This window comes from Flavobacterium luteolum (assembly GCF_027111275.1).
GTDB lineage: Bacteria > Bacteroidota > Bacteroidia > Flavobacteriales > Flavobacteriaceae > Flavobacterium > Flavobacterium luteolum.
In genome coordinates, this window is record NZ_CP114286.1 from 1,384,115 (window position 1) to 1,499,457 (window position 115,343).

At 32.6% G+C, this 115,343-nt stretch carries 120 protein-coding genes (1 of these 120 cut by a window edge); 28 read left to right on the forward strand and 92 right to left on the reverse strand.

Annotated features, from left to right (window positions below):
- Positions 1-83 precede the first annotated feature (83 nt).
- The 42 genes from OZP10_RS05785 to OZP10_RS05990 form a co-directional block, all read right to left on the reverse strand.
- Positions 84-2,051, reverse strand: coding sequence for a polysaccharide biosynthesis protein (locus OZP10_RS05785; protein ID WP_281633884.1), 1,968 nt, complete (start codon positions 2,049-2,051; stop codon positions 84-86).
- A gap of 84 nt (positions 2,052-2,135) precedes the next feature.
- Positions 2,136-3,020: a glucose-1-phosphate thymidylyltransferase RfbA gene (gene rfbA / locus OZP10_RS05790; RefSeq protein ID WP_281633885.1), complete on the reverse strand. Its 885-nt coding sequence runs from the start codon at positions 3,018-3,020 to the stop codon at positions 2,136-2,138.
- Between the two features lie 80 nt (positions 3,021-3,100).
- On the reverse strand, positions 3,101-3,946 hold the full coding sequence (rfbD, locus tag OZP10_RS05795) for a dTDP-4-dehydrorhamnose reductase (RefSeq protein ID WP_281633886.1): 846 nt from the start codon (positions 3,944-3,946) through the stop codon (positions 3,101-3,103).
- On the reverse strand, positions 3,946-4,494 hold the full coding sequence (gene rfbC, locus OZP10_RS05800; RefSeq protein WP_281633887.1) for a dTDP-4-dehydrorhamnose 3,5-epimerase: 549 nt from the start codon (positions 4,492-4,494) through the stop codon (positions 3,946-3,948). Before rfbC ends, rfbD begins: the two co-directional genes overlap by 1 nt.
- A 19-nt stretch (positions 4,495-4,513) precedes the next feature.
- The gene (locus OZP10_RS05805) at positions 4,514-5,656 is read right to left on the reverse strand and encodes a DegT/DnrJ/EryC1/StrS family aminotransferase (RefSeq protein ID WP_281633888.1); all 1,143 of its coding nucleotides are present in this window, start codon (positions 5,654-5,656) and stop codon (positions 4,514-4,516) included.
- On the reverse strand, positions 5,649-6,269 hold the full coding sequence (locus OZP10_RS05810) for an acetyltransferase (protein ID WP_281633889.1): 621 nt from the start codon (positions 6,267-6,269) through the stop codon (positions 5,649-5,651). The genes OZP10_RS05805 and OZP10_RS05810 overlap by 8 nt, the downstream gene beginning before the upstream one ends.
- A complete protein-coding gene (locus OZP10_RS05815; protein ID WP_281633890.1) occupies positions 6,256-6,861 on the reverse strand; it encodes a sugar transferase in 606 nt (201 codons plus the stop codon). Before OZP10_RS05815 ends, OZP10_RS05810 begins: the two co-directional genes overlap by 14 nt.
- 1 nt (position 6,862) lies before the next feature.
- Complete coding sequence (locus tag OZP10_RS05820) at positions 6,863-8,095, reverse strand: glycosyltransferase family 4 protein (RefSeq protein WP_281633891.1); 1,233 nt, start codon at positions 8,093-8,095, stop codon at positions 6,863-6,865.
- Positions 8,096-9,973, reverse strand: a complete 1,878-nt coding sequence (locus OZP10_RS05825) for an alginate lyase family protein (protein ID WP_281633892.1) — start codon at positions 9,971-9,973, stop codon at positions 8,096-8,098.
- 7 nt (positions 9,974-9,980) lie between these two features.
- Positions 9,981-12,092, reverse strand: a complete 2,112-nt coding sequence (locus OZP10_RS05830) for a bi-domain-containing oxidoreductase (protein ID WP_281633893.1) — start codon at positions 12,090-12,092, stop codon at positions 9,981-9,983.
- Between the two features lie 15 nt (positions 12,093-12,107).
- The gene (locus tag OZP10_RS05835) at positions 12,108-12,875 is read right to left on the reverse strand and encodes an AglZ/HisF2 family acetamidino modification protein (protein WP_281633894.1); all 768 of its coding nucleotides are present in this window, start codon (positions 12,873-12,875) and stop codon (positions 12,108-12,110) included.
- Positions 12,875-13,489 (reverse strand): imidazole glycerol phosphate synthase subunit HisH, encoded by a 615-nt coding sequence (gene hisH, locus OZP10_RS05840; protein ID WP_144217674.1) that lies wholly within the window; start codon positions 13,487-13,489, stop codon positions 12,875-12,877. Before hisH ends, OZP10_RS05835 begins: the two co-directional genes overlap by 1 nt.
- Positions 13,486-14,622: an N-acetyl sugar amidotransferase gene (locus OZP10_RS05845; RefSeq protein ID WP_281633895.1), complete on the reverse strand. Its 1,137-nt coding sequence runs from the start codon at positions 14,620-14,622 to the stop codon at positions 13,486-13,488. The genes hisH and OZP10_RS05845 overlap by 4 nt, the downstream gene beginning before the upstream one ends.
- Complete coding sequence (locus OZP10_RS05850; RefSeq protein WP_281633896.1) at positions 14,623-15,456, reverse strand: glycosyltransferase family 2 protein; 834 nt, start codon at positions 15,454-15,456, stop codon at positions 14,623-14,625.
- 22 nt (positions 15,457-15,478) lie between these two features.
- Positions 15,479-16,285, reverse strand: coding sequence for a glycosyltransferase (locus OZP10_RS05855; protein ID WP_281633897.1), 807 nt, complete (start codon positions 16,283-16,285; stop codon positions 15,479-15,481).
- Positions 16,286-16,655: 370 nt separating this feature from the next.
- Positions 16,656-17,729: an EpsG family protein gene (locus tag OZP10_RS05860; RefSeq protein WP_281633898.1), complete on the reverse strand. Its 1,074-nt coding sequence runs from the start codon at positions 17,727-17,729 to the stop codon at positions 16,656-16,658.
- 368 nt (positions 17,730-18,097) lie between these two features.
- Positions 18,098-19,063: a glycosyltransferase gene (locus OZP10_RS05865; protein WP_281633899.1), complete on the reverse strand. Its 966-nt coding sequence runs from the start codon at positions 19,061-19,063 to the stop codon at positions 18,098-18,100.
- 3 nt (positions 19,064-19,066) lie between these two features.
- Complete coding sequence (locus tag OZP10_RS05870; RefSeq protein ID WP_281633900.1) at positions 19,067-19,726, reverse strand: acetyltransferase; 660 nt, start codon at positions 19,724-19,726, stop codon at positions 19,067-19,069.
- Positions 19,723-20,337 carry an MBL fold metallo-hydrolase gene (locus tag OZP10_RS05875; RefSeq protein WP_281633901.1) on the reverse strand — a complete coding sequence of 205 codons (615 nt, stop codon included), beginning with the start codon at positions 20,335-20,337 and terminating at the stop codon, positions 19,723-19,725. The genes OZP10_RS05870 and OZP10_RS05875 overlap by 4 nt, the downstream gene beginning before the upstream one ends.
- A gap of 24 nt (positions 20,338-20,361) precedes the next feature.
- The gene (locus OZP10_RS05880) at positions 20,362-21,111 is read right to left on the reverse strand and encodes an SDR family NAD(P)-dependent oxidoreductase (protein WP_281633902.1); all 750 of its coding nucleotides are present in this window, start codon (positions 21,109-21,111) and stop codon (positions 20,362-20,364) included.
- Between the two features lie 4 nt (positions 21,112-21,115).
- A complete protein-coding gene (locus tag OZP10_RS05885; RefSeq protein WP_281633903.1) occupies positions 21,116-21,874 on the reverse strand; it encodes an SDR family NAD(P)-dependent oxidoreductase in 759 nt (252 codons plus the stop codon).
- A gap of 15 nt (positions 21,875-21,889) precedes the next feature.
- On the reverse strand, positions 21,890-22,102 hold the full coding sequence (locus OZP10_RS05890; protein WP_281633904.1) for a phosphopantetheine-binding protein: 213 nt from the start codon (positions 22,100-22,102) through the stop codon (positions 21,890-21,892).
- 16 nt (positions 22,103-22,118) lie between these two features.
- Positions 22,119-23,183 carry a 3-oxoacyl-ACP synthase III family protein gene (locus tag OZP10_RS05895; protein ID WP_281633905.1) on the reverse strand — a complete coding sequence of 355 codons (1,065 nt, stop codon included), beginning with the start codon at positions 23,181-23,183 and terminating at the stop codon, positions 22,119-22,121.
- On the reverse strand, positions 23,183-23,413 hold the full coding sequence (locus tag OZP10_RS05900; RefSeq protein ID WP_281633906.1) for a phosphopantetheine-binding protein: 231 nt from the start codon (positions 23,411-23,413) through the stop codon (positions 23,183-23,185). The genes OZP10_RS05895 and OZP10_RS05900 overlap by 1 nt, the downstream gene beginning before the upstream one ends.
- Complete coding sequence (locus OZP10_RS05905; RefSeq protein WP_281633907.1) at positions 23,406-24,230, reverse strand: GNAT family N-acetyltransferase; 825 nt, start codon at positions 24,228-24,230, stop codon at positions 23,406-23,408. The genes OZP10_RS05900 and OZP10_RS05905 overlap by 8 nt, the downstream gene beginning before the upstream one ends.
- Positions 24,230-25,756, reverse strand: coding sequence for an amino acid adenylation domain-containing protein (locus tag OZP10_RS05910; protein ID WP_281633908.1), 1,527 nt, complete (start codon positions 25,754-25,756; stop codon positions 24,230-24,232). The genes OZP10_RS05905 and OZP10_RS05910 overlap by 1 nt, the downstream gene beginning before the upstream one ends.
- Before the next feature lie 7 nt (positions 25,757-25,763).
- Positions 25,764-26,846: a DegT/DnrJ/EryC1/StrS family aminotransferase gene (locus OZP10_RS05915; RefSeq protein ID WP_281633909.1), complete on the reverse strand. Its 1,083-nt coding sequence runs from the start codon at positions 26,844-26,846 to the stop codon at positions 25,764-25,766.
- Positions 26,846-28,276 (reverse strand): lipopolysaccharide biosynthesis protein, encoded by a 1,431-nt coding sequence (locus OZP10_RS05920; RefSeq protein ID WP_281633910.1) that lies wholly within the window; start codon positions 28,274-28,276, stop codon positions 26,846-26,848. Before OZP10_RS05920 ends, OZP10_RS05915 begins: the two co-directional genes overlap by 1 nt.
- A gap of 76 nt (positions 28,277-28,352) precedes the next feature.
- Positions 28,353-29,573: a UDP-N-acetyl-D-mannosamine dehydrogenase gene (wecC, locus tag OZP10_RS05925; RefSeq protein ID WP_281633911.1), complete on the reverse strand. Its 1,221-nt coding sequence runs from the start codon at positions 29,571-29,573 to the stop codon at positions 28,353-28,355.
- Position 29,574: 1 nt separating this feature from the next.
- Entirely contained in the window at positions 29,575-30,699 is a 1,125-nt protein-coding gene (gene wecB, locus OZP10_RS05930) for a non-hydrolyzing UDP-N-acetylglucosamine 2-epimerase (protein ID WP_281633912.1), read from the reverse strand.
- Positions 30,700-30,763: 64 nt separating this feature from the next.
- Complete coding sequence (locus OZP10_RS05935) at positions 30,764-31,837, reverse strand: Wzz/FepE/Etk N-terminal domain-containing protein (protein ID WP_281633913.1); 1,074 nt, start codon at positions 31,835-31,837, stop codon at positions 30,764-30,766.
- Between the two features lie 10 nt (positions 31,838-31,847).
- Positions 31,848-34,289, reverse strand: a complete 2,442-nt coding sequence (locus OZP10_RS05940) for an SLBB domain-containing protein (RefSeq protein WP_281633914.1) — start codon at positions 34,287-34,289, stop codon at positions 31,848-31,850.
- Positions 34,290-34,325: 36 nt separating this feature from the next.
- Positions 34,326-35,372: a dTDP-glucose 4,6-dehydratase gene (gene rfbB / locus OZP10_RS05945; RefSeq protein WP_281633915.1), complete on the reverse strand. Its 1,047-nt coding sequence runs from the start codon at positions 35,370-35,372 to the stop codon at positions 34,326-34,328.
- 18 nt (positions 35,373-35,390) lie between these two features.
- Positions 35,391-36,398, reverse strand: a complete 1,008-nt coding sequence (locus tag OZP10_RS05950) for a mannose-1-phosphate guanylyltransferase (protein WP_281633916.1) — start codon at positions 36,396-36,398, stop codon at positions 35,391-35,393.
- A gap of 31 nt (positions 36,399-36,429) precedes the next feature.
- Positions 36,430-37,716: a nucleotide sugar dehydrogenase gene (locus OZP10_RS05955; protein ID WP_281633917.1), complete on the reverse strand. Its 1,287-nt coding sequence runs from the start codon at positions 37,714-37,716 to the stop codon at positions 36,430-36,432.
- Between the two features lie 281 nt (positions 37,717-37,997).
- Positions 37,998-38,462, reverse strand: a complete 465-nt coding sequence (locus tag OZP10_RS05960; protein ID WP_281633918.1) for a UpxY family transcription antiterminator — start codon at positions 38,460-38,462, stop codon at positions 37,998-38,000.
- A gap of 82 nt (positions 38,463-38,544) precedes the next feature.
- Positions 38,545-39,936 carry a UDP-glucose 6-dehydrogenase gene (locus tag OZP10_RS05965; RefSeq protein WP_281633919.1) on the reverse strand — a complete coding sequence of 464 codons (1,392 nt, stop codon included), beginning with the start codon at positions 39,934-39,936 and terminating at the stop codon, positions 38,545-38,547.
- Positions 39,937-39,964: 28 nt separating this feature from the next.
- Positions 39,965-40,936, reverse strand: coding sequence for an SDR family oxidoreductase (locus tag OZP10_RS05970; RefSeq protein WP_281633920.1), 972 nt, complete (start codon positions 40,934-40,936; stop codon positions 39,965-39,967).
- A 22-nt stretch (positions 40,937-40,958) separates the two neighbouring features.
- Entirely contained in the window at positions 40,959-43,406 is a 2,448-nt protein-coding gene (locus OZP10_RS05975) for a polysaccharide biosynthesis tyrosine autokinase (protein WP_281633921.1), read from the reverse strand.
- Between the two features lie 15 nt (positions 43,407-43,421).
- On the reverse strand, positions 43,422-44,213 hold the full coding sequence (locus tag OZP10_RS05980; RefSeq protein ID WP_281633922.1) for a polysaccharide biosynthesis/export family protein: 792 nt from the start codon (positions 44,211-44,213) through the stop codon (positions 43,422-43,424).
- Between the two features lie 72 nt (positions 44,214-44,285).
- Positions 44,286-44,906, reverse strand: coding sequence for a recombination mediator RecR (recR, locus tag OZP10_RS05985; RefSeq protein WP_281633923.1), 621 nt, complete (start codon positions 44,904-44,906; stop codon positions 44,286-44,288).
- A 95-nt stretch (positions 44,907-45,001) separates the two neighbouring features.
- Complete coding sequence (locus tag OZP10_RS05990; RefSeq protein WP_281633924.1) at positions 45,002-45,367, reverse strand: CoA-binding protein; 366 nt, start codon at positions 45,365-45,367, stop codon at positions 45,002-45,004.
- Positions 45,368-45,519: 152 nt separating this feature from the next.
- Here OZP10_RS05990 and OZP10_RS05995 point away from each other — a divergent pair, with 152 nt between their 5' ends.
- On the forward strand, positions 45,520-46,146 hold the full coding sequence (locus OZP10_RS05995) for a MarC family NAAT transporter (RefSeq protein ID WP_177212032.1): 627 nt from the start codon (positions 45,520-45,522) through the stop codon (positions 46,144-46,146).
- An 80-nt stretch (positions 46,147-46,226) separates the two neighbouring features.
- Here OZP10_RS05995 and ctlX read toward each other — a convergent pair whose 3' ends face one another.
- The 37 genes from ctlX to rpsL all read right to left on the reverse strand — a co-directional run bounded on the left by ctlX (position 46,227) and on the right by rpsL (position 69,828).
- Positions 46,227-47,162 (reverse strand): citrulline utilization hydrolase CtlX, encoded by a 936-nt coding sequence (ctlX, locus tag OZP10_RS06000; protein ID WP_281633925.1) that lies wholly within the window; start codon positions 47,160-47,162, stop codon positions 46,227-46,229.
- Between the two features lie 66 nt (positions 47,163-47,228).
- Positions 47,229-48,143 carry a dimethylarginine dimethylaminohydrolase family protein gene (locus tag OZP10_RS06005; protein WP_281633926.1) on the reverse strand — a complete coding sequence of 305 codons (915 nt, stop codon included), beginning with the start codon at positions 48,141-48,143 and terminating at the stop codon, positions 47,229-47,231.
- Positions 48,144-48,205: 62 nt separating this feature from the next.
- A complete protein-coding gene (locus OZP10_RS06010) occupies positions 48,206-49,483 on the reverse strand; it encodes a citrate synthase (RefSeq protein WP_111379752.1) in 1,278 nt (425 codons plus the stop codon).
- Positions 49,484-49,636: 153 nt separating this feature from the next.
- Positions 49,637-50,929 carry a phosphopyruvate hydratase gene (gene eno, locus OZP10_RS06015; protein WP_177212028.1) on the reverse strand — a complete coding sequence of 431 codons (1,293 nt, stop codon included), beginning with the start codon at positions 50,927-50,929 and terminating at the stop codon, positions 49,637-49,639.
- Between the two features lie 111 nt (positions 50,930-51,040).
- On the reverse strand, positions 51,041-52,150 hold the full coding sequence (carA, locus tag OZP10_RS06020) for a glutamine-hydrolyzing carbamoyl-phosphate synthase small subunit (RefSeq protein ID WP_281633927.1): 1,110 nt from the start codon (positions 52,148-52,150) through the stop codon (positions 51,041-51,043).
- 245 nt (positions 52,151-52,395) lie between these two features.
- On the reverse strand, positions 52,396-52,887 hold the full coding sequence (gene rplQ / locus OZP10_RS06025; RefSeq protein ID WP_095931493.1) for a 50S ribosomal protein L17: 492 nt from the start codon (positions 52,885-52,887) through the stop codon (positions 52,396-52,398).
- 62 nt (positions 52,888-52,949) lie between these two features.
- Complete coding sequence (locus OZP10_RS06030; protein WP_008464329.1) at positions 52,950-53,942, reverse strand: DNA-directed RNA polymerase subunit alpha; 993 nt, start codon at positions 53,940-53,942, stop codon at positions 52,950-52,952.
- Between the two features lie 21 nt (positions 53,943-53,963).
- Positions 53,964-54,569, reverse strand: a complete 606-nt coding sequence (gene rpsD / locus OZP10_RS06035; protein ID WP_008464326.1) for a 30S ribosomal protein S4 — start codon at positions 54,567-54,569, stop codon at positions 53,964-53,966.
- Positions 54,570-54,661: 92 nt separating this feature from the next.
- Positions 54,662-55,045, reverse strand: a complete 384-nt coding sequence (rpsK, locus tag OZP10_RS06040; protein WP_026727866.1) for a 30S ribosomal protein S11 — start codon at positions 55,043-55,045, stop codon at positions 54,662-54,664.
- 8 nt (positions 55,046-55,053) lie between these two features.
- Positions 55,054-55,428, reverse strand: a complete 375-nt coding sequence (rpsM, locus tag OZP10_RS06045) for a 30S ribosomal protein S13 (protein WP_008464322.1) — start codon at positions 55,426-55,428, stop codon at positions 55,054-55,056.
- A 2-nt stretch (positions 55,429-55,430) separates the two neighbouring features.
- Entirely contained in the window at positions 55,431-55,547 is a 117-nt protein-coding gene (gene ykgO, locus OZP10_RS06050; protein WP_002987490.1) for a type B 50S ribosomal protein L36, read from the reverse strand.
- Positions 55,548-55,559: 12 nt separating this feature from the next.
- Positions 55,560-55,775 carry a translation initiation factor IF-1 gene (gene infA / locus OZP10_RS06055; RefSeq protein WP_007136545.1) on the reverse strand — a complete coding sequence of 72 codons (216 nt, stop codon included), beginning with the start codon at positions 55,773-55,775 and terminating at the stop codon, positions 55,560-55,562.
- A gap of 7 nt (positions 55,776-55,782) precedes the next feature.
- Entirely contained in the window at positions 55,783-57,129 is a 1,347-nt protein-coding gene (secY, locus tag OZP10_RS06060; RefSeq protein ID WP_007803669.1) for a preprotein translocase subunit SecY, read from the reverse strand.
- 13 nt (positions 57,130-57,142) lie between these two features.
- Positions 57,143-57,595 carry a 50S ribosomal protein L15 gene (gene rplO, locus OZP10_RS06065; RefSeq protein ID WP_109190654.1) on the reverse strand — a complete coding sequence of 151 codons (453 nt, stop codon included), beginning with the start codon at positions 57,593-57,595 and terminating at the stop codon, positions 57,143-57,145.
- An 11-nt stretch (positions 57,596-57,606) separates the two neighbouring features.
- Positions 57,607-57,789: a 50S ribosomal protein L30 gene (rpmD, locus tag OZP10_RS06070; protein WP_008464315.1), complete on the reverse strand. Its 183-nt coding sequence runs from the start codon at positions 57,787-57,789 to the stop codon at positions 57,607-57,609.
- An 11-nt stretch (positions 57,790-57,800) separates the two neighbouring features.
- Positions 57,801-58,325, reverse strand: a complete 525-nt coding sequence (gene rpsE, locus OZP10_RS06075; protein ID WP_085949269.1) for a 30S ribosomal protein S5 — start codon at positions 58,323-58,325, stop codon at positions 57,801-57,803.
- Between the two features lie 3 nt (positions 58,326-58,328).
- Complete coding sequence (rplR, locus tag OZP10_RS06080) at positions 58,329-58,679, reverse strand: 50S ribosomal protein L18 (RefSeq protein ID WP_109190655.1); 351 nt, start codon at positions 58,677-58,679, stop codon at positions 58,329-58,331.
- Positions 58,680-58,690: 11 nt separating this feature from the next.
- On the reverse strand, positions 58,691-59,233 hold the full coding sequence (gene rplF, locus OZP10_RS06085; protein ID WP_179002198.1) for a 50S ribosomal protein L6: 543 nt from the start codon (positions 59,231-59,233) through the stop codon (positions 58,691-58,693).
- Between the two features lie 18 nt (positions 59,234-59,251).
- Positions 59,252-59,650, reverse strand: a complete 399-nt coding sequence (gene rpsH, locus OZP10_RS06090) for a 30S ribosomal protein S8 (protein WP_008464306.1) — start codon at positions 59,648-59,650, stop codon at positions 59,252-59,254.
- Positions 59,651-59,754: 104 nt separating this feature from the next.
- Positions 59,755-60,024, reverse strand: coding sequence for a 30S ribosomal protein S14 (gene rpsN, locus OZP10_RS06095; protein ID WP_008464305.1), 270 nt, complete (start codon positions 60,022-60,024; stop codon positions 59,755-59,757).
- Positions 60,025-60,027: 3 nt separating this feature from the next.
- Entirely contained in the window at positions 60,028-60,579 is a 552-nt protein-coding gene (gene rplE / locus OZP10_RS06100) for a 50S ribosomal protein L5 (protein ID WP_017495015.1), read from the reverse strand.
- A gap of 2 nt (positions 60,580-60,581) precedes the next feature.
- Positions 60,582-60,896 (reverse strand): 50S ribosomal protein L24, encoded by a 315-nt coding sequence (gene rplX, locus OZP10_RS06105; protein ID WP_008464300.1) that lies wholly within the window; start codon positions 60,894-60,896, stop codon positions 60,582-60,584.
- Between the two features lie 12 nt (positions 60,897-60,908).
- Entirely contained in the window at positions 60,909-61,277 is a 369-nt protein-coding gene (rplN, locus tag OZP10_RS06110; RefSeq protein WP_007803649.1) for a 50S ribosomal protein L14, read from the reverse strand.
- Positions 61,278-61,279: 2 nt separating this feature from the next.
- The gene (gene rpsQ, locus OZP10_RS06115; RefSeq protein ID WP_012022485.1) at positions 61,280-61,540 is read right to left on the reverse strand and encodes a 30S ribosomal protein S17; all 261 of its coding nucleotides are present in this window, start codon (positions 61,538-61,540) and stop codon (positions 61,280-61,282) included.
- A gap of 17 nt (positions 61,541-61,557) precedes the next feature.
- Positions 61,558-61,749 (reverse strand): 50S ribosomal protein L29, encoded by a 192-nt coding sequence (gene rpmC / locus OZP10_RS06120; RefSeq protein ID WP_008464297.1) that lies wholly within the window; start codon positions 61,747-61,749, stop codon positions 61,558-61,560.
- A 12-nt stretch (positions 61,750-61,761) separates the two neighbouring features.
- Entirely contained in the window at positions 61,762-62,187 is a 426-nt protein-coding gene (gene rplP / locus OZP10_RS06125; RefSeq protein WP_008464295.1) for a 50S ribosomal protein L16, read from the reverse strand.
- Between the two features lie 19 nt (positions 62,188-62,206).
- A complete protein-coding gene (rpsC, locus tag OZP10_RS06130; protein ID WP_008464292.1) occupies positions 62,207-62,965 on the reverse strand; it encodes a 30S ribosomal protein S3 in 759 nt (252 codons plus the stop codon).
- A gap of 5 nt (positions 62,966-62,970) precedes the next feature.
- A complete protein-coding gene (rplV, locus tag OZP10_RS06135) occupies positions 62,971-63,384 on the reverse strand; it encodes a 50S ribosomal protein L22 (protein WP_007803631.1) in 414 nt (137 codons plus the stop codon).
- A 6-nt stretch (positions 63,385-63,390) separates the two neighbouring features.
- Positions 63,391-63,669, reverse strand: coding sequence for a 30S ribosomal protein S19 (gene rpsS, locus OZP10_RS06140; protein ID WP_008464288.1), 279 nt, complete (start codon positions 63,667-63,669; stop codon positions 63,391-63,393).
- 6 nt (positions 63,670-63,675) lie between these two features.
- Positions 63,676-64,500 (reverse strand): 50S ribosomal protein L2, encoded by an 825-nt coding sequence (gene rplB / locus OZP10_RS06145; RefSeq protein WP_008464287.1) that lies wholly within the window; start codon positions 64,498-64,500, stop codon positions 63,676-63,678.
- 9 nt (positions 64,501-64,509) lie between these two features.
- Entirely contained in the window at positions 64,510-64,800 is a 291-nt protein-coding gene (rplW, locus tag OZP10_RS06150) for a 50S ribosomal protein L23 (RefSeq protein WP_281633928.1), read from the reverse strand.
- A 7-nt stretch (positions 64,801-64,807) separates the two neighbouring features.
- Positions 64,808-65,437: a 50S ribosomal protein L4 gene (gene rplD, locus OZP10_RS06155; protein ID WP_111379744.1), complete on the reverse strand. Its 630-nt coding sequence runs from the start codon at positions 65,435-65,437 to the stop codon at positions 64,808-64,810.
- Entirely contained in the window at positions 65,437-66,054 is a 618-nt protein-coding gene (rplC, locus tag OZP10_RS06160; RefSeq protein WP_111379743.1) for a 50S ribosomal protein L3, read from the reverse strand. Before rplC ends, rplD begins: the two co-directional genes overlap by 1 nt.
- Positions 66,055-66,460: 406 nt before the next feature.
- Positions 66,461-66,766, reverse strand: a complete 306-nt coding sequence (rpsJ, locus tag OZP10_RS06165; protein ID WP_007803605.1) for a 30S ribosomal protein S10 — start codon at positions 66,764-66,766, stop codon at positions 66,461-66,463.
- 10 nt (positions 66,767-66,776) lie between these two features.
- Positions 66,777-68,933, reverse strand: coding sequence for an elongation factor G (gene fusA / locus OZP10_RS06170; RefSeq protein WP_111364460.1), 2,157 nt, complete (start codon positions 68,931-68,933; stop codon positions 66,777-66,779).
- A gap of 10 nt (positions 68,934-68,943) precedes the next feature.
- Positions 68,944-69,420 carry a 30S ribosomal protein S7 gene (gene rpsG, locus OZP10_RS06175; RefSeq protein WP_026727879.1) on the reverse strand — a complete coding sequence of 159 codons (477 nt, stop codon included), beginning with the start codon at positions 69,418-69,420 and terminating at the stop codon, positions 68,944-68,946.
- A 24-nt stretch (positions 69,421-69,444) separates the two neighbouring features.
- A complete protein-coding gene (gene rpsL, locus OZP10_RS06180; protein ID WP_007136570.1) occupies positions 69,445-69,828 on the reverse strand; it encodes a 30S ribosomal protein S12 in 384 nt (127 codons plus the stop codon).
- A gap of 167 nt (positions 69,829-69,995) precedes the next feature.
- Here rpsL and OZP10_RS06185 point away from each other — a divergent pair, with 167 nt between their 5' ends.
- The 7 genes from OZP10_RS06185 to OZP10_RS06215 all read left to right on the forward strand — a co-directional run bounded on the left by OZP10_RS06185 (position 69,996) and on the right by OZP10_RS06215 (position 79,813).
- A complete protein-coding gene (locus OZP10_RS06185) occupies positions 69,996-71,714 on the forward strand; it encodes a BamA/TamA family outer membrane protein (RefSeq protein WP_281633929.1) in 1,719 nt (572 codons plus the stop codon).
- Between the two features lie 575 nt (positions 71,715-72,289).
- Positions 72,290-75,490, forward strand: a complete 3,201-nt coding sequence (locus OZP10_RS06190) for a SusC/RagA family TonB-linked outer membrane protein (RefSeq protein ID WP_281633930.1) — start codon at positions 72,290-72,292, stop codon at positions 75,488-75,490.
- A gap of 18 nt (positions 75,491-75,508) precedes the next feature.
- A complete protein-coding gene (locus OZP10_RS06195; RefSeq protein ID WP_281633931.1) occupies positions 75,509-76,972 on the forward strand; it encodes a SusD/RagB family nutrient-binding outer membrane lipoprotein in 1,464 nt (487 codons plus the stop codon).
- A 13-nt stretch (positions 76,973-76,985) separates the two neighbouring features.
- Positions 76,986-77,624, forward strand: coding sequence for a DUF5011 domain-containing protein (locus OZP10_RS06200; protein WP_281633932.1), 639 nt, complete (start codon positions 76,986-76,988; stop codon positions 77,622-77,624).
- A gap of 15 nt (positions 77,625-77,639) precedes the next feature.
- On the forward strand, positions 77,640-78,137 hold the full coding sequence (locus OZP10_RS06205; RefSeq protein WP_281633933.1) for a lipid-binding protein: 498 nt from the start codon (positions 77,640-77,642) through the stop codon (positions 78,135-78,137).
- Positions 78,138-78,224: 87 nt separating this feature from the next.
- Positions 78,225-78,959: a 23S rRNA (guanosine(2251)-2'-O)-methyltransferase RlmB gene (rlmB, locus tag OZP10_RS06210; RefSeq protein ID WP_281633934.1), complete on the forward strand. Its 735-nt coding sequence runs from the start codon at positions 78,225-78,227 to the stop codon at positions 78,957-78,959.
- A gap of 50 nt (positions 78,960-79,009) precedes the next feature.
- A complete protein-coding gene (locus tag OZP10_RS06215) occupies positions 79,010-79,813 on the forward strand; it encodes a DUF2490 domain-containing protein (RefSeq protein ID WP_281633935.1) in 804 nt (267 codons plus the stop codon).
- A gap of 2 nt (positions 79,814-79,815) precedes the next feature.
- On the opposite strand, the gene OZP10_RS06220 is transcribed toward OZP10_RS06215, so the two are convergent.
- Entirely contained in the window at positions 79,816-80,322 is a 507-nt protein-coding gene (locus tag OZP10_RS06220; RefSeq protein WP_281633936.1) for a hypothetical protein, read from the reverse strand.
- A 57-nt stretch (positions 80,323-80,379) separates the two neighbouring features.
- On the reverse strand, positions 80,380-81,147 hold the full coding sequence (locus OZP10_RS06225; RefSeq protein WP_281633937.1) for a rhomboid family intramembrane serine protease: 768 nt from the start codon (positions 81,145-81,147) through the stop codon (positions 80,380-80,382).
- A 174-nt stretch (positions 81,148-81,321) separates the two neighbouring features.
- Here OZP10_RS06225 and OZP10_RS06230 point away from each other — a divergent pair, with 174 nt between their 5' ends.
- Entirely contained in the window at positions 81,322-82,599 is a 1,278-nt protein-coding gene (locus OZP10_RS06230; protein ID WP_281633938.1) for a replication-associated recombination protein A, read from the forward strand.
- A 14-nt stretch (positions 82,600-82,613) separates the two neighbouring features.
- Here OZP10_RS06230 and OZP10_RS06235 read toward each other — a convergent pair whose 3' ends face one another.
- The 9 genes from OZP10_RS06235 to hpt all read right to left on the reverse strand — a co-directional run bounded on the left by OZP10_RS06235 (position 82,614) and on the right by hpt (position 92,523).
- Complete coding sequence (locus OZP10_RS06235) at positions 82,614-83,378, reverse strand: hypothetical protein (protein ID WP_349293756.1); 765 nt, start codon at positions 83,376-83,378, stop codon at positions 82,614-82,616.
- Positions 83,378-84,064, reverse strand: a complete 687-nt coding sequence (locus OZP10_RS06240) for a YjjG family noncanonical pyrimidine nucleotidase (RefSeq protein ID WP_281633939.1) — start codon at positions 84,062-84,064, stop codon at positions 83,378-83,380. The genes OZP10_RS06235 and OZP10_RS06240 overlap by 1 nt, the downstream gene beginning before the upstream one ends.
- A 3-nt stretch (positions 84,065-84,067) precedes the next feature.
- On the reverse strand, positions 84,068-84,757 hold the full coding sequence (gene radC / locus OZP10_RS06245) for a RadC family protein (RefSeq protein WP_281633940.1): 690 nt from the start codon (positions 84,755-84,757) through the stop codon (positions 84,068-84,070).
- A 137-nt stretch (positions 84,758-84,894) separates the two neighbouring features.
- Positions 84,895-86,250 (reverse strand): UDP-N-acetylmuramate--L-alanine ligase, encoded by a 1,356-nt coding sequence (locus OZP10_RS06250; protein WP_177212010.1) that lies wholly within the window; start codon positions 86,248-86,250, stop codon positions 84,895-84,897.
- 201 nt (positions 86,251-86,451) lie between these two features.
- A complete protein-coding gene (locus OZP10_RS06255) occupies positions 86,452-88,596 on the reverse strand; it encodes a S46 family peptidase (protein WP_281633941.1) in 2,145 nt (714 codons plus the stop codon).
- Between the two features lie 174 nt (positions 88,597-88,770).
- Positions 88,771-89,772 (reverse strand): GTPase ObgE, encoded by a 1,002-nt coding sequence (obgE, locus tag OZP10_RS06260; protein ID WP_281633942.1) that lies wholly within the window; start codon positions 89,770-89,772, stop codon positions 88,771-88,773.
- 103 nt (positions 89,773-89,875) lie between these two features.
- Positions 89,876-91,099, reverse strand: a complete 1,224-nt coding sequence (locus tag OZP10_RS06265; RefSeq protein WP_281633943.1) for a hemolysin family protein — start codon at positions 91,097-91,099, stop codon at positions 89,876-89,878.
- Between the two features lie 255 nt (positions 91,100-91,354).
- Positions 91,355-91,927, reverse strand: coding sequence for an adenylate kinase (locus OZP10_RS06270; RefSeq protein ID WP_057114947.1), 573 nt, complete (start codon positions 91,925-91,927; stop codon positions 91,355-91,357).
- A 65-nt stretch (positions 91,928-91,992) separates the two neighbouring features.
- Positions 91,993-92,523: a hypoxanthine phosphoribosyltransferase gene (hpt, locus tag OZP10_RS06275; RefSeq protein WP_111379706.1), complete on the reverse strand. Its 531-nt coding sequence runs from the start codon at positions 92,521-92,523 to the stop codon at positions 91,993-91,995.
- Between the two features lie 186 nt (positions 92,524-92,709).
- On the opposite strand from hpt, the gene OZP10_RS06280 reads away from it, so the two are divergent.
- The 7 genes from OZP10_RS06280 to OZP10_RS06310 all read left to right on the forward strand — a co-directional run bounded on the left by OZP10_RS06280 (position 92,710) and on the right by OZP10_RS06310 (position 101,764).
- The gene (locus OZP10_RS06280) at positions 92,710-93,993 is read left to right on the forward strand and encodes a PQQ-dependent sugar dehydrogenase (RefSeq protein ID WP_281633944.1); all 1,284 of its coding nucleotides are present in this window, start codon (positions 92,710-92,712) and stop codon (positions 93,991-93,993) included.
- 213 nt (positions 93,994-94,206) lie between these two features.
- Positions 94,207-96,297, forward strand: a complete 2,091-nt coding sequence (locus OZP10_RS06285) for a TonB-dependent receptor (RefSeq protein WP_281633945.1) — start codon at positions 94,207-94,209, stop codon at positions 96,295-96,297.
- A gap of 23 nt (positions 96,298-96,320) precedes the next feature.
- Positions 96,321-96,872, forward strand: coding sequence for a HEAT-like fold family protein (locus OZP10_RS06290; protein WP_281633946.1), 552 nt, complete (start codon positions 96,321-96,323; stop codon positions 96,870-96,872).
- A gap of 242 nt (positions 96,873-97,114) precedes the next feature.
- Complete coding sequence (locus tag OZP10_RS06295) at positions 97,115-98,266, forward strand: 5-(carboxyamino)imidazole ribonucleotide synthase (RefSeq protein WP_281633947.1); 1,152 nt, start codon at positions 97,115-97,117, stop codon at positions 98,264-98,266.
- A 97-nt stretch (positions 98,267-98,363) separates the two neighbouring features.
- Positions 98,364-98,849, forward strand: coding sequence for a 5-(carboxyamino)imidazole ribonucleotide mutase (gene purE, locus OZP10_RS06300; RefSeq protein WP_129747982.1), 486 nt, complete (start codon positions 98,364-98,366; stop codon positions 98,847-98,849).
- A gap of 100 nt (positions 98,850-98,949) precedes the next feature.
- Positions 98,950-100,977, forward strand: coding sequence for a M3 family metallopeptidase (locus tag OZP10_RS06305; RefSeq protein WP_281633948.1), 2,028 nt, complete (start codon positions 98,950-98,952; stop codon positions 100,975-100,977).
- Between the two features lie 127 nt (positions 100,978-101,104).
- Positions 101,105-101,764 (forward strand): SanA/YdcF family protein, encoded by a 660-nt coding sequence (locus OZP10_RS06310; RefSeq protein WP_281633949.1) that lies wholly within the window; start codon positions 101,105-101,107, stop codon positions 101,762-101,764.
- A 101-nt stretch (positions 101,765-101,865) separates the two neighbouring features.
- Here OZP10_RS06310 and OZP10_RS06315 read toward each other — a convergent pair whose 3' ends face one another.
- On the reverse strand, positions 101,866-103,128 hold the full coding sequence (locus tag OZP10_RS06315; protein ID WP_281633950.1) for a cation:proton antiporter: 1,263 nt from the start codon (positions 103,126-103,128) through the stop codon (positions 101,866-101,868).
- Between the two features lie 138 nt (positions 103,129-103,266).
- On the opposite strand from OZP10_RS06315, the gene OZP10_RS06320 reads away from it, so the two are divergent.
- The 7 genes from OZP10_RS06320 to OZP10_RS06350 all read left to right on the forward strand — a co-directional run bounded on the left by OZP10_RS06320 (position 103,267) and on the right by OZP10_RS06350 (position 107,446).
- On the forward strand, positions 103,267-103,770 hold the full coding sequence (locus OZP10_RS06320; RefSeq protein WP_281633951.1) for a GbsR/MarR family transcriptional regulator: 504 nt from the start codon (positions 103,267-103,269) through the stop codon (positions 103,768-103,770).
- Between the two features lie 60 nt (positions 103,771-103,830).
- Complete coding sequence (locus tag OZP10_RS06325; protein WP_281633952.1) at positions 103,831-104,568, forward strand: YqjF family protein; 738 nt, start codon at positions 103,831-103,833, stop codon at positions 104,566-104,568.
- 19 nt (positions 104,569-104,587) lie between these two features.
- A complete protein-coding gene (locus OZP10_RS06330; RefSeq protein ID WP_281633953.1) occupies positions 104,588-104,941 on the forward strand; it encodes a hypothetical protein in 354 nt (117 codons plus the stop codon).
- 12 nt (positions 104,942-104,953) lie between these two features.
- The gene (locus tag OZP10_RS06335; protein WP_066033505.1) at positions 104,954-105,340 is read left to right on the forward strand and encodes a hypothetical protein; all 387 of its coding nucleotides are present in this window, start codon (positions 104,954-104,956) and stop codon (positions 105,338-105,340) included.
- A gap of 80 nt (positions 105,341-105,420) precedes the next feature.
- On the forward strand, positions 105,421-106,326 hold the full coding sequence (locus tag OZP10_RS06340; protein ID WP_281633954.1) for a TIGR01777 family oxidoreductase: 906 nt from the start codon (positions 105,421-105,423) through the stop codon (positions 106,324-106,326).
- Between the two features lie 202 nt (positions 106,327-106,528).
- A complete protein-coding gene (locus OZP10_RS06345; RefSeq protein WP_281633955.1) occupies positions 106,529-106,984 on the forward strand; it encodes an SRPBCC family protein in 456 nt (151 codons plus the stop codon).
- A gap of 66 nt (positions 106,985-107,050) precedes the next feature.
- Complete coding sequence (locus OZP10_RS06350) at positions 107,051-107,446, forward strand: DUF1090 family protein (protein WP_281633956.1); 396 nt, start codon at positions 107,051-107,053, stop codon at positions 107,444-107,446.
- Between the two features lie 361 nt (positions 107,447-107,807).
- Here OZP10_RS06350 and OZP10_RS06355 read toward each other — a convergent pair whose 3' ends face one another.
- Positions 107,808-108,620: a UbiA prenyltransferase family protein gene (locus OZP10_RS06355; RefSeq protein ID WP_281633957.1), complete on the reverse strand. Its 813-nt coding sequence runs from the start codon at positions 108,618-108,620 to the stop codon at positions 107,808-107,810.
- Between the two features lie 196 nt (positions 108,621-108,816).
- On the opposite strand from OZP10_RS06355, the gene gcvP reads away from it, so the two are divergent.
- From gcvP to OZP10_RS06380, 5 genes are all read left to right on the forward strand, one after another.
- Positions 108,817-111,666, forward strand: a complete 2,850-nt coding sequence (gcvP, locus tag OZP10_RS06360; protein WP_281633958.1) for an aminomethyl-transferring glycine dehydrogenase — start codon at positions 108,817-108,819, stop codon at positions 111,664-111,666.
- A gap of 406 nt (positions 111,667-112,072) precedes the next feature.
- Positions 112,073-113,131: a 3-oxoacyl-ACP synthase III family protein gene (locus OZP10_RS06365; RefSeq protein WP_281633959.1), complete on the forward strand. Its 1,059-nt coding sequence runs from the start codon at positions 112,073-112,075 to the stop codon at positions 113,129-113,131.
- 285 nt (positions 113,132-113,416) lie between these two features.
- The gene (locus OZP10_RS06370; protein ID WP_177212549.1) at positions 113,417-113,944 is read left to right on the forward strand and encodes a methyltransferase; all 528 of its coding nucleotides are present in this window, start codon (positions 113,417-113,419) and stop codon (positions 113,942-113,944) included.
- Positions 113,945-114,032: 88 nt separating this feature from the next.
- Positions 114,033-114,881 carry a glycosyltransferase family 2 protein gene (locus tag OZP10_RS06375; RefSeq protein WP_281633960.1) on the forward strand — a complete coding sequence of 283 codons (849 nt, stop codon included), beginning with the start codon at positions 114,033-114,035 and terminating at the stop codon, positions 114,879-114,881.
- A 79-nt stretch (positions 114,882-114,960) separates the two neighbouring features.
- Positions 114,961-115,343, forward strand: partial view of an MlaE family ABC transporter permease gene (locus OZP10_RS06380; RefSeq protein WP_012022541.1) — the 5' portion only. The gene runs 364 nt beyond the window's last position; 383 of the gene's 747 nt are visible here — the first part of the coding sequence; it begins with the start codon at positions 114,961-114,963; its stop codon lies beyond the right edge, outside the window.

Sequence of the window (115,343 nt, forward strand, 5' to 3'; positions counted from 1 at the left end):
ACATTTTAGAATTTGTTTAAAAATGTCAAAAGGTGTTTTAAAAAAACACCTTTTGATTATCTGAATTAATATTTTATTTATTCTTATTTATCTAAAACTTCAAAAGTAGAATTCATACTTTTAAATTCTGGAACAATTTTTTTCATCTTGGCAACGATATCATCATTTTCATAAAAATCAGCGATACCGATTAATTCATCAACATCATTATGAAGAGTTTCATATTCGTCTTGAATTTCTTGAGCAATCATAATCTTATTATGATATGTTGGAAGAGTTTTAGAGGTATCGTTTAACAATTCTTCGTAAAGCTTTTCGCCTGGTCTTAAACCAACAATTTTAATTTTAATTTCTTTATCTGGTATAAAACCAGCCAACTTAATCATTTTTCTGGCTAAATCAATAATTCTAACTGGTTTACCCATGTCAAAAATATAGATTTCACCACCATTCCCCATAGCTCCTGCCTCTAATACAAGTTGGCAAGCCTCCGGAATTGTCATGAAATAACGAATAATATCTTGATGTGTAATAGTTACCGGTCCACCCTCGGCAATTTGCTTGGTAAACAATGGCACAACAGAACCATTTGAACCTAAAACATTTCCAAAACGAGTTGTAATGAATTTTGTCCCCCCCTCAACATTTTCTTGTTGGTTTTTCAAGAATAAGGATTGAACATATTTCTCAGCAATACGTTTACTGGCCCCCATTACATTACTTGGATTAACAGCTTTATCTGTAGAAACCATTACAAATTTCTTTACCTGATATTTACACGCTAAATCAGCTAGGTTTTTGGTTCCTTTAATGTTGGTTTGAATTGCCTGAGCAGGATTTTCTTCCATCAAAGGCACATGTTTATATGCTGCAGCATGGAAAACAACATGTGGATTGTAATTTTTAAAGACTTTTTCTAATGCTTTTTTACTTCTAACATCTGCAATTACAGCTACAATCTTAGTGCTAAAACTCATCGTTTGAGTTTCTAAACACAAATTATGCAATGGTGTCTCAGCATGATCTAGAACTATAACATTTTTTGGGCCAAAATTCAAGACCTGTCTTACAATCTCGCTTCCAATTGAACCAGCAGCTCCAGTAATTAAAATTGTTTTATCTTTTAATTGTTTAGAAATTGATTTACTATCTAGAACTATAGGTTTTCTTTCTAATAGATCTTCAATCTGAATATTCTTTACTTTTTGAGAAATCTCTTTTTGATTTTCCCAATCTGAAATCAAAGGAACCGTATATACTCTATAGTTAAACTCTAAACATTGATCTACAATAATAAGCTGTTCATCTTTTGTCAAGCTTTTATCAGCAATAATCACTCCTTCCGCTGCAACAGATCGCATTAAAGCCGGAAGTTTTTTTCTTAATATTAAAATCGGAAGATCCAGCATACGCTTAGATGCATTCTGATTATTCTTATCTACAAATCCAACAATTTTAAATCGCGAAGGTGTTTCAAATTTTAAAGCATTTGCAACAGAAATTGCATTTGCATCAGTGCCATAAATTACTGTTCTAACAAGTTTCGTCGTCGCTTTTTCAGAAAAATACATTTCAAATGTCTGCTTCACAACTACACGATATAGAAACAGTCCACAAAATGATAAAACTAAATTGATAAAAAGCGCAGTATTTAAAAAAGCTTTATGACCTGTATACAATTCAAAAATTAAATTTATAAATAGAAAGAAAACCAAAACTGACATTTGTGAAAAAAGCAGTTTTATTGCATCTATATAAGAAGAGTGCCTGATAATTCCTGAATAGGTTCTAAAAAGCCAGAAGAAAAATATATTAACTATTATTAAACTTGCTACAAAATAAAAATCATGGGACGTTATGATGTATCCTATTGCAGTTCCGTCAAAAAGCAAATAAGTAAATGAAAAAGAAAAAAACAGAACCATTACATCAATAGCAATGATAATCCACCTAGGCAGATAACTCAAATTATTGATATTTGCCCTAAGATTTCTTGGCGAAAAGGTTTTATACAACAAAGAGGTTATGTTATTTGGTTTTTCTGTATTCAATTTAGCATTTTTTAAGTCAGTAAAATTTGAACTTTATACAAAAATACAAATTAAAGGTTTTAAATAATTACTTAAAGGTACAAATTAAACTTTAACACCTTTTTTCTTTTGTTTTAGAAATTCCAACAAATATGTTCCGTATCCTGATTTAAGTAATGGTTGGGCTATTTGTTCAAGTTGAGCATCATCAATAAAACCTTGTCTCCAAGCAATTTCTTCAATGCATCCAACTTTTAAGCCTTGTCTTTCTTCTAAAACCTGAACAAACTGTCCAGCTTGCATTAAACTATTAAATGTTCCTGTATCCAACCAAGCTGTTCCTCTACTTAAGATACCTACTTTCAATTTTCCTTTTTCAAGATACTCTTTATTTACGTCTGTAATTTCATATTCACCACGGGCACTTGGTTTTATATTTTTAGCAATCTCTACAACTGAATTATCGTAGAAATATAAACCCGGAACAGCATAATTAGATTTTGGTTCTAGAGGTTTCTCTTCAATTGAAATCGCGTTTTTATTTTCATCAAATTCAACCACTCCATATCTTTCAGGATCCGAAACATGATAAGCAAAAACAACTCCACCTTCAGGATCAGCGTTGTCCTTTAGTAATTGTTGCATGTTTGTACCAAAGAAAATATTATCCCCAAGTACTAATGCTACTTTATCATTTCCAATAAATTCTTCACCTATTACAAAAGCTTGAGCCAATCCATTTGGATCTGGTTGCTCAGCATAACTAAATTTACAGCCAATAGTACTTCCATCTCCTAACAATTTCTTAAAATGTGGCAAATCATGTGGAGTAGATATAATTAAAATTTCATTGATTCCAGCCATCATTAAAGTTGATAACGGATAATAAATCATAGGCTTGTCGTAAACTGGCATTAATTGCTTACTTACAGCTAATGTCAATGGATGCAATCTTGTGCCAGAACCTCCAGCTAATATAATTCCTTTCATATATTTAAATTTTAGATTTTAGATTTTAGATTTTTTTTAATTTGAAATCCTATCATACAAATCTTCAAATCATTTTTAATTTAAGCAAACATTTTTTTTAAACTTTCTTTATAATGAGGAACATCTACATTATAAGTTTTTTTTATCTTCCCTTTACTCAACAACGAATAACTTGGCCTTTTTGCAGGCGTCGGATATGCTGATGAAGGAATTCCTCCAACTTTACAATAATAATTTCCAAACTCCTTAATGCTTAATGCAAATTCATACCAACTAATTTCGCCTTCGTTTGAATAATTATAAATCCCACTTTTCCATTTTGAGGATTCGATGATGTCTATCATTACTTTTGCAAGATCGGCAGCATAAGTTGGGGAACCTATCTGGTCATTTACAACATTAATTTCATCTCTTTCCTGCATTAATCGTTGCATCGTTTTTACAAAATTATTCCCAAACTTGCTATATACCCAAGATGTTCTTATAACAATCGATTCAGGGTTTTCTTTTAAACATGCAATTTCTCCGGCTAATTTACTTTCTCCATAAAAATTTATTGGATTTGTTTCTGCATCTTCATCTAAAGCAATTGATGAAGATCCATCAAAAACATAATCTGTTGAAACATGAATTAATTTAGCATTATTTTCTTTTGCATATTTTGCAATTAACTCTACTGCTAAATGGTTTACTGTAAAAACTAAATCTTTTTCTGATTCAGCTTTATCAACTGCTGTATAAGCACCACAATTAAATATAATATTAGGATTAATTTCTTTTATTTGAGATTCAAGCAATTCTAAATTATCTAATGTTACTTGCGTTCTATCTGCAAATATCCAGTCATACTGAGGATAAGAAGAGGATAAAACCGAGAGTTCAGATCCTAATTGTCCTGTTGCACCTGTTACTAGAATTTTTTTCATTAAAATAAGCTATTACAATTTTCAATAAAAGGAAGCACTTGGTCTTTTTCAGAAACAATTGCATTTTTTAAGTCCATTCCCCAATCAATATTTAAAGACGGATCATCAAATTTAATTCCACCCTCAGAAGCCTTGTTATAAAAATAATCGCACTTGTACATAACTGAAGCCGTTTCACTAATAACTGAAAAACCGTGCGCAAATCCTTGTGGAACCAATAACTGTTTTTTATTTTCAGATGACAATAGAATACTGAATGATTTTCCATAAGTAGGAGAATCTTTTCTCAAATCTACTGCAACATCTATAATTTCTCCTTCTAATACACGAACTAGTTTTGTTTGAGCAAAGGGAGGATTTTGATAATGCAACCCTCTTAAAGTTCCTTTTTTCGAAAATGACTGATTGTCTTGAACAAATTCAATACTAATTCCCAAATCTTCAAATTTAGTTTTACTGTAAGATTCAAAAAAATAACCTCTCTCATCTCCAAAAACTGTTGGCTCTATAATTACTAAATCTTTTATAAATGTATTTTCAATTCTCATCCTTAAATCTAAATTTCCTTTATAATGTAAAAAAATTATCTAATACACTTTTAATTCTTACTCGTTCCTCATCTGTTAAATTTGAGCCAGATGGCAAACATAATCCTTTTTCAAATAAATTTTCTGAATTTTTCTCTCCGTAGTAAGAATATTGTTCGAAAATTGGCTGTAAATGCATTGGTTTCCAAAGTGGTCTACTTTCAATATTTTCAGCTTCAAAAGCTAATCTTAAATCTTCTCTTGTTTTCCCCTTAAAGTTATTTGGCTCAATAATGATTGCAGATAACCAATGATTAGAATAATAGTCTTTATTTGGTTCTGTCAAAATAGTAACTCCCTCAATATTCTTAAAATAATCAACATAAAAATCGTGCATTTTTCGTCTTAGATTAATATGTTTATCTAAAACTTCCATCTGACCTCTCCCTATTCCTGCACAAATATTGCTCATTCTATAGTTATAACCAACTTCACTATGTTGATAATGTGGGGCATTATCTCTAGCTTGAGTGGAAAGAAAGACCGCTTTCTCTTTTATTTCTTTTTTATTGCTAACAATTGCACCTCCTCCCGAGGTTGTAATTATTTTATTTCCATTAAATGATAGTACTCCTATGTCTCCAAATGTTCCGCAACTCTTATTTTTATACTTACTTCCCAATGCTTCTGCACTATCCTCCAAAACGGGAACTCCATATTTATTTGCAATTTCATGAATTTTATCTTTTTGGTACGGCATTCCATAAAGATGAACAGCAATAATAGCCTTGGGCTTTTTACCTTTCGAAATTCTATCCTTTATAGCATTTTCTAAAGCAACAGGGCAAAGGTTCCATGTTTCTAATTCACTATCGATAAAAATAGGATTTGCTCCCAAATACAATATTGGATTTGCTGAAGCTGAAAATGTCATACTTTGGCACACAACCTCATCGCCAGGCTTTATTCCAAGTAAAACTAAACCCAAATGTATTGCTGCAGTTCCCGAACTTAAAGCTCCGACATAAACATTTTCTTTAAGATAGTCTTCTAAATCTTTCTCGAAACCGTTAACATTTGGCCCTAGGGGTGCTACCCAGTTTGTATCAAATGCTTCTTGAACATATTTTTGTTCATTCCCCCCCATATGAGGAGATGATAACCATATTTTTGAATTACTCATTTACTTTATTAAATTTTATAATTTTACCAGGATTTCCAACTATAACTGCAAAATCTGGAACATCTTTTAATATGACAGCCCCAGCTCCAATAGATGCCCATTTTCCAATCTTTACTCCTTGAATCACGCAAGCGCCTATTCCTACATGTGTACCTTCTCCTACACTAACATTTCCCGCTAAGGAAGCATTTGGAGAAATATGACAGTAACTCGCTATTTGACAATCGTGTTCAATTATTGAACCTGTGTTTATAATACAGTGTTCTCCTATTTTTGCACTGGAATTTATTATAACTCCAGCCATTACGACTGAGCCGTTTTTAATTTTGGCAGTTTCCGAAATTATTGCACTTTCATGAATCGCAGTGAAAAAGGAAGTTTCTAATTTAGACACAATTTTTTTTCTTATCGCATTATTTCCTATCGAAATAATTACTTCGCTTTCAGAAGATATTTTAGTTTCTGATGCCTTTAAAACTGGAACGTTTAACAAAAAGTCAAATTGAGGATTATCATCGATAATTCCTTCAATTACATTTTTTTTACTCTTTAATATATCAAGAATCACTTTACAATGACCGCTCGCTCCATATAGATATTTAATTGTTTCCATTAAATTTTTCTGTAGTCGCAGACTCAGCCGCGTTGATTCCTTCGCTTTTTATTACTTTCTTAAAAGTTTTGAGAATGACTTTAAGGTCTAAAACAAACGATAAATTTTTAACATACCAGACATCATATTCTAATTTTTGTTTCCAAGAAATAGCATTCCTCCCATTTACCTGAGCCCAACCTGTTATACCTGGCATTACATCATGTCTTTGCTTCTGAAAATCGTTATAGATATTAATGTATTCCGGAAGTAATGGTCTTGGTCCAATTAAGCTCATATCGCCCTTCAAAACGTTCAATAACTGAGGAATCTCATCGAGAGATGTTTTTCTAACAAATGCTCCAATTGGAGTTAAACGAAACTCATCTGCCAGTAAATTCTCTTCGGAATCTTTTTTATCATTCATTGTTTTGAATTTAATAATTTTAAATTCCTTTTCATTTTTACCTGGACGTATCTGAACGAAAAATGGTTTACCCCCATTAACCACAAATAGAAATATTGTAATTGCAATAAAAACTGGAGCGAGAATTAGTAAGCAAATTAATGCAATTGAAAAATCAAGAATTCTTTTGATAAAATTTTTATACATTTTAAATAATCTTCTCAATTAATTTAATATATTTCTTAGCCAAAACTTGTCGGTCAAAATTCAATTTGGCATACTCAAACCCATTATCTCCTTCTCTAGTTAACTGAGAAGGGTTACTTAAATAGTGTCTAATTACTCTTTCATATTCTTCAATGTTCTCAGGCTCCACATATGTTCCTGCATTAGCCATTTCTACCAATTCTTTCGAAACACCATCTATAGCCATAAGTATTGGTGTTTTACATGAAAAGTAATCAAATGTTTTATTGGAATATACGGTTTTAAATGTATCAACTTTTTTTAAAACTGACGCACCCATTTCAGAAGCTAAGATATATTTAAATACTTCTTTTTTAGGAACTGGATCAATAAAACGTACATTTTGTATATTTTGTTCAAGAGCTATTTTTTTTAACCTTTCTTTCTCCATTCCTTGTCCAATTAATAAAAAAAGAACATTGGTGTCTTCAAGAACTTTTCCTGCGTCAATAAGCTGTTCCAAATGGTTCGCAATTCCATGTGCTCCAACGTATGTAATGACAAAATGATTTTCAAGATTATGTTCTTTTCTAAATCTTTCTCTATCAAATGTTTCTTGCAATTCTTCTGAAAGACTGAAATCGGCTGCATTCGGTATCATAATCAGTTTATCTTCTGAAATCTTTTTAGAATCCCTTAAAGTATTATAAAAAGCTGGTGTAAGTACATTTATTAGCTTTGCTTTTTTATAAATAAACTTTTCAAACCAATACGCTATCTTAATAATCAATTTATTAGTTAGTACTCCTGTATCGATGGCTGATTCTGGCCATAAATCTCGGATCTCAAAAACCATAGGAATTCTTTTGATTCTTGAAATTAAATAACCACTTAATCCCACAAATAATGGTGGGGAAGTAACAACAACAACATCAAATTTACCGCTCACTTTAAAAAAACCAGCCCACATGGAAGAGAACATAAATGAAAAATACCCCCATAGTCTTCCTAAAAAACCAGAATTATAGGCCTCTGACACATGAGTTCTATGGACAATTACAGAACCCTGCTGTTTTTTTACAAAATATTTATTTTTATATTCATCACGTTTTGAGTGACCATTGTAATGCATCATTCCTGCAATTACAGTAATGGTATGCCCTTCCTCAATCCACGTTTTTGTCATTTCATTCCATCTCGATCCTCCTGGATCATCATCTTCCAAAAAATATTGATGTAAGAGTAAAATATTCATCTATTGTATCGTAAGTTTTGTGATTATTTCATTTTCAAACGAAAAAGAAATTGCTTTTCCCTGTATGTATTCTCCGTAATATAAAGAATTGAAGGATTTAATATTATTTGATTTTATTTCACAATTATTAATTGTAGCATGAAAACTTATATTATTCTCATCAAAATGCCAAATCTGATTTTTGTGAATTTCCTCTAAATTATCAACTCTATCTTTAATCTCCCAATCTAATTTACCTTTACTTTTTATCAAGGTTCGTGAATGCATTGCTTTAGGATTAAGGTACCTAAACGCGCTAATACTACCTTTAAAAATATAAGCCGATTCTGTCTCTATCAGCTTTGCCTTAACTGCTTGAGACCAATAAAACCAAATAAATCTACTGCCTTTTAACATTTGAGAATTTTCTCGAACAGTTACTGTATTATGTGCTCCAGTACCGGTAAAATACTGTTGCATTTCATTACTTGTGTTATACTTATATGTTCCTGAATCTCTTAAATAATTAATTCCCTTATGCCAAACATCGACATGTAAGTTGTCTGCATGAGCGGGGCGATCTTTGTGCTTGCCACATCTTATTAAAGTAAATGTATCACTATCTCTAATTAAATAATAACCTCCGTAAGGAAAATCAACAATACCCTCTTTTTGTTCTAATTTAATGCCTTGTTCCTCTTTAGAAATATCAGAAACCCAATTAAAATCTTGACAAGCCTCAAAATCATCAAATAGACGAATTCCTTTTAAAATTTGATGTAAAGTATTTAGTTGTGGTCGATAATCTCTATAATCAGATTCTGTTAATGGGAAAAAAAGTGCTCCATCATTATTACCATAGTTGGGCAAATATCCATTCTGATTTTGCAAGCATTGAAACAAAAAATTTAAGGACAATTCGGCTCTGTTATAAACACTATTACTAAACTTCTTTCCATGTTTTTCAGTCATAGACAATCCTAATGAAAGCAATTGAATTAAGACCCTGTGGTAATTCATTGAAAACTGTATAAAAGTGCCATCAGGATAAATTTGATAATTAATCTCCTTTTCAAACCACATTCTTCCCTTTTTTGCCCATTTTTTTGTTTCAGGTATAAATGGGAATAAAAATTCACTTAGTGTTAAAAATAACGTTTCTGTAATAGCGTGATTATTACGAACTGCAATTCTTGAAAAATTTATATGATGGAATACATGATGTAACGAAGCATAAATTACATTTTGAATGTCGCTCCAACGTTTCTCTGTTAATGAATTGCTGTTCTTATAAAAATATAATGCATAACACCAATTAAATATTCTTAACGAAATCTCCTGACTGCATTTCCAATTTGGTCCCTGATTTATAGGATTTTCTTTTATCCAATTTTCAATTTCATCAAAAACAAATGAGGAATTATCCTCATCATTATGATAATCATTACGGATAATTGTTAATAGGTAAGAAAATCTTGATTTTTCCCAAACATACTTTATATCTCCATTTTCTGCACTAAAATCCTGGATTTTTGACCAATGCAATGAATTATTATATTTATAATTTGTTACAGGATTAGTAAGCCAATCATAATTTTTTCCTATTTCGATCCATTCCCTATTAAAAAAAAATAAGGAACCAGATTTTATAAGATTTAATTTTTCTTTAAGTGAAGGTGAAGGACTTTTAAAAAATGTTAATTTTTCTCTTTCTTTTATTACAAAATCTGGCGTATTTAATCGCCACTTCTCTAATGATTGTGAAGATTTATTTTTAAATGAATATGGGTGTCTTTTCTCTAAAACTCCTGCTCTTTTTTCTATCTCATGAAGAATACGGTATGAAGTATACCGTAATCCCATGTTATAAAAAAGCTGAACTCCTAATTTTAATTTCATTTTATACTTAAATAGAAATCCAACTATTTGTTTTTAAACTCTCAATAGCAGCAAAACTAGCTTTAGAAGTATTTATTAACTCTTCGAAAGGTATTAATGGTTCTCCACCATTTTTTGTTTGCTCAATTAATTTGTGAAATTGGTTTTTATGACCTTTATCTAATCGTGTTTTTAATTTAGAAAAACCTTTAAAACCAAATCCTTCTGTTTTTATAAAATTATCCATTATTAAGGTTCTCTCTTGAGAATATACTTCAATTCTTTCTTTTGAATAAGCTTTTGAACCATTTGAAAAATAATTGATAACTCCTGTAGAACCATTTTCGTACTTTAATAAAATACTCGCATTATCAGTGTTTTCTTCAGGATTCACTCCCATTGCATTCATACAAACAGATTTTACTTTACTACCTGTTAAATATGTTATTAAATCAATAAAGTGACAAGCTTCACCAATAATTCTTCCGCCTCCAACTTCCATATCATGTACCCACACATTTTTTGGTATTGCCCCTGCATTCATTGTTGCAATTACATTTATTTGCGAATTTCCAAGTAAAGACTTCATCTTTAGTGCGTGAGGAGAGAATCTTCTGTTAAAACCAACCATTATAGTTTTTTCAGATTTCTTTTGCGCTTCAATAACCTGAAGTAATTCCTCTTCATTTAGAGCTAAAGGTTTTTCTACAAAAACATGCTTATTTGCTTCTAAACATTTTACGACCATTGGAGCATGGAGATTATGACGCGTTGTAATTAATACCAAATCAACTTCACCATCCTTAAGAATATCCTCCGTATTAGTAGTAGAATGAGAGAAAAGATATTTTTGAGCCATTGCGGTTCCGCTTACTCCCCCTTTACTCGCAATATATTTATTAATGGCTCCACTTCCCTTTAATGCTGGAAGCATTGTCATTTTTGTAAAATTCCCAGAGCCTATTACTGCAATTACACCTTTTTGTCCTTCATAATTTGAAGGCTTCAGTTCAATTGTATTTTTAGGGATATTTGTATTCTCATCATACTTCAGAATAGAGGCTATAGCTTTACTAGCTCCAATTTCTTTGTATATTTGCATATAATTGTCTAAAGGAACTACCTGAGATACCATTTTATCTACTAACAATTTTCCAGATGAAATTGATTGCAAAATTGCTTCAAAATTTCTTTTTTCTGTCCATCTAACAAATGGTAATGGATAATCAATACCTCTGTTTTCATAGTTTTCATCATATCTACCAGGCCCATAAGAACATGAAACTTGAAAAGTTAGTTCTTTTTCGTAAAACTCAGCTCTACTTAGATCTAATCCAATAACCCCAACTAAAATAATACGACCTCTTTTTCGAGACATTCTAGCCGCTTGAGAAATAATCTCATTGTTTTTTGCTGAAGCAGTAATAACAACACCATCTGCACCAATATCTCCAGTACATTCTTGAACGAATTTAACAACATCGCCATTTCTTGGATTAAATGGAATAATTCCCCATTCCTTAGCCAAATTTAATTTACTTTCATCAATATCAACCCCAATTACTTTACAGCCATTTGCTATTAATAATTGCGCTGTTAGCAATCCTATCAAACCTAATCCAATAACAACAATAGTTTCGCCTAAAGTTGGATTTAATAATCGAATACCCTGCAGTCCAATTGAACCAATAACTGTAAAAGTTGCTTGTTCATCTGTAACATTATCTGGAATAGAAGCAACTAAATTTTTGGGAACACATACATATTCTGCATGTTGTCCGTTTGAAGCTACTCTATCTCCTACTTTAAACTCACTAACACCTTCACCAACAGCAATAACAACTCCTACATTACAATATCCCAAAGGCAATGGTTCTCCTAGCTTATTAAAAACAGCTTCAAGTGTTGGTAAAAGTCCTTCTGTTTTTATTTTATCTAAAACTTGCTTTACCTTATCGGGTTGCTGTCGAGCTTTTGATATTAAATTAGATTTCCCAAATTCTACCAACATACGCTCAGTTCCTAAAGAAACCAAAGAGTGTGTTGATTTTATTAATACATGTCCTTTAGCAACTAAAGGAGCAGGAACCTCTTCAAGTATTGTTTCACCAGTCTTAAAAGATTGTATTATTTGTTTCATTTAATGATTTTATTTTTATAATTGATATAAAAGCTTTCTTTCCTCAAATTTTGGATAGCTAATTAATACGGCTCTATACTTTCCTTTAAAAACAAAAAAACTTCCAGCCGAAACTCCAATGGTTTTATATCTTGATATCGCTTCTTTAATGTGCTCCAAAGTTCCAACTCCGCCTAAAATAGTCATTGGCATTTCAGTTTGATCACGCACAAAATCAAACAATTTAAAATCGAGACCTTGCATTTTCCCGTCATTATCTACAGAATTAACTACAAGTTCACCAATACCAATTTGATTTAGTGTTTCTAAAAAATCAGCAAGTTTAACAGGTGCTGTTTTTTTTCCATTATGGGTTACTATTTCATAGCCTCCAAAAAGTTTTTTCTTTTTTACATCTATCACAACAACAACGCTTTGGGAGCCTACTGCATTTGCAATTTTTTTAAGAATTTCAGTATCATAAATTGCTGCTGCGCTTAGAGCTACTTTTTCAGCACCTAAACTAATTATTTTTTTTGCTTGTTCAACAGTTGTTACACCGCCACCATAACAAAAAGGCATTCTACATTCGATCGCTAGATTTTGTATTAATTCAAAATCTGGACCTCTTCCTTCAATTGTCGCATCTATGTCTAGAACAATTAATTCATCAACTTCTTTTTCGTTAAAAATTTTAACAGCATTTAAAGGATCTCCAACATATTTAGGATCTTTAAAATTTGTGGTCTTAACCAATCCTTTATTATGCACTAAAAGGCAGGGTGTAATTCTTGATCGTAACATTATAACTTAGCAAAATTATGTAGTAAAGTAATTCCGTTTTGGTGGCTCTTTTCGGGATGAAATTGAATGCCATATACATTTTCATGAACTACAGAAGAAGCAAATTCCTTTCCGTAAGTTGTTGTTGTTAAAACATCATCAGCATTCTGACATTCAAAATAAAATGAATGTAAAAAGTAAAATCCTAAATCTAGATCAATATCTTTAAGCAAACTATTTTCTTTATTAATTGTAATTGTGTTCCAACCTAAATGAGGTAATTTAGGTTTGTGCTGCAAGATAGATGCATCAATCTTTTTAACCTTACCTTTTATATAACCAAGTCCTTTTAATGTTCCTTCTTCACTTGATTCGGCTAAAATTTGCATTCCAACACAAATACCAATAATAGGAACTTTGTTTTGTAGAACTTCTAAATCCAAAATTTTTCTAAAACCTGTACTATCTAATTTAGAAATAGTTTCATCAAAAGCTCCAACTCCAGGTAGAAATATTTTTTTTGCTCCTACTACATCTTCTGGTTTCGTCGCGATAGTATATTTTACATTTAGTTTTTCATAAATGTTAGCTATGGCCTTTATATTTCCCGATCCGTAATCAATTATTGTTATCATCTTTTAATTGATCTTTCTATTCCTAAAAATTTCAAAACTTTAGCCCCTGTCTTAAACATTGACAATTGATTTTTATAATCCCAAAAAAACTTCTTATCAGAAGTAAAGTAGCCCTGCAATTCTTCTACAGTAATTCCTAATTTAGTAGCAATATATTTAAATTCTTCTTCAATTAACTCAGGATTATAAGCAGTTTTCTCTAAATTAATCAAAGCATTTTCTCTAGTCATTTGACCAGTTAAAATCAAACTTGAATATTGTACTCGACGAGTATCAAAACCAAATCTTTCAGGAAGCCAATAACCTTCATAAAATTTAGTGAATCGAGACTCAAAATGTTTTTGTGGATATGGAGTCCATCCATATTCGTCCGCTAATAGTTTCAAGGCCTCTTCTTTAACATAAGGCATGTAATTTAATGGCTTTACAACTTGAACACCTTTAATATATCGTAAATAAAATTTATGTTTCAATACGGGACTAAATGGATAAGTAAGCATTTTATTTTTTCCAAACTTTTTTCTTATATCTCTAATTTGCGCCATATCTGTCCCGTAGTAAAGATACTCCATAGGGTTTCTAACGCACTCAGTCGATATATTTCCACCGTTTAAAATATATTTTATATTATATTTATTAGCAAAATTATATAATGTTGCCACAAATGCATGATCTTGAGGAATATCCAAATGAGGAACTCCCGATTTAAAGAAAGCGAGTTGAAAATCTTTCATCTCTTCCCAATTAATCACTTCAGTATATAAATCAAGTCCCAATTTATCAATCATTACTTGGATATTATTTACTGCCAATTCAGAATTCCATCCACCATCAACATGAAAAACCAATGGTCTTAATCCCAATTCTTTTACCGCTAAATGCAGAAGATAAGAACTATCGACACCACCACTCATTCCCAAAATACAATCGAAATCTTTGCCTGCTCCCTCTTTTTTAATTTTAGCTACCACCTCCAGCATTTCAGCTCGACCTTTTTCATCTGTATGCCAATTTGGCTTCACATTATCATAAAAGTCATTACAGTGATCACAAACGCCCTTCTCATCAAAAACTATTTTTGAATCGGATGTGTCCATGACACAATTGGTACATATTTGATATTTAGTTTCCATTTAAATAATTTTAATATCTTTTCTATATTCGATATGAGATTCTTTTGAAAACTTCCATTTTAGCTTTCCTGGAAGTTTGTCTGTTGTTGCATGCATTAGATGAGTAATATTAATTGAAGGCTCATAAAAAACTTTATGTCCTTTTTCAAACAGCTGCTTGGCCAAAAAATATTCTTCATACATTAAAAAAGTGGGAGAGTATAATTCCTCAAATAAATCAAAAAATCTTGGAGTCAAAATATAACATGCTCCATAACCTTGATAAATCTCTCCAGCTTTTTCAAAATTATCTTCATCTTTTCTTCGTGTAAACTTATGGGTTACTTTAGCAAATCTTATGATTAGTTTTGCAATAGTATAATTTGAATGGTAAAGATCATAAAATAACTCCCGTATCTTACTTATTCTTTCAACAACATGTGGATTTTGATGAAAACCATCACTTGTGACAATATCTGGAGAAATAACAGGGTACTTTAAAATTAAATCTTTATTTAAAAATATTGAATCGTAAAAATTCTCAGGAAAAAGAACATCATTATTTCCAACTATCAAACAATTTATCTGTGGATAATTCTCTCTAATGTGTCTAATACCAATATTTAAACCTTTAAAATAACCAACATTTTGATCACTAAAAATTACCTCGACACTTAAATTATTCTTTTGAAAAGATTTTAGAGTTTCAATATCATTCTTTTCTGAATTATTATCTACAACAACAATTTGGATTTGCTCTTCATTAGATTCCTTTTGCAGAGACTTTACTGCATTTATTGTATAGTTAGCATTATTAAAATTTGTAAAGACAAATCCTAGTTTATTATTTAACATTAATTTCAGTAGTTAGTTATTATTATTTTTCTGGAAATGAATATTTCAAAGTACCTTTAAAGCCATCTTTAAAACCTTTATAACTTTTTTTCAATTTTAAAATCACCTCTTTTTCGACTAGAATAATTTTGAAAATCGAAAGAATATAGAAAAAATTCAATTTTAATACAAAATAGGTATCTGTGAAAAAATAATCTCTAGTTACTATCACATGATTTCTAGACATAAAATACCTACGGAAACTATTATGATTAGAAGAACTAACACTAATACCTAGAATTTTTCTTTTTAATGGATCCCCCGCTTTATGAATCATACCGGGCTTAATAGACATCAGTGATTTTTTACCATTCTTCTTTAATCTTAAAGAATATTCTATGTCAACATTATCAATAAAAAAATCATCTCTAAATCCTCCTATTTTAACAAAGGACTTAACACAAATTAAACAACCTGATGTAATCAAATAATCTTTTTCTAAATATTCTCTTTGCTTAGGTACTGCATTAAATGTATCTTCAAATGATGATGTATAACTAACTCCAATCGCACCGATTTCATTTTTAGAAGAAAAAGAATTATAAACCTCTTGGATAACATTAATTATATTATCAAAAGGAGTAGAATCTTGATCAAAAGTAAGTACAAAATCGAAGTTAAACTTCATTGCCTCCTTCACTCCTTGATTCAATGCAGTAGCAATCCCCAAATTCGTATTATTTCTAATTATATCAACTTTGTCTTGATTTTCAATAGAGTCAATAATTTTAGCACCTTCATTAGTCGAATTATTATCAACTACAATAATTCGGTTTACCTGCTTACTCATAGTATTTATTAACTTTAATAAACCATTATCTGGATTATAAGTTATTATTAAGCAACAGATTGAATCAGTTTCTAAGAAATTTCTATTTTCATGCATATATTATTACCGCTAAAATTTTAATAAGTTAAAATATTATGCATAAAAAAGTAAACAAAAATATTTTTAACTTTAACTACCATATTGAATTCCATTTTTTATACAATGTTTATTATAAAGCTATTTATTTAAATAAGCTTACAGTAAAATAAGCTCAAAAAGACTTAGTTAATTTAAATTTCATTTAAAACTTGAAAACTATCTATAAAGTTCAAAATATAATTAAAAAAAGAAATGGCTATTCTCTTTTATTAATTGGTTTGCAAAAAATAAATTATTCCCAAAAAAAATGATAAGGAACTATTGAGCCAATAATTTCTTTGCTCCTGGAAAAAATGTATACAAAATGAAATATAGTTATAATACCCGTATAAATAATTATCAGAATCCGTCTATTGCGTTTTCCAAATTTGTATGCATAAGGTATAACAAGTATTTGTATTATCATTAAACCATATACCATCCTGAATGAATATTCGATAGTTGAAATTAAATTATATAGAATAGTACCAAAAAATAATATATTAAAATAAAACCTGTATTCATTGTCTTGATCAGAAATAGGCTTTGTAATATAACAAAGAATTGAAAATGGGACAATTGAAAAAATGTATCCATACAAATTGGAACCCTCTCCAGTACCATAATTTGAGTATCTTACAATTGTGCCACTATAAATATTATCATTAAGACCACTCATATCTAAAATAAAGTCATTAATAAAACCATAAAAACCAGTTAGTCCTAATAACGTTACTAAAAATAAAGAAAGAACTATTAAATTATTGTTCAATCTTAAATTCTTTAAGAATAGAAATGGTAAAGCAATTATACTAGTTGTATGAAATAAAACAGCAATTAATAGTAAAATTAATGATATAAACTTCTTTTCATTATTCCAATAACAATAAGCTCCCAAAATAAAAATTGTTGCTATTGATTGCCTAATTATGTTCATGCTTTCAGGAAAAAAATGAGAAACTGAGACCATGAAAATTAATGTAGAAAAAAGAGGGTTTGGCGACTCATTTTTTAACACAAAAAACAAAGGCATGTATATAAGTGACGATACAAATAATAACCAAATGACCCATGAATCTAAAAAAAAATGTACTATAGTATAAGTGAAAGGAAATAATATCTCATTGGAATCTGTGAAATAGCTGTCAATTCCAGTTCGAAAAGAATCAACATACTCGATGGTGTCAATTCCAACATTAGCACCTCTCAAACCGCAAATTAAAAACATAATTACTATTATAACCAAAGAAAAAAATATTTGATACTTCTTTTCTACGATTATAGTCAAAATCACTGTTATAAATGCCATTAAAAAATAAATAATCATTGAAAAATACTGTTTTGAAGATATGTAAGTTAAACTATTAGGTATAACATTTGAAGAAAATAATGATTAGAAATTTTTAAAATATCTAAAAATAGTACTTAAACAATGCAAACAAATAACAGCTATGTTAAAATAAAATATGGCTTTTTAAAATTACATCTTCTTTTTACTATACTTTGATTTCAAATCAAATGTCGTCAGAAATTTTTTTTGATTTAGAAATTAATTCCATAAAGAAACATGTAGAAGAGAACAAAGTATCTAATAAACTTAATCAATTAAATTGCAATGAATTAAACTTCTAGTTTTTCTTTTATTATTAGGTGCATTCAATTAATAAATACAATTTTTATAATATTTCAATTCATCTAAAAATTCTTTTTTTGAATATGTCTAAAAAGAGTAGGGCTAAAAACTAAAATACGCTTTAATAAAACTCTCCAATTATTTAATTTAAGTTTTGAAGCAAAAAAACGAGCAGCTTTGTTTTCTTGGTATTTGATTGCACAACTAATACTAGCAGAAAACCTAGATTGCTCAATTATATCATAAGTGATATTCTTGGAGGTATATCTATTAATGAAAAAATGTCTAATATCATAATAGGAATTTAGAAAAAGCATATCTTTTTCATAAGATGTACTCTTGCTTGCCGAATTTTCTAAAACTCTATATGTGGCCATAGATTCAGGAAAGTATTTAAATTTACAATGTTTTGAAAACTCCAACCACATAACATAATCTCCCATCAAAAACTTACTTCTTACATTTACTTCAATATCCATAAAATTCTTTAGCAAGCTTTTTTTGAACATTACTGTAGGCGTATATATGTTATTGTATCTTAATAACTCTTCGAAAACAAAATCACTAGATGGGTTTATTTTATTTTTTTGATGATAATTCTTAACTAATTCCCCGTTTTTCTCAAAAAAATAATCAGCTTCATGGTGCACTAAACCAAATTCGTCATTTTTTACCAAAAAATCTACTTGCTTTTGCAATTTAGAAGGATCTGTCCAAAAATCATCACCCTCACAAAGAGCAATATATTTCCCTCGAGGAGCACTGAAAATAACATTTTCCACTGAACAGTCTTTTTTTGAGTATAGATTTTCAGTTTGATAAATATTATTAAATAAGTGAGGGTATTTAGATTCATATTCTTTCACTATTTGTGCTGTACTATCAGTAGATGCATCGTCATGAACAATTACCTCTACAGAAAAATTGGTTTGTTGCATGATAAACCCATCCAAACATGCTCTAATATAATTTTCATGATTGTAGGTGGTACAAATAACTGTTACTAATGGTAAATTTTCTTGATCCATTTTTTACTTAGGTATAGCTATTATGCTTTCTTTATATCTATAAAAAATCGTAGTTTCATCCTTAATTGATTTATCTACTACCATGCCTGCTTGTATTGTATTACTATTTCCTACTGTGACGTGAGGTATTACAGTTGATCTAATTCCAAAAAAATTATTACTCCCTATTGAAACTCTTCCAGCAATACCAGCGGTGGAGAAAAAATTACCATTACCAATTACACAATCATGACTAATGAAACTGTAAGAAGTAATCATATTAAAATCTCCAATTTTTATATTAGGACCAACAATACAAAACGGATAAATAATATTTCCTTTTCCCAATTCAATATTATCAGGTATAATTACTGAATGGTGTATAAATTGAAAAAACACAGCACCTTTAATTTCCAATTTAGAAATAATTTCATTTCTAAACTTAATATCCGATATTCCTATCAAAACTTCAATTCCATTCTCAAAATTGTAGGTATCGATATCTCCAAGAACAGGTTTTTGAAGATTGTATTTTTTCCAATACTTTTCAATATTATAGTCGTAATCAATATATCCCAGCAAATCAATCTGAGATTGAGAATCAACATATTTATTATTATCTTCTATATATGAAGTTAATTCAGCAGCAACTGCCCCTGTACCAATAATTACAATTTTTTTCATAAAACTTTACTAAAATCAATTTCATTAAAAGCCATTACTTCTCCATGACCTGGATATACCATCATTTTATCATTACTAAACAATTCACTAAGCTCGTAAATTGTTTCTGTTAATTGCTTTTTACTGCCTCCAGGTAATTTTGTAACTGTTTTAATGCCTTTAATAAAAACATCTCCCATAAAAAGATATTTATCAATCCAAAAAGAAACAGAGCCTTCTGAATGCCCAGGTGTTTCTTTAAATTTGAATACATAATTTCCAAGTTTTAGGTCATTATTAGAAACTAGGATAATATTATTTTTTGCAAGAATTTCAAAGCCTACCTGATCATAAAATACAGACAGGTTTTTCTTTTTATTAATTATGTTGCCTAAACACTTTTCTGTGCATACTATTGCACAATTAAATATCTTTATTAATTTATTAACTCCCCAAATGTGATCAAAATGCTCGTGAGTTAATATAATATTTTGAGGAACTAAATTATTCTCTTGTAAGAAAGATAATAATTCTTTGCAATCTTCTGTTCCAGGATCAACAACAATGCAATTTGAATTCAAATCATTATAAATTACAAAACAATTAGAATCAATAGGATGATTCTTAATCATTTTAATCAGTATCTCCATTTTAATTTAACCTGAAATATTTATTGTTCTGCCCCCATCAACAGTTATTTGTTGGCCTGTAATCCATCTTGCATTTTCAGAAAGTAAAAATGAAACTGCTTGAAAAATATCATTCGTTGAACCAATTCCTAATGGATAAACAGATAACATTCTTTGTTTTAATTCTTCATTTCCTAAAATATCTTTTGTCATCTCAGTTTCCACAGCACCTGGAAGAACAGAATTAACACGAACTTTTGGTGCCAATTCAACAGCTAATGATCTCATTAAACCATCTAATGCTGATTTTGATGCACCATAGGCACCCATTGCTTTAGCACCGTAATTACTAATATTACTTGATATAAAAATTGCACAGTTCAAAGAACTATTATTTAATTTCTTATTTATAAGAATAGTAGAGATAAGGCTTGCCGCAAAAACATTAACATTAAATGTGCTTTTCAAAACGTTTAAATTTGACATTTTTAAAGGAGCCATTTTCATAATACCTGCACAATGCACAAATTTTATAACTTCAATAGAATTGTTTAGCAAAAAAAGTTTTAATGAATCTTCAACTTCTTCAATTTCTTCCAAATTACATAACCATGTAAGAGTAGAATTTTTTTTTGCACATAAACTTTCAACTTCATTTAACTTTTCTAAATTTCGACCATGCAAAACTACATTATAATCATTAGAAAGTTTAACTGCGATTTTTTTACCAATTCCAGACGTTGCACCTGTTATTAGAACGAATTGCTTTTTCTCCATAATATTATTGGGCTGTAAATCCACCATCTACATTTATTATTGAACCCGTAATCCATTTAGCCATATCTGACACTAAAAAAGCAATAGCATTTGCCACATCTTCTGCATTTCCAAGTCCTAAAGGATGAAGTCTATTAATTAATTCATCGTATTCAGAATTAAAAGAACCACTAATTGAATCTAACATATTTGTTTTCACAAATCCTGGCGCAACACAATTTACTCTTATGTTTTTAGACGCCAGCTCAATTGCAAGTGACTTTGTTATTCCGTGTAAAGCCGATTTTGACATCGCATATCCAACATTAGCTGCTGATCCAACACAACCATATACGGATGAGATAAAAATAAATGATCCTGATTCTCCAGTAAAAACTGACTTATTACTACAAATTTTGGCTAATTCTAAACCAGCAATTGAATTAAGTTTTAATACATCAAGAAGTATTTTATCATTAAGTGATTTTAAAGGAGACAAATAAGGCCTGCCTGCCAAATGCACAAAACCATTAACTTTACCTACCTCTGATACCGCATTAAAAATTTTTGCTTTTAACTCATTCGAGTCCAACAAATCAAGAGCTAGAATTTTTGTACTATTCTCACAAATTTCAGCCGTTTCATACAGGCCTTTTTCGTTCAAATCTATCAAAATTAAAGTTGCCCCTAATTTAGATAATACTATACTTGTTGCTCTACCAATTCCTGATGAAGCTCCCGTAATAATATATTTTTTACCTAATAATGAGATCGGATTATACACTCTTGATTGATTGATTTAATTATTTGTTAGTAATTCGTATAAACCACCAATAGTTTTAGCTTCAACAATTTCTGCAGCTGTAATAGTTTTTTGAAATTCTTCTCCTGAATAAGCTATTATTGATAAACTTGTTAATGAATCCCATGCATCAAAATCAACAATTGTATCAGTTAATTGTACAGTGTCTTCTTCTAACAATTCAGCCATTTTTTCTAAAAAATCTTCCATTTTATTTTATTTTTTTTTAATATTCTATTATTTCACAAAAAGATAAGGGACCTACATCCATTAATAGAGAAGCCCAAGTTAAACCTACACCGAAACCAGAAAAACAAACTTTTAATCGATTTTCTTTAATCTGTTCCGATATATTAAAACATGTTACTACAGGAACTGTAACACCGCTAGAATTACCAAAATTTTCCACTACATTCGCGGGCATTTTTTCTCTGGCAACCCCAATTTTATCGGCAACTTTATTAAGCATAAATTTATTTGGCTGATGAAATAAATAGTAATCAACAGCATTCTTGTCTGTTTTTGCCATTTCTAATAAAGATTCAATCATTGGCGGAACCTCTGCTTGAACAAAATTAAAAACATCATCACCTTTCATTACTAAATTTTCTTTGCTTCTAAAATTACCACTGGCATCTTCATATAACACTGAAGTTTCACTTGAAATTGGCAATTTTGCTCCTCCTGCAGGAATTTGTAAAGCAAATGCCCCAGATCCATCCATTTTTATTGTACCAAAAATTTCAGTTTTCTGGGACGATTTTTCTACAATTGTAATTGAAGCTGCATCGCCTATTAACGGATTACTATTTCGATCTCTTTTTGAAACTTTGGTACTTAAAACATCTGCATTTACAACAACAATTTTAGAAATTGAAGGCTGTTCCAACAACATAAAAGCTTGATTCAGCCCAATAATAAAACCGGCACATCCTTGATTAATATCCAAGCAAATCATATCCTGTTTTAAATTAAAATGTCCCTGAATAACATTACTTGTTGGAGGCATTATATAATCTGGCGACTGTGTGACAAAAATCAATGCATCAATATCTTCTTTTTTTAATTTTCCTGTAGAAAAAAGATAATCCAAGCCTTTAATAGCTAAATCAGATGAACAGATTCCTTCTGGTGCAATTCTTCTTTTATTCAACCCAAGAGCAGCCTTTAATTTTAATGATTTTGCTGTAGAAAAGTTGTAATTTTCCATCTCATCCTCAAAATGAATTTCTCTCGAGGGCATCACCACCAACATTCCTGTAATTTCTTTGTCTTTGAAGTACAGATTCATTACTTGATGTATTTACTTAATAGACTAGAAATACTATCAATATTTGAAAAATTTTCTGGCAATATATCTACACCATCTATTGATATATCAAAAGTTTCATCTAAACTTGTTACCAAAGTCACCAAATCAAATGAATCTAACATTCCTGCTTCAATAAAGTTTTCAACAGGTTCATTAAAATCAAACTCTGGTCTTATATCATTTAGTATTGAAATTATTTTATTATTCATAGCTAATCGTTTTATTACTTAGTATAAAATTATACATTTTTTCTTCAACAAACCCATAATGTTTGTATCTCTTTATGGCATTTTCGTTACTCTTAATTACCCAGAAAATATGCCTATTTGTGTCTTTCCCTTTACTTTCAAAAAAATTAAAAAGTTTAGAGCCAATTTTTTTCTCTCTGAAATCTGGATGAACAAACCAATATCTTAAATACAATGTACTTCCTGTAATTTCATATATTAAGAACCCTCCTAAGGTATTGTTTTCTTCATATACCAAGATATTTTTATTTTCAATCCATCTTATCAATTCATCCTTCTCTGGCAATTGCTCTGCCTTTTCATCGAAAAAAGCATTAAACAAATTTTGAATTGAAAACAAATGATCCTTTGAGGCTTCTTTAATTCCCTCCACTTTATCTGATAAAAAATCCTTTCCACCACTTATTCTATTCATTCTAACGAGTGATGTATAATAATGAAATGAATGCTTATAGAAAATATCCAATAATTCCGAAGTTTCTTCACGTTGAACAATATCCAAAATCAAAATTTCATCCTGAAATTCCCTAATAAGATTAGGAAGTGATTTACTTAATTGTTCATTAGAAGAAGCTATAAAGAACAAAGTACAATGACTTGCTTTTTTATAAATAAAGTACGTCACTTCTCCTTGATCTATTATATAGAAATTACCATTAGATATCCATATATCAATTTTCTCGCGATTAGGATAAAAATTAGTAATTAGCTTTTTCTTATAATTTTTAATTTTAATTAGAGCATTACTAATTTCATTAAAATCATCTACGCTTTTCATTACTCATTAATCTTATTTTTCAACAAAAGACGATCAATTTTCCCATTGGTATTTCTAGGTAACTCTTCCATAAATATATAAACAGTAGGAATCATATATTTAGGAATTTCATTGGAAAGCAATTTTCTAAATTCTACTATTGAAATCTCTTTATCCGCTTCATAAAAAAGAGTAATTTCCTTTTTATTTACATTGTACACAACACAACCATTCTTAGCAATTTTCAAAGTATTAACAATGACATGCTCAATTTCTCCTAATTCAATTCTATACCCTAAATGTTTAATAAGACTATCTTTTCGTCCCTTAAATATGATTTCATCTCTTTCGTTAACAGAAACAATATCTCCAGTTCTGTAAATGATTTCTGGATACGATTTATTAAGAGGATTTTGAACGAAAGCTAATGCTGTTTTTTCAGGATTATTGTAATATCCCATTGCAAGAGATGTACCTCTAACACATAATTCTCCTTCTTCTCCTTTTGTTACTAATCTATCTTCATCGAGAATCAAAACGTCTGTATTTCTACATGCAAAACCAATTGGTAATGGTTCGTTGTCAGGAACATCGCGATCAACAATAAAATAAGTACAATCTAATGTAATTTCTATAGGTCCATATAAATTGGCAAACAAACACTCCTTCAAATTATTTTTCCAATAATTAAATTGCTTTGTTGGGAATACTTCGCCGGCAAACCATACCGTTTTTAAAGATGGTAGTTTAATATTTTCTAAAAGCGACATATTGGCTATGTTTACCATAATAGTTGGCACCCAAAAAAGAAATGTTGTTTTCTCTTTTTCCAAAATTTCTAAAATTTTGATTGGAAAAGCGGCTAAACTGTCAGGTATCAACACTATTGTACTACCTTTTGACATTAACATACATAATTCATAACTATAAATATCAAAAACAAGTGGCGATAAAGATCCAATTATTTCATCATCTGTAAACTTAAAAGTATCAATAGACCATTCTGTAAAATCAACGAAACTCTTATGATTAAGAACTACTCCTTTTGGAGTTCCTGTAGATCCAGATGTATTAATAATACAATAAGGATCTGTATCAATTAATGTTGAAAGCCTATTTAGTAAAAAATCACTATCATCAATATTTGCTTCAAAATCAATCGTATCAATATTTAGTATTTTTTGAGAAAGTCCAAGATTTTCTAAATTTTTAACATATGCAGAATTTGTCATAATAAGTTGTGGCTCTATCAAGGAAATAATATTATTTATTCTTTCCATCGGAGTTTTTATATCTAAATTCATATAGATATTTCCACTAAATGTAATTGACATATCAGAAATAACACTATCAATATTTTTTGGAAGAAATACTGCAATTGGTTTATTTACATCGTTTACCAAATTTACTATTTGATTTCCTAAAATCTGTGCTTTCTTATCTAAGCTAGAAAAAGTTATTTTTTTTTCTCCTTCAACTACTGCTATTTTATCTCCACATTTCTTTACAGTTTCAACAAAATATTCTATTACATTTTTAATCATCATTATTACTTTAATTATTTTGAACTCTTAAAATTAATCTACAAATCAGATCTACCTCTTCTATAGTTAAATCATAATATAATGGCAAACACAAAACTCGTTTCGAAATATTGTCAGTTATGTTAATTTTTTTTGGCTCAATATAGGGCAAAGCACTTGCTAAAGAAGGATAAAAATAACGTCTAGTAAATATTTCATTACTGTCAAGAACTGATTTAATTTTGAGTAATAATTCTTCACTCTCCAGTACTACGCAATAATATGCGAAATTTTGCTCAGAATCATTATGCCAAACTGGTCGATAAGCTTTTAATGTTTCCAGTTTCTCATTATATCTTGACACTATTGATTTCCTATTGTTACGGATATTTTCAATATGATTTAAATTCACTAGCCCCATTGCCGCATGAAATTCTGAATTCTTTCCATTTATTCCTAATTCAGAAAAGCTATCAAAACCAGAAATCCCAAAATTACGGATATAGGCAAGTTTTTTAAGTAAATTTGCACATTTCGTTACAATTAAACCACCTTCAATAGAATGATATAATTTTGTTGCATGAAGAGAACATGTCGTAATATCACCGAATTCGAAAATAGATTTCCCATTAATTTGTACTCCAAAAGCATGAGCACCATCGTAGATTACTTTTAAATTATGCTTTTTTGCAATATTTTCAATAGCAACCACATCGCAAGGATTGCCATAAACGTGTGTGGCCAAAATTGCTTGCGTTTTTTCAGTTATTGCGCTTTCTATTTTTGAAGCATCGATATTCAATGTTTTCTCATCTATATCAACAAAAACAGGAGTACATCCTTCCCAAACAATACAAGAAGTAGTAGCAACAAACGAAAAGGGTGTTGTTATTATTTCTCCAGTAATTTCTAAAGCTTTAATAGCCATTTGCAATGCTACTGTACCATTCGTAACAAATAATAAATGATTTACAGCAAGGTATTCTTTAATATTCATTTCAAGCTCACTTGCTAATGGCCCCATATTGGTCAGCCATTGTCGTTTCCAAATACCATCGATTAATTGTTGGTATTCTTCTTGGGGTGGTAAAAAAGGTCTTGTAACCGGTATCATTATTTCTTCATTATGTTTTTAACGTCATTTATACTTTGAAATTTAAATATAAATGCTAAAGATATATAAATTACAATGCCTACAATACTAGAAATTATAAGCCTTGATATATTATTATACGCTATCAAATTATTGTTTACAAAAAAAACAACTACTCCCATACAAATTGAAATTATAAATATGGGAAGAATATCCAACAATTGTTGCTTCATTGTATAATCAATCATCGAACCTGCATAATGGGTATTAATAAAGAGAGCTAATATCGAAGCAATAACATACCCAATCATTAAAGATGTAAATCCAAAAAAAATTGAAATTACAATTATTAAAACAAATATAACCTTCTTAATAATTTCCAATCTCAAAAATAAATCACTTCTTCCCTTTACTTGAAGAATCATCAAATTATAGAGATGTAAAGGGTATAAAATTCCTGATAAGCAAATAATTTGAAAAATTGGAACAATTGGCAGCCATTTTTCAGTAAACAAAAAAACAACTAACTGATCAGCTAATAATGCCATCAACACTATAATAGGTGTAATAATAAATAACACAATCAACATAATTTTCTTATAAGCAGCTCTTAAGCCACTAATATCATCCTGCACCTTAGCAAACAACGGAAAAACAATTTTATTTAATACCGCCGAAACATTGCCAACGGGCAACATCATTAAGGAATTGGCTCTCGTATAATAACCTACCAATACTGGACTATATACTCTTCCTATTATTATTTGATATATATTAGTGAAAATAGTATCTAAAAGCGAAGAAAGCGTCATTTTATATCCAAAATAAAAATGCAATCTGAATTTATCAATGTCAAAAACAAACTGCGGTCGCCAATCTGAGGAAAACCACAAAAAAAAGGAAGTTAATAAATTTGTTGTCAGCATCGAATACACCAAAGACCAAACGCCAAAACCATTATAGGCAAACACTATTCCAAGAATACTACCAATCAGCAATGCAGGAAAAGTAATTAAAGCTTGCCTTTTAAACTTCATTTCCTTTGTCAAAATTGTATTTTGAACAGTTCCAAAAGCTAAAAAAACAAACGAAAACCCGTAAATTCTAGCTATATCTGAAAGCATTGGCTGCCTATAAAATAATGCTATATAAGGCGCTGCAAGAAAAAAAAGCAAATATATCAATATGCTAACTCCAAGATTAAAGAAAAAAACAGTTGAATAATCCCTTGTATCAACCTCTGAAACCCTTATTAGCGAACTAGTCATGCCCCCTTCAAATAATGCTGTCCCAATTCCAATAAATACTGTTAACATACCTATCAGTCCAAATTCAGAGGGCAATAGAATACGTGCAAAAATTAATTGCACTAAAAAAGTAAGGAGTTGCGTCGAAAATTGCTGCAAAAAAGACCAAAAAAATCCAGAGAGAACTTGTTTTTTTAAAGACACTAATTTTATAATTTATTTAAGTATATAGACTCAGATTTTTTATAATATTTTTCTGTTTAGATGTCAAGATTTAAAATTAAATTTTCGAATCTAAAACACCACAAAAATCAATTACAATTTTCGAATCATCTATAGATAAATTTTTAAATTCATTATGAGCTACCAAAAAGACAATAATATCAGCTTTTTTAATTGCTTCCTCGAAAGGTGTTAATTTAAAAACTTTATGATTATTTATATTTGGTTCTACTATAAAACAAATATCATCATGTGAATCTTGTAATATTTTTTGAGCTATGTACTTAGCAGGCGATTCTCTTAAATCATCGATATTTGGCTTAAAAGCTAATCCCATAATAGCTACACTAGCTTTTTTACCATGTTTCAATTGAAAATCAAGTTTTGCTGATTTTACTTTCTCAGCGCACCAAAAAGATTTATAATTATTAATTTCTCTAGCTTTACCAATAATCTGAGACTCTAATGGATAATCAGCAACAATAAAATAAGGATCTACAGCGATACAATGACCACCGACACCGCAACCTGGCTGTAAAATGTTTACTCTTGGATGTTTATTTGCTAATCTGATTAGTTCCCATACATTAATATCTGCTTTATCACAAATCAAAGACAACTCATTAGCGAAGGCAATTTGAACATCTCGCGAAGAATTCTCTGTTAATTTACACATTTCAGCTGTTCTTGCATTAGTCTTATGCAACTCTCCTTTAACAAATTGTCTATAAAACGATACTGCCTTTTCTGTTGAGATGTCATTAACACCCCCTATAACTCGATCATTATTCACTAACTCATACATTACATTGCCGGGTAGAACACGTTCAGGACAATAAGCAATATGTAGTTTATCTTTTAATTCAGGTCGCTGACTATGAATTAAATTCATCATTTTTTCAGTAGTTCCTATTGGTGAAGTTGACTCTATTATGTACAAATCTCCTTCTTTCAACAAAGGTATAATTCCAATTGTAGCAGCTGTCACAAATGAAATATCAGGCTCATTTTTAGCTTTAAAAGGCGTTGGCACTACTATTATATATGTATCAGCTAAAATAGGTGTGCACGAAGCTTTCAAGAAACCATTGGAAACTGCTCTAGCTACCGCTTCATCAAGACTTGGTTCAACTATATGAATTTTTCCTGCATTTATTGTATCTACAACATCTGAATTTATATCAACTCCATGAACATGAATATTGTTATTTGCAATTAAAGCTGCTGTTGGCAATCCAATATATCCTAAGCCAATCATTACTACATTTTCATTATTCATACTATTTATTTAAAGAAATTATATATTCTACTATTTGCTTGCTAGCATCCCCGCTTCCATATGGATTATGCAAAGCACTCATTTCCATATATTCTGACTGGGAACGCAACAAATTATTACATTCTCGTACAATTCTATCTTTATTGGCTCCAACTAAAATAACTGTTCCTGCATCAACAGCTTCAGGACGTTCAGTTGTATCTCTCATAACCAATACAGGTTTTCCTAAACTAGGTGCCTCTTCTTGAACACCCCCAGAATCAGTTATAATTAAATATGATTGATTCATTAACCAAACAAAAGCCGGATAAGCCAATGGTTCAATTAATTTAACATTTTCTATGTCTGATAATATTTCATAAACCGGCCCCTTAACATTTGGATTCAAATGGACTGGGTAAATAATTTGAACATCAATATTGTCTTTAGCAATTTCTTTTAATGCTTCACAAATATTTATAAATCCATCTCCATGATTTTCTCTACGATGCCCAGTAACCAAGACTAGTTTTTTTTCAAAATCTATAATTGTTTTTAATTTTTCAATTTCTACATTTTTAATAGAATCTACTATCTCACTACTTTCCAATAAAGCATCGATAACAGTATTACCTGTCACTACTATAGATTTATTTGTAACATTTTCTTTTATTAGGTTTTCTCTTGATTTTTCTGTTGGCGCAAAGTGATAATCTGCTAACCGTCCAGTAACTTGCCTATTAATCTCTTCTGGGAAAGGTGAATATTTATCATTGGTACGTAAGCCAGCTTCTACATGGCAAATTTTTGCACCAGAATAAAAAGCAGCAATGCTTGACGCCATGGTTGTAGATGTGTCTCCATGCACAAAAACATAATCTGGTTTGAAATCTTCTAAAATGGGCTTTAAACCCATTATAATATCCGCCGTTAATGAATACAAATTTTGATTTGGTTTCATCAAATCTAAATCATAATAGGGTTCTATCTCAAAAAAATCCAACACTTGATCTAACATTTCTCTATGTTGCGCTGTAACACAAACTCTAGTATCAAACTCTTTAATATGCTTCTTGAATTCATTAACTAATGGAGCCATTTTAATTGCTTCAGGTCTTGTGCCAAATATTACTAAATTTCTAATCATTATATAACAATATCATAAAATAAAACAGGAATATACTGTATGCGATAAATCATCTAATCAATTACTAAACATCTAATTCATTGATCACTTTTTTTACCGCCAAGAAAAAAATCATACTAAAAAAACCTACAATTCCACCGATAAAGAGTCCCTTTATTTTTCCCGTTTTTTCTTTCTTCAGCGGCAAAATTGGCCTATCTATTACTTGGATTAAAGGAGTTTCTCTCCTTAAGGTTACTTTTGACAATTCAGCCTGCTTAACCAACTCTGTTAGCACAGCTGTATTTGCCTGAACATCGACCTGTCTTCTTGCCGATGGAGCACGACGAACATTAAGAGCTGGATTCAGCATAAAAGTATTGTCATTGGCCACTGCAACTCCAGTAATGGCCCCATTCAATTCTGCACGAACGGAATCAACTTGGTGCGTCAGAATCTCCATATTCTGACGTGCCTTTTTGCTTTTAGTCTCCACGTAAAACTTACCAACTTCTTTTGCTAGTACCTCACAAAACCGTAGTGAAAATAATTCATTGTTAGAAGACATATCCATCGTAATTATAGAAATCTTTTTATCTTTTTGTGCTACAGACAACGAATTTTTCGACAAATCTTGATATATCACTCCTAAAATACTGTCATGGACTCGTGTAAAATACTTACGTTTAGTGTCAAGCAAAAAAGAAATATTTTTAAGTTTAGAATTATCCTTCCATTCGTCTCTCCATTCTTTATCCTGAATATACATCTCTGCCAAAGAGATAACTTTACCATTTACAGTAACCGGTGTTAATAAAGTTTGCTCGACCATTCGACGAGATTTAAATAATTCTGTCAAATTTGAACCGGTGAATATGCTTCCACCACTACCTCCAAGATCGATTCCGATTGAACTAGCTAATCCTAAAGCCCCTCCTAAACCACCTGCGCCAGCTTTCTCATCTTCTAAAGCAAATGTTAATGTTGCTGTATAAATAGGCTTTTTAATAAAAGAATAAGCCAATCCAATTAAGGCTCCAAATATTCCAGCTAAAGCGATAAATTTCCATTTAGTAAATAAGTACTGATACCATTCTTTTGTTTTTTTAATAAATTCCCTTAGTGAGATTTCATCATTAACTTTTAATTCTTTTTCCATTAAAATAATACTATTTAAACGCTGTAACAATTAACAATGCCAAACTAGAGACAACACTACCGATTCCAACCCATTCTCCAGCTGTCATTTTCTTAGATTGTGGTTTCTCTGGAACAACAATTTGAGAGTCTGGCTCAACAGTAGGATACGATCTAAAGAACAAAAATGATGTTGTCACAGCAGCTTTTCCATTTGGATAAATTATGTACGCTTTTTTCTTCCAACCTTTATTATCAACACCTCCAACTGAATTTAGATAGTACTTAAATCCTTTGCCTTTTCTATATGGAATTTCAGATGTTAGTAATACATTACCTGTTATTTTCACACCTTCATTATAAACCGATACCTCAATTTCATCACCAGGAAACAAGGTAACATTTGAATAATGATTTTTATCTTTTACAATTTTTTCCCAATTAACAGGAATTGTAGAAAACTTTTGCTCTTCTTTCAACTTCTTAACCAGTTTGCCTTTCAATGTATCATTTTTTGCTAAGTTAAGATCAATACTTTCTAATTTCTCTATTTCTTCTTGTTTAATTGGTCGTTTAATTTTCATTCCATCTAGATTAGCTATAGAAGTTAAACCACCCGCTCTCATTACAACATTATAAACAGTTTCTTTTTTATTTGCTAAAACATACTTTCCAGGATATCCTACAGCTCCACTCACAGTTACCATCTGAGGCTTCTCATAAACTGGCATTCTACGAATGTTTACAACATCAAATGGCTTTAAAACGAAGTTTTTAATTTGCTCGTTATTTTCTGCAGTAATTTCAAGTTCAACTAATTCAACACGATTAGGATCTGCATCATCTATGGCATCAGATTTAATCATTCTAGCAATTTCTACTCTTTTTGAAGCAGAACCAGTTAAGCCTCCGACTTGAACTACTAAATCATTTAAGGTTAAATTTTCAAAATATTCATATTCGCCAGGATTTTTTACTTCTCCATCTATGGTAACCTTATATTCTTCTCTAAAATCTAAAATAGAATAAACTGTAACTATATCTTCTCTTTTTAATTCAATATCTGCATTTAAATCTCCTGACAAAGCAGCACCTAAGTCTACATTAACAATTTCTGTTGTTAAATCTGTTTTTAAACGGATGATTCTTGCTCTTTTACTATAAGCATCCTCCTTTAATCCTTCCGCTCTTGTGACAAGATCTGAAATTCTCATTCCTTCTGTAAAAGAATAATAATCTGGTCTGAAGACAGCGCCTTCAATCTTGATACGATTCTCAAATCGATTAAGAATCTTAGTAATTCTAAAAACATCACCTGATTGAGGTTGATAAGAATTATATTCACTCTCGTTTATATCGTGAACTTTAAATTCTTTTCCTGTCTTTTGTAATACATTTACTGAAGCTGTATAAGCAAACTCATTAAATCCAGACGCAAAATTTAATAAATCAGAAAACTTCTCGCCTTTTTTCATTTCAAAAATGCCAGGACGCTTAACTTCTCCCTCAACGGTAACTCTTTGACTATAAGCAGGAATTCTAATTACGTCATTTTCCTTTAAAGAAATATTATCAGATTGATCTCCTTTAACTAAGAATCTATAAATATCAATATTCTTGTAAACTTTATTGTTTCTTATCAATTCGATGTTTCTATAACTACCATTTTTTCCAGGCCCTCCAGCTAAGTGCAAAGCATTATAGACAGTCGCTAACGAAGAAATCGAATAATTACCTGGCTGCTTACCTCCAACAATTGTTACTTTTATAGTACGTATTTTTCCCAAACTAATGCTTACTTGAGATTGTCCAGAACGAACTGTACTGTAAACTTTAGCGATAGCTGCTTTAATTTTTTGTGTGGCAGCTTCAACAGACATGCCCGAAACAAAGATTTGCCCTACATAGTCTATACTTATTTTTCCTTCTACGCTTACAGGAATATTGGCATTATACTCTTGAACACCATAAACACTTACTTGTAATTCATCACCAGGACCAAGGATGTAATTAATAGGAGTTGCTAAATTTAAATCTGGCTCAAAATTTAAAGTAGGATTATCAAATAACTCTGATCCAAAAATTAATGCATTTACAGAATCTTTTACTTTTTCATTTTTTATTTCACCTTGTTTCCTTCCAAAATCTGACGTTTTTTCTCCAGTTTTTAATTTATTGTCCTTATTTTTTTCTTTAATATCTCCTTTAGCATTTTTCTTTTCATAATCATTAAGTTTTACCTTAAGTTTATTAAACTCTGTCTGACTCATCCCCTTCGAAATTGCCATAGGTTCAACCTGATCTATAGTTGCATTATTGCTTTTTAACTGAGCGCTAATTTTTGCCAAATCATCGTCTGATAAGTAGTCAACTTTTACAGTACTTAAATCTTTAGATTTCATTATATCTTGTGCAGTAGCACTAAAAGTAATTAATGCAAAAATTAGAGTAAGAACGTATATTATTTTTTTCATATTATATGGAAAAATTATTTGAAAAATATTTTCTTTTTATGAGTATTGTTTTAGATAATAGTCTTTATAAGAGCCAGAAGTAACATTTTGAAGCCATTCTTGATTACTAAGATACCAATTGATAGTTTTTTCTAATCCTTCCTCAAAAGTAACTGAAGGTTTCCACCCTAATTCTTTATTAATTTTTGAGGCATCAATTGCATAACGCAAATCATGACCTGGTCGATCTTTTACATAGGTAATTAGTTTTTCCGAAGTCCCACTATCCCTATTTAATTTCCCGTCCATAATTTTACACAGCAATTTAACTAGCTCAATATTTTTCCATTCATTAAATCCTCCAATATTATACGTTTCATGATTTTTTCCTTCATGAAAAACTAAATCTATTGCAATAGCATGATCTTCAACAAAAAGCCAATCTCTTGTATAATTTCCATCACCATACACTGGTAATGGTTTATTATTTATAATATTATTTATAAAAAGAGGAATAAGCTTTTCAGGAAAATGATATGACCCATAGTTATTTGAACAATTGGTAAGAACATATGGCAATCCATAAGTTTCTCCGTAGGCTCTGACAAAATGATCTGAACTAGCTTTTGAAGCTGAATATGGCGAGTTTGGATCATATGGCGTTTCTTCAGTAAATAACCCAGTAGAACCTAGAGAACCGTAAACTTCATCTGTACTGATATGATAGAATTTTTTTCCTTCAAAATTTCCTTTCCATTGATTCTTAGCTGCGTTTAGCAAATTCATAGTACCAATAACATTTGTCTTAACAAAAGCAAGAGGGTCTTCAATTGAACGATCCACATGTGATTCTGCCGCTAAGTGCAAAACCCCGTCAAAATCATGTTTTTTGAAAAGTTCATTTATAAAAATTTCATCAATTATATCTCCTTTAACAAAAGTATAATTTGCTTTGTCTTCAATATCTCTTATATTTTCCAAATTCCCAGCATAAGTTAATGCATCTAAATTAAAAATCTGATATTCTGGATATTTATTTACAAAACGTCTTACTACATGAGAACCAATAAAACCAGCACCGCCAGTTATTAGAATTTTTTTCATTTTTTTTAATACTTTTTATTAATTTAATAAATCTGAATTTTGTTTTTCTAATTCATTATATATATCTTTTACATCTTGCGAATTTTCTTTTTGCAAAATCAAATTAGCATTATCTGTATGTACAAAAATAGTATTTCTTAATCCTAAAAAAGTTGTATGACTATCACAGCCGATAACCATATTCCCATTAAGATCTATAGGATGTCCTTTCGATACTAAATATTCGTATACTGACTCAAAAGATCCAAGATCGGACCAAGAAAAAGATGCAGGAACTACCTTAATTTTTTTACTTCTTTCCATCACAGCATAATCAATGCTTATTGATGGTATTTGCATTGATAGTTCTAAATCTAAAAACCCTTCTTTTGAAGCTTCCCAAACTGTTCTAGATTTCTCATAAACATCTGGCTGAAATTGTCTTAATTCATCTAATAACACACTTGCTTTGAAGCAAAACATACCGCTATTCCATAAAAAATTTCCTCTTGCAATGAATTCTTTCGCTGTAGTTTCGTTTGGCTTTTCGCGAAATGACAATACTTTATCTCCTTTAGATTCTATATAACCATAACCTGTCTCTGGCTTCGTTGGAATAATTCCGAAAGTAACAATATAACCTTCTTGAGCTTTAGAAATAGCTTCTTGGATCGCATTATTATATCCCTCCATTTTATCTATTATATGATCTGAAGGTGTAACAATTAATATATCCTCAGGATTTGAAGCAAAAGCCGCAAAAGCAATTGCGGCCGCTGTATTTCTTGGAGTTGCTTCTACAATATTTAGATACGAAGTTTTCGTCTTATCCATAACTTTGCCACTTAGATGATGGTTATCGACATTTCCTACCACCATTACTTTATCTGCTAAATGACTATTGCGTTCTACAGTCATTTCAAATAAAGATTTACCTTCAAATATTTCTAAATATTGTTTAGGTTGACTTTTTCGTGAAAGAGGCCATAGTCTACTACCAACCCCTCCCGTTAAAACTACATGTATTATCGATTTTTTTGTTTCCATTTTCTCTAAAACTAAGAAAAGATTTTTAGCTCTATAATCTATTATCGGCTACAGTACCTAAAACTCCTTTTACATCATACAATAAACTATTTGCTTTTTGCAATTTAGCAAAATCCAATTCTAGAAATTCAGCATGCGAAACTCCAAGAACTATTGCATCAAATTTATTATTTGGAATAGAGTTAAATGTTACTAAATTATATTCTTTTTTTACATCATCTGTATTTGCAAGCGGATCAAATATTGTAACTAAAATTCCGTATTCCTTTAATGCCTTTACAACATCTACAATTTTAGTATTTCGTACATCTGGACAATTTTCTTTGAAAGTAATTCCAAGCATTAACAGTTCTGCACCATTAACAGAAATACCTTTTTTTATCATTAGTTTCACTATCTGTGAAGCTACATATTCTCCCATGCTATCATTTAATCGTCTTCCAGCTAATATAATTTCAGGATGATATCCGAATTCTTGTGCTCTTTGAGCTAAATAATAAGGATCTACACCAATGCAATGCCCTCCAACAAGACCCGGCTTAAATGGCAAAAAGTTCCATTTTGTCGCTGCTGCTGCTAATACTTCTTGGGTGTCAATATTCATTAAATTGAATATTTTAGCCAATTCATTTACAAAAGCAATATTAATATCTCGCTGTGAGTTTTCAATAACTTTTGCTGCTTCTGCAACTTTTATTGTTGGAGCTAAATGAGTTCCTGCTGCAATAACAGATTTATATAAAGCATCAACTTTTAATCCTATTTCCGGGGTTGAACCAGAAGTAACTTTTAGGATTTTTTCAACAGTATGTTCTTTATCTCCTGGATTGATTCTTTCTGGAGAATATCCAGCAAAAAAATCTTCATTAAATTTTAAACCAGAAACACGTTCTAAAACAGGAACGCATTGTTCTTCTGTAACTCCAGGATATACTGTAGACTCATAGATCACAATATCTCCTTTTCTCAATACTTTGCCAACTGTCTCACTCGATTTATATAACGGAGTCAGATCAGGTCTATTATTTTTATCGACTGGAGTAGGAACCGTAACAATATAATAATTACAACTTGCAATATCATCTACTGAAGTTGTGCAATACAATCCTTTTTCGTTAGGTTTTTCAACTAAAACCTTTTGCAGAATATCATCTTCAACTTCTAAAGTTGAATCGATTCCTGTTTTTAAAGAATTGACTCTCGATTCATTTATATCAAAGCCAACAACTTCATATTTTGTTGCAAATAATCGCGCTAAAGGCAGACCAACATATCCTAAACCAATAACCGCAATTTTCACATTTTTTTCTAATTCCATTTCTTCAATTTATTTAGGTCGTTAAAATTCACGGCTTCGCCGTTCCAAGTCACAAATCTCTGACTCAGCTACCTAAATTAATCATTTTCGGCAAATATAGTACAATAACTCTAGTTATTCAATACGGTTTCCCGTAATCCTTAAAAACTAATTGTTAATAAAAAAACACTTAATCCCAAACACTTATTAATCAGGCTGTAAATAATTACTTTATAAAAAAAACAGAAGAAAAAAATCTAAAAAAGACTTTCTCTTCTGTTAATTTTACTAGGATAACGCTATTATTTATATTTTATTTTCAAAATACATCCTAAACTTTCTAATACCAAAGTATAATAATTATTTGAAACTTCTTGAACCACCCCACTTTGATTGCTGAATACACCCGATTCTATTTTAATTTTATCTCCTACTTGAATAGCAGAAACTGAAACATCACTAATATTAGGAGCTTTAAGACTTTTCTTTATTGTTTCTATTTCTTCATTTTTCACAATTGCGGGTTTTCCTAGCCAAAACAAATACCTAACAACCCCTGCCACATTAAAAACAGAACTTCGCTCTGAGTCTGGCAATTGAACAAAAACGTAAGAGTTAAAAAGTGGCACTTCTATCTTCTTCTTTCTGTCAGACCATTGTTTAACCTGAGTAACAAGCGGACAATAACATTCCACTCCCAATTGATTGAGTTTATCGGCTACTTTTTTTTCCCATTTAGGTTTTGTATAAACTACGTACCAATTCATTTTTTTATTTATTAAAGAAGTAAAACTCAAATACTACTTCACATTTTTACATCATTTCACTTCACTTAATACAAAAATCAATTTAAGACCCTATTCCTCTATATACAAAACCAATAGCCTCAAGTAACTTCGCATCTAAAATATTTCTTCCATCAAAAACAAAAGCTGGCTTATGCATAGAATCATAAATCTTTTGCCAGTCATAAGTCGTAAATTCGTCCCACTCCGTTAAGACTGCAATTGCATGAGCATCTTTACATGCTTCATAAGCATTTTCAAACACATTTAATGCATTTATATTTTCTTGACTAGATCTTGTTTCCAAATAATTTAAATCACTCAACATTTTATTTTCAGACACTTTAGGATCGTAAACTGAAATTTTAGCTTGTTCGTTTATTAAATCATTAGCCACATAAATTGCTGCTGATTCTCTAGTATCGTTTGTATCTTTCTTGAAAGCCCAACCTAAAAAAGTTATTTTTTTATCAGCTACTGTATTATACAAAGTCTGAACAATTTTATTTGAAAATCTTCTTTTTTGGTGATCATTCATAATAATAACCTGTTCCCAATAATCTGCCACTTCATTCAATCCATATGACTTTGCTATGTAAACTAAGTTTAGAATATCTTTCTGAAAACAAGAACCGCCAAATCCTACTGAAGCTTTTAAGAATTTAGGACCAATTCTGCTGTCCATTCCAATTGCTCTCGCGACTTCACTTACATCTGCACCCGTTTGTTCACATAATTCCGACATTGCATTAATCGAAGAAATTCGTTGCGCTAAAAAAGCATTTGCGGTAAGTTTTGACAATTCTGATGACCAAACGTTTGTTGTCAAAATTTGATCTTTACTTACCCAATTTGAATAAACATCCACCAATGAATTAATTGCCTCTTCTCCTTCTGGAGTTGTATCACCACCAATTAAAATTCTATCTGGATTTAATAAATCTGTAACTGCTGTTCCTTCAGCTAAAAATTCAGGATTTGAAAGAATCTGAAACTGAACACCATTTCCAGTATTATCTAATATACTTTTAATTGCTTCGGCCGTTCTAACTGGCAAAGTTGATTTCTCAACTACAATTTTATTTTGTTTCGCCACTCTTGCAATCTGTCTAGCACATAACTCGATATATTTTAAATCAGCCGCCATACCTTTTCCTTTACCGTAAGTTTTGGTTGGAGTATTAACCGAGATAAATATCATTTGAGCATCGTCTATTGCTTCATCAACATTTGTAGAAAAAAACAGGTTTCTTCCTCGTGCTTCAGCCACAATTTCTGAAAGGCCTGGTTCATATATTGGAATATTTTCAGGATTTGGATCATTCCAATCAGCTATTCTTTGTTCATTTAAATCAACAACTGTAACCTGAATGTGCGGGCATTTTTGAGCAATAACTGCCATGGTAGGCCCACCAACATATCCTGCACCAATGCAGCAAATTTTTGTAATTTTCATTTGATCTCTTTTATCTTGATCTTAAATTTTATTTTAAATTATTCCAATACCATCCAACAGCTTCTTTTAAACCTTCTTGCAAAGAATACTTTGGACTATACCCTAGGTTTTTTTTTGCTTTTTCAATACTTGCCAATGAATGGGGAATATCTCCGGCTCTATTCTCTCCATAAATGACTGGAATACCTTTTATTTCTGGATCAAATTCCGACAGGTACTCTTTTAAATATTTAACTAAGTCATTCAATGTATTCCTATCTCCAAATGCAGTATTATAAACAGAATTGATCGCTTCTGGATTTTTTGAGGTCATTGCTAATTCATTCATCTGAATAACATTATCAATATAGGTAAAATCACGCGAATAATTTCCATCTCCATTGATCACTGGACTTTCATGATTCATAAATTGTTTTACGAATTTCGGTATTACCGCGGCGTAAGCTCCATTTGGATCTTGCTTTCTTCCAAAAACATTAAAATAACGCAAACCTATTGTTTCTAAGCCATAAGTTTTACTGAAAATTTCTGCATATAACTCATTTACATATTTAGTAATTGCATAAGGTGATAGTGGTTTCCCGATAACATCCTCAACTTTTGGCAGTCCTTGAGAGTCGCCGTAAGTGGATGAACTTGCTGCATATACAAATCGTTTTACTTTGGCATCGCGCGCTGCCGTAAGCATATTTAAAAACCCAGAAACATTTACATCATTGGTCGTAATTGGATCTTTAATTGATCTTGGAACAGAACCTAAAGCTGCCTGATGCAAAACATAATCAGCACCTTGAACCGCTATAACACAATCAGACATATTTCGAATATCTCCTTCTACCAATTTAAAATCTGGATTATTCGAAAAATCTTTCAGATTATGACGATGTCCAGTAGCAAAATTGTCCAAACAAACAACTTTGTAACCTAAGCCTAAAAAATACTCCGTCAAATTCGAACCGATAAATCCAGCTCCTCCTGTAATCAAAATTGTACTTTTCATTTCTTTTCCCATTTATTCAAATTTAGCTTTTTTTAAACCGATTCATAAATGATTTCCAAAAACCAACTTTGACTTCCTCTTCATGATAACCATTTGAATAAGCTCCATAACCATATCCATATCCGTAGCCCGTACCATATTTTGCTTTATTTTCATAACCATTCAACACAATACTCACATTGTTTAGCTCTCCACGCTTAAGTCTGGTATTTAACAACGTTATCATATCTTTCTTAGTATAATTCTGTCTTACTATATACAGTGTTACATCTGCAAACTGAACTAATTCTAGTGAATCTGCCACTAAACCAACTGGTGGAGTATCTAAAATGATATAATCGTATTTCTTTTTCAGTTCATCAACCATTTCTTTCATCGCATCGCTTAAAATTAACTCCGAAGGATTTGGGGGAATTGGTCCAGAAAGAATTACATCTAAATTTGGAATTGGAGTCGAATTAGTTATCTCTTCCAAATTATTTTGTTTAATTAAATAATTGACAACTCCCAAAGACGACTTTATTTGAAATTCATCTGCCAATCTTGGTTTTCGCAAATCTAAACCAACAATTACTGTTTTCTTTTCACTTAAAGCAAAAACTGTAGCAATATTAATCGAACAGAATGTTTTACCTTCACCACTAATTGAAGAGGTAATCAGTAGTGTTTTTGATCCGCTAACTTGCTGTTTTTTATATAAAAACTGAAGTGAAGAACGTATCCCTCTAAAAGCTTCTGAAAGAGCCGATTTGGGTTTGTCCAAAACTGCCAAACTACCAGAATCCTTATTAAACCCAATAACTCCAAGCAGTGGAATCTGAGTTAGCTTACTAATATCTTCACTATTTTGAATTGAATTGTTAATGAAAAAAATTACCAATACAAATAACAACGGAATTAAAACCCCTAAAAACAAAGCCATTATATAATTTACAGAGGTTTTAGGACCAATTAAACCTTCTCCTATATCTTTTGCTGGATCAATAAAATGAATATCTGACAGGTTAGATGCTCTTACAATTTCTGCTTCATTTCTCTTCTGAAGGAATTCTGTATAAATATTATCATTTAAATCATATTTTCTTTTAATCTTTAGCAATTCCTGCTGTTCGGCTGGGAGTCTTCTTACTGTACTTTCCGCCTGACCAATTTTTGCATTTATCAAAGATAAATCATACAATAAAGATGCTTTTGCACTAATAATATTCTCTTGAAGAACATTTTTTACTGCTGCCATCTGGTTGTCAAAATCTTTAAATATTTTTTCGCTTTTTACCGCATAAGCCATTTCAGATCTTTGAGTAGAAAGTGCAATAAGCTTAGAAACATTTGCCACAATATTTGGATCTTCAATTCCAGCAACAGAAGGAGCTGGCAATCTTGAATAATCGACACTATTATTTAAATATGATTTTAACGAATTATAATAAGCTATTTTTCTAGTTAGCTGATCCTTTTCAACATCGAAATCCATTATTTTCTCTGAAACTTTAGAACCACCACCTTCTATTTCGTAAACATTTTTATCTTTTTGAAAAGATTTTAATTCGTTACCTGTTTGTTTAAGCTGAGATTCCATTGCCACAAGTGTGCTATCAATAAATCTAATAGTATTTGTCGCAAATTGATTTTTCCCATCAAGCTGTATTTTAATAAGCATTTTTACAGTAGAATTCAAATAATCAACCATCCTGGCCTTATTTGTTCCTTGTAATGACAAAGTTAATATTGATCCTCCACTTCTTCCAGTATCAACATTTATGCTTTTATATCGAGATACAGTTCCATCAAAATCATTAAATCTAACAAAGTATTCCTTTTCTTTATAAAATCCTGGATTGTCATTTATTTGAAGTTTCCAATTCAAAAATGGAAGATTAACACTCTCACCTACTTTGTATTTCTTTATAAAAGTTATCGGTTGTACAGAAGTATTACTATAAGAATTATTGCCATAAGTAATCAGTGAAACTGAGCTGTTTTCAAATGGAATTTGGATTTGATATTCATTTTCACTTAAAAACTTTATGCCAATTAATGTATTTGCAAGCTGTCCTTTTGTTTTATCAATGTCAACATAAAATGGTACAGCTCCGTATGAATCTATTAAATTATATTTTCCTTGTTCTAAATAATCAGTATAAAATTGAAGCTTATCTACCACCAATTCATTATGAGATCGCGATTGTAAGATTGTCGAAATACCATTTACTTGATCAGAAATCCCTCCCCAATTGAAGACTAAACTTGTATTTGCAGTAAAAAAAGGATTGTTTTCTTCTTTAATAGAAACCAAAGTCTGCATTTCATAAATTTTCTCTTTACGAATGTTTATCTGATAAGCGATAGTGAACGCAATAATCAAACTTGCAAGAAACCATTTCCAATAGCCTACAATTTTTAACAAAAAACCTTTAAAATCAAAATGAGAATGATTTTCAAAAATGGCAAAGTCTTTAATATCTAACATTTTAAAAATCTATTTTTACTTTATAATTAGGTAAACTGTAGTAGCTAAAGACAATAATGTAATTATTGTTCCTATTGACTGTATTCCCGTCTGACCTGTTCCCCAAGTTTTTTGTTTTAGCGGTTTTACATATATATAATCATTTGGCTGTAAATAATAATAAGGTGACTTCATTACATTCACATCTGTAAGGTCAAGATTATGCATTTGCACACCAGTCGGAGTTTGGCGAATTACCGTTACTTCTTTTCTATTACCAACGGTCGTAATATCTCCTGCATTTGCAACAGCTTCCAAAATGGTTACATTATCTTTAAACAATGTTTTTGTTCCAGTACTTCCTACCTCTCCATTAATAGTATATCTAAAACCTGCCAACTTCACTGTAACAAAAACATTAGCTTCGCTTTTAAAATATTCTTCTAATAATTTCTTTTCAATTTTTAAACGAACTTCTTCAAGAGTATAACCAATTACATTTATTTCTCCTAAAATTGGCATTCTAATATTTCCATGATCGTCAACTGTAAATCCATCAAAATACAAACTAGATTCGCTTTTACCCGTTTGAGTTGATTGATTTTCTGTGGTATTAAAAATAGAAACTAATTTAGGATCTATTGCTTTTATGTTAATGCTCAAAACATCATTTACCTGTAATCGATATGGTTTTGCTTCCACCGCTGCAATCGCTGATTGCTCGCCAGATTCATTTTTATCCTGAAGATAAACCAAATCTTTAATCGGAATACATGAAGTAAAAAATATTGAAATTAATAGAAACAGAAAAAAGCTTTTTTTTGTCATTCGTTCAATTTTATCACAAACATAGCTTTTCCTTACAGTGTTCAGGAAAACCAAGTTATTATTTTGGGTTGGTTAATTATTTTTAAATGTTTTTTCGAAAGGTATTCTGTGCAAAATGCTTCGCCCTAATGTTATTTCATCTGCATATTCCAATTCATCACCAACCGATATTCCTCTCGCAATCGTTGAGATTATAATCTCAGAATCTGCAATTTGTTTATAAATATAAAAATTTGTCGTATCACCTTCCATTGTTGAACTTAATGCAAAAATAATCTCTGATACACTTCCAGATTTCACTTTTGTCACCAAACTAGAAATATTCAATTGATTGGGTCCAACGCCTTCAATAGGAGAAATTTTCCCACCAAGCACATGATATATTCCTTTAAATTGCCCAGTATTTTCAATTGCCATGACATCTCTAATATCCTCTACTATACATATCGTTTCATGATTTCTAATAGGATTAGCACAGATCTCACAAATTTTAGTATCAGAAATATTATGGCAACTTTCACAAAACTTAATATCCTCACGCATATTTAATAACGCTTGAGATAAAAAGGCTGTTTGTTCTTTCGGCTGTTTCAACAAATGAAGAACCAATCGAAGAGCTGTACGCTTACCAATCCCTGGCAATTGCGACATTTCGTTTACTGCTTTTTCGATTAATTTTGATGAAAATTCCATGACGACAAAAGTAATACTTTTAATGGTTTGGCCTACATTACAACTATTAAATTCAAACCTTAATGATAGTAGGAAATCACTATCAATTATTTTATTTAATATTGATTTGTAGCTAGCAAAACTAATGTACAAGCCACTTCAATTTGAATATCATTTAATTCTAATAATTGATACAATTCTGGATTTTCAGTTCCAGGATTAAAAATTACACGCTTAGGATGTGCCTCAATAATATAATTATAATAATCTCTTTGACGAGCGGGATTTAAATACAATGTAATCGTATCAATATTTTTAACCGGTATTGCTTTAGTCTGAATTTTCACTCCAACAACCTCACCTGCTTTTTGTCCTATTGCTAGCACCGAGTGCCCTTTTCCTACAAGCATATTAACAGCTCTGAATGAATAACGTTCTGGATTTGTTGAAGCTCCTATAACTAATGTTTTTTTGCTTTTCATAGTTTTTATTTAGACTGCAAAAGTAATCAAAAAAGAACGATTAAACCTTATGTATTTGATTCAGAATCGATAGCAATAAAAACAAAATCATAACATAATTTCGTACAAAAGCATCAAAAAATAACTACATTTACTTCACTAACCAATATTTTATGGAATTATTTATTTACTTATTTGCTGCCTTATTCTCAGTACTGAACCCAATTGGAACTGTACCCATTTTTGTTGGTTTAACCCAGCACGATTCTCAGAAAGAAAGATCTCGAATCTCTCTTTGGACTGCGATTAATGTTTTTATCATTTTATTGGTTTCTTATTTTATTGGCCAATATGTTCTAACTTTTTTCGGCATTAGCATCGATGCTTTAAGAATTGCTGGAGGGATCGTAATTGTAAATTCTGGATTCTCTTTATTATCTGGAAAATTCAACAAGAAACGAGGAATCAATAAAAAAATTGAAAACGAAGCACAGCACAGAAATGATATTGCACTTACACCCCTCGCAATCCCAATGCTTGCGGGTCCTGGATCTATGTCACTTTTAATTGCTTTTTATCAAGAACACCATGAAATAAATGAAGTTATAATTTCAACCCTTGCAATCCTTGCAATCGCAATTGCCATCTTTGCTATTCTAAAAAGCGCACATTATTTAGCTAGAATATTGGGAGCCTCGGGTATTGTAGCAATTTCTAGAATTGTTGGCTTTATAGTTATTTCAATTGGAATTCAATATATAGTAAGTGCTATAATCAATATTATTAAAGGGAATTTTTAACTAATATCACTCTACTATAAAAAGAAAAAGGGGTGAAATTATTTAAATTTCATCCCTTTTTCTTTTTGTGAATCCTTTTTTTAAGCTCTTGGCAAGAAAACTTCAGCCATCATACATCTGGCACTTCCACCACCGCAAGCCTCAATTGTATCTAAACTCGAACTTAAAATTTCTGCGTGGTTTTCTAATTGCGAAATTTGTTTTGGAGTTAAGCTTTGATGTGCCGACGCACTCATTACAATATATCTCTTATCATCTTTCCCTCTAACTTCCAACATATTTCCAGCAAAGTTATTCACTTGATCTTCTGATATTAGAATTACTTCTTTCTGATCTTGTTTAAGATTATCCAGAACCATTTTACGTTCTTTCTTATCATCGATAGAATCTGCGCAAATAACCGCAAAAGTTTCACCTAAACACATCATCACATTGGTATGATAAATTAATTTACGCTCACCATCAACAGTTTGAAAAGCTTCAAAAATTACGGGAGCATAATCAAAATCTTCACAGAATTCAATAAACAATTCTTCATCTGCTCTTGGCGATAATGCGCAATACGCTTTTCCGTTTGCTCTATCTAATAACAAACTTCCTGTTCCTTCTAAGAAAATGCCATCTTCTTCTGCAGAAGTATAATCCATGATATTCGCAATTTCAAATCCTTTTTCTTCCAGAGTATCCAAGATATCTTCACGACGTTCTTGACGGCGATTTTCAGCAAACATAGGATAAAGTGCAACGTCTCCATTTTCATGAAATGAAACCCAATTATTTGGAAAAATACTATCTGGAGTATCAGTCTCTAAATTGTCATCGACAACCGTCACATCTACACCCACCCCCCTAAGCTTTTCTACAAAGGCATCAAATTCCTGTTGCGCTTTTGCATTAACGGTACTTGGTAAAAGTCCGTCTAATACTTTTTGATAATAATTATTTACAGCCGTCTGTTCATTCATCCTGAATGCAACTGGGCGAATCATTACGATTGCATTAGTATTTTGTCTCATTTTTTATTTTTTTTTCAAGTTTCAGGTTTCAAGTTTTTCTAGAAGCCTGAAATTTAAAATTCTTTTTTAGTCTCTAATTAATGGAAGCGTCGAACATCTCAACAAACCTTCTTGTTTTGAAATTTCAGCATACGGAATTTCTTCAACGACAAAACCATTTTCACGAAGCCAGTTGTTTAATCTTGTGAAATTCTTTTCAGAAACCACCACATTTTCATCAATTGAAAACACATTTGAAAACATATTATACATTTCGTTTCTTTCAATATGAAATAGATTTTCTTTACCAAAAAGTTTCACTAAATAAAGATAATCTGCTTCTTCACGAAAACCTCGTTTATAAATAATGCCTTTGTTTTTTCCAACCGGCTGAAAACAACAATCTAGATGCAACGCATTATCTCTTGCTTCCAATTTAGATTTCACTAAATCAAATTCTTTTACAATTTTATTTGGGAACAGCGATTTAATATAATTTACACCGTGCATATTTGTTCTTGCAGTAATATAATCTTTATAATCGCTTCCTTTATAAGTTCCAATAAAAATATAGTCATTCCAAAGCATCACATCTCCTCCTTCGATATGAACTTCTTCTGGAGGACGAACTACTTTTAATGGATCAATCTGATCAATTACATATTGAATAGCATCTAATTCACGTTCTCTATCTGGAAGAATATTCGATTTCACAAAGATATCATCAATTACAAACCCAATATCCCTAGCAAAAATCTGATTATAATTTTCAATCATTTGCGGACGATAAACAGTTACATCATATTTCTGAAAAACAGCATTAAAAGCTTCCATTTCAGCAACCATATCTTTTTCTACAGGATAAGTTCCTGCTTTAATATGTTCCAATGATTTAGGATCATAAGCCTCATCTATAGTTGGAGTTGGTCCATTATGAACAGCAGAACCCAGAACTACAGCACGAAGTCGAGACGTTTCGTTCTTTACATTTAATTGCAACATAACTCTATTGTATTTTGAGCAAATATAAAAAAAGCTTCACAGTTAAGTGAAGCTTTCGTTTTTTATTTATTAGACTTAAACTCTCGTAAAGGATGTCCTGTATAAATTTGTCTTGGTCTTCCGATTGGCTCTTTATTTTCACGCATCTCTTTCCATTGCGCGATCCAACCTGGCAATCTTCCAATAGCAAACATTACAGTAAACATATCTGTTGGAATTCCTAAAGCTCTGTAGATAATTCCAGAGTAGAAATCAACGTTTGGATATAAGTTTCTTGATTTGAAGTATTCATCTTCAAGAGCTGCTTTTTCTAATTTTCTTGCAATATCTAAAATTGGATCTTCAACACCCAAAGTTTCTAATACTTCTGTTGCTGCTTTTTTGATGATTTTAGCTCTTGGATCAAAGTTTTTGTACACTCTGTGTCCAAATCCCATTAAACGGAATGGATCATTTTTATCCTTTGCTTTTGCCAAAAACTTATCTGTATCTCCACCATCTTTGTTGATTTCTTCAAGCATTTCAAGTACTGCTTGGTTTGCACCTCCGTGAAGAGGCCCCCAAAGCGCAGAAACTCCCGCAGAAACTGAAGCAAATAAACCTGCATGAGAAGAACCTACCATTCTAACTGTAGAAGTAGAACAGTTTTGTTCATGATCAGCATGAAGAATAAATAATTTATCTAAAGCGTTTACAATTACTGGATTTGCAGCGTAAGGTCCAGTAGGCAATTTAAACATTAATTGCATGAAGCTTTCTACATATCCTTTTGTATTATCGTAGTAGTTTAAAGGATACCCCATAGATTTTCTATAAGTCCATGTAGCAATTACAAGAAACTTTGCCATTGTTTTACAAATAGCTTCGTACATTTCTTTCTCGTTATCTACATTAACTGCTTTTGGGTTAAAAGCTGTTAAAGCACTAGTTAAAGCAGACAACACGCCCATTGGGTGAGCTGTTTTAGGGAAACCGTCAATGATATTTTTCATTTCTTCGTTTACCAAAGAATGTTTTTTAATACCATTTTCAAAATCTTCTAATTGTTTAGCTGTAGGCAATTCACCAAAAATCAAAAGATATGAAACCTCTAAGAAACTAGCTTTTTCAGCAAGATCTTCGATTGAATACCCTCTGTAACGCAAAATCCCTTCTTCTCCATCTAGGAAAGTGATTTCACTTGTACAAGATCCTGAGTTTTTATAACCTGGATCAAGTGTAATATAACCTGTTAAATCACGTAATTTGTTGATATCGATAGCTGATTCGTTTTCACTTCCTGTGATTACTGGAAGCTCAACCTTTTTACCATCTATTTCTAATGTAGCTATTTTTGACATAATATACTGGAAATAATTCTTTAAATAATAATTTATCAAATCTAATGAATTTAAGACTAATTAAAAAAAGAATACTGCTATGAATTTGTTAAAACTCCAAAAAAAAACCATCTGCAAAAACAGATGGTTTTTTCTAATATATAATTTGTACAATTATTTGATTTTAAAAGCATTCAAACCAGGGAAATAAGCAGTACTTCCTAATTCTTCTTCAATTCTTAATAATTGATTGTATTTTGCCATACGATCTGAACGAGAAGCAGAACCAGTTTTAATTTGGCCACAGTTTAAAGCAACTGCTAAGTCAGCAATTGTGTTATCTTCAGTTTCTCCAGAACGGTGAGACATTACAGATGTATATCCAGCGTTTTTCGCCATGTTTACAGCAGCAATTGTTTCAGTCAAAGTTCCAATTTGGTTTACTTTTACCAAAATAGAGTTAGCAATTCCTTTTTCGATACCAGTTGACAAACGAGCAACATTAGTAACAAACAAATCATCCCCTACTAATTGTACTTTATCTCCGATTTTTTCAGTTAAAGCTTTCCATCCATCCCAGTCATCTTCGTACATACCGTCTTCGATAGAAATGATTGGGTACTTAGAAGCAAGTTCAGCTAAGTATTCAGCTTGCTCAGCAGAAGTTCTAATTTTTCCAGTTTCACCTTCAAATTTAGTATAATCGTATTTTCCGTTTACATAAAATTCAGAAGCAGCACAGTCAAGAGCAATCATAATTTCGTCACCGAAAGAATATCCTGCTTTTTCAACAGCTAATTTAATGGTATCTAGAGCATCTTCAGTTCCTCCTGCTAAGTTTGGAGCAAAACCTCCTTCATCACCTACAGCAGTACTCAAACCTCTATCGTGTAATACTTTTTTCAAGTTGTGGAAAATTTCAGTTCCCATTTGCATTGCATGTGTAAAAGAAGTTGCTTTTACTGGGAAAATCATAAACTCTTGAAATGCGATAGGCGCATCAGAGTGAGAACCTCCATTGATGATGTTCATCATTGGAACTGGTAATGTATTAGCAGAAACACCTCCTACGTATCTGTATAATGGCAAACCAAGTTCGTTAGCAGCAGCTTTTGCAGCAGCTAAAGAAACACCTAAAATAGCATTAGCTCCTAATTTAGATTTATTTGGAGTTCCATCTAAATCAATCATTAATTGGTCAATTGTATTTTGTTCGAAAACAGAAGTACCAACTAATTCTTCAGCAATAATAGTATTTACATTATTCACTGCATTCAAAACACCTTTTCCTAGGTAAGCTTTACCTCCATCACGTAATTCAACAGCTTCGTGCTCTCCAGTTGATGCTCCAGATGGAACAGCAGCTCTACCTAAAACTCCATTTTCAGTTACTACATCAACTTCAATAGTAGGATTACCTCTAGAATCAAGAATTTGTCTTGCGTGAACTTTAATTATAATACTCATTATTTTTGTTTTTTATTAATAAATTATATTTTTTTTTCGAAATTATAAAAATATTTAATACTATAAACGCACTCTCGTCATTAAACACGTTTATTTATTAACTACATCGTTTTAGGCTTTTGCAGTTTTTATGTTCTCCACAAATTGATCAAATAAATATGATGAATCGTGTGGTCCAGGACTCGCCTCTGGGTGATACTGAACCGAGAAACAATTCTTATTCTTCATTCTCATTCCAGCCACTGTTCCATCATTTAAATGTACGTGTGTAATTTCTAAATCAGGATGATTATCTAACTGTTCTTTTTTAACAGCAAAACCGTGATTTTGTGAAGTTATTTCACCTTTACCTGTAATAATATTTTTTACAGGATGATTAATTCCACGGTGCCCATTAAACATTTTATAAGTTTCAACCCCATTCGCAAGACCAATTACCTGATGCCCCAAACAGATTCCAAACAAAGGCTTGTTATCTGCTAATATATCTTTAGCAACTTGAATAGCCCCGAACAACGGATCTGGATCTCCAGGCCCATTTGACAAGAAGTAACCATCTGGACTAAATTCAGACATATCTTTATAAGTAGAATTAAAAGGATACACTTTAATGTAGCAATCTCTTTTAGCAAGATTTCTTAAAATATTCTTTTTAATTCCAAGGTCTAAAGCCGAGATTTTGTAAGTAGCATTTTCATCACCAAAGAAATATGGTTCTTTAGTCGAAACTTTAGACGCTAATTCTAAACCTTCCATATTTGGCACATTAGCCAACTCTTTCTTCAAATCCTCTATTGAAGTCCCATCTGTACAAATAACAGCATTCATAGCACCATTGTCACGAATGTAGCTTACAAGTGCACGCGTATCAACATCAGAAATACAGATTAAATTTTGTTTAGTGAAATAATCTTCTAAACTTCCAGAAGCATTTTCTCTAGAATAATTAAAACTAAAGTTTTTACAAACTAAACCGGCAATTTTAATACTATCAGATTCAACTTCAGAATCATTAACACCATAGTTTCCGATATGTGTATTTGTAGCAACCATTATTTGCCCAAAATAAGAAGGATCAGTGAAAATTTCCTGATACCCAGTCATTCCCGTATTAAAACAAACTTCACCAAAAGTTTTACCGCTAATTCCGATAGATTTTCCGTGAAAGATTGTCCCGTCACTAAGTAATAAAATGGCGCTTTGTCGTGTTGTGTATTTCATTATTTAATTTGTATTGTTTTTTAATCAAGTTATAAAACCAAAACATAGGTTTTAAGTGTAATTAGAATTTTGCAAATTTACTTCTTTAAAAGAGCCCCTCCAAGATTTTTTAAAACTTTCATTCGTAAAAATAAAACCTATCATTTTAAATAAGTTACATTTCTTACGTTTCAAAAAAATCAAAAAAAAAGGATAAACTAAAAATTAGTTTATCCTTGATTTCTATAGAATGATTACTTTCATAATTATTCAGAAGCTTCAGTAGTCGTTTCTGTTTCAGCAGCAGGAGCTTCTGGAGCAGCAGTTTCAGCTTTTTTAGCTTTACCACCACGACGGCTTTTCGCTTTTTTAACTTCTTTTTTACCTCCGTTGTAAAGTTCATTGAAGTCAACAAGTTCGATCATCGCCATATCAGCGTTATCTCCCAAACGATTTCCAACTTTAATGATACGAGTGTATCCTCCTGGACGGTCTCCAACTTTAGCAGCTACATCTCTGAACAAATCAGTTACTGCATATTTACTGCGCAAGTAAGCAAAAACAATACGACGATTGTGAGTCGTATCCTCTTTTGATTTTGTGATTAAAGGCTCAACAAATTGTTTAAGCGCTTTAGCTTTAGCAACAGTAGTATTAATACGTTTGTGCTCAATAAGAGAACAAGCCATATTAGCCAACATAGCTTTTCTATGTCCAGTCTGTCTGCTTAAGTGGTTGAATTTTTTTCCGTGTCTCATGACGTGTTTTTTTTATCTTCATCTTGCTACAATCCACTATGGAGAGCAAAATATGAAGTAAATTATTCTTTATCTAATTTGTATTTAGCTAAATCCATTCCGAAAGTTAAATTCTTCACTGCAACAAGTTCATCAAGTTCAGTTAAAGATTTCTTACCAAAGTTACGGAATTTCATTAGGTCATTTTTATTGAACGATACTAAATCACCAAGTGTATCAACTTCAGCCGCTTTCAAGCAATTTAATGCTCTCACAGATAAATCCATATCAACAAGCTTAGTTTTAAGCAATTGTCTCATATGCAATGACTCTTCATCATACGATTCTGTTTGTGCAATTTCGTCAGCCTCAAGTGTAATTCTTTCGTCAGAGAATAACATGAAATGGTGAATTAAAACTTTAGCAGCTTCAGTAAGAGCATCTTTTGGATTAATAGATCCATCAGTCTTGATTTCAAAAACTAATTTTTCGTAATCTGTTTTTTGCTCTACACGGAAATTTTCGATTGCATATTTTACATTTTTTACCGGGGTAAAAATAGAATCTGTAAAAATTGTTCCAATTGCAGCATTCTGTTTTTTGTTCTCTTCAGCAGGAACGTATCCTCTACCTTTCTCGATTGTTAAATCGAAGTTCAATTTGATTTTAGAATCTAAATTACAGATAACAAGGTCTGGATTCAAAACTTGAAAACCTGAGATAAATTTTTGAAAATCACCTGCTGTTAATTGATCTTTACCAGAAACAGAAATAGTAACTGATTCATTATCGATATCTTCAATCTGACGTTTGAAACGTACTTGTTTTAGATTAAGGATAATTTCGGTAACATCCTCAACAACACCTGAAATAGTAGAAAACTCATGATCTACACCTTCGATACGAACAGATGTAATTGCATAACCTTCTAACGCTGAAAGCAAAACTCTTCTAAGTGCATTACCAACTGTCAATCCGTAACCAGGTTCTAAAGGTCTAAATTCGAATTTACCTTCAAAATCGGTTGAATCGATCATGATAACTTTATCGGGCTTTTGAAAATTAAATATTGCCATAAATTTCGACTAAGTCAATTATTATTTGTTGTACAACTCTACGATTAATTGTTCTTTAATGTTTTCTGGAATTTGAAGTCTCGCAGGTACAGAAACGAAAGTTCCTTCTTTAAGATCATTGTTCCAAGTAATCCATTCATAAACATGACTTGAATTTGATAAAGAACGTTCGATAGCTTCTAAAGATTTAGATTTTTCACGAACTGCAACTTTATCACCAGGCTTAAGGTGGTAAGAAGGAATATTAACAACTTCTCCATTTACAGTAATGTGTCTGTGAGAAACGATTTGACGCGCACCTCTTCTAGATGGAGCAATTCCCATTCTAAAAACAACATTATCTAATCTTGCTTCGCATAATTGTAATAAAACTTCACCAGTAACTCCTTTAGTAGCTGATGCTTTTTCGAATAAATTTCTGAATTGTTTTTCTAAAATTCCATAAGAATATTTAGCTTTTTGCTTTTCCATTAACTGAACAGCGTACTCAGATTTTTTTCCCCTCTTTTTAGCCATCCCGTGTTGTCCAGGTGGGTAATTTCTTTTTTCGAAAGATTTATCATCTCCGAAGATTGCTTCGCCAAATTTACGAGCGATTTTGGTTTTAGGACCAGTATATCTTGCCATTTTAAAAAAAATTTTAAGGTAGAAATTATGAATTCAGGTCTAATCCTTCGATAATCTATGTTCTACCTTGTTTATACTATAAAAATAAAAAATTAAACTCTACGTCTTTTTGGAGGACGACATCCGTTGTGTGGCATTGGAGTAACATCGATAATCTCTGTAACTTCGATTCCACCGTTATGAATAGAACGGATAGCAGACTCACGTCCGTTACCTGGTCCTTTTACATAAACTTTCACTTTTTTAAGTCCTGCCTCAAGTGCTACTTTAGCGCAATCTTCTGCTGCCATTTGAGCTGCATAAGGAGTGTTCTTTTTAGAACCTCTGAAACCCATTTTACCAGCTGAAGACCAAGAGATAACTTCACCTTTCTTATTAGTCAAAGAAATAATAATGTTATTAAAAGTGGCAGAAATATGAGCCTCACCCGTTGATTCAACGATAACTTTACGTTTTTTTGCAGTTGCTTTAGCCATATTACTTATTATTTAGTTGCTTTTTTCTTGTTAGCAACAGTTTTTCTTTTACCTTTTCTTGTTCTTGAGTTGTTTTTAGTTCTTTGCCCTCTTAATGGAAGACCAGATCTATGACGAATACCTCTGTAACATCCGATATCCATTAAACGCTTAATGTTTAAAGAAATTTCAGAACGTAATTCTCCTTCAATTTTGTAAAATGAAACAGCTTCACGAATCGCTCCGATTTCATCATCATTCCAATCTTGAACTTTTTTATCTTGGCTAACTTGAGCTTTTTCTAAAATCTCAATAGCTCTACTTTTTCCTAATCCAAAGATATAGGTAAGTGCGATAACTCCTCTTTTGTTTTTTGGGATATCTACCCCTGCTATTCTTGCCATAATTATCCTTGTCTTTGTTTAAATCTAGGATTCTTTTTGTTTATTACGTACAGTCTCCCTTTTCTACGCACGATAATGCACTCGGCACTTCTCTTTTTTACTGATGCTCTAACTTTCATAGTGAATATCCTTTAATATCGATAAGTAATTCTTGCTTTTGACAAATCGTAAGGACTCATTTCTAGTTTCACTTTATCACCAGGTAATAATTTGATATAATGCATTCGCATTTTTCCAGAAATATGAGCAATTACAATATGTCCATTTTCTAACTCCACACGGAACATCGCATTTGATAATGCTTCAATGATTGATCCGTCTTGTTCTATTGCTGATTGTTTTGCCATAAATATATTAAGCTACTGCTTTTCTATTTTTACCAGTCTTCATTAAACCATCATAATGTTTGTTTAACAAGTATGAATTGATTTGTTGAATAGTATCTATTGCAACTCCAACCATAATTATTAATGAGGTACCTCCAAAAAACATTGCCCAAGATTGTTGTACATCCATAATACTTACAACAATAGCTGGGAACACAGCAATCAAAGCAAGGAATAAAGATCCTGGGAAAGTTATTAAAGACATCACTTTATCAAGGAAATCAGAAGTTTCTGCTCCAGGACGAACTCCAGGAATAAAACCACCGCTTCTCTTTAAATCATCAGCCATTTTATTAGTAGGTACAGTGATTGCAGTATAAAAGAATGTAAATACAATAATTAAAGTTGCAAAAACAAAATTATACCAAAAACCAAACATATTACTAAATGCACCAACAATAGATTGTGATGTATCTGATTTAGACAATCCAGCTACAGCAGCAGGAATAAACATAATTGCCTGAGCAAAAATGATTGGCATAACCCCAGAAGCATTAAGCTTAAGAGGAATCCATTGTCTATTACCTCCAGCCAAATCTTGTTCGTAATCTCCTGTAGTTGTACGACGAGCATACTGTACAGGGATTCTACGTACTGCCATTGTAAGCAACACACAAGATATAATAACTAATAACCACACAATAATTTCAATAACTAATAACATTGGACCTCCATTGTTATTGGTAACACGAGTTGTAAACTCTTGGATAAAAGCTTGTGGTAAACGAGCTAAAATACCAACCATAATTAACAATGAAATACCATTTCCAATACCTTTATCTGTAATCTTCTCACCAAGCCACATAGCAAATATTGTACCAGTAACCAAAATGATAACAGACGAGAACAAAAATTCAGGAGAATTAAAGCCTAGCAAAAATGCATTACTAGGCAATGTTCTGTATAAATTATAGATATAAGTTGGACCTTGAACCAATGTGATAGCGATTGTCAACCAACGAGTGATTTGATTAATCTTTTTTCTACCACTTTCCCCATCATTTTGAAGTTTTTGTAAATATGGAATCGCAATCCCCATCAACTGAACAACAATAGACGCAGAAATATAAGGCATGATACCTAAGGCAAAAACTGAAGCCTTAGAGAAAGCACCCCCGGTGAACATGTCTAGAATAGATCCTAGACCATTTTTAGTTTGTCCCGCTAAACCAGTCAATTGCGTTGCGTCAATTCCAGGAAGCGTAACGTGTGCTCCAAAACGATATACTAAAAGTAATCCTAATGTAATTAAGATTCTATTTTTTAGTTCTTCGATTTTCCAAACATTACTTATTGATTCAATAAATTTCTTCATCTTAATAGATAAGTTATATAGTTACAGCTTCTCCACCAGCAGCTTCAATAGCAGCTTTTGCAGTAGCAGTAAATTTGTGGGCAGTTACTTTTAATTTTGCTTTCAATTCTCCTCTACCTAAAATCTTAACGATTTCATTTTTAGTAGCTAGACGATTTGCTACGAAATCTGTCATAGAAACAGAATCAGTAATTACACCGTTATCAACTAATAATTGAAGAGTATCTAAATTAACACCTTCGTATTCTTTACGATTGATGTTTTTGAAACCAAACTTAGGTACACGTCTTTGAAGTGGCATCTGCCCTCCCTCAAAACCAATCTTTTTAGAATAACCAGAACGAGATTTTGCTCCTTTGTGTCCACGTGCAGCGGTACCACCTTTTCCAGAACCTTCTCCTCTACCTAATCTTTTATTTTGATTGTGTGTAGATCCCTCAGCAGGTTGTAAGTTACTTAAATTCATAACAGTATTTGTTATTTAGCTTCTTCGACAGAAACTAAGTGTTTAACTTTGTTTATCATCCCAAGGATAGCAGGATTTGACTCATGCTCCACAACTTGTCCAATTTTACGTAGACCTAAAGCTTCCAACCCTCTCTTTTGAGAAAGAGGACAGTTGATTTTGCTTCTTACTTGTTTTACTAATAATTTAGCCATAATTTCCTGAATTAACCTTTAAAAACTTTCTCTAAAGAAACACCTCTCTGTTTTGCAACAGTATGAGCGCTTCTCATTTGCAATAAAGCATCAAAAGTTGCTTTTACTACGTTATGTGGATTTGACGATCCTTGAGATTTAGACAATACATCGTGAATACCCACTGATTCAAGAACTGAACGAACAGCTCCACCAGCAATAACTCCAGTACCATGAGACGCTGGAATTAAGAATACACGTGCACCACCAAATTTACCTTTTTGTTCGTGAGGAACAGATTGTCCATTTAAAGGAATTCTAACTAAGTTTTTCTTAGCATCTTCTACTGCTTTCGCAATTGCTTCAGAAACGTCTTTAGATTTTCCTAATCCATGACCAACTACTCCATTTTCATCACCTACAACCACAATAGCAGAAAAACCAAAAGCTCTACCACCTTTTGTAACTTTAGTAACACGATTAACACTAACTAGACGATCTTTAAGTTCAAGACCACTAGGTTTTACCAATTCTACATTTTTGTATTTAGACATAATATATTAGAATTTAAGTCCAGCGGCTCTTGCGCCTTCTGCTAATGATTTAATACGACCGTGATATAAATATCCACCTCTATCAAAAGTGATGGTATCTATCCCAGCTTTTAACGCTTTCTCTGCAACTAATTTTCCAACAGCAGCAGCGATTTCAACGTTAGTACCTTTTCCTATTTCTTTTTCTCTCGAAGATGCAGCTAATATAGTAACTCCATTTACATCATCAATGATTTGAGCGTAAATTTCTTTGTTACTTCTAAAAACAGAAAGTCTAGGTCTTGCAGCTGAACCACTAACCGATTTTCTAATTCTGAATTTAATTCTCTGTCTTCTTTCAGATTTTGTTAATGACATAATCTTATTTTTTAAGCTGATTTACCTGCTTTTCTTCTTAATACTTCACCCACAAATTTAACACCTTTTCCTTTGTACGGCTCAGGCTTACGGAAACCTCTGATTTTCGCAGCAACTTGACCTAAAAGTTGTTTATCAAATGATGTTAATTTTACGATTGGGTTCTTACCTTTTTCAGATACTGTTTCTAGAGATACTTCAGGAGCAATTTCTAAAACAATATTGTGAGAATATCCAAGAGCTAAATCTAATTTTTGGCCTTGGTTTGAAGCTCTATAACCAACTCCAACTAATTCTAGTTCTTTTGTGAAACCTTCAGAAACACCAACAATCATATTACTGATCAAAGATCTGAATAATCCGTGTTTTGCTCTATGGTCTTTATGATCAGACGATCTTTCAACTAAAACTTGATCGCCTTCAACAGTTACAGTTACGTCCGAAAACTCCTGAACTAATTGACCTCTTTTTCCTTTTACTGTAATAACTCCGTCTTTAACTTCAACAGTTACACCAGCAGGGATTACAATTGGGCTTTTACCTATTCTTGACATCTTATCTAGTGTTTAAAATTAGTATACGTAACAAATTACTTCACCACCTACATTTAATTGCTTAGCTTGTTTTCCAGTCATCAAACCTTTTGATGTAGAAACAATAGCAATTCCTAATCCATTAAGGATTCTAGGTAATTTGGCAGCACCAGCGTACTTACGTAAACCTGGTTTACTAATTCTTTGGATATCTTTGATTACAGGCTCTTTAGTATCTTTATCGTACTTCAAAGCGATTTTGATAGAACCTTGTACAGTGTTCTGCTCAAATTTGTAACTTAAGATGTAACCTTGATCAAATAAGATCTTAGTTATCTCTTTTTTAAGATTAGATGCTGGAATTTCAACAACTTTGTGGTTTGCAGCCACAGCGTTACGAACTCTAGTCAAATAATCTGCAATAGGATCTGTATACATATGTATTTGATTGCGATTATGGTTTTCGGGAGACACCCGTCTCCCGAACCTTTAATCAATTAAAATTATTTTCTGGTTTGCAAAAGTAATAACTTATTGCGAGATTACCAAGAAGCCTTTTTAACTCCTGGAATTAACCCATTGTTAGCCATTTCACGGAAAGTTACACGTGAAATACCGAATTGACGGATATAACCTCTAGGTCTACCTGTTAATTTACAACGATTGTGCAAACGAACTGGTGAAGCATTTTTAGGTAATCTTTGTAAACCTTCGTAGTCTCCAGCTTCTAATAAAGCTTTTCTCTTCTCAGCATATTTAGCTACCGTTTTCTCTCTTTTAACCTCGCGGGCTTTCATTGATTCTTTAGCCATGTCTTAATTCTTTTTAAAAGGTAATCCTAATTCAGCCAATAATGACTTTGCTTCCTTGTCTGTTTTTGCAGTAGTAACAAAAGTAATATCCATTCCTGAAATTTTGTTTACTTTGTCAATATCAATTTCTGGGAAAATGATTTGCTCTAAAACTCCAAGATTATAGTTACCTCTTCCGTCGAAACCTGTAGCTTTAATACCACTGAAATCTCTAACACGTGGCAAAGCAGAAGTAATAAGTCTATCTAAAAACTCATACATTCTTTCTCCACGTAAAGTAACTTTTGCTCCAATAGGCATTCCTTTTCTCAATTTAAAAGACGCAACGTCTTTCTTAGAGATTGTAGAAACTGCTTTTTGTCCAGTGATCTTTGTTAACTCATCAACAGCATAGTCAATAAGTTTTTTATCAGATACAGCTGCACCAACTCCACGGCTCAAAACGATTTTTTCAAGTTTAGGAACTTGCATTACGTTTGTATATCCGAACTCTTCTTTAAGAGCAGAGATTACTCTACTCTTATATTCTTCTTTTAGTCTAGGTGTATATGCCATTACTATAGTACTTGATTAGATTTTTTTGAAAATCTTACTTTCTTATCTCCTTCTACTCTAATACCTACTCTAGTTGTTTCCTTAGTTTTAGGATCAATTAGAGCAATGTTAGAAATTTGAATAGAAGCCTCTTTCTTAACGATACCACCTTGAGGGTTTTTAGCACTTGGTTTAGTGTGTTTTGAAACCAAGTTCACACCTTCAACTATCGCTTTGTTTTTTTCACGGTAAACACGTAAAACTTTACCTTCAGCACCTTTATGGTCTCCAGCAATAACTCTTACGATATCTCCTGATTTTATTTTTAGCTTTATCATCTTAAAAACGAATTAAAGCACTTCTGGTGCTAATGATACAATTTTCATGAATTGTTTTTCACGAAGTTCTCTTGCTACCGGACCAAAAACACGAGTTCCTCTCATTTCACCTGCAGCATTCAAAAGAACACATGCATTGTCATCGAAACGGATATAAGAACCATCAGCTCTTCTCACTTCTTTTTTAGTACGTACAACAACTGCAGTTGAAACAGCTCCTTTTTTAACGTTTCCGTTTGGAGTTGCATCTTTGATAGAAACTACAATTTTGTCACCAACAGAGGCATATCTTCTTTTAGTACCTCCTAAAACACGAATAGTTAAAACTTCTTTAGCTCCCGTGTTATCTGCTACTTTTAGTCTTGATTCTTGTTGTACCATAATTATTTAGCTCTTTCTAAGATTTCAACTAATCTCCAACATTTTGTTTTACTTAAAGGACGCGTTTCGCTAATTCTTACAGTATCTCCAATGTTACAGTCGTTTGTTTCGTCGTGTGCAACATATTTCTTAGTTTTCAACACGAACTTACCGTATAATGGGTGTTTTACTTTTCTTACTTCAGAAATAACGATAGATTTATCCATCTTATTTGAAGTAACAACACCTATTCTTTCTTTTCTTAAATTTCTTTTTTCTTCCATCTTTCAGCAGAATACAATTATTGTAACTCTCTTTTAGTTAACTCTGTAGCTAATCTTGCAACTGTTCTTCTAACGCTTCTAATTTGAAGTGGGTTAGCAATTGGAGAGATTGCGTGAGCCATTTTTAGGTCAGCATATACTTTCTTAGTTTGACTAAGCTTTTCTTGCAACTCCGCTGCAGAAAGATCTTTTATTTCTGATTGTTTCATAATAAATATAAATTATGCTTCGAAATCTCTAGCAACGACGAACTTAGTTTTTACTGGAAGTTTTTGAGCTGCAAGACGTAAAGCCTCTTTTGCAACTGACAATGGAACTCCTCCAACTTCAAACATAATTCTTCCTGGTTTAACAACAGCAGCCCAATACTCAACTGCTCCTTTACCTTTACCCATACGTACTTCAAGAGGCTTCTTAGTAATAGGTTTGTCTGGGAAAATTTTAATCCATAATTGTCCCTCTCTTTTCATGTAACGAGTTGCAGCGATACGTGCAGCTTCAATTTGACGAGAAGTTAAGAACATTCCATCTTCATGTACAGATTTAATACCAAACATTCCATTTGAAAGCTCATGCCCTCTTTGAGAGTTACCTTTCATTCTACCTTTTTGTACCTTACGGTATTTTGTTCTTTTAGGCTGTAACATTTTTCTTTAGTTTAAAAATTTACTTTCTTTTACGAGCGTCTGGTTTTCCACCTTTGTTAAAGTTAGATTTGCCTCTAGGAGCATCTCCACCTTTTCCACCACCTGTACCAGATTGTTTTTTATCCATTCCAGCAAGTGGAGAAAGTTCTCTCTTACCGTAAACTTCACCTTTCATGATCCATACTTTAATTCCCATTCTACCGTAAGTAGTATGAGCTTCAGCAAGAGCATAATCAATGTCAGCTCTGAAAGTTGATAGAGGAATTCTACCTTCTTTGAAACCTTCCGAACGCGCCATCTCAGCACCATTCAAACGACCAGAAATCAAAACTTTGATACCCTCAGCGTTCATACGCATAGAAGCAGCAATAGCCATTTTGATTGCACGTCTGTAAGAAATACGGCTTTCGATTTGACGAGCGATGCTTGTCGCCACAAGATAAGCATCTAACTCAGGTCTTTTAATTTCAAAGATGTTAATTTGAACCTCTTTGTCAGTAACTTTCTTAAGTTCTTCTTTTAACTTGTCTACCTCTTGTCCGCCTTTTCCGATAATAATACCAGGTCTAGCAGTAGTGATAGTAACGGTTACAAGTTTCAAAGTTCTCTCGATGATTACTTTTGATACACTAGCTTTTGATAAACGAGCATGGATATACTTTCTGATTTTGTGATCTTCGGCTAATTTATCACCGTAATCATTTCCACCATACCAGTTTGAGTCCCATCCTCTGATGATACCAAGTCTATTTCCAATTGGATTTGTCTTTTGTCCCATGCTGCTTAAGAATTGCTTTGTGTGTTATTGATAGCTCCAAGCACGATTGTAACGTGATTAGAACGTTTTCTTATTCTGTGTGCACGACCTTGTGGAGCTGGACGAAGTCTTTTTAACATCATTCCACCATCTACTCTGATCTCTTTAACAAATAATCCAGCCTCTTCTAAATTACCTTCACTATTTTTTTGCTCCCAGTTATTGATTGCAGACAATAATAGTTTTTCTAATTTTCTTGAAGCTTCTTTAGAACTGAATCTTAAAATGTTAAGTGCTCTTTCTACCTTCTGACCTCTTACCAAGTCCGCTACTAAGCGCATTTTTCTAGGTGAAGTAGGGCAGTTATTCAATTTTGCGAAAGCAATAGACTTATTAGCCTCTTTTCTCGCATCTGCTGTTTCTCTTTTACGAACTCCCATTGCTTCTTATTTTTTACCTTTATTTTTTGCTCCAGCATGACCTCTAAAAGATCTAGTTGGTGAAAACTCTCCTAATTTGTGACCTACCATGTTTTCTGTTACGTAAACTGGTACAAATTGACGACCGTTATGAACTGCGATAGTTTGTCCAACGAAATCTGGAGTAATCATTGAAGCTCTAGACCAAGTCTTAACAACTGCATTTTTACCACTTTCTACGTTTTCTTGAACTTTCTTGTCTAATTTATAATGAACGAAAGGTCCTTTTTTTAATGAACGTGCCATATCTTATTATTTCTTTCTACGTTCTACGATATACTTGTTACTCGGGTTTTTCTTAGAACGAGTTCTGTAACCTTTAGCTGGCAATCCGTTTCTTGAACGTGGGTGCCCTCCAGAAGAACGTCCTTCACCACCTCCCATAGGGTGATCAACTGGGTTCATCGCTACTGGTCTAGTTCTAGGTCTTCTTCCTAACCATCTTGTTCTACCTGCTTTTCCAGATACAACTAATTGATGATCAGAGTTAGAAACAGCTCCAATTGTAGCCGAACAAGTTAACAAGATCAATCTTGTCTCACCAGATGGCATTTTAATTGTTGCATATTTCCCGTCTCTTGCCATTAACTGAGCAAAAGTTCCAGCTGAACGAGCAATAACAGCTCCTTGTCCTGGACGTAACTCAATACAAGATATAACAGTTCCAAGAGGAATTCTGCTTAAAGGTAATGTATTACCAATCTCTGGTTGAGATTCTGGTCCAGAAACTAATTTCTGACCAACTTTCAATCCGTTTTGAGCGATAATATAAGTTTTCTCTCCATCAGCGTAAGCTAATAAAGCGATAAATGCAGTACGATTTGGATCATACTCGATTGATTTCACTGTAGCTGGAATTCCATCTTTAGTTCTTTTGAAATCAATGATACGATATCTCTGCTTGTGACCACCACCCGTATAACGCATGGTCATCTTTCCTTGACTATTTCTACCTCCTGAGTTTTTTATCGGCGCTATCAAAGAGCGTTCCGGCTTATCAGTTGTAATAGCGTCATAACCATTCACAACTCTAAATCGCTGACCCGGGGTAATAGGTTTTAATTTTCTTACTGACATTTTTCTATCTTAGATATTGTTGTAAAAATCAATTGTTTCTCCTTCTTGTACTTGAACAATTGCTTTTTTATATGCATTTGTCTTTCCACTGATTAAACCACTTTTAGTGTATTTAGTAGATCTATTTGGTCTCACATTCATTGTGTTAACAGAAACGATAGTTACTCCATAAGCAGCCTCAACAGCTTTCTTAATCTCAACTTTGTTTGCTTTTTTATTAACAACGAATCCGAAGCGGTTTAGAACTTCACTTTCTTTGGTTACTTTTTCCGTTACTATAGGTCTAATAATGATGCTCATATTCCTATTATTTACTTAAATTTTCTTCAATTAACTCTAAAGAACCTTCCAAAAGCACTAAATTATTAGCGTTTAATATTGCGTAAGTGCTTAATTCTGAGCTAGTTACGACATTTGAAGCCTTTAAATTGCGTGACGACAAATATACGTTTTTATTCGACTCACCCAACACAAATAGAGATTTTTTATTTTCTAACCCTAAAGCTTTCAAAACGTTAATGAAATTTTTAGTGTTTGGCGCTTCAAAATTAAAGTCTTCTAAAACCACAATATTTGACTCTTTTGCTTTGATTGAGAAAGCTGATTTTCTAGCTAATCTCTTCAAGCCCTTATTCAATTTGAATGAATAACTTCTTGGTCTTGGTCCGAAAACTGTTCCACCACCTTTAAACAAAGGATTCTTAACACTTCCTGCACGAGCAGTACCAGTTCCTTTTTGTTTTTTAATCTTACGCGTACTTCCAGTTACTTCAGCTCTTTCTTTAGCTTTGTGAGTACCTTGTCTTTGATTAGCAAGATATTGCTTAACATCAAGATATACAGCGTGATTGTTTGGTTCAATTGCGAATACTGAATCAGAAAGTTGAACTTTTCTTCCAGTATCTTTTCCGTTGAAATCTAATACTTTTACTTCCATTACTTCTGAATGATTACATAAGAGTTTTTGTGTCCAGGAACACATCCTTTAACAACAAGTAGATTCTTATCAGCAACTACTTTTAAAACTCTAAGGTTTTGAACTTTTACATTTTCTCCTCCCATTCTTCCAGCCATACGCATTCCTTTGAATACTCTAGATGGATAAGAAGAAGCTCCTACAGAACCAGGCGCTCTTAAACGGTTGTGCTGACCATGAGTAGCTTGTCCAACACCACCAAAACCGTGACGTTTAACAACACCTTGGAAACCTTTACCTTTAGATACACCTTGTACATCTACAAATTCTCCTTCTTCAAAAATAGTAACATCAATAAGATCTCCTAATTTTTGTTCAGTTGCAAAATCTTGGAATTCAACGACTTTTTTCTTAGCAACAGTTCCAGCTTTTTTAAAGTGACCTAAAGCCGCTTTAGTAGAATGTTTCTCGTTTTTGTCATCGAAACCAAGTTGCAACGCTTCATACCCGTCAACCTCGTTGGTTCTGACTTGGGTAACAACGCATGGTCCAGCTTCGATTACTGTACAAGGAATGTTTTTCCCGTTTTCATCGAAGATACTAGTCATGCCGATTTTCTTACCAATTAACCCAGACATAAATATTAATTATTAATTACTAAAATTCCCTTCAATTTGAAAATAACAGAAATTTCCAAACAGGGAGTGCAAAAGTAGATATTAAAATTGAATAAACCAAACAGTTAGAAAAATTAAATCGCTCATTATCAAAATCCAAGCCTCAAAATACCAACAAAAGAAACTTTTTTACCACAAAAACCCAAGCTCTTATTCATCACATAAAAAGGCTTTTTACTTAACAATTAAATAATACAATCGCGACACAAAACACACGCACTACCTTTAAATAAAGGCTTTTACAAAAACATCCAAGATTACAAAAAAATAAAAAAATCACAAAACACACATCTCAAAATCATATTTCATAAATAAAAAAAGCGAGGCATTACTGCCTCGCTTTTTATATAAAAAAAATATAATAAAATTATACTTTAATCTCAACTTCAACTCCACTTGGCAATTCAAGTTTCATTAAAGCGTCAATAGTTTTAGATGAAGACGAATAAATATCAATCAATCTCTTGTATGACATTACTTCAAATTGCTCTCTCGCTTTTTTGTTAACGTGCGGAGAACGCAATACAGTGAAAAGTTTTTTGTGAGTTGGCAACGGAATTGGACCTGTTACAACTGCTCCAGTAGTTTTTACTGTTTTTACGATCTTTTCAGCAGATTTATCTACCAACATGTGATCGTAAGATTTTAGTTTTATTCTGATTTTTTGACTCATTTTCTTAAAATTAAGCGTTACCTTTTGCTTTTTTGATTACCTCTTCTGAAATATTAGAAGGTGTTTCTGCATAGTGAGAGAACTCCATTGTCGAAGTAGCTCTACCAGAAGATAATGTTCTTAATGTAGTTACATAACCAAACATTTCTGATAAAGGCACATCAGCTTTAATAGTTTTTGCACCATTTCTGTCACCCATGTCATTAACTTGACCTCTACGACGGTTCAAGTCACCTACGATATCACCCATGTTTTCTTCAGGAGTAATAACTTCGATTTTCATGATTGGCTCAAGAATAACAGCTCCAGCAGCACGTCCTGACTCTTTATAACCCATTCTAGCAGCTAATTCAAAAGAAAGAGCATCAGAATCCACAGGGTGGAAAGATCCGTCCAATAAAGTTACTTTTAAACTATCAACAGCATATCCAGCTAATGGACCTGTTTTCATCGCTTCACGGAAACCTTTTTCAACAGCAGGAATATACTCTTTAGGTACGTTACCACCTTTTACCTCATTTACGAACTGTAATCCAACTGGAACTTTACCATCAACTTCATCAGCAGGCTCGATTCTAAATACGATATCACCGAATTTACCACGACCTCCAGATTGTTTTTTGTAAGTTTCTCTATGTTGAGCAGATTTAGTAAACGCCTCTTTGTACTCTACTTGTGGCTCACCTTGGTTAACCTCTACTTTAAACTCACGTTTCATACGATCAACTAAGATATCTAAGTGAAGCTCACCCATACCAGAAATAATAGTTTGACCTGAAGCCTCGTCAGTTCTTACAGTAAATGTTGGATCCTCTTCAGCTAATTTAGCCAAAGCCATACCCATTTTATCAACGTCAGCTTTAGTTTTAGGTTCAATAGCAATACCAATTACCGGCTCTGGGAACTTCATAGATTCCAAGATAATTGGACTCTTTTCATCACACAAAGTATCTCCAGTTTTGATATCTTTAAATCCTACAGCAGCTCCAATATCTCCAGCCTCAATAAATTCGATTGGATTTTGTTTGTTAGCGTGCATTTGGTAAATACGAGAAATTCTCTCTTTGTTACCAGAACGAGTATTTAAAACATAAGAACCAGCATCTAAACGTCCAGAGTAAGCACGGAAGAAAGCTAAACGACCTACGAATGGGTCAGTAGCAATTTTAAATGCTAAAGCAGCAAACGGCTCTTTTACATCTGGGCGACGTAAGATTTTAGTTTGATCTTCTTCTAACAATTCAGCATCGTCAGGGTGAATTCCTTCAATACCTTCTTTATCTAATGGAGATGGTAAATACTTACAAACAGCATCTAACATAAATTGAACTCCTTTGTTTTTGAAGGAAGAACCAGCAAGCATAGGAATGATTGCCATATCGATAGTTGCAGCTCTTAACGCATTGTTGATTTCTTCCTCTGTAATAGAGTTTTCATCTTCCATGTATTTATCTAAAAGATTTTCATCATAAGTAGCAATCTCTTCGATAAGGATAGAACGGTAGTGCTTTACATCATCAACCATATCAGCTGGGATATCAACGATATCAAAAGTAGCTCCTTGAGTTTCATCATGCCATACAATAGCTTGATTTTTCACTAAATCAACAATACCTTTAAAATCTGCTTCATCACCAATAGGCAAAGTAATTGCAACCGCATTCGATTTCAACATATCTTTAACCTGTCCACATACAGCTAAAAAGTTAGCACCTTGACGGTCCATTTTATTTACGAATCCCATACGAGGAACTCTATATTGATCAGCAAGTCTCCAGTTAGTTTCTGATTGAGGCTCAACACCATCAACAGCACTAAATAAGAAAACTAAACCATCAAGTACACGTAAAGAACGGTTTACCTCTACAGTAAAGTCAACGTGTCCAGGAGTATCAATAATATTAAAGTGGTATGGTAATGATTCTGGAATAACTTTACCCTGCACAGTTGGAAAGTTCCAAGTACAAGTTGTAGCAGCAGAAGTAATTGTAATACCTCTTTCTTGCTCTTGAGCCATCCAGTCCATTGTTGCAGCACCATCGTGCACCTCACCAATTTTGTGTGACTTTCCAGTATAAAAAAGAATACGCTCAGTTGTTGTTGTTTTACCAGCATCAATGTGAGCAGCGATTCCGATATTTCTTGTATATTTTAAATCTCTAGCCATTTCTTACGAATTAAAATCTAAAGTGAGAGAATGCTTTATTAGCTTCTGCCATTTTGTGAGTATCCATTCTTTTCTTAACCGCAGCACCTTCTTCTTTAGCAGCAGCTAAACACTCAGAAGCTAAACGTTGTGCCATAGATTTTTCATTTCTTCTTCTAGAATAAAGTATTAACCACTTCATTGCCATAGAAATTTTTCTGTCTGGACGAATCTGCATTGGAATTTGGAATGTAGCTCCACCAACTCTACGGCTACGTACTTCTACGTGAGGCATAACGTTTGTTAAAGCATCTTTCCAGATCTCTAATGAAGTTTTCTCATCATTTTGCTTTTTAGTTTCAATGATATCAATTGCATCATAAAATACTTTAAAAGCTGTAGATTTCTTACCATCCCACATTAAGTTGTTCACAAAACGTGTAACTAATTGGTCATTAAACCTTGGATCCGGTAAAAGTGGTCTTTTCTTTGCCGCTCTTTTTCTCATGTCTTTTTCTTAAAAGTTTTTAAATTACTTTTTTGCTTCTTTTGGGCGTTTAGCACCGTACTTAGATCTTCTTTGCGTTCTTCCTGCAACACCTGACGTATCAAGAGCTCCACGAACGATATGATATCTAACACCTGGTAAATCTTTTACCCTTCCACCTCGCACTAATACTATCGAGTGCTCTTGTAGATTATGTCCTTCTCCTGGGATGTAAGCATTCACCTCATTACCATTTGTCAAACGTACACGCGCAACTTTACGCATTGCAGAGTTTGGTTTTTTTGGTGTAGTAGTGTAAACACGCGTACAAACCCCTCTTCTTTGAGGACAAGAATCTAAAGCAACCGATTTACTCTTCTTAGTGATCTGAGTTCTTCCTGTTCTTACTAATTGTTGAATTGTTGGCATAATTAATACTAAAAATTATTATGTTTATTAAATTCCCGCTTTTTACGGGGTTGCAAATGTATAAAATATTTTTCACTATACAAACGTTAAACCATTAATTTTCAATAAGATTATTTAGCCTTATGATTTTACAAACAAACAATAGATATTTGCAATATTTTTAATAAATGAAACAGCTGCCCTTGAAACACTTAATACAAATATTTCTTTTTCTATTTTTAAGCATTTCTGGTTATGCCCAAAATTTTTACCTAAAAATAAATGGAACCAACAATACCGAAAGTAAAATCATCGATTCATTAAACTACAACCACCTACATCCAAATCTAAAGTCACTACTAAACGAAACAACAAACACTACCGAAAAGCTTTCTAAAATTGGATACATCAACAGCAAAATACTAAAAACCGACAAAATAAACGACAGCTCCTATACAGCCATTATATCATTAAATAAAAAAATAAAATACATACATATATATATAGGAACAAACAATCCTCTTTTCAAAACTGAAAAAACAAAAAATGACAGCCTAATAATTCCTTACAGCGAAGTGGAAAACTACTTAAATCAAAAAATATTAGAGGCTGAAAAATCTGGTTTTGCACTGAGTAAAATTAAACTCGAAAATATTCAGAAAAAAGACACCATCGTTTATGCCGATTTAAGCTTTAAAACCGAAAAAAAACGCAGTATAAATTCAATTATTCTAAATTACGGAAATCAAAATGAGAGGAACTTTTTTCCAGATAGCCATCTAAAACAACTTCGTAAAAAATATTTAAACAAAACCTTTAATCAAGAAATTACAAAAGAACTTTATCAAGACATCAACAATTATGAATTTGCAAATCAGTTAAAATATCCAGAAATTTTATTCACAAACGACTCAACTAAAATCTATGTTTATATAGAAAAAAGGAAAGCCAATACTTTTGATGGCTACATAGGTTTTTCAAATGATGACAGTAAAAAAATACGACTTAATGGATATTTAGATATTTCATTAATAAATACACTTCATGCAGGCGAACAATTTTCTCTATATTGGAAAAGTGACGGCAACAAACAAACAACCTTTAATACAAAACTTGAAATTCCTTATATTTTCAAAACCGCACTAGGAATAAAAGCTCAGCTAAATATTTTCAAACAGGATAGCACATTTCAAAACACAAAAACAGCAATCGATCTCGGCTATTATTTAAATTACAATTCTAAAATATATGTTGGATACCAATCAACAGAATCAAGTGACATCCAAAACATCAACAGTGCCACACTTAGCGATTTCAAAAACTCCTACATTACAGCAACTCTAGAATATAAAAAAAATAATTACTCCAACTATCTATTCCCAAGAAAATCGTATGCAAATCTATTATTTGGTTATGGAAAAAGAAGCACAAACAACTCTCCCGAAACCACAGAAACAACTAATCAATTTTACGCTAACCTAAATCTGTCTTATACTTTCGAATTAAATAAAAAAAACTTTGTTTTCATCAACCCTCAAATTCTATATCTAAAAAGCGACAATTATATAACAAATGAACTTTTTAGATTTGGAGGATTAAATTCAATTCGAGGTTTTTCGGAAAATAGCTTGCAAGGAAATATTGCAAATTTATTTATTACCGAATACAGACACCTGCTTTCTCCAAATTTATACATACACACCATTCTTGATTACGGAATTTATCAAGATCAAACTACAATAAAAAATAGCACAAAATTCAATAATTTAATCAGTGCCGGAATAGGCTTAGGCCTACTAACAAAAAGCGGATTATTAAAAGTAATAATAGCAAATGGAAGCACAAATGACTCAGAAATAAAATTTCACAACAGCATCCTTACTATCTCCTATAATGTTAAATTTTAGTCTAGCACAAAAAAAATAACAAAATGTTAGGATTTTTTCAGTTTATTAAAAAATAAAAGTAGCTACAAAATACCTACACCGTTTTTTTTCTTAGAAATCAGTTAACCGTAATTTTACATTAAACCCACTTATCAGAGTCCTAAACCAAAAAAAGACATTAGAAATAAGACATATTTCTAATATTTTCATAGGATAAAAAAATTTGCTAAATTTCAAAAAGCAATACTACAAAACAAATAGTTTACACACTTATTAACGTTGACTATTAAAGATTCACGACTATTTTAACAAAATTTAGCACTTCGACTGACTGTTTTTTTTAAGATAAAAGTTATAAAAAAAACAATTAATCACCCTTCATCTATAAATTTAACATTTCGTCGTTTGACAAAATTTTTAATTATCCTCAAATTTAACACTAAAAATTGCGGATTTGTAATTTTAAGAAGGTTTTAATCTATAAAAAGATAAAATCGCACCCTAAATTTATTATTTAACTAAAAAAAAAGCTTTTTAAATTAGGTAGATTAACAAATTATTAAGATTTTTGTCGGACTAATTCAAAATATTTAAAAATGAAACTAAAGTTCAATGGATTCTTAGTGCTTTTATTAGTACTAGTTGCGCAACTTTCTTTTGCGCAAGAAAGAGCTGTTTCGGGAACAGTTTCTGACAATGCAGGAATACCTTTACCAGGTGTTAGTGTATTAGTTAAAGGAACTAAAACGGGAACGCAAACAGACTTTGATGGTAAATTCTCGATCAAAGCTTCTTCAAGCCAAGTATTGGTATTTAGCTACATCGGAATGAAAACTCAAGAAGTAGCTGCTACATCTGCAAATGTTAACGTAAAACTAGCAGACGCTGGTGCGCAAGAACTAGAAGGTGTTGTTGTAACTGCCTTTGGTATCAAAAGAGAGAAAAAATCTCTTGGTTACGCAACAACAACTTTAAAAGCGGACGCACTTACACAAGTAGTTAATACTAACCCATTTGAAACTCTTTCTGGTAAAATCGCAGGGGTTGACATTACTGCACCTTCTCAACCAGGGGCTTCAACTAAAGTTGTTATCCGTGGTTTAAACAGTATCACAAACAGTAATGGTCCACTTTATGTTGTTGATGGAACACCGATTAACAATACCCCAACTGGTACTAGTAATAACGGAGTTGCTACATCAACAAGATCGTATGATACTGGTAACGGAATCAGTGACATTGACCCAAATAACATCGAGAGCATGACTGTTCTTAAAGGAGCGGCTGCATCAGCATTATATGGTTCAAGAGCTGGTGGTGGTGTAATCATCATTACTACTAAAAAAGGTAAAGCTAACTCTGGAATTAAAGTTGATTTATTAGCTTCAACAGAATTCAGCGAAGTAGCAAGAGTTCCGCATTTACAAAATCAATTTGGTGAGGGTTGGAATGGACTAGGATTCTCAGGATCTAATTCTTACAGTAACGAAAATGGTTCATGGGGACCTGCTTTCAATGGAGAGGTTAGACCATGGGGAACAGTTTACAACAATACTCAACAAATCAAACCTTATGTTGGTTTAAAAAATAACGTAAGAGATTTTTACAACACAGGTACACTAGCTACACAATCTGCAACTCTAAGCGGTGGTGGAGACAATTCTGATTTCTCTTTAGTTTTTTCAAATGTAAACAGTGATGGTGTTGTACCAACTGATGCAGATTTATACAAAAAACAATCATTAGGATTTAATGGTGGATTAAAAGGTAAAAAATTCACATTAAGAACTTCTCTTAATTATGTTTACAAAGACCAAAGTGTAGTTAACACAGGTCAAGGTGATGATGCAGGACAAGGTTCAACTTTGCAACAGGATTTATTACAAATTCCTAGAGACGTTAGTATTGTAGATTTAAAAGATTACAAAAACAATATCTTCAACACTCCAGATTACTATTTTACTCCATACGCTGCAAATCCATATTTTTCAATTAATGAGAACAGCACAAAAGTATACGGACACAACCTTTTTGGAAACGTTAATTTAAGCTACAAAATAACTGACAAAATTACAGCTTCATGGCAAATTGGTGGTAACGTTAGAACAGAAAGACTTAAGAGCTACGGTGCAATTGTAAATTATGCTGCAGGTACTCCTCAGGCAATTGCTGGTGCTAATCCAGTAGTAGGAGGTGTAACAGAATCAAGATCAGAATTCAGTGAGTTTGATACTTTCTTCAATATTAATTATAACACAAACTTAAGTGAAGATTGGACATTAAATCTTTTAGGAGGTTTTAACTACAACAAAAGAGAGTCTGATATATTAAAAAACACTGTAACAAATTTAGGTCTTCCAGGATTTTATGAGCTTTCAAACTCAGCTTTAAGACCAGTAATTGATCAATCAAACAGCCTTAGAAAAACAGGAGCTGTTTACGCATCTGCTGAGTTTGCATTTAAAAACAGATATTTTGCAACGGCTACAGCTAGACAAGATATTACATCAACATTACCAATAGGAAATAACTCATATTTCTATCCATCTTTATCATTAGGCGCTATTGCAATTGATAACGGAAACACTTTCCTTAAATTAAGAGCAGCTGCTTCAAAAATTGCAAATGATACAAGGGTATACACAACAGAAGACTCATATATTTCTGGTTCTGCTAACGCGAACTTTGGTATAATTGCATCTCCAATTGGAGGAGTAAGTTTCTTCGAAGCATCAGGAAGACTTGGTAATCCAGAGCTAAAACCTGAAAGTACAGTAGAATATGAAGTTGGAGCTGAAGGATCTTTCTTCAAAAACAGAATTAGCTATGATATCGCATTGTATCACAAAACGACTTCTGACCTTATTGTAGACCTACCATTAGACCCATCAACAGGTTATACTATCAAAGCTATCAACGCTGGAGATGTTGTGAACAAAGGTATTGAGCTTTCTCTTTCAGGTAGTCCAATTAAAAATCAGGACTTTACATGGAACGTAACTTACACATTTACTAAAAACTTAAACGAAGTAACGCAATTAAACACAGGTGGAAATTATATTGATTTACTTCCTGCTTATGGTGTAACTATGAGAGCAACTAAAGGTGATCCAATTGGTAGTTTCTATTCACAAGTTCCAAAAACAAATGCTGCAGGTCAATATATTGTAAATGCATCTACTGGAATGTATGAAGTGAGTGATGATATCCAAAAAGTTGGAAACGCGCAACGTGATTTTGTTATGGGATTACAAAACTCTTTCAAATACAAAAACTTTAATTTATCATTCTCATTAGACTGGAAACAAGGAGGAGAATTCTACTCTTACACTAAAAGACTTTCTCATTTCGTAGGTAATGGTATTGAAACTACATTTAATGATAGAAATGCATTTATTGTTCCTAATTCTGTTAATGAGCACGTAGATGCAACAACTGGAGCTGTTACATATACAGAAAACACAACACCTCTTACATTTAGTACTTACACAAACTTCTACAACACAGGAAACAACCCTGGTATTGAAAGAACACATGTAATTGACAAAACTTTTGTAAGATTAAGAGAAATTGCTTTAAATTATGACTTCCCTTCTACACTTACTAAAAACATGGGATTAAACAAAATCACAGTTGGTATTTACGGAAGAAACCTTTTCATGTGGACTCCTGGAGAAAATCCATATGTTGACCCTGAAGTAGGAACTTACGGAACTGGAGTACTCTCTGAGTTTGGAGAATTTGGAGCTAACCCATCACAAAGATCAGTAGGTGGAGTTTTAAAATTATCATTCTAAAAATATAATTCATAGAAAATGAAAAAAATAGCAACAATAATAACAGCACTTTTCTTATTAGTGTCATGTGATGAAACATTTGACATTAATAGAGACCCGGATGCTTTGCCTCCTGGACAAGCTAATAGCACTATTTTGCCTGCAGGTATTGCTGGTCTTGCTGGTGCACAAGGATCATACTATGCTCTAATTGGAGGGTTTTGGTCTCAATTCTGGACACAAAACACTACTTCAAATCAATACAAAAACATTGACCAGTACAGCCTTGGAACAAATGATTTCCAAACTGCATGGACTGCAATGTATGATGCCCTTAACGATATTAGAACTGTAAAAAAACAAGCTGAAGCTGAAGGAAACTGGAACTATTACTTAATTGCTACTGTTCTTGAAGTTGAAGCTTCGCAAATTTTAACAGACTGGTATGATGCAATTCCATATACTGAAGCAAATAATCCAACTTTCTTGCAACCTAAATTCAATACAGGTAAAGAAACTTACGCTTTAATGATTGCTGATTTAAAATTAGCTTTATCTAAAGATCTAAGCTCTTCTGTTGGAGCTGCGCCAGGAAAAGATGATTTTATCTTTAATGGTACAATGTCTAATTGGACAAAATTTGGTAACTCTTTACTATTAAAATTACATCTTAGATTAACACAAGTAGATCCTACATTGGCTCAATCAGGTATTAAAACTTTAATTGATTCTGGTGCACAATTCTTAGATGTTGATGCTGCAATGACTCAATTTGAAGATGCTGCTGACAGAAGTAATCCATTGTATGAAACTGACAGAAGACAGTTAAATACAACATTAAATCTTAGAGCTAGTAAAACTTTATATCTTTATTTACAAACAAATGGAGATCCTCGTTTGAATAAGTATTACGGAGCAGGAGTACCTAATAATCAAGGTGATTTCGAAAATGGAGCTACTGGACTTTCATTAGTAACGTTATATGCAAAAACTCCTTTATATTTCATGAGTGCAGAAGAAAGTTACTTCTTGCAAGCAGAAGCTCTTGTTAGATATTACGGAGGTGCGGGAGCTAAAGAAAAATACGATTTAGGGGTTGCTGCAAACTTCAAGAAATACGACAACACTACTTCTGTTGCTCCAATTACTGGTCCAGTTGGAAGCCCTGCTGCTTTCTTAGCTGCGGGAGGAAAATATGAATTCCCAGCTACAGGAACTACTGCTCAAATTGAAGCAATTATCACTCAAAAATGGATTGCTAGTTTCCCTGGAAACGGTTACGAATCTTTCTTCGAACAAAACAGAACTGGTTTCCCAAAAGAATCAGCTGTTCCTCAGACAGATGAAGATTACATCCCAGGACAATTTGCAATATCTGTTGAGAATGTTACAAGTGATGTTTTCCCTAGAAGACTTGTTTTACCAAATACTGTAAAAACACGTAATCCAAATGCTCCGGCTTTAGCAAAAATAACTGCGCCAGTTTGGTGGGATGTTAACTAAAAAAAAATAAACAATGAAAAAAATATATATATCCCTAATGATAGTCTCAGGACTATTGTTTACTTCATGCGAAACAGATTCTACTGACAATGTTTCAAGAGTAACAGCTTATGCTAACCTGACTATGCATGGAGACGCTCTTGTTGTTCTTACTCAAGGAGATACATACACAGAAGCTGGAGTAGAAGCTGAAGCTGACGGAAAAGCTCTTGAAGTGAAAATCGATGGTGCAGTAGATACTAGTAAACCAACTGTTTACAAAATTAAATACTCTGCTACAAATAGTGATGGTTTCCCTGCTTCCTTAACTCGTACAATAGTAGTTTTGAGTAACAAACCAACTACAATTGATTTGACTGGTACTTTCTTTAGAAATAGTAACCCTAACGTGGTAACTAAACTAGACGGATACGCGGGAAGAAAATATATCTGCGATAATGCAACAGGTTACAATGTTGCTACAGATAATTTAACTATGGAATTCTACAATATAGATGACAAACAGGTTTATGCTCCTTACAATCCAAGTGCTTCTGAATCGGGAATATCTGCAGAAAGCAACATAGGAACTATTACTGACAAAAACAACTGGAAATGGGTTATCTATGCTTCAGCAGTATTTGGAACAGCAGACAGAATATTTAAACGATAATAAAAACACATTACAATGAAAAAATTAAAACTAAATATAACACGTGTACTTGTAGCAATGCTTGTACTTACGTCATTTGTAGCTTGTGATGAAGTTGGAGATACAGATCCAGGAGGAACATCTGTAGAATCTATGTCAGGTGACTGGTTCATAACACTTACAGATAGTGATGGAAAATTGGTTGTAGCTAACGCAATACATGAAACTTATAATACTGCAGCTAATGACAATACAATGTGGATTGATGATGTAAAACACGGATATTGGATTAAATGTAAAGTAACTGTTGATGTTAAGGCAGGTACTTTCACAGCTACTTCTGCAGACAACCTATTAGATGGATCTAAAGTTACTATTACAAATGGAAAAATTGAAAAGGGAGCTGCAACATCAAAAGGTGGACATAAAGTAGACAAAATCTCATTCAGAGCTCATTTTGATTATGACCCAGCTGGATATGATATTCTTTATGAAGGTCACAAAAGAACTGGTTTCTACGAAGACGAATACTAGAATTTTTATTCAAGTAGTCTAAATATTAAACCACTCCATTAATTTGGGGTGGTTTTTTTATATAAACATATTACCTATATTTGTCTCATGGAAAAAGAACATCAAATATTTGGCATTAGAGCCATCATAGAAGCAATTCAGGCAGGAAAAGAAGTAGACAAAGTTTTCATACAGAAAGAAATTTCTAGTGAGCTTATGAAAGATCTAATGAAGGTAATGAAACGTGCAAACGTTAACTTTTCTTATGTGCCTGTAGAAAAACTAAACCGTCTTACTCCAAATAATCATCAAGGTGCTGTAGCTACCATCTCTCCTATTGGCTTTATAGATTTAGAACATCTAGTTGAATCTACGATGGAGTCAGGCAAAAGCCCACTTTTTCTTATCTTGGATCAGATATCAGACGCTAGAAATTTTGGCGCTATTATTAGAACTGCAGAATGTACTGGTGTAAACGGAATCATTGTACAAAAAGCAGGCTCTGCCCCAGTAAATGGCGATACAGTTAAAACTTCTGCTGGAGCAGTTTTTAATGTGCCTATTTGCAAAGTTGAACACATCAAAGATGCTATCTTTTATCTACAAGGTTCTGGAATAAAAACGGTTGCTGCGACCGAAAAAACAGATCAAAACATATACGATGTATCACTTTCAGAGCCATTAGCCATTATTATGGGATCTGAAGATCGCGGAATAAATCCTTCTGTTTTAAAAATAGTTGACGAAAAGGCAAAACTTCCAATGTTTGGATCAATCGGGTCATTAAACGTGTCTGTTGCCTGTGGTGCTTTTCTATATGAAGCTGTTCGACAAAGAACCTAAAAAACACATTGAGATTAAGATTAGAATGAATAATTAAATACCTTTAATTAATGCTTTCAAAATCTAATTCAAATTTAAAAATCATAGTCCTCCGATGTCTGTTTGTAATTTTACTAATTACAAACAGCTACGGACAAAATACTACATATAATCAGTTTTGGAATGAAATTCAGTTTAACCAAACTTTAAGTAAAAAATGGGCTACTGAAATAGACTTTGCGGCTGCTTTCAGTAGTACCGACTCATCACCAAACATATTCGAAAATACCATACAAAGATCCATTAGAGGCTGGGGACATTATTATTTTTCTCCAAGATGGAAATTTTCTGCTTTTATAGCATATTTCAACAATAGAGATGTTCCTGAAATAGGTCAATTTGAGTCTCCCGAGACACGATTTGCTCTTCAAGGAATTTACTATTTTCATAAAACTGGATATACTTTAAGTACAAGAATGCGTACTGAATTCCGTCATATGAAAAATAAAGATGATGATTACGAAAATGTTTTTAGATATCGTCAACAAGTTAAGTATATACAGCCTATTAACAGTAAATTCTTAAGAAGCGGAGTTGTATATGCGATTGCATCAGACGAAGTTTATTTTAAGTCTGGAGCCAATGTTACAGGAGAAAGTTTCTTTGACCGAAATCGTTTCAATATTGGAGCAGGCTATTTGTTTTCAGATGACTTTCAAGTAGAATTAACTTATTGCAACGAATATCTTCCACGAAACAACGGAAATCAAACAACTAATGCGGCATCGCTTACAATAAGTTTCAATAATCTTTTTCGAAATCTTAAAAAGAAAATTGATGCTAAAAAAAATCCTCCAGTAAAAGACGAAGATTAAAGTTAGTTTTCCTCTTTCTTCAAAAAACATTTAAGCTGTTCGACAATAGCATTTTTATGAAGTTTAAAATTATAGCTTCTAACAAATTCAGTACCCTGCATATTGATTTCTGCACTAACAGCTTCGTAATTAGAAAATGCATCAAGATCTTTATCATCAATCAAATAAAGAACTTGCATTATAGAATCGTTGCGTCGATATTGTGTATCGTAATGTGCTAAAGCGTAGGTTTTGTTATCGGCAAGATGCATTACTAAATCTTCCTTTATCTTTTTCCCAACTTTCTTTTCGGGAAATGGCGTAGGCTGTAATGCAACAAAATAATGCTCTTTGTCAGTGACGATATTAATTTTTAACGATTTTGATTTCGTAGTATAAAATACGGTAGGCTCAAAAAAGTATATCATACTGCCGTCCGCCTGTACCCTATTTTTTATTTCACATTGAGCAATACTTTTTGCATTAAATACAAAACACAAGAACAAAACTAAAAAACTGATTTTTCTCATAATGCCCAATAATTAAAATGTTACCTAACAAATTTAATCTTTTTATCTTAAAGAAAATTATTGAGTGACATCTTCTTCAGGAGCTTCTTTTTTGGTCACAATATAATTTACTGGATGACTAGACAAAAAATATCCTAAATCGTCTTCTTCTTCCTCATTCGCAAAAACAACAAAATTTCCATTCGCATCAAAATGCTTCATAAAAGGATCGCTGTCGGGATCAAAATCGGGACGTTGCCAATCGTAAACAATTGGCTTTGCATATTCCGGAGCTTTATAGAATAAACTTAAAACAAATCCAGTAATAAGGCCCGCCAAATGCCCTTCCCAAGAAATAGACTGATCAACATCTGGAAAAACATACCATATCATTCCGCCATAAAGTAAAATAACTGTCAAGGAAAGAGCAACCAATCTATAATATTTAGTTTGAATTCCTTTAAAAAAAATAAAGCTCACCAAAACATAAATCAACCCGCTTGCTCCAATATGAAAATTCTCTCGTCCGACAATCCAGGTAATTAATCCAGAAAATAAAATTCCATATCCAATGACACCCAAAGTCTGTTTCGGATAAAAGAACTGCATAGCAGCCAATAGTATTAAAAGTGGAATACTATTATTATATAAATGATCTAAATTTTCATGAATAAATGGACTAAACAATACACCTCGTAGACCAATTAAGTCTCTTGGATAAATTCCGTACCGATAAAAATCAAAATCAAATCGGATTTGAAGCCAATACACAACCCATAAAAAAAGGACAAAAAATAATGGGAGTCCAATAACCGAATTTGAAAACTTAAAGTTAGTATCGCTCATATCTTTACAAAATAACTTTTAGAAGAACTCAAAAAACTATCCAAAAATATTTTACTGATATTTTGTCATACCAAGTTAAGAAAATGTCTCAAATCATAACAATCCTTATCTCTTCAAACTGTTTTAACTTTTGAATGAACGATATTTAAATCTTAAAATATTAATTTTGTAATTATGGAAGCACCTTTAGCAGAGCGTATTCGTCCGCAGAAATTAGAAGATTATATAAGCCAAGAGCATTTGGTTGGGCCAACTGGTTCTTTAACACAGCAAATCTCAAAAGGAATAATTCCTTCATTGATTTTCTGGGGACCTCCTGGCACAGGAAAAACAACATTAGCCCAAATTATTGCTCAAGAATCAAAAAGACCTTTTTACATTCTAAGTGCAATAAATTCTGGTGTAAAAGACATTCGTGATGTTATTGATAAAGCCAAACAAAGCGGTGGACTTTTTACTGCTAAAAATCCAATTCTGTTTATTGATGAGATTCATCGATTTAGTAAGTCGCAGCAAGATTCACTTTTGGCTGCTGTCGAAAAAGGTTGGATAACATTGGTTGGCGCTACAACCGAAAACCCAAGTTTTGAAGTGATTCCTGCATTATTGTCACGTTGCCAGGTCTATGTACTAAATGCATTTACAAAAGCCGATTTAGAAGCACTTTTAGAGCGCGCAATGAAAACCGACGCCTATTTACTAACAAAAAAAATAAATTTAAAAGAAACAGAAGCTTTAATACGTATTTCAGGCGGTGACGGTAGAAAACTTCTAAATGTATTTGAACTTGTTATTAACGCTTCTGCAGGTGACGAAATTACAATTACCAACGATCGCGTTTTAGAACTTGTACAGCAAAACACTGTTCTGTATGACAAAACTGGCGAACAACATTACGATATTGTTTCTGCATTTATCAAATCTATTCGTGGCAGCGATCCCAACGGAGCTGTTTATTGGTTGGCAAGAATGATTGAAGGCGGTGAAGATGTAAAATTCATTGCTAGAAGAATGCTGATTCTTGCAAGCGAAGACATTGGCAATGCCAATCCAACTGCACTTATAATGGCCAATAATACTTTTCAAGCCGTTACCACTATCGGATATCCGGAAAGTCGCATCATATTAAGCCAATGCGCAATCTATCTAGCGACTTCACCAAAAAGCAATGCGTCTTATATGGCAATCGGAACTGCACAGCAATTAGTAAAACAAACTGGCGATTTGCCTGTTCCGCTCCATTTGCGAAATGCTCCTACCAAATTAATGAAAGAACTAGGATATGGAGATGAATACAAATACTCGCATGATTATGCAAATAATTTTGCTGAACAAGAGTTTTTGCCAGATGCCATAAAAAAAACGGTTCTTTACAATCCTGGAAACAATTCTAGAGAGAACAGTACCCGCGAATTTTTAAAGAACCGTTGGAAAGATAAATACGGTTATTAAACCCTATTTTATATTTAAAATTTAACTACAATTTTTTCTGAAACTAATTTATCATTCTGATAAGATTCAAAATACCATTGTCCGTCTTCTTTTAAGATTAAAGAGCCCTGAACATTATCTTTGCTCGCAATGTAAACATTTGGTTGTGAAGTTTTGAAAAGCTTCATTACCACTTTTGGAGTTTTATCGATCAACTGATAACCTGATTCTGTTGGCTGAGCGTACAATAAATTTGGATCTTTCAAATCTGGCGAAGATGCAGTAGCTACTTGAGTTGCTGCCACAGTTGTAACTGCAGTTGCTGCTACAGCAGTTCTCGCAGGAGCTGGTGTTTTTGAAGTTACAACTGGATTACCACTATATTTATAATGTAAAGCAATGACTGACTTAAAAGCATTATCTAATGCTTCTTTGTAAGCTACTTCATAATCCTTCTCTTTACTTCTTCCTACTTCTGAAGTATAAACAACCTGACCAAAACAATCTTTGAAGTTTACTATAAGCTTAGTTACCAAGAAAGCACTATCTTTTATAACATCAATATACAAAACCTGACAACGATCTGTATAACCGTCAGGAAGCTGCTCGTTTGAATAAAAAGCTTCAAAACCCGCTTTAGTCAAATTTTGTTTACTCAAAGTTGCCAAACGATATTGATTATCAGTCTTCATAAACTCATATTTCAAAGGAATAATTACAGCTTTGTAATCATTAATAGTCTGCGCAAATCCAACAACTGAACATAAAATTGCAGCAAGTAAAAATTTAATTCTCATCATTATAAATATTTTTTTAGTTCTAATAAATGGTTAATTTGTTTATAATTTCCAGAAACGGCCTTTTTTTTCTCATTAAAGAAAATAGCATCTAGACCAGCATTCAAAGCTCCGTTTACATCTGCTTCAAAATCGTCGCCAATCATAATACTGTTTTCTTTTGAAGTTTTTGCCAAATTTAATGCATAATCAAATATAATACTATTTGGCTTTTTTACACCTGCTAATTCCGAATTTGTAATCGTACTAAAATACCCTCCAAGCGAAGCATTATTAATTTTCTTTTCCTGTACTTGAGCAAATCCGTTGGTGATGATATGAAGCTTATATTTTGGCTTTAAATACTCCAAAACTTCAATTGCCCCGTCAAAAAGATAATTGTTATCTGTCAAGAACTCGATATAATCATTAGCTATTTCCAAAATATTTTCTTCGGAAATAACATAATTCAAAGCATCGAAAGAAAACTTCAAACGATTAAAGCGTAATTCCTGATGTGTAATTTTATCATTCTGATACAATCTCCAGCATTCTTGATTAATCGGAATATATTCTTTAATAAAATCTTGAGTAACGATTTCTTGGTGTTTACTTTTAAAAATACGATCGAAAGCCATTTCTGAGTTTTTATCAAAATCCCAAAGCGTATGATCTAAATCAAAAAAAATGTCGGTAATATTGGTGTTCATGTATTAAAAAATTCCTTCATCTACAAAACTATAATATTTTAATTCAGTTATAATAACATGGTCCAAAACTTTAACATCTAACTTATTTCCTGCTTCACGAATCTTTCTAGTAATTTGTTTATCGGCATCACTAGGAATCAGACTTCCAGAAGGATGGTTATGGCACAAAATCAAGGCCGTAGCATATTTCTCAAACGCCAATTTAAAAATCAATCTAACATCGACAGTTGTACCACCAATTCCTCCTTTACTCAATTGACACTTAGAAATTACACTATTAGAATTATTAAGAAAAAGCACCCAAAATTCTTCATGAGATAAATCTCCTATTACAGGCTGCATTAAATCAAAAACCTTTTTACTTGAAGTGATTTTTAGCATTTCATTAGCTTGCTCTGATTTTCTGCGCGCACACAATTCAAGTGCAGCAACTATAGAAACAGCTTTTGCCTCTCCTATTCCTTTAAATTTCATTAATTGAGCAATAGATAATTTTGCCAGTGAGTTTAGTCCTCCAACATTAGCTAGAATACGTTGGCTTAACGCAACCGCAGATTCGTTACGGCTTCCCGAGCCAATTAGAATAGCTAATAATTCGGCGTCACTTAAAGTATCTTTTCCTTTGAGGATTAATTTTTCACGAGGTTTGTCATCATCTGACCAATTTTTTATAGCAAAATGCCCACCTTCCATACTTATAATTTTAAGATGCGAAGATATTCAAAAAAAAGAAGAAAAATCCTTCAAAATAATATATTGATTGTTTACAATAATTCAAAAAAAAAGCCGGCTGCATAAACAGTCGGCAAATTATCTCATTGACTAATTTTCTAATTAATCAAACCTTTTACCTCATCAAAATTTAAACCTCCGTAGTTTCCTGAACTCATTAATAAAAGTGCAGAATTATCTAAATTCAAATTGAATAAATATTCTTTAAATTCAGCTGGATTGGTATAAATGATTAAATCTTTTCTATTGAACGCAGTCGCTATTTGCTCATAAGTCACTTCTTCCAATTGCTTAATTTTTACCGCATCTGGCGAATAGAAAACAACTGCAACATCAGCATATTCTAAGGCACCTTCGTACTCTTTTAAAAACTCAGCATTTAGACTACTATAAGTATGCAACTCTAAACAAGCAACCAAAGTTCTGTTCGGATATTGCTCTTTTACAGCTTTTGTTGTTGCAGCTACTTTACTTGGTGAATGTGCGAAATCTTTATAAGCGACTTTTCCTTTTCCTTCAGCGATTTTTTCTAAACGTTTAGATGCTCCTTTAAAGCTAGCAATTGCCTCGTAGAAATCTTCTTCATCAACACCCATATTTTGGCAGATCCATTTCGCACCTGCAAGATTATTTAAGTTATGTGCTCCAAAAACTTCAATCGGCATATCGCCTTCAGGAGTTTTTAATAAAGTTACTCCATCACTAACCGAATATTCTGGTGTTGAATAAGCTATTTTTCTAATCGGATTAGTTGCCGCTTCAGAAACACGTTTTACCTCTGGATCATTTTCGTTATAAACTAAAATTCCGCCATTTGTAATTTTTTCAATGAAAATCTCAAACTGCTCGACATAGTTTTCATACGTTGGAAAAACATTAATATGATCCCAAGCAATTCCAGAAATCAAAGCAATATTTGGCTGGTATAAATGAAATTTAGGACGTCTGTCAATTGGTGAAGATAAATATTCATCGCCTTCCAAAACCATAAAATCATTTTCTTCAGTTAAATGAACCATAGTATCGAAACCTTCTAATTGCGCACCAACCATATAATCAACAGCAATATTATGATAATGCATTACATGAAGAATCATCGAAGTAATTGTTGTTTTCCCGTGAGAACCACCAATTACAACACGCGTTTTATTTTTAGATTGCTCGTATAAAAATTCAGGATAAGAGTAGATTTTTAGACCTAATTCTTGCGCTTTTAGCAACTCCGGATTATCTGCTTTGGCATGCATTCCTAAAATAATCGCATCAATATCTGAAGTGATTTTTTCTGGAAACCAACCCATTTCTGCAGGAAGAATTCCTTTTTTCTCTAATCTTGATTTTGAAGGTTCAAAAATAGCATCGTCACTTCCTGTAACTTGATATCCTTTATTATGTAATGCTAATGCCAGATTGTGCATAGCGCTTCCGCCAATTGCGATGAAATGTGTTTTCATTTAAAATGTTTAATCGTTAAACTGTTTCATCGGTTAATCGAAATAGCAAATAACTAATAAAACGCTGTAATTATTCTTCAAAAATAAGGAAATATTTTAGAATGCCTCCTTTGCTTTTGGAGATAAATTAATGCAGAAAATTAAAAAAACCGACAGGTTTCAAAAACTTGTCGGGTTTATTTTTATATAAAGAACTAAAGATTATTTAGCAATCGTCAATTCGTCGATAATATTTTTAGCTCCAGCGTATTTGTCGATAATCCAAAGGACATAACGAATATCAACGTTGATAGTTCTTTGTAATTTAGAATCAAAAATAACGTCTCCAGCCATTGCTTCGATATTACCGTCAAAAGCAATTCCAATTAATTCTCCTTTTCCGTTAAGAACTGGCGAACCTGAGTTTCCTCCAGTAATATCGTTATCAGTTAAGAAGTTTACTGGCATGTAACCTGCTTTATCAGCATATTGTCCGAAATCTTTTTTCTTGTTCAATTCTAATAAACGAGCTGGCAAATCAAATTCCTGATCTCCTGCTTTGTATTTTTTAACCATACTTTCCATTGTCGTATAGTTATTGATTTTAGCATCATTACGAGGATCTGCAGGTAAAGCGCGAACTTTTCCGTAAGTCAATCTCAAAGTAGAGTTTGCATCTGGATATTTAATTGCATTCAATTTAGATTCTCTTAAACCTTCAACCAATTTACGGTAAGCGGCAGCAAAACCATCATCAGCTTTTGCTTGGTCGTCTGTTTTAGCACGATATTTTGTCAATAAATCGTTAGAAATAATATACAAAGGATCGTGTACAATTGCTAATGGTTTCGGATCAGCTAAGAATGCTAATACTTTTTCTTTAGTTGTAAAATAACTAACTTCAGTTGCTTTTGCTACATCAGCAGTAAAATCACCATTGTTAGCTGTTTTCATTTTTGCAATTTCTGGAGCAAGTCCATATTCAGCAGCTTTAGAAGCATATAAATTCAACTGAGCTGTTAAAATATCTTTTTCTAATGGAGCGTAAAACTCACCATAAATATTCTCAACCATTGCGTTGATTTTAGGAAGCATTTCTGCTTTCTTAGCATCATTTTCTTTATAGTAAGCAATTAATGCATTTCCTAAATTAGCAGGTCCAGTTGCATAACTAGAAGTACGTAAAAGTTGCGTCAAATAATTATCATGACGTGCTTTTAAGTTTGTTTCTCTGTAATAATCGTTGATAGTCGGAATTACGTTTTCGTATTTCTCTTTGTTTGCCGGTTTAGTAGCCCACTCGTAGAATTTATCTTCTTGTTCTGTTTTGGCATCAACCGTTCCTGCTTTTGTTAAAGCATCGATCATACCTTGACGGTTTTTCCAGTAATTTGCAGTCGAAGCATATTTAGAAGCGTACTGTAAACGAACAGTCGCATCTTTATCCATATACTTTTTCATTACATCCATTCCTGTTTTTGCACCTTCAACCCATGCAGGGTAAGCGTATTTAATGTTTTGCTCAATTCCTCCAGCTGGCATCCAACGGTTTGTTCTTCCTGGATAACCTAAGATCATTGCAAAATCATTTTCTTTTACTCCTTTTAAACTTACAGGTAAATGGTGTTTTGGCTGTAATGGCACATTGTCTTTAGAATATGCTGCCGGATTTCCATCTTTATCTGCATAAACTCTAAACATAGAGAAATCTCCAGTTTGACGAGGCCATTCCCAGTTATCTGTATCTCCACCAAATTTACCAACACTTTCAGGAGGAGTTCCAACTAAACGTACGTCTGTGTAATCTTGGTAAACAAAATAGTAATATTCATTTCCTTGAAAGAAAGGACGAACAGAAACAGTGTATTTTCCATTTTCGCTGTTTTCTTTTTCGATCAAAGCGATTTCTTGCTGAATGATTTTGTTTCTTTCAGTTTCTGTCATTTGATCGTTTACTTTAGATAAGATTCTTTTAGAAACATCATCCATGCGAACGAAGAAACGAACAAATAAAGATTTAGGCTTTAATTCTTCAGAACGACTTTTTGCCCAAAAACCATTTTTCAAATGATTTTGTTCTGCAGTCGAAAGTTCTGCAATCGCGCTATATCCACAGTGGTGATTTGTAAGAACCAATCCGCTGTTTGAAACAATTTCTGCAGTACAACCTCCATTGAACTGTACAATTGCATCTTTTAAGCTATGATGATTGATACTGTAAATTTCTTCGGCTGTCAATTGCAAGCCCATTTTTTCCATATCTCTATGGTTCAATCTTTCGATAAACATCAAAAACCACATTCCTTCATCAGCTCTCATTGGGAAAGCCATAAGGCACATGGTCAAGAATAAAATTACTTTTTTCATGTTATTTTGTTTAAGTGATGCGAATATAAGTCATTTTAGCAATTATCTCAACCTAAGCAATCTTAAAATTAAAAATGGCATTAGATTTTTAGCAGTTTATTACGAATTTAACATTATAAAACAAAAAAGGTGTTCTTAAAATAGAACACCTTTTTAATATCTAAGTAAGCTTTACTATTCGTTAAGCATTTTCCAAAGCCTGTCTTTCAAATCTGTCAAACCTTGCTGTGCAACAGAAGATATAAACATGTATGGAACACCTTTGAAAGAAACATCTAATTCTGCTTTCAGCTCGGCTTTCAATTCATCATCAAGCATATCGCATTTTGAAATCACGACAAGACGTTCTTTGTCCAGCATTTCAGGATTGTATTTCGTCAATTCGTTAACCAAAATATCGTACTCTCCTTTTATGTCCGCTGTATCAACTGGTATTAAAAACAACAAAGTCGAATTACGTTCAATGTGACGCAAGAAATAATGCCCTAAACCTTTTCCTTCTGCAGCACCTTCAATAATTCCAGGGATATCGGCAATTACAAAAGATTGAAAATCTCTGTAAGCGACAATTCCTAAATTTGGTTTTAAAGTTGTAAATGGGTAATCTGCGATTTTTGGTTTTGCCGAAGTTAATACAGACAATAAAGTAGATTTTCCAGCATTTGGAAAACCAACCAAACCAACATCAGCCAAAACTTTAAGTTCTAAAATAACATCCATTTCTACACCAAGCAAACCTGGCTGTGCGTAACGAGGCGTTTGATTTGTCGAACTTCTAAAATGCCAGTTTCCTAAACCTCCCTTTCCTCCTCTTGCCAGAATTTGTTTTTCTCCGTGCTCTGTAATTTCAAAAAGTGTTTCTCCAGTTTCCTTGTCTTTTACAACAGTTCCTAATGGCACTTCAATAATTTTATCTTCTCCATCTGCACCAGTACTGCGATCGCCTCCACCATCTCCACCGTGTCCAGCTTTAATGTGACGCGCAAACTTTAAATGAAATAATGTCCAAAGCCCTTTATTTCCAACTAAATAAACATGACCTCCACGGCCTCCATCTCCACCATCGGGGCCTCCTTTTTCAATAAATTTCTCTCTATGTAAATGCGTAGAACCTTTCCCTCCTTTTCCGGAAGAAACATATATCTTAACGTAATCTACAAAATTTCCTTCTGTCATTTTCTTTGTTTATGTAAAGTTTCATGTTTCATATTTCATGTTCCAAGTTGCGTAATGCAATAACCTGAAACTTGAAACCTGAAACTTGAAACAAATTTTCTCTCTACTCTTTTAAAGCTTTTACCAAAACTTTATCAATCTTAACGCCGTCCATGTCGATAACTTCTAGGACGAATTTCTGCCAAACTAATTTTTCTCCTTCTTTTGGAATATGAGAAAGTTCAGTCATAATCATTCCGCTTACAGTGTTTACTTCGTAATCGTTTGTTAATTCATCTAACTCGAAATAAGTTAAGAAATCGTGTAACGAATAATGTCCGTCAACCAACCAAGAACCATCTTCTCTCTCTATTAGCTGAAATTCATCTTTATAAAATTCTGCAGCATCACCAACTAAAGCTTCCAAAATATCATTAAGAGTAATCATTCCCTGAAAAACTCCATATTCATCTGAAACTAAAGCATAGTGGACACCCGTTTTTTTGAAATTCTCTAAAGCTTTATATGCCGTTGTTTGCTCCATTAAATAGGGTGCGTCAGACATGATTGCCGCTAAATCAAAATTATCGCTTTCGATGTTAGCAAAAATATTTTTAAGTGTTACGACTCCAACAATATCATCGTAATTATCATTGTAAACAGGATAAACCGCATGCAAATCCTGAACTACTAATTCTTTGATTTTTTCTTTATCTGCTTTTAATGGCAACATATCTACCGACTTGCGGTGCGTCATTAAAGAATTTACTTTTCTATCTCCGATATGAAAAACACGCTCCACAATATCTTGCTCAATTTCCTGAACCTCTCCTACTTCGGTTCCTTCTTTGATAATAGCTTTAATTTCTTCTTCCGTCACTTTTCCGTCGGCAGTTGGTTTTATCTGAAGAACATTCAGTAAAAAATCTGTTGAAGAAGTTAACAACCAAATAAATGGTGCCGTAATAATCGAAATCACTTTCATTGGCATTGCAACCATTTTAGCAATAGCTTCTGGATAATTTAATCCAATTCGTTTTGGAAGTAATTCTCCCAAAACCAATGAGAAAAAAGTCAAAACTACAACTACAATCCCAACAGCAATTGAATGTGCGTAAGGTTTAAAAACTGCAATTCCTGCAACAAAAAGCTCAACATCTGCTGTGATTTTGTCACCAGAATAAATACCAGTCAAAATTCCGATTAAGGTAATTCCGATTTGTACTGTCGATAAAAACTTATTTGGGGAATTGGCTAAATCGAGCGCTGTTTTAGCACTTTTGTTGCCTTTTTTCGCTGCTGTTTCGAGCCTGTTTTTACGGGCCGAAATCAAGGCGATTTCAGACATGGAGAAAACTCCGTTTAATAGAATTAGAAAAAATATTATTAGTATTTCCAATTGATAGGGGATTCGTTATAAAATGGTCTCGTTAAATGTAATTTGTAATCTTAAATATTAATGGCTGTTAATTAAAAAACTAATTTTTCTAACCCAAAAACTTTGATTGTCAAAAACATTTGAAAAGCCCGTTTTAGAGTTAGAAAAATAGTTTTTTTTGCATCCCGATAATTATCAGGTTGTAACGTACAGCTTAAAAAGCTTCTACAAATTATCTATAACTGACGTTAAGCGCTCTGTAATTTGTTCAATAGTTCCGATACCGTCTACGGCATGAAATTTATTTTGTTCTTTATAATATCCAATAAGCGGAGCTGTTTTCTCATTGTATTCCTGATATCTTACACGAATTTTTTCTTCGTCCTGATCGTCAGCTCTTCCGCTTGTTTTTCCTCTTTCAAGTAAACGTGCAACCAAAATCTCATCATCAGCTTCTAAAGCGATTGTTGCTGTTACGCTTGATCCAATTGTTGGCAAAAATTTATCTAAAGCTTCAGCCTGATTGATTGTTCTTGGATAACCGTCGAATAAAAATCCTGCTGTATCTGGGTGTTTTTTTACCTCATCAATTAACATTGCAGTTGTTACTTCGCAAGGAACCAATTCTCCATTGTCCATAAAAACTCTTGCTTTTTTTCCTAGTTCAGTATCATTTTTTAAATTGAAACGAAAAATATCTCCTGTTGAAAGGTGTGTTAAATTGTATTTTTCTTTTAAAAATTCTGCCTGAGTTCCTTTTCCTGCACCAGGCTTTCCAAATAAAACGATGTTAATCATAATTATGAGTGTTGTTACTTCTTATTTTTTCAGAAGTCTTTAAATGAATATATAGTTGTGTTTTGTTATTCTGCTAATTTGTAAATTTCGGTTAAGTTTCTTCCTAAACCATCATAGTCTAACCCGTAACCAACAATAAATTTGTTCGGAATTCTAATTCCGATATAATCTATTTTTATATCTTTTTTATAAGCTTCTGGTTTAAAAAACAATGTCGCAATTTTAAAATGTTTTACATTCTGCGCTTTAAACAAGTGCTTTAATTCTTCGATTGTGTTTCCGGTATCAATAATATCTTCGATGATAATTACCGTTCTTCCAGACAAATCTTGGTTAATTCCAATTAGTTCCTTAACGGCATTGGTTGTTTCAGTTCCTTCATACGATGCCATTTTGATAAACGAAACCTCGCATGGTTTTTTATATTTTTTCAGAAAATCTGACACCACCATAAAAGCACCATTCAAAACTCCAATAAAAATTGGTGTATCATCTCCAAAATCATCTTCTACCTGAGCAACTATTTTAGTTAAAGCAAAATCAATTTCTTTAGCCGAAATAAACGGAACAAATTGTTTATCGTGAAGTTGTATCATTATTTTTCTTTTTAAAATAATGGACAAAGATACAGAATTACAACTTAACTGCTTCTATCAAAATAAACTGTATCGAGATATTTTTTGTGAATGTTAAATATCAGTTAATGTTTACAAATCATTTTTTGACACTAGAGGAATTTTAAGTAAATTGTTGTGATATAATTATTTAACTCCAAAAAACCAATGAAAAAATCCTTAACCCTATTTTCTATACCACTATTAGCCTTAATGACTGCCTGTAACGGACAAGTTAAAAAAGAAGAAAAAGAAGCCCTTGCCAAACAGCCTGCAAATGTTGTAAAAACTGCCATCGGAGATATTACGCTTCCTCCACCCTACGCAACCGAATCTAAAACCAAAAATAGCAAAGTAATTGGCTGGCCAGAAGGCAAAACGCCAAAAGCGCCTGAAGGTTTTACAGTAACTAAATTTGCTGACGGTTTTCAGAATCCGCGTTGGAGTTATATAGGTCCAAACAATGATATTTTTGTGGTTGAAAGTGGCACCAGAACAAGCAAAAACCAAATTATAGTTTTGCGTGACAATGATAAAGACGGAAAGTATGAAACTCGCGAAGTTTTTATTTCTGGTTTAAACAGGCCTTTAGGAATGTTAATCCTAAAAGACTTTTTTTATATTGCCAATACTGACGGACTTTACCGTTATCCTTATAAAAATGCACCATTAAAATTAGAAACTCAAGGAACTAAAATTGTTGAACTTCCTGCTGGCGGATACAACAATCACTGGACAAGAAGTTTGCTTGCTAATCCCGAAGGAACAAAAATTTATATTGGTGTTGGTTCTGGAAGCAATGTTGGAGAAAATGGAATGGATAAAGAAGTTCGCCGTGCAGCAATTTTAGAAATTAACCCTGATGGAACCGGCGAAAAAATCTACGCTGACGGACTTAGAAATCCAATGGGAATGGATTGGAATCCAGCCAACAAAAAAGAACTTTGGACAGCGGTAAATGAAAGAGATGAACTTGGAGATGATTTAGTTCCAGATTATATTACGAGTGTAAAAAGAGGCGGTTTCTACGGATGGCCTTACTCCTATTTTGGAAGTATTCCTGATCCAAGATGGAAAGGGAAAGGTGAACGAAAAGATTTGATAAAAAAAGCTATTGTTCCCGATGTTCCTGTTGGCGCTCATACTGCTTCTTTAGGATTGGCATTTTACACGAAAGATGCTTTTCCTGCAAAATACAGAAATGGCGCTTTCGTAGGTCAGCATGGTTCTTGGAATCGATCTAAAATTTCGGGTTATAAAGTGTTATTTGTTCCTTTTAAAGATGGAAAACCTTCAGGAAAACCAGAAGATTTTTTAACTGGTTTTATTTCTGATGAAGATAAAGCCGAAGTCTACGGACGTCCAGTTGCTGTAACGGTTATGAATGACGGATCGCTTTTGGTAAATGATGACAGCGGAAATACCATTTGGAAGGTTACAGCAAAGAAATAAAGTCCAATTCCGTAAATTATCGGAACAAATTATAAAAAGAAAATTTTAAACACATAGAGACATAGATTTTTGTTTAAAAAGATGTTATTAAGAAAATTAGTTTTCGCACATAGTTACTATGTGCTTTTGACAAGTAAAACGCCTTTTTTGCCTCAATCAATGCTATGTTTCTATGTGTTAAAAATAAAAACGCACTTTTAACTCCGCTCATTTATGCCTTTTCAAAAATGTTTTCTTTTTCTTTTGATTCTTTTTATTTCTAAAAATATTTCAGCACAAGAAAATATTGATTCTACCAAAACTCAAAAACTAAACGAAGTTTTAATAAGTCCACTTCATATTAATCGAGATTTGCAGAACAGCCCCACTTCAATTGGTATTTTATCTGAAAAAGAATTACTTCGAAATAATACAACTGACATCAGCAATGTAATCAATACGATTCCGGGTGTTTTTATGCAATCGTCAAACATTACTACAACCCGAATTTCGATTCGCGGAATTGGTGCTAGAACTCCATACGGAACCAATAAAATCAGAGCTTTTTATGGAAGAATTCCATTGACTTCTGGGAATAGTGAAACCGTAATTGACGATATTGATCTTCAAAATATCGATCAAGTTGAAGTTATAAAAGGACCGCTTTCGAGTATTTACGGCGCAGGTTTAGGCGGTGCGATTTTGATCTCGCCAGAAACATTTAATAACGGAAATTATCAAACTGAAGTAAGTTCTGTTTTCGGCTCTTTTGGATTATTGAAAAACAGAGTTGGTTTTAATTTGAATGAAAAAAATGCTTCTTTAAATCTGAGTTATCACAATTTAAAAACAAATGGCTGGCGTGAAAATAGCGACTACAATCGTGAAGGAATTACGCTTGGTGGAGAATTATTCAGAAAGAAAAACAGCAAACTGACCTATTTCTCCAATTATACTTATTTGAAAGCTTATATTCCGAGTTCAATCAACAAAACCACTTTCGAAAATAATCCACAAGCGGGTGCACCAACTTGGGTGGCTTCAAAAGGATTTAAAGAATACAAATCGACTTTGGGCGGATTGGCTTATGATTTTAAAATTAATGATCATTTAAATAATTCAACTTCAATTTTCATCAATTATAAAGACAGCAACGAACCACGACCTTTTGATATTTTGCGCCAATATACTTTTGCTTCGGGCGTGAGAACACAGTTTTCTGGAGATTTCAATATTGGAAAAATCAAAAATCAATTTATTACTGGACTGGAATATTTCAGAGATAATTATAGCGGAAATACTTTTCAAAATCTCTATCTGCAAAATAATGGAAATGGAAGTTTGCAAGGCGATCAACTTACGGCAACCAATCAGAAAAGGCGTTTTTACAACATTTTTTCGCAAATCAGAACTTTACTTTCGGAACATTTTGAACTTCAGGCAGGTTTAAATTATAATAAGACCAAATTTGAACTTCAGAATGATTTTTCCCCTTCCGCAAATAATCCAGTGGAGCATTATAGTTATGATGGCATTTTTTCGCCTCAACTTTCATTTTTATTTAAGCCAAATGAAATTCAGACTTTTTACTTCTCTGTAAGCCGAGGATTTTCTCTTCCTGCAACTGAAGAGACTTTAACAAGCACGGGAAATATCAATTCAGACATTAAACCAGAAACAGGTTATAATTTTGAATTGGGCGGAAAATTGCATTTTTTCAACAAAAAATTGTACGCCCAAATTGCCATTTACCGAATGGAAATTAAAGATTTATTAGTTGCCAAGAGAATTGGCGATGATCAATACGAAGGCGTAAATGCTGGGAAAACCTTTCATGAAGGAATCGAAATTTCGTTAAATCACAATTGTCCGATAAATCGGATTTTCAATTTAAACTCTTATGTCGGCGCTTCCATCGGGAATTATGAATTCAAAGAATTTGTCGACAACGGAAATGATTATTCAGGAAACAAACTAACTGGAGTTCCTGCCAATACTGCAAGTACTGGTTTTAATTTGAATACCAATTCAGGTTTTTATTTTTCAGCCGATTTTCAATTCACAGATAAAATTCCGATGAATGATTCAAATACCAATTTTTCAGATTCTTATTCTTTACTAAATTTAAAAACAGGTTATCAATTTGAAATTTTGTCTGGATTAAAAGCGCATCTCGATGCAGGAATTAATAATGTTACAAACGAAAAATACGCTTCCATGATTTTGACCAATGCAACCGGAGTTGGAAATGCACAACCACGATTCTATTATCCAGGATTGCCTATAAACTATTACGGAATTATCTCATTAAATTACTTATTTTAGCATTGTACTAAATACAAAAAACAATGCCATCTGAATTGCAAAAAAAATTGGATTATGTTAATGCTTATAGAGAAAATCGTCTAAAAGCAGCGCAGGATGTTTTAGAAAACCCATCGCTTTTTAGTGAATTGGTTTCGATTTGCTTTTCACCAGAAGATAAAAACAATCATAAAGCCTGCTGGATTTTAGAATTTGTTTCGTACGAAGAATTGCTTTGGCTACAACCACATCTTGATTTTTTCTGTTCGAATTTGAAAATTTTAAAAGACGAAAGTTCCATGCGTCCGATTGCAAAAGTGACACAACTTTTAGTAAAATCGCATTATAAGAAAAACGAAAACGGAATTCAGCTTTCTGAAGAAAATCTTCAAGATTGTATTGAAGCCTCTTTTGATTGGCTGATTAATGACACCAAAGTCGCCACAAAAGCCTACTCTATTCGCACTTTATATATACTAGGAAATTACTACGACTGGATTCATCCCGAGTTAAAAGTCATAATCGACAAAGATTTCGGAGATCATTCCGCAGCCTACAAAGCCGTTGCCAAAGAAGTTTTGAAGAAAATAAAGTAGTTTTTTTTTAGCCACAGATTAAAAGAATTAAAAAAGATTTTCCATTTCTGTCTTTTTGCCACGAATTACACGAATTCGCACTAATTTTTAAAGTTAGATTGAAAAAAAAATAATTTGTGAAAATTTGTGTAATTCGTGGCAGACAAAAAAAATCCTTTCTAATCCTTTTAATCTGTGGCAGAAAAAACTAAATTTTGGCTAAAAAAAGATTAAAAAGTATCTTTGCAAAAACACAACACAAAATGAATTATTTTTCTTCTGATTTTAAATTAGGAATATTAGGTGGCGGACAATTAGGCAAAATGCTTTTGTTCGACACCAGAAAATTTGACATACAAACTTACGTTCTAGATCCAAGCGACGAAGCGCCGAGTAAAATTGCCTGCAACAAATTCTTTCAAGGCGATTTAATGGACTATGAAACGGTTTATAATTTCGGAAAACAAGTCGATGTTCTAACTTTTGAAATCGAATTGGTAAACCTTGAAGCTTTAACACAATTAGAAAACGAAGGTTTAAAAATATATCCATCTCCAAAAACCTTAAAAGGAATTCAGAATAAAGGCGTTCAAAAAGAATTTTACGCTAAAAACAATATCCCAACCGCACCATTCGAAAGATTTGAAAATTTAGAAAGTCTAAAATCTAAAATCAACGATCTAAAATTACCTTTTGTATGGAAATGTACCGAATTTGGTTATGATGGAAATGGTGTGAAAATAGTTCGCGAAGTTTCAGATTTAGATAATCTTCCAAATGTAGAATGCATTGCCGAAACTATGGTTCCGTTCAAAAACGAATTGGCGGTAATTGTGGTTAGAAATCCATCAAGAGAGATGAAAACCTATCCGGTTGTCGAAATGGAATTTCATCCAGAAGCAAACCAAGTTGAATATGTAATTTGTCCAGCAAGAATCGATGATAAAGTTGCTGAAAAAGCCAGAGCGATTGCTTTACAAGTTTCAGAGAACTTTAACCACGTTGGTCTTTTGGCTGTTGAAATGTTCCAAACTCAGGACGACGAAATTTTAGTAAACGAAGTTGCTCCTCGCCCACACAATTCTGGTCATTATTCTATTGAAGCAAGTTATACTTCACAATTCGAAAATCACTTACGTGCGATTTTAGATCTTCCGTTAGGAAACACAGATAGCAAAGTTGCCGGAATTATGGTAAATTTAGTGGGTGCAGAAGGTCATTCTGGAAATGTTATTTATGAAAACATCGAAACCATTTTAGGATGGGATGGCGTTACGCCACATATCTACGGTAAAAAACAAACGCGTCCTTTCAGAAAAATGGGTCACGTGACAATCGTAAATGAAAATATGGCTGAGGCGAGAAGAATTGCACAGGAAGTGAAAAACACTATTAAAGTGATTAGTGGTCAGTAATTTTTAGTGGTCAGTTTACAGTTTAAAACTATAATATTTTTTAAGTATCAGGAATAACTTGAAACCTGAAACTTAAAATTTGAAACAAATAAAAAACATGAGCAAAGTAGCTATTATAATGGGAAGCATCTCCGACATGCCAGTTATGCAAGATGCAATCGACATATTAAAACAATTTAATGTAGAAGTTGAAGTAGATATCGTTTCGGCACACAGAACGCCAGAAAAATTATTCGATTTCAGTAAAAATGCGCATACTCGCGGGATTTCGGTAATTATTGCTGGAGCGGGCGGTGCGGCGCATTTACCTGGAATGGTAGCTTCAATGTCACCGCTTCCTGTAATTGGAGTTCCTGTAAAATCAAGCAATTCGATTGATGGCTGGGATTCTGTTTTATCGATTCTCCAAATGCCGGGCGGAGTTCCTGTTGCAACTGTAGCTTTGAACGGAGCAAAAAATGCCGGAATTTTAGCAGCACAAATCATCGGAAGCCACGATAAAAAAGTTTTAGACACTATTATTTCTTATAAAGAAGAATTAAAAGCTGCAGTTAATAAAGCGGCTGAAAGTCTTAATAAATAAATTTAGTAATCAGTGGTCAGTTTTTTAGTGTTCACTAGTTGTCTTTATGAGAACTGAATACTAAAAAACTGACCACTGACTACTTTTAAAAAACGCTATTATGAGCATCTTAACACAATATTTCAATACCAGACATAACACAGCACCTTTTTCGCAGATAAAAATCGAAGATTACGTTCCTGCTTTCAATGAAGGAATTGCTTTGGCTAAGGCCGAAATAGATGCAATAGTAAACAATTCAGATGCACCGACTTTTGAAAACACCATTGTCGCGATGGATTTTTCCGGTGATATTTTAGATCGTCTTTCTAGTATTTTCTTCAATTTAAATTCGGCTGAAACGAATGACGAAATGCAGAAAATTGCTCAGGAAGTTTCGCCTTTACTTTCAGAATTTGGAAATGACATTCGCTTAAATGCCGATTTATTTGCGAAAGTAAAAGCGGTTTACGATCAAAAAGAAAGTTTAGGTTTAAATCCTGAACAAACAACTTTATTAGATAAAAAATACAAAAGCTTCTCGAGAAACGGAGCCAATTTGCCAGAAGATAAGAAAAACCAATTAAGAGAAATCGACAAAGAATTATCGAAATTGAGTTTACAATTTGGCGAAAATGTTTTGGCTGAAACCAACAACTTCGAATTACATTTAACTGATGAAAAAGATTTATCAGGTTTGCCAGAAGGAACAATCGAAGCAGCTAGATTATTAGCAAAAAATCAGGAAAAAGAAGGCTGGATTTTCACTTTAGATTATCCAAGTTACGTTCCGTTTTTGACTTATGCTGACAATCGCGAATTGCGTAAAAAAATGGCAATTGCGTTTGGAGCAAAAGCATTTCAAAATAACGAATTCAACAATGAAGAAAACGTTCTGAAAATTGCGAAACTTCGTCATGAAAGAGCCAATTTATTAGGTTACAAAACGCACGCACATTTTGTTCTGGAAGAAAGAATGGCCGAAAGTCCAGAGAAAGTTTTTTCTTTCCTGAATGATTTATTAGCAAAAGCAAAACCAGCAGCTCAAAAAGAATTTGCTGAATTAACTGCTTTCGCGAAAGAACTAGACGGAATTGAGCAATTAGAAAAATGGGACGGAGCGTATTATTCTGAAAAATTAAAACAACAGCTTTTTAATTTAGATGATGAAAAGCTTAAACCATATTTTCAATTAGAAAAAGTTTTAGACGGCGCGTTTACAGTTGCCAAAAAATTATACGGCTTAACTTTTACAGAGGTTTTTGACATTGATAAATACCACGAAGAAGTTACCACTTATGAAGTAAAAGATGCAAACAACAATTTAGTTTCAATTTTCTATGCTGATTTCTTCCCAAGAAAAGGAAAAAGAAACGGCGCTTGGATGACTTCATTCAAATCACAATATGTAAAAGATGGCGTAAACGAAAGACCACATATTTCCAACGTTTGTAATTTTACAAAACCAACCGAAACAAAACCTTCATTATTAACTTTTAATGAAGTCACAACTTTATTCCACGAATTCGGGCACGGATTACACGGAATGTTGGCTGACACGGTTTATCCAAGTTTATCAGGAACTTCTGTTTACTGGGATTTTGTAGAATTACCAAGTCAGATTATGGAAAACTGGTGTTACGAGCCAGAAGCTTTGGCTTTATTTGCGAATCATTATGAAACGGGAGAAATCATTCCGATTGAGTATGTTCAAAAAATTAAAGAAAGTGCAAGTTTTCAGGAAGGTTTGGCAACTTTACGCCAATTAAGTTTTGGGTTATTAGATATGGCTTGGCATGGACAAGATCCAAATAATATCACTGACTTAAAAGCTTTCGAAACAGAACAATTCGCCAACACACAATTGTATCCAGACGTAAAAGAAAACGCGATGAGTACCGCTTTTTCACATATTTTTCAAGGTGGATATTCTTCTGGATATTACAGCTACAAATGGGCAGAAGTTTTAGATGCGGATGCTTTCGAATATTTCCATGAGAACGGAATTTTCAATGAAGAAATCGCTAAAAAATTCAAAGACAATGTACTTTCAAAAGGAGGAACAGAACACCCAATGATTTTATACAAACGCTTTAGAGGCCAAGAACCGAAACCAGAAGCTTTATTGAAAAGAGCTGGATTGTTATAAAGCTTCTAAGATACTAAGTCTCTTAGAGAATTAAATTTTAAAACCGAAGTAGAAATACTTCGGTTTTTTATTTGATTTTACTTTAACTACCTTCGTATTTTTAAATCTTATCTTACAAATACAAGCCATGAAAAAATATTTTAAAATAGTGCTTTATCTTTCAATTATCGGATTGATTGCCATTGTTTCGGTAAACTATTATGTTAAATCTTCGACTAAAAAGAACATTTATTATTCCATAAAAAAATTTCCAAAAAATGATGTCGGAATTATTTTTGGCGCAGGAATTAATGGAAATCAGCCAAGCAAATATTTAAAAGATCGTTTAGATGCAGGAATTATGCTTTGGAAAGCAAAACGTATCAATAAAATTCTGCTTTCTGGAGATAATGGTCGTGACGAATATGATGAATTGACAGTAATGAAAAATTATTGTTACAATCATGGCGTTGACACCACAAAAATTTTTATTGATTATGCAGGATTTGATACGTATTCAACAATGTATCGCGCCAAACATATTTTTAAGATTAAAAAAGCAACTTTAATTTCACAAGAATATCATTTAAATCGCGCCATTTATATTGGAAATAAATTGGGCATAAAATCAGCTGGATATTCTGCTAATAAAGGAGAATATCTTGGATATAATTATGTTCGTTTTAGAGAATATCTTTCGACTTTCAAATCCTTTTTTGATGTTTTGCGAAATCGTGAACCTCATTTTCTAGGCGGAGAAATTAATATTAATGGAGAATCTAATTATTCTAAAGAAGATAAACGATAAAAACAAAAACCCTGCAAAAAAATCTGCAGGGTTTTTAATTAAAACTTTAATGACAAAGAATAAAAATCTTGCTTCTTTGTTCTTGTTTCCATTTCTAAATCTTACTCTTTCTCCAAAACCCTATTAGCTAATTTCCCAACAGTTAATCCTTGAACTACAATTGAGAATAAAACAACAATATAAGTTACCTCAAGCAACAAGTTTTTATATTCACTTTCTGGCATTGAAAGAACTAACGCAATTGAAACTCCACCACGGATTCCTCCCCAAACCAAAACCATCAAAGAACCTTTATTATAGGCTGATTTGATTCCGAAGAACTTAAAGATGTCAAAGAATTTCCATGGTAAAACTATTGAAGTTAATCTTGAAAACAGCACAATAAAAATGGCAACAATACCTGTCAATAACTGTTTGTCTAAATTTGGAAGCAACAACAATTCAAAACCTATAAATAAGAATAAAACCGCATTTAGAATCTCATCAATAAGTTCCCAGAATTTCCCCAAATAATCTTTGGTCACTTCACTCATAGCTACTTTTTTACCATAATTTCCAATAATTAAACCGGCAACAACCATTGCAAGCGGACTCGAAACGTGTAAAGCCTGCGCTACCAAAAAACCACCTGTTACAATAGAAAGTGTTATAAGAACAGAAACTTTATAATCGTCAATTTTCTTCATCACCTTAGACGCTGTAAATCCGAAAACCGCTCCTAATAAAAGTCCGCCGATTCCTTCTTCTATAAACAACAAAGATATTGAGCTAAAAGTTGCATCAAATGTTGGATCGGTAGCCATTTTTAGAACAACAGCAAACATTACTACTGCTACTCCATCATTAAACAATGATTCCCCAACAATTTTAGTTTCTATTCTTTTTGGAACTTTTGCTTCTTTTAAAACTCCTAAGACCACAATTGGATCCGTTGGAGAAATTAAAGTTCCAAAAACTAAACAAAATATGTAAGGTATTTTTATCCCTAAAAGTGGCGCGATATAAAAAAGAAGCATCGAAATTATCAAAGCTGATAAAACAACACTTACTGTAGAATAAATCATAATAGGCACTTTTTGTTCTTTCAGATCAGCCATATTTACGTGCAATGCTCCAGCGAATAAAAGAAAATTCAACATGGCTCCCATTAGGATTTCGTTGAAGTCAAATTCTTTTATCAGATCGAAAAAATGCTTAGTAGTTGCTGGAAAATAAGAATCTCCCAAAAGACGAATTCCGACTGAAACCAACATGGCAATAATCATGATTCCGATGGTTCCAGGAAGTTTTAAAAATCTTAAATTCAAATAGGCGAAGAAAGATGCCAATACAATTAGCACCGAAAATGTGTAGTATAATTCCATAAATTGTGATTTTTACAAAAATAACTGTACCATTATTTAATCAAAAATTTCCTGCGTTGAATTAACATAACTTTATTATTCGTTAAATATGTTTCAATTATTTTTGAAAGTTTAAAAACTTTTACATACATTTGTTTCATGGAATTCAAAGAAGCAAAAAATAAGTTCGTTCAAACTTGGGGAGCATTAGGTTCTCAATGGGGCATTAATAAAACAATGGCACAGATCCACGCTTTATTGATGGTTTCAAACGAACCTATTTCTATGGAAGACATTATGGAAGAATTGCAAATTTCTCGAGGAAATGCAAGCATGAATTTAAGAAGTTTAATGGATTGGGGAATTGTCTATAAAGAATTTAAAGCTGGGGAAAGAAAAGAATTTTTCACCGCAGAAAAAGATTTAGACGAATTAGCAGTTAAAATTTCCAGAGAAAGAAGTAAAAGAGAAATTAAACCAACGCTTAAAATCTTAAAAGAAGTTTCGACAATTGAAGCGAAAGATTCACCAGAAGAAAAACACTTTGTAGATCAAACCACCAAATTATACGATTTTGTTTTGAAAGCAGATAATATGTTAGACAAAATGACTGAATTCAATGATAACTGGCTAGGTAAATTAGTCATGAAAATGATGAAATAAAAAAATTTAATCCAAACTTTCATTTTTTTCTGAAAGTTTAAAATTTTAAAAACAATTTATATGAACTTCTTAAAAGCAGAATGGAAAAACTTAGCACTTGTCAATTATGAAATTGATGCTGAAATCTTAGAAAAATATCTTCCTGCAGGAACTGAGATCGATATTTGGGACAACAAATGTTATGTCAGTCTAGTTGGATTTATGTTTAAAAACACCAAAGTTTTAGGATTGAAAGTTCCGTTTCATATCGATTTTGAAGAAGTGAATCTGAGATTTTATGTAAAACGTCTTGAAAACGGTGAATGGAAACGTGGTGTAGTTTTCATTAAAGAAATTGTTCCTAAAAAAGCCATCACTTTTATCGCCAATACTTTGTATCAAGAACATTATGAAACTCAGAAAATGAGACATGAAATAATAGAAAATCAAAACACGAATACTTTTATCTATCAATGGAAAAATGACAAAGAATGGAATACAATCGAAATTGAAACCAAAAAAGATTTAAGCATAATCGAAATCGATTCTGAAGCTGAATTCATTACAGAGCATTACTTCGGGTATACAAAAATCGATGAAGAAACCACTTTTGAATATGAAGTGACACATCCGAGATGGGAACAATTTGAAGTTGTAAATCATAAAATTGATATTGATTTCGAAAAAAATTATGGAAGTGATTTTGGATTCCTTCAAACTCAAAAACCAACTTCAGTTTTCTTAGCTCAAGGCTCAAAAATTACAGTGAAGAACAAAAGGAAATTACAAATGCCTCCTGTTCTGAAAGAGATGTATTAACCTCATAAATTGGGAAATCATGAATTTTAATATCATTGGGTATTTTATTTACCTCAGCATAACCATTTTCATTATCCTAAAAGTTGGGAAAATCTGCTACAAAAACGGAAATATTTTTGTTTTAGAACTAATTCCAAATCACGCCGATCTCTGCCAAAAAATTAATCAGGTTTTACTTTTAGCCTATTACCTTTTAAACATTGGCTATTGTGCAATGACTTTAATTTCCTGGCAAAAAATTATTTCTTCGCCTCAATTGGTCGAAATACTCTGTATCAAAACAGCTGTCATAATTTTTATTATCTCAATTCTGCATTACCTCAACATTTTAATTATAACCAAATACGCTAAAAAAATAATTCACAACAACTAAAATTCAAATATTATGGAAACTACAAAAATCTTAATTGGTTACGGAATTTATTTACCGGTCGCTTTATTTTTAACTTATTATGTTTCTAAAACCCTTTTCAAAAACGGAAAAATCTTTATGTTAGATATATTTAAAGGCCGCGAGGAAATTGCTGAAGCGACGAACAAACTTTTTGAAACTGGATTCTATCTTTTAAATATTGGTTTTGCATTAATGATTTTGGAACTTCAATTAAATCAAGACAGTTATCAGGAATTAATTGAAAGACTGAGTTATAAAATCGGCGGATTTTCTATTTATCTTGGTATTATGTTGTTCTTTAATTTGTATTTCTTTTTTAGAGGAAAAAGAAAAGCTAAAGAAGCTCAACGAGAAGAAAGATTAGTTTTTAAAGCTTAATCATTTATTTTATAATTTACCACAAATTCACGAATTATAATTTTAAAAATTCGTGAATTCGTGGCTAAAAAACTCTCAAGATGAACAAACTTATAATCGCATCTGGAACTGGTTTTCTTGGACAAGTTTTAGTTAATCATTTCAAAAATAAATTTGAAGAAATTGTAATTCTCACCCGAGGAAAATCTAAAACAATTGACGGAATTAAATATGTGAACTGGAATGCCAGAACTTTTACTGGCTGGGAGAAGGAATTAGAAAATGCAACCGTTTTAATCAATCTCGCAGGAAAATCTGTTGATTGCCGTTATACGAAAGAGAACAAAAAAGAGATTCTTTGGTCACGAATTGACAGTACAAAAGTCTTAAATAAAGCGGTTTTGAATTGTAAAAATCCTCCTAAACATTGGCTGAATTCTTCAACAGCAACTATTTACCGATTTTCACTTGACAAACAAATGGATGAAATAGACGGCGAAATCGGAAATGATTTTTCTATAAATGTGGCGCTTTCTTGGGAAAAAGCATTCTTTAAAACCGAAACTCCAAAGACTTTAAAAACAGCTTTGCGAACTTCAATTGTTTTAGGCAAAAATGGCGGTGCTTTTGTTCCGTTAAAGACTTTGACAAAAATGGGTTTTGGAGGAAAACAAGGAAGCGGTAATCAGTTTGTAAGCTGGATTCACGAAGAAGATTTTGTGAATGCTGTTGATTTTATAATTGAAAAAGAAATATCTGGCGTTATCAATATTGTTTCTCCTACTCCAATTCGCAATGTTGATTTTATGGAAAAACTTCGAAAAGCTGTTGGTTTTCCTTTTGGAATTCCGTTGAGCAAATTCTTTCTTGAAATTGGATCTTTCTTTATTCGAACAGAAACTGAATTGGTTTTAAAAAGCAGGAATGTGATTCCAAAAAGACTTTTGGAAAATGGGTTTGTGTTTAAGTTTGGGGATATTGACGAGGCTTTGCGAGATTTAATTTAGAACCCAAATTCACGCAGTTTTATTATTTCGACGAAGGAGACCCTAGCGATAGCGAATAGGCGAAGCAAATCTTCGCAAGAAGCTTGAAAAAGATTAGCTTATTGGAGCGGAGTTAATTGTGGAGATTTACTTCGTCTGTTCGCTATCGCTAGGGTCTCCTTCGTCGAAATGACAAGATTGTGGAAAACTAAACTTAAACTTAATGACAACAATAAAGCTCACGACCGAAATAAAAGCCTCAAAACAAATCGCTTTTGATGTCTCAAGGAATATCGATATTCACCAACAATCTGCTAGTCCTTCAAAAGAAAAAGCGATTGCTGGAATAACATCTGGTTTAATAAATTTTGGAGAAACAGTAACCTGGCGCGGCAAACATTTTGGATTTTACATCACTCACAAAAGCCGAATTACTGCAATGAATTTTTATGATTGTTTTGTAGATGAAATGGAAAAAGGCAAATTCAAAACCTTCAAACATGAACATTTTTTTGAAGAAGAAAATGGCGTTACAATCATGAAAGATAAATTGCAATATGAAACTCCGTTTGGGATATTTGGAAAATTGTTTGATGTTTTGTTTTTGAAAAAACATTTGACGAATTTTCTTTTGGAAAGAAATAAAATTTTAAAATTGGTTTCAGAGAAGTACGTTTAGATAATTTATTTAACTTTATAAGTATTATTCTCAAAACGAATTAATTACAAATCAAAAAATATACTTATGAAAGTGAAAACGATATTAACTTTACTTCTTTTTACCATTTCTTTTGTTGGATTTTCTCAAAGTAATTGCACCACTTTAAAAGGATGCGAAAGAAAATTATGTGAATTAAACACAAAACTAGCTGCCGCAAAAAAAGCTGGAAATCAAAATCAGATAAAAGGCATTGAAGAGGCTATTGCGCAAACCAAGAAAAACTGCACTACTAAAACAGTAAATAAAGATCTTGACAAAAAGGTTAAAGAGAAACAGCAAGAAGTAAATGAAAGAACAGCCGAGTTGAATAAGGCTATTAAAGACAATGAAAGCAAAGAAAAAATCGACAAAAAAAGGAAAAAACTAAATGAGGCAAAAGCAGATTTGAATAAAGCTTTGGCGGAACAGAAAACGAAATAATTTTTCTCACGCAGATTTTGCAGATTTGAGCAGATTTCAAAAAAACATTTTAATTGCTTACAGCTTTAGCTGGAGGATAAATTATGACAGATTGTTTCTTGGCTTTAGCCGAACTTTCGCATTTGGCTAAAGCCCTTATTGAAGAGTTCTCTTACCTCCAGCTAAAGCTGGAGGCAACCCAAAATTTAATAATTCATAAAATTTTCTTTTGAAAATGAATCTTCTCGTTTTACGGTTGCGTGAGGGATAGGAGCTGGCTACCGAAGTAGCGCGGATAGCCCGACCCCGATAATGCAGGCGGGCGAATAAGCGCAAAGTAATTTTGCCCGCTTGTATTATCGGGGGCACGCCCTAAATATTTTTATAGAAAAAGAATCATCAGCCACCAAAAAATCGGTACACTTTCTACCCAAAAAGAAGTATAATATTTGGAACGATTTGGATTGGCAAATGCAATAAACAACATCAGCATAATGACCATGATAAGATTTATAATCGCATCGTGATAATTGAATGTTGAAATAAAAACTTCTAAAAACCAAAATGGGATTAATAACAAAAATCCTAAAATCTTGGTTTTCTTTACCCCTATTGTCTGTGGAACGGTTTGAAGATGCGGATCATCATTTGCGAGATCCAGAATCTCAAAAACCAAAATCAACACAAAAACCAATATAAATCGCTGAATACATTTGATAAAGAAATCTGTTGTAAATGGAATTTCGGCATTTATGAGAGGTAAAACCAAAGTTGCACCAACCCAACAAAGCGCTACAATATAAATTTTTACGCCAGCCCAATTCCTGGCATTTTTTCGGTTTGGAAAAAATGGTAATGTATAAAGTGCAGTTATGGCAAAAATTCCAACGGAGACAATTTGCGTAATTCGCTTTAAATGGAAAAAATAATACCCAACCAAAATAAGCGAAATAAAACTCAAAACAGCTATAATTTTTAGCTGCGTTCCTATTTGATTTTTCTTTACGCGAACCAGCGCATCATATTTTACGAAATTATATCCTACAATTGTGCCAAAAAAAACAAAAAGTGCCATCGGCTCATCATATTGAATATGAAATACATGAAACGTAATTCGCACAAGAGCGTAACACGATAAAGCCACATGAATACTGCTATTTAGATAAAAATCTAAGATGCGTTTTGATACTATCATACCTCAAATCTAATATTTTATTAACAAACCAAGTCTTTGATTATAAATTTGATAAAAAATGAAGTTAAAAATACCTATTAAATTAGTAATAATACTTAATTTTGCGCCACAAAAAAACAACACATTTACTTTTAAATGTGATTCGTACCATAAAATGGTGTACGAACACATTAATTAAAAAAACTTAGATAGCTACATGAAAACAGATGCTTTTGCTTTAAGACACATTGGTCCAAGAGAAACTGATCTTCAGCATATGCTGAAAACTATTGGAGTTGACTCAATCGAGCGACTTGTTTATGAAACCCTTCCAGATGACATTCGTTTAAAAGCACCTTTGAATTTAGATCCTGCTATGACAGAATTCGAATATGCAAATCATATTCGCGAATTAGGAAAGAAAAACAGAACATTTAAATCATACATTGGTTTGGGTTATCACCCAACTATCGTTCCGGCTCCAATTCAGAGAAATATTTTCGAAAACCCAGGATGGTATACAGCTTACACGCCTTACCAAGCAGAAATTGCTCAAGGTCGTCTAGAAGCTATTTTAAATTTTCAGACTACTGTTATTGAGTTAACAGGAATGGAAATTGCCAATGCCTCTTTACTAGATGAAGGAACTGCTGCTGCAGAAGCTATGGCGTTATTATTTGACGTTCGTACGAGAGATCAAAAGAAAAACAATACACATAAATTCTTCGTTTCTGAAGAAATTTTACCTCAGACTTTATCTGTACTTCAAACACGTTCAACTCCAATTGGAATTGAATTAGTTGTTGGAAATCATGAAACATTTGATTTTTCAAATGAATTCTTTGGAGCTATTTTACAATACCCAGGAAAATACGGTCAAGTAAACGATTACAGCGCTTTTGTTGCTAAAGCAAAAGAAAATGAAATCAAAGTTGCCTTTGCTGCTGATATTTTATCATTAGCAACCTTAACTTCTCCAGGAGAAATGGGTGCTGCAGTAGTGGTTGGAACTTCACAACGTTTTGGTGTACCAATGGGTTATGGTGGTCCTCACGCTGCTTTTTTTGCAACTAAAGAAGAATACAAACGTTCTATGCCGGGCCGTATCATCGGAGTTTCTATTGATGTTAATGGAAACCGTGCTTTACGTATGGCTTTAGGAACTCGTGAGCAACACATTAAACGCGAAAAAGCAACTTCTAACATTTGTACTGCTCAGGTTTTATTAGCAGTTATGGCTGGAATGTACGCGGTTTACCACGGCCCAGAAGGATTAAAATACATTGCAAACAAAGTTCACGCCTCTGCAGTCACTACTGCTGAAGCTTTAAATAAATTAGGCGTATACCAAACAAATACTGCTTACTTTGATACTATCTTAGTAAAAGCGGATGCTCAAAAAGTAAAAGCAGTTGCGGAGAATAACAAAGTAAACTTCTTCTACCCTGATGCTGACTCCGTTTCGATTTCATTAAACGAAACAACTTCTGTTGCAGACATTAACCAAATCGTTGCGATTTTTGCTGAGGCTTTAGGAAAAGAAACTGTTACGGTTTCTGAATTAACTGAAACTACTCAATTGCCAGATTCATTAGAAAGAACATCTTCTTTCTTAACGCATGATGTTTTCAATAATCATCATTCAGAAAGTCAATTGATGCGTTACATCAAAAAATTAGAGCGTAAAGATTTATCATTAAATCATTCGATGATTTCATTAGGTTCTTGTACGATGAAATTAAACGCAGCTTCAGAAATGTTGCCTCTTTCAATGCCAAACTGGAACAGCATTCACCCGTTTGCACCAGTAGAGCAAGCTGAAGGTTACATTACAATGCTTAAAAAATTAGAGCAGCAATTAAATGTAATCACTGGTTTCGCTGGAACAACTTTACAGCCAAACTCAGGAGCTCAAGGAGAGTACGCTGGTTTAATGGCTATTCGTGCTTACCACATGTCAAGAAATGAAGGTCACCGTAATGTATGTTTGATTCCTTCATCGGCTCACGGAACAAATCCTGCTTCTGCAGCGATGGCTGGAATGAAAATCATTGTTACGAAAACGACTCCAGAAGGAAATATTGACGTAGAAGATTTAAGAGAAAAAGCGATTGAGCACAAAGATGATTTATCTTGTTTAATGGTAACGTATCCTTCTACTCACGGAGTTTTCGAATCTTCAATTATTGAAATCACTAAATTAATCCACGATAACGGCGGATTAGTATATATGGATGGTGCAAACATGAACGCACAAGTTGGATTAACAAATCCTGCTACAATTGGCGCTGACGTTTGTCACTTAAACTTACACAAAACATTCGCTATTCCTCACGGTGGCGGTGGACCTGGAGTTGGACCAATCTGTGTGAATGAAAAATTAGTTCCGTTCTTGCCAACAAATCCAATCTTAAAAGTAGGTGGTGAACAAGCAATTACAGCAATTTCATCTGCACCTTACGGATCTGCTTTAGTATGTTTAATCTCTTACGGTTACATCACAATGATGGGAGCTGAAGGATTAAAAAGTGCTACAGAACACGCAATCTTGAATGCGAACTATATGAAATCTCGTTTTGAAGGACACTACCCAATTCTTTACACTGGAGAATGCGGAAGAGCTGCTCACGAAATGATTTTAGATTGCCGTGCATTTAAAGAAAACGGAATTGAAGTGGGTGATATCGCAAAACGTTTAATGGATTACGGTTTCCACGCTCCAACGGTTTCTTTCCCAGTTGCTGGAACTTTAATGATCGAGCCAACTGAATCTGAAGATTTAGCTGAATTAGATCGTTTTTGTGATGCACTTATCTCAATCAGAAAAGAGATTGAAGCAGCAACTGCTGATGACAAAAACAATGTATTGAAAAATGCACCTCATACATTAGCAATGTTAACTGCTGATTCTTGGGATTTCCCTTATTCAAGAGAAAAAGCGGCTTATCCATTAGAATACATTGCAGATAATAAATTCTGGCCATCTGTTCGTCGTGTAGATGATGCTTATGGTGATAGAAATTTAGTTTGTAGCTGTGCTCCTATTGAAGCTTACATGGAAAGCTAAAATTTAGTTTTCTTATAAATATCCAAACCCGACAGGTTTAAAAACTTGTCGGGTTTATTTTTTTGTTTCAGGTTTCAGGTTTCAAGTTTCAGCATAACTTGAAACCTGAAACCTTTTTAAACCAAACAACAAAGAAGAAATCTGATTTAAAGAAACATAACTTTCTGCTAATCTTTTGTGAAATTATTTCAATAAAATCGAAATAATAGTCAAAAAACATTGGCCTCCAAATCGTCTTCAATCGTTTGAAATCTAGGAAATATTAAAAAATCATTAGAAAAAAAACAATATATCAACCGAAAAATCGTTTTTTGACAATTATATGCATGCATAGTATTTTTTATGATAGTTATCATAATATTATTTATACATTAGCATTAAATTTATCGGATAATTAAAGGGAAAAATGAAAATAAAAATTATTGGTATTGGGAGCTATATTCCTAATCTAGAAGTAAAAAACACAGATTTTGATAAACATGTTTTTTTAAATGAGGATGGAACTCCTTTTGGTTATCCGAACGAAGTTGTTATTAAAAAATTTAAAGGTATTACGGGAATTGAAAATCGTCGTTATGCTGAACCGCAATACAATGCTTCTGATTTAGCTTTTTTTGCTGCTGAAAAAGCCATTGCAAATGCTGCCATTGATGCGGAAACTTTAGACTATATTATCATCGCTCATAATTTTGGAGATGTAAAACCAGGAACCACTCAGTCAGATATTTTACCGAGTTTAGCAACACGTGTTAAAAACAAACTAGGCATCAAAAATCCTAAGTGTGTGGCTTACGATATTATTTTTGGATGTCCAGGATGGATCGAAGGTGTTTTACAAGCCAATGCTTTCATCAAATCTGGAATGGCAAAAAGAGTTATGGTCATTGGAGCTGAAACGCTATCAAGAGTTGTTGATGATCACGATCGTGATTCGATGATTTATTCTGATGGTGCTGGTGCTTCAATTTTAGAAGCCTCAACTGATGAAGCTGGATTATTAGCTTATGAAAGCGCGACTTATGCAACTGATGAAGCCAATTATCTTTTCTTCGGAAAATCATACAATAAAGATTTAGATCCAGATACGAAATACATTAAGATGTACGGTCGCAAAATCTACGAATTTGCTTTAAGCAATGTACCATGTGCGATGAAAAGCTGTTTAGATAAAAGCGGAATTGCAATAGATGAAGTGAAAAAAATCCTGATTCATCAAGCAAACGAAAAAATGGACGAAGCAATCATCGAACGTTTCTACAAACTATACGACAAAACGGCTCCTAAGGATATCATGCCAATGAGTATTCACGATTTAGGAAATAGTAGTGTTGCAACTGTTCCGACATTGTATGATTTAATACTTCAGGGAAAAGTTGAAAATCATGAAATCAACAAAGGTGATATTCTTATTTTTGCTTCAGTTGGAGCTGGTATGAACATTAATGCCTTTGTTTATAGATATTAAAATTAAGCCGAGCGAAATAATCTCGCAAAGTCGCGAAGTCGCGAAATTTTTTTTAAACCATATAAGTAATACAAGATATATTAAGTTTTCTCTTAATTGAACTTACATTACTTATATGGTTTATTTTTTTATCAAAACTTTGCGACTTCGCGTCTTTGCGAGAAATTCATTTTAAAACTTAGCATTGTAACTGAATACTAAAAACTGAACACTGATTACTTTTTTAGTATATTTGCGACCTAATTAACAAATCATGAACGAGAGATTAATTCGTTCACAATGAATATGTACGAAAAAACGTTTCCGAATAAAAGATTCAAACTTACTTTAGAGTTTTTAAAAAAGCACGTTAGCACATCTGAAACCATTTTTGATTTTGGTGTTCCAAATCCATTTTCAAAAATAATGGAAGAAAACGGTTATACTGTAAAAAATACAAAAGGAGAAGATTTAGACAACGACCAAACGGCTTTACAAACAGAAGATTATACCGTTTTTACAGCTTTTGAAATTTTCGAACATTTACTAAATCCGTACACTATTTTGCAAAATGTAAAGTGTGATAAATTGTTAATTTCAATTCCGTTACGTTTATGGTTTTCGCCTGCTTATCGTTCTAAAACAGATATGTGGGACAGACATTATCATGAATTTGAAGATTGGCAGTTGGACTGGCTTTTAGAAAAAACAGGATGGAAAATCACAGATCGTCTTCAATTTACACATCCAGTAAAAAAACTTGGAATCAGACCATTATTAAGATACTTCACTCCGAGATATTATATTGTTGTCGCGGAAAAAGTTAAGAACTAAGATTGCAGATTAACGATTTTTGATTTTTGATTTTTAGATGATTTCCACACAATCTAAAATCTAAAATCTAAAATCTAAAATTCTTAAAATGAAATATTACATCGTCATTCCCGCACACAACGAAGAAAATCTAATTGGCTTAACATTACAGTCTCTAGTTACTCAAACTGTTCTGCCTACAAAAGTTGTGGTTGTAAATGACAATTCTACAGATAAAACAGAAGAAGTTGTACTGGGTTTTGCAAAAGAAAACCCATACATTTCTGTTGTAAACAAAACTTCTGATGCCATTCATTTGCCGGGAAGTAAAGTAATTCAGGCTTTTCAGAAAGGTTTTGAAACTCTGGATTCTGATTATGATATTATTGTAAAAATAGACGGCGACTTAATTTTTCCTCCAAACTATTTTGAAACCATAATCAAACATTTTGAGTCTGATCCTAAAATCGGAATGGCTGGCGGATTCTGCTATATTGATAAAAATGGCGAATGGGTTTTAGAAAACCTAACCGATAAAGATCATATTCGTGGTGCTTTGAAAGCGTATCGAAAAGAAACTTTCCAGCAAATCGGTGGTTTACGACCAGCAATGGGATGGGATACTGTAGACGAATTGCTTTGCAAGTATTACGATTGGAAAATAGTTACCGACGAATCTTTACATGTAAAACACCTAAAACCGACAGGTGCAAACTACAACAAAACAGCTCGTTACAAACAAGGCGAAGCTTTTTATACTTTAGGTTATGGTTTTTGGATCACAGCGATTGCTTCGGCAAAACTGGCAATGATGAAGAAAAAACCATTTCTATTTTTAGATTACATTAAAGGATTTATGAAAGCAAAAAGCGCAAAAACTCCTTTATTAGTAACTCCCGAACAAGCTAAGTTTATTAAAAATTATCGTTTAAAAAAAATGAAAGAAAAGTTAATTTGATCAGTAAAACACTCGAAAAAACTGAACTCATAACTCATAACTCATAACTTCTTTTTACCTTAGCCAATATTTAAAACTTATGATGCTAATTCGTTATTTATCCCAAATAGGAAAATATTTTTTAATGCTGAAAGAAATTTTCAATAAACAGACTAAATGGCCTGTTATGAAAAATTTAATTTTCAAAGAAATCGATGATTTGATTATTGACTCCCTTGGAATTGTTTGCTTTATATCTTTTTTCATTGGAGGAGTTGTTGCCATTCAAACAGCTTTAAACTTAACTAACCCATTAATTCCTAAATATCTTATTGGTTTTGCTACACGTCAATCTGTAGTTTTGGAATTTGCTCCGACTTTTATTTCGGTAATTATGGCCGGTAAAATGGGATCTTACATCACTTCAAGTATCGGAACAATGCGCGTTACAGAACAAATTGATGCTTTAGAAGTTATGGGGGT

Bases quoted from the DNA above. Each gene is read 5' to 3' on its own strand.
- wecC (WP_281633911.1), bottom strand. From the start codon at position 29,573: ATGAATAATGAAAATGTAGTAATGATTGGCTTAGGATATATTGGATTG.
- OZP10_RS05875 (WP_281633901.1), bottom strand. From the start codon at position 20,337: ATGATTAAGAATCATCCTATTGATTCTAATTGTTTTGTAATTTATAAT.
- OZP10_RS06290 (WP_281633946.1), top strand. From the start codon at position 96,321: ATGCCATCTGAATTGCAAAAAAAATTGGATTATGTTAATGCTTATAGA.
- OZP10_RS06230 (WP_281633938.1), top strand. From the start codon at position 81,322: ATGGAAGCACCTTTAGCAGAGCGTATTCGTCCGCAGAAATTAGAAGAT.
- OZP10_RS06225 (WP_281633937.1), bottom strand. From the start codon at position 81,147: ATGAGCGATACTAACTTTAAGTTTTCAAATTCGGTTATTGGACTCCCA.
- OZP10_RS06325 (WP_281633952.1), top strand. From the start codon at position 103,831: ATGAACTTCTTAAAAGCAGAATGGAAAAACTTAGCACTTGTCAATTAT.
- OZP10_RS05880 (WP_281633902.1), bottom strand. From the start codon at position 21,111: ATGGAGAAAAAGCAATTCGTTCTAATAACAGGTGCAACGTCTGGAATT.
- rpmC (WP_008464297.1), bottom strand. From the start codon at position 61,749: ATGAAACAATCAGAAATAAAAGATCTTTCTGCAGCGGAGTTGCAAGAA.
- ykgO (WP_002987490.1), bottom strand. From the start codon at position 55,547: ATGAAAGTTAGAGCATCAGTAAAAAAGAGAAGTGCCGAGTGCATTATC.
- OZP10_RS05865 (WP_281633899.1), bottom strand. From the start codon at position 19,063: ATGGATCAAGAAAATTTACCATTAGTAACAGTTATTTGTACCACCTAC.
- recR (WP_281633923.1), bottom strand. From the start codon at position 44,906: ATGGAATTTTCATCAAAATTAATCGAAAAAGCAGTAAACGAAATGTCG.
- OZP10_RS06215 (WP_281633935.1), top strand. From the start codon at position 79,010: ATGCTTTCAAAATCTAATTCAAATTTAAAAATCATAGTCCTCCGATGT.
- OZP10_RS05995 (WP_177212032.1), top strand. From the start codon at position 45,520: ATGGAATTATTTATTTACTTATTTGCTGCCTTATTCTCAGTACTGAAC.
- rplF (WP_179002198.1), bottom strand. From the start codon at position 59,233: ATGTCAAGAATAGGTAAAAGCCCAATTGTAATCCCTGCTGGTGTAACT.
- OZP10_RS06185 (WP_281633929.1), top strand. From the start codon at position 69,996: ATGAAACAGCTGCCCTTGAAACACTTAATACAAATATTTCTTTTTCTA.
- OZP10_RS05910 (WP_281633908.1), bottom strand. From the start codon at position 25,756: ATGATGATTAAAAATGTAATAGAATATTTTGTTGAAACTGTAAAGAAA.
- OZP10_RS06010 (WP_111379752.1), bottom strand. From the start codon at position 49,483: ATGTCAAAAATAGCTACATTAGAAATAGATGGTAAAAAGGTTGAGCTT.
- rplO (WP_109190654.1), bottom strand. From the start codon at position 57,595: ATGAATTTAAGTAACTTACAACCTGCTGAGGGATCTACACACAATCAA.
- OZP10_RS05965 (WP_281633919.1), bottom strand. From the start codon at position 39,936: ATGAAAATTACAAAAATTTGCTGCATTGGTGCAGGATATGTTGGTGGG.
- OZP10_RS06200 (WP_281633932.1), top strand. From the start codon at position 76,986: ATGAAAAAAATATATATATCCCTAATGATAGTCTCAGGACTATTGTTT.
- rpsS (WP_008464288.1), bottom strand. From the start codon at position 63,669: ATGGCACGTTCATTAAAAAAAGGACCTTTCGTTCATTATAAATTAGAC.
- OZP10_RS06270 (WP_057114947.1), bottom strand. From the start codon at position 91,927: ATGATTAACATCGTTTTATTTGGAAAGCCTGGTGCAGGAAAAGGAACT.
- rplW (WP_281633928.1), bottom strand. From the start codon at position 64,800: ATGAGCATCATTATTAGACCTATAGTAACGGAAAAAGTAACCAAAGAA.
- rplE (WP_017495015.1), bottom strand. From the start codon at position 60,579: ATGGCATATACACCTAGACTAAAAGAAGAATATAAGAGTAGAGTAATC.
- OZP10_RS05850 (WP_281633896.1), bottom strand. From the start codon at position 15,456: ATGTTAAATAATAAACTAGGATTTGTCTTTACAAATTTTAATAATGCT.
- OZP10_RS05895 (WP_281633905.1), bottom strand. From the start codon at position 23,183: ATGAATCTGTACTTCAAAGACAAAGAAATTACAGGAATGTTGGTGGTG.
- rpsG (WP_026727879.1), bottom strand. From the start codon at position 69,420: ATGAGAAAAAGAGCGGCAAAGAAAAGACCACTTTTACCGGATCCAAGG.
- OZP10_RS05940 (WP_281633914.1), bottom strand. From the start codon at position 34,289: ATGAAAAAAATAATATACGTTCTTACTCTAATTTTTGCATTAATTACT.
- rplN (WP_007803649.1), bottom strand. From the start codon at position 61,277: ATGGTACAACAAGAATCAAGACTAAAAGTAGCAGATAACACGGGAGCT.
- OZP10_RS06240 (WP_281633939.1), bottom strand. From the start codon at position 84,064: ATGAACACCAATATTACCGACATTTTTTTTGATTTAGATCATACGCTT.
- OZP10_RS05810 (WP_281633889.1), bottom strand. From the start codon at position 6,269: ATGGAAACAATTAAATATCTATATGGAGCGAGCGGTCATTGTAAAGTG.
- rplD (WP_111379744.1), bottom strand. From the start codon at position 65,437: ATGGAAGTAAAAGTATTAGATTTCAACGGAAAAGATACTGGAAGAAAA.
- rplX (WP_008464300.1), bottom strand. From the start codon at position 60,896: ATGATAAAGCTAAAAATAAAATCAGGAGATATCGTAAGAGTTATTGCT.
- OZP10_RS05990 (WP_281633924.1), bottom strand. From the start codon at position 45,367: ATGAAAAGCAAAAAAACATTAGTTATAGGAGCTTCAACAAATCCAGAA.
- rpsN (WP_008464305.1), bottom strand. From the start codon at position 60,024: ATGGCTAAAGAATCAATGAAAGCCCGCGAGGTTAAAAGAGAGAAAACG.
- OZP10_RS06345 (WP_281633955.1), top strand. From the start codon at position 106,529: ATGACAACAATAAAGCTCACGACCGAAATAAAAGCCTCAAAACAAATC.
- OZP10_RS05890 (WP_281633904.1), bottom strand. From the start codon at position 22,102: ATGGAAGATTTTTTAGAAAAAATGGCTGAATTGTTAGAAGAAGACACT.
- OZP10_RS05900 (WP_281633906.1), bottom strand. From the start codon at position 23,413: ATGAATAATAAAATAATTTCAATACTAAATGATATAAGACCAGAGTTT.
- OZP10_RS06250 (WP_177212010.1), bottom strand. From the start codon at position 86,250: ATGAAAACACATTTCATCGCAATTGGCGGAAGCGCTATGCACAATCTG.
- OZP10_RS06005 (WP_281633926.1), bottom strand. From the start codon at position 48,143: ATGTTGCAATTAAATGTAAAGAACGAAACGTCTCGACTTCGTGCTGTA.
- OZP10_RS05980 (WP_281633922.1), bottom strand. From the start codon at position 44,213: ATGACAAAAAAAAGCTTTTTTCTGTTTCTATTAATTTCAATATTTTTT.
- rpsL (WP_007136570.1), bottom strand. From the start codon at position 69,828: ATGCCAACAATTCAACAATTAGTAAGAACAGGAAGAACTCAGATCACT.
- OZP10_RS06030 (WP_008464329.1), bottom strand. From the start codon at position 53,942: ATGGCAATATTTAATTTTCAAAAGCCCGATAAAGTTATCATGATCGAT.
- OZP10_RS06285 (WP_281633945.1), top strand. From the start codon at position 94,207: ATGCCTTTTCAAAAATGTTTTCTTTTTCTTTTGATTCTTTTTATTTCT.
- OZP10_RS05955 (WP_281633917.1), bottom strand. From the start codon at position 37,716: ATGGAATTAGAAAAAAATGTGAAAATTGCGGTTATTGGTTTAGGATAT.
- rfbA (WP_281633885.1), bottom strand. From the start codon at position 3,020: ATGAAAGGAATTATATTAGCTGGAGGTTCTGGCACAAGATTGCATCCA.
- OZP10_RS05950 (WP_281633916.1), bottom strand. From the start codon at position 36,398: ATGGAAACAAAAAAATCGATAATACATGTAGTTTTAACGGGAGGGGTT.
- OZP10_RS05855 (WP_281633897.1), bottom strand. From the start codon at position 16,285: ATGAGTAAGCAGGTAAACCGAATTATTGTAGTTGATAATAATTCGACT.
- OZP10_RS05960 (WP_281633918.1), bottom strand. From the start codon at position 38,462: ATGAATTGGTACGTAGTTTATACAAAACCTAAATGGGAAAAAAAAGTA.
- OZP10_RS06340 (WP_281633954.1), top strand. From the start codon at position 105,421: ATGAACAAACTTATAATCGCATCTGGAACTGGTTTTCTTGGACAAGTT.
- OZP10_RS06305 (WP_281633948.1), top strand. From the start codon at position 98,950: ATGAGCATCTTAACACAATATTTCAATACCAGACATAACACAGCACCT.
- OZP10_RS06335 (WP_066033505.1), top strand. From the start codon at position 104,954: ATGGAAACTACAAAAATCTTAATTGGTTACGGAATTTATTTACCGGTC.
- OZP10_RS06195 (WP_281633931.1), top strand. From the start codon at position 75,509: ATGAAAAAAATAGCAACAATAATAACAGCACTTTTCTTATTAGTGTCA.
- OZP10_RS05805 (WP_281633888.1), bottom strand. From the start codon at position 5,656: ATGAGTAATTCAAAAATATGGTTATCATCTCCTCATATGGGGGGGAAT.
- OZP10_RS05935 (WP_281633913.1), bottom strand. From the start codon at position 31,837: ATGGAAAAAGAATTAAAAGTTAATGATGAAATCTCACTAAGGGAATTT.
- OZP10_RS06350 (WP_281633956.1), top strand. From the start codon at position 107,051: ATGAAAGTGAAAACGATATTAACTTTACTTCTTTTTACCATTTCTTTT.
- OZP10_RS06330 (WP_281633953.1), top strand. From the start codon at position 104,588: ATGAATTTTAATATCATTGGGTATTTTATTTACCTCAGCATAACCATT.
- OZP10_RS05915 (WP_281633909.1), bottom strand. From the start codon at position 26,846: ATGATACCGGTTACAAGACCTTTTTTACCACCCCAAGAAGAATACCAA.
- carA (WP_281633927.1), bottom strand. From the start codon at position 52,150: ATGAAATACACAACACGACAAAGCGCCATTTTATTACTTAGTGACGGG.
- hpt (WP_111379706.1), bottom strand. From the start codon at position 92,523: ATGATACAACTTCACGATAAACAATTTGTTCCGTTTATTTCGGCTAAA.
- OZP10_RS06220 (WP_281633936.1), bottom strand. From the start codon at position 80,322: ATGAGAAAAATCAGTTTTTTAGTTTTGTTCTTGTGTTTTGTATTTAAT.
- rfbB (WP_281633915.1), bottom strand. From the start codon at position 35,372: ATGAAAAAAATTCTAATAACTGGCGGTGCTGGTTTTATTGGTTCTCAT.
- OZP10_RS05815 (WP_281633890.1), bottom strand. From the start codon at position 6,861: ATGTATAAAAATTTTATCAAAAGAATTCTTGATTTTTCAATTGCATTA.
- OZP10_RS05860 (WP_281633898.1), bottom strand. From the start codon at position 17,729: ATGATTATTTATTTTTTAATGGCATTTATAACAGTGATTTTGACTATA.
- OZP10_RS06370 (WP_177212549.1), top strand. From the start codon at position 113,417: ATGTACGAAAAAACGTTTCCGAATAAAAGATTCAAACTTACTTTAGAG.
- OZP10_RS06255 (WP_281633941.1), bottom strand. From the start codon at position 88,596: ATGAAAAAAGTAATTTTATTCTTGACCATGTGCCTTATGGCTTTCCCA.
- rpsK (WP_026727866.1), bottom strand. From the start codon at position 55,045: ATGGCTAAAGCAACTGCAAAAAAACGTAAAGTTATCGTTGAATCAACG.
- rplB (WP_008464287.1), bottom strand. From the start codon at position 64,500: ATGTCAGTAAGAAAATTAAAACCTATTACCCCGGGTCAGCGATTTAGA.
- rplV (WP_007803631.1), bottom strand. From the start codon at position 63,384: ATGGGAGTTCGTAAAAGAGAAACAGCAGATGCGAGAAAAGAGGCTAAT.
- OZP10_RS06310 (WP_281633949.1), top strand. From the start codon at position 101,105: ATGAAAAAATATTTTAAAATAGTGCTTTATCTTTCAATTATCGGATTG.
- gcvP (WP_281633958.1), top strand. From the start codon at position 108,817: ATGAAAACAGATGCTTTTGCTTTAAGACACATTGGTCCAAGAGAAACT.
- eno (WP_177212028.1), bottom strand. From the start codon at position 50,929: ATGAGTATTATAATTAAAGTTCACGCAAGACAAATTCTTGATTCTAGA.
- OZP10_RS06315 (WP_281633950.1), bottom strand. From the start codon at position 103,128: ATGGAATTATACTACACATTTTCGGTGCTAATTGTATTGGCATCTTTC.
- rpsQ (WP_012022485.1), bottom strand. From the start codon at position 61,540: ATGGAAGAAAAAAGAAATTTAAGAAAAGAAAGAATAGGTGTTGTTACT.
- secY (WP_007803669.1), bottom strand. From the start codon at position 57,129: ATGAAGAAATTTATTGAATCAATAAGTAATGTTTGGAAAATCGAAGAA.
- hisH (WP_144217674.1), bottom strand. From the start codon at position 13,489: ATGATAACAATAATTGATTACGGATCGGGAAATATAAAGGCCATAGCT.
- OZP10_RS06375 (WP_281633960.1), top strand. From the start codon at position 114,033: ATGAAATATTACATCGTCATTCCCGCACACAACGAAGAAAATCTAATT.
- OZP10_RS06365 (WP_281633959.1), top strand. From the start codon at position 112,073: ATGAAAATAAAAATTATTGGTATTGGGAGCTATATTCCTAATCTAGAA.
- rfbC (WP_281633887.1), bottom strand. From the start codon at position 4,494: ATGAGAATTGAAAATACATTTATAAAAGATTTAGTAATTATAGAGCCA.
- OZP10_RS05845 (WP_281633895.1), bottom strand. From the start codon at position 14,622: ATGGAAACTAAATATCAAATATGTACCAATTGTGTCATGGACACATCC.
- rplQ (WP_095931493.1), bottom strand. From the start codon at position 52,887: ATGAGACACGGAAAAAAATTCAACCACTTAAGCAGACAGACTGGACAT.
- OZP10_RS06295 (WP_281633947.1), top strand. From the start codon at position 97,115: ATGAATTATTTTTCTTCTGATTTTAAATTAGGAATATTAGGTGGCGGA.
- OZP10_RS05870 (WP_281633900.1), bottom strand. From the start codon at position 19,726: ATGAAAAAAATTGTAATTATTGGTACAGGGGCAGTTGCTGCTGAATTA.
- OZP10_RS05975 (WP_281633921.1), bottom strand. From the start codon at position 43,406: ATGTTAGATATTAAAGACTTTGCCATTTTTGAAAATCATTCTCATTTT.
- rpsJ (WP_007803605.1), bottom strand. From the start codon at position 66,766: ATGAGTCAAAAAATCAGAATAAAACTAAAATCTTACGATCACATGTTG.
- rfbD (WP_281633886.1), bottom strand. From the start codon at position 3,946: ATGAAAAAAATTCTAGTAACAGGTGCAACAGGACAATTAGGATCTGAA.
- OZP10_RS05835 (WP_281633894.1), bottom strand. From the start codon at position 12,875: ATGTTACGATCAAGAATTACACCCTGCCTTTTAGTGCATAATAAAGGA.
- OZP10_RS06235 (WP_349293756.1), bottom strand. From the start codon at position 83,378: ATGATGAGAATTAAATTTTTACTTGCTGCAATTTTATGTTCAGTTGTT.
- OZP10_RS06265 (WP_281633943.1), bottom strand. From the start codon at position 91,099: ATGTCTGAAATCGCCTTGATTTCGGCCCGTAAAAACAGGCTCGAAACA.
- rplR (WP_109190655.1), bottom strand. From the start codon at position 58,679: ATGTCATTAACAAAATCTGAAAGAAGACAGAGAATTAAATTCAGAATT.
- OZP10_RS05970 (WP_281633920.1), bottom strand. From the start codon at position 40,936: ATGAAAAGTACAATTTTGATTACAGGAGGAGCTGGATTTATCGGTTCG.
- purE (WP_129747982.1), top strand. From the start codon at position 98,364: ATGAGCAAAGTAGCTATTATAATGGGAAGCATCTCCGACATGCCAGTT.
- ctlX (WP_281633925.1), bottom strand. From the start codon at position 47,162: ATGAGACAAAATACTAATGCAATCGTAATGATTCGCCCAGTTGCATTC.
- OZP10_RS05820 (WP_281633891.1), bottom strand. From the start codon at position 8,095: ATGAATATTTTACTCTTACATCAATATTTTTTGGAAGATGATGATCCA.
- rpsH (WP_008464306.1), bottom strand. From the start codon at position 59,650: ATGTATACAGATCCTATTGCAGATTATTTGACTAGAGTTCGTAACGCT.
- OZP10_RS06280 (WP_281633944.1), top strand. From the start codon at position 92,710: ATGAAAAAATCCTTAACCCTATTTTCTATACCACTATTAGCCTTAATG.
- OZP10_RS06190 (WP_281633930.1), top strand. From the start codon at position 72,290: ATGAAACTAAAGTTCAATGGATTCTTAGTGCTTTTATTAGTACTAGTT.
- OZP10_RS06320 (WP_281633951.1), top strand. From the start codon at position 103,267: ATGGAATTCAAAGAAGCAAAAAATAAGTTCGTTCAAACTTGGGGAGCA.
- obgE (WP_281633942.1), bottom strand. From the start codon at position 89,772: ATGACAGAAGGAAATTTTGTAGATTACGTTAAGATATATGTTTCTTCC.
- fusA (WP_111364460.1), bottom strand. From the start codon at position 68,933: ATGGCTAGAGATTTAAAATATACAAGAAATATCGGAATCGCTGCTCAC.
- OZP10_RS06205 (WP_281633933.1), top strand. From the start codon at position 77,640: ATGAAAAAATTAAAACTAAATATAACACGTGTACTTGTAGCAATGCTT.
- rpsM (WP_008464322.1), bottom strand. From the start codon at position 55,428: ATGGCAAGAATAGCAGGGGTAGATATCCCAAAAAACAAAAGAGGAGTT.
- rlmB (WP_281633934.1), top strand. From the start codon at position 78,225: ATGGAAAAAGAACATCAAATATTTGGCATTAGAGCCATCATAGAAGCA.
- rplC (WP_111379743.1), bottom strand. From the start codon at position 66,054: ATGTCTGGGTTAATTGGTAAGAAAATCGGCATGACTAGTATCTTCGAT.
- OZP10_RS06355 (WP_281633957.1), bottom strand. From the start codon at position 108,620: ATGATAGTATCAAAACGCATCTTAGATTTTTATCTAAATAGCAGTATT.
- radC (WP_281633940.1), bottom strand. From the start codon at position 84,757: ATGGAAGGTGGGCATTTTGCTATAAAAAATTGGTCAGATGATGACAAA.
- OZP10_RS05830 (WP_281633893.1), bottom strand. From the start codon at position 12,092: ATGAAACAAATAATACAATCTTTTAAGACTGGTGAAACAATACTTGAA.
- rpmD (WP_008464315.1), bottom strand. From the start codon at position 57,789: ATGGCTAAATTATTAGTAAAACAAGTAAGAAGCAAAATCAACTGTCCT.
- OZP10_RS05905 (WP_281633907.1), bottom strand. From the start codon at position 24,230: ATGAAAAGCGTAGATGATTTTAATGAAATTAGTAATGCTCTAATTAAA.
- wecB (WP_281633912.1), bottom strand. From the start codon at position 30,699: ATGATTAGAAATTTAGTAATATTTGGCACAAGACCTGAAGCAATTAAA.
- infA (WP_007136545.1), bottom strand. From the start codon at position 55,775: ATGGCAAAACAATCAGCAATAGAACAAGACGGATCAATCATTGAAGCA.
- rpsC (WP_008464292.1), bottom strand. From the start codon at position 62,965: ATGGGACAAAAGACAAATCCAATTGGAAATAGACTTGGTATCATCAGA.
- OZP10_RS05825 (WP_281633892.1), bottom strand. From the start codon at position 9,973: ATGAAATTAAAATTAGGAGTTCAGCTTTTTTATAACATGGGATTACGG.
- rplP (WP_008464295.1), bottom strand. From the start codon at position 62,187: ATGTTACAGCCTAAAAGAACAAAATACCGTAAGGTACAAAAAGGTAGA.
- rpsD (WP_008464326.1), bottom strand. From the start codon at position 54,569: ATGGCAAGATATACTGGTCCTAAAACCAAAATCGCTCGTAAATTTGGC.